General features: G+C 33.9%; 97 protein-coding genes and 9 tRNA genes (1 of these 106 running past the window's edge). 81 read left to right on the plus strand and 25 right to left on the minus strand.

Translation table 11 applies throughout. The annotated features are described in order from the left end of the window. From R9X47_RS21360 to R9X47_RS21415, 12 genes are all read left to right on the plus strand, one after another. Positions 1-1,398, plus strand: partial view of a M20/M25/M40 family metallo-hydrolase gene (locus R9X47_RS21360; protein ID WP_432663110.1) — the 3' portion only. It extends 258 nt beyond the left edge of the window; 1,398 of the gene's 1,656 nt are visible here — the last part of the coding sequence; the start codon falls outside the window, past its left edge; its stop codon occupies positions 1,396-1,398. Between the two features lie 79 nt (positions 1,399-1,477). Beyond that, on the plus strand, positions 1,478-2,917 hold the full coding sequence (locus R9X47_RS21365) for an alanine/glycine:cation symporter family protein (RefSeq protein ID WP_432663111.1): 1,440 nt from the start codon (positions 1,478-1,480) through the stop codon (positions 2,915-2,917). A gap of 419 nt (positions 2,918-3,336) precedes the next feature. Beyond that, positions 3,337-3,885 (plus strand): hypothetical protein, encoded by a 549-nt coding sequence (locus R9X47_RS21370; protein ID WP_432663112.1) that lies wholly within the window; start codon positions 3,337-3,339, stop codon positions 3,883-3,885. 254 nt (positions 3,886-4,139) lie between these two features. After that, positions 4,140-4,892, plus strand: coding sequence for an IclR family transcriptional regulator domain-containing protein (locus tag R9X47_RS21375; RefSeq protein ID WP_432663113.1), 753 nt, complete (start codon positions 4,140-4,142; stop codon positions 4,890-4,892). 29 nt (positions 4,893-4,921) lie between these two features. Then, complete coding sequence (locus tag R9X47_RS21380; protein ID WP_432663114.1) at positions 4,922-6,124, plus strand: oligosaccharide flippase family protein; 1,203 nt, start codon at positions 4,922-4,924, stop codon at positions 6,122-6,124. 39 nt (positions 6,125-6,163) lie between these two features. Continuing rightward, the gene (locus R9X47_RS21385) at positions 6,164-7,006 is read left to right on the plus strand and encodes a fumarate hydratase (RefSeq protein ID WP_432663115.1); all 843 of its coding nucleotides are present in this window, start codon (positions 6,164-6,166) and stop codon (positions 7,004-7,006) included. A gap of 34 nt (positions 7,007-7,040) precedes the next feature. Next, positions 7,041-7,598 carry a Fe-S-containing hydro-lyase gene (locus R9X47_RS21390; protein WP_432663116.1) on the plus strand — a complete coding sequence of 186 codons (558 nt, stop codon included), beginning with the start codon at positions 7,041-7,043 and terminating at the stop codon, positions 7,596-7,598. Positions 7,599-7,875: 277 nt separating this feature from the next. Further along, positions 7,876-9,006, plus strand: a complete 1,131-nt coding sequence (locus R9X47_RS21395) for an AI-2E family transporter (protein WP_432663117.1) — start codon at positions 7,876-7,878, stop codon at positions 9,004-9,006. Between the two features lie 227 nt (positions 9,007-9,233). Then, positions 9,234-9,554: an ArsR/SmtB family transcription factor gene (locus R9X47_RS21400; RefSeq protein ID WP_432663118.1), complete on the plus strand. Its 321-nt coding sequence runs from the start codon at positions 9,234-9,236 to the stop codon at positions 9,552-9,554. A gap of 197 nt (positions 9,555-9,751) precedes the next feature. Then, entirely contained in the window at positions 9,752-10,153 is a 402-nt protein-coding gene (locus R9X47_RS21405) for an arsenate reductase ArsC (RefSeq protein ID WP_432663119.1), read from the plus strand. A 105-nt stretch (positions 10,154-10,258) separates the two neighbouring features. Further along, complete coding sequence (arsD, locus tag R9X47_RS21410; RefSeq protein WP_432663120.1) at positions 10,259-10,567, plus strand: arsenite efflux transporter metallochaperone ArsD; 309 nt, start codon at positions 10,259-10,261, stop codon at positions 10,565-10,567. Position 10,568: 1 nt separating this feature from the next. Next, positions 10,569-12,338: a TRC40/GET3/ArsA family transport-energizing ATPase gene (locus R9X47_RS21415; protein WP_432663121.1), complete on the plus strand. Its 1,770-nt coding sequence runs from the start codon at positions 10,569-10,571 to the stop codon at positions 12,336-12,338. 127 nt (positions 12,339-12,465) lie between these two features. Here R9X47_RS21415 and R9X47_RS21420 read toward each other — a convergent pair whose 3' ends face one another. Then, positions 12,466-13,206 (minus strand): NADPH-dependent oxidoreductase, encoded by a 741-nt coding sequence (locus R9X47_RS21420; protein WP_432663122.1) that lies wholly within the window; start codon positions 13,204-13,206, stop codon positions 12,466-12,468. Positions 13,207-13,438: 232 nt separating this feature from the next. Here R9X47_RS21420 and R9X47_RS21425 point away from each other — a divergent pair, with 232 nt between their 5' ends. Continuing rightward, complete coding sequence (locus R9X47_RS21425; RefSeq protein WP_432663123.1) at positions 13,439-14,272, plus strand: methyl-accepting chemotaxis protein; 834 nt, start codon at positions 13,439-13,441, stop codon at positions 14,270-14,272. A 19-nt stretch (positions 14,273-14,291) separates the two neighbouring features. Here the strand turns inward: R9X47_RS21425 and R9X47_RS21430 are convergent, their stop codons facing one another. Then, positions 14,292-15,623, minus strand: a complete 1,332-nt coding sequence (locus tag R9X47_RS21430) for a hypothetical protein (RefSeq protein WP_432663124.1) — start codon at positions 15,621-15,623, stop codon at positions 14,292-14,294. Positions 15,624-15,878: 255 nt separating this feature from the next. On the opposite strand from R9X47_RS21430, the gene R9X47_RS21435 reads away from it, so the two are divergent. The 18 genes from R9X47_RS21435 to R9X47_RS21520 all read left to right on the plus strand — a co-directional run bounded on the left by R9X47_RS21435 (position 15,879) and on the right by R9X47_RS21520 (position 38,471). Next, entirely contained in the window at positions 15,879-18,098 is a 2,220-nt protein-coding gene (locus tag R9X47_RS21435; RefSeq protein WP_432663125.1) for a DUF3604 domain-containing protein, read from the plus strand. A gap of 283 nt (positions 18,099-18,381) precedes the next feature. After that, positions 18,382-19,851 carry an SLC13 family permease gene (locus R9X47_RS21440; RefSeq protein ID WP_432663126.1) on the plus strand — a complete coding sequence of 490 codons (1,470 nt, stop codon included), beginning with the start codon at positions 18,382-18,384 and terminating at the stop codon, positions 19,849-19,851. 236 nt (positions 19,852-20,087) lie between these two features. Beyond that, on the plus strand, positions 20,088-21,959 hold the full coding sequence (locus tag R9X47_RS21445) for a sigma 54-interacting transcriptional regulator (protein ID WP_432663127.1): 1,872 nt from the start codon (positions 20,088-20,090) through the stop codon (positions 21,957-21,959). A gap of 195 nt (positions 21,960-22,154) precedes the next feature. After that, entirely contained in the window at positions 22,155-23,060 is a 906-nt protein-coding gene (locus tag R9X47_RS21450) for a bifunctional enoyl-CoA hydratase/phosphate acetyltransferase (RefSeq protein ID WP_432663128.1), read from the plus strand. A gap of 61 nt (positions 23,061-23,121) precedes the next feature. Continuing rightward, on the plus strand, positions 23,122-24,906 hold the full coding sequence (gene iorA / locus R9X47_RS21455; RefSeq protein WP_432663129.1) for an indolepyruvate ferredoxin oxidoreductase subunit alpha: 1,785 nt from the start codon (positions 23,122-23,124) through the stop codon (positions 24,904-24,906). A gap of 1 nt (position 24,907) precedes the next feature. Further along, positions 24,908-25,480 (plus strand): indolepyruvate oxidoreductase subunit beta, encoded by a 573-nt coding sequence (locus tag R9X47_RS21460; protein ID WP_432663130.1) that lies wholly within the window; start codon positions 24,908-24,910, stop codon positions 25,478-25,480. 153 nt (positions 25,481-25,633) lie between these two features. Beyond that, entirely contained in the window at positions 25,634-26,287 is a 654-nt protein-coding gene (locus R9X47_RS21465; protein ID WP_432663131.1) for an Mpv17/PMP22 family protein, read from the plus strand. A 21-nt stretch (positions 26,288-26,308) separates the two neighbouring features. Continuing rightward, positions 26,309-27,379 carry a butyrate kinase gene (buk, locus tag R9X47_RS21470; protein WP_432663132.1) on the plus strand — a complete coding sequence of 357 codons (1,071 nt, stop codon included), beginning with the start codon at positions 26,309-26,311 and terminating at the stop codon, positions 27,377-27,379. A 26-nt stretch (positions 27,380-27,405) separates the two neighbouring features. After that, on the plus strand, positions 27,406-28,506 hold the full coding sequence (gene hisC, locus R9X47_RS21475; RefSeq protein WP_432663133.1) for a histidinol-phosphate transaminase: 1,101 nt from the start codon (positions 27,406-27,408) through the stop codon (positions 28,504-28,506). Positions 28,507-28,871: 365 nt separating this feature from the next. Next, positions 28,872-30,362: a YjjI family glycine radical enzyme gene (locus tag R9X47_RS21480; protein ID WP_432663134.1), complete on the plus strand. Its 1,491-nt coding sequence runs from the start codon at positions 28,872-28,874 to the stop codon at positions 30,360-30,362. Positions 30,363-30,747: 385 nt separating this feature from the next. Next, positions 30,748-31,968 carry an MFS transporter gene (locus R9X47_RS21485; RefSeq protein WP_432663135.1) on the plus strand — a complete coding sequence of 407 codons (1,221 nt, stop codon included), beginning with the start codon at positions 30,748-30,750 and terminating at the stop codon, positions 31,966-31,968. A gap of 158 nt (positions 31,969-32,126) precedes the next feature. Next, on the plus strand, positions 32,127-32,897 hold the full coding sequence (locus tag R9X47_RS21490) for a GNAT family N-acetyltransferase (protein WP_432663136.1): 771 nt from the start codon (positions 32,127-32,129) through the stop codon (positions 32,895-32,897). 160 nt (positions 32,898-33,057) lie between these two features. Then, positions 33,058-33,267 (plus strand): hypothetical protein, encoded by a 210-nt coding sequence (locus R9X47_RS21495; protein ID WP_432663137.1) that lies wholly within the window; start codon positions 33,058-33,060, stop codon positions 33,265-33,267. Positions 33,268-33,280: 13 nt separating this feature from the next. After that, positions 33,281-33,673, plus strand: coding sequence for a secondary thiamine-phosphate synthase enzyme YjbQ (locus R9X47_RS21500; RefSeq protein ID WP_432663138.1), 393 nt, complete (start codon positions 33,281-33,283; stop codon positions 33,671-33,673). A 133-nt stretch (positions 33,674-33,806) separates the two neighbouring features. Beyond that, complete coding sequence (locus tag R9X47_RS21505) at positions 33,807-35,012, plus strand: MFS transporter (RefSeq protein WP_432663139.1); 1,206 nt, start codon at positions 33,807-33,809, stop codon at positions 35,010-35,012. A 173-nt stretch (positions 35,013-35,185) separates the two neighbouring features. Further along, on the plus strand, positions 35,186-36,766 hold the full coding sequence (locus tag R9X47_RS21510) for a methyl-accepting chemotaxis protein (RefSeq protein ID WP_432663140.1): 1,581 nt from the start codon (positions 35,186-35,188) through the stop codon (positions 36,764-36,766). 248 nt (positions 36,767-37,014) lie between these two features. Next, positions 37,015-37,716: a hypothetical protein gene (locus tag R9X47_RS21515; RefSeq protein ID WP_432663141.1), complete on the plus strand. Its 702-nt coding sequence runs from the start codon at positions 37,015-37,017 to the stop codon at positions 37,714-37,716. A 35-nt stretch (positions 37,717-37,751) separates the two neighbouring features. Beyond that, positions 37,752-38,471, plus strand: a complete 720-nt coding sequence (locus R9X47_RS21520; RefSeq protein ID WP_432663142.1) for a hypothetical protein — start codon at positions 37,752-37,754, stop codon at positions 38,469-38,471. Between the two features lie 135 nt (positions 38,472-38,606). On the opposite strand, the gene R9X47_RS21525 is transcribed toward R9X47_RS21520, so the two are convergent. Beyond that, on the minus strand, positions 38,607-38,900 hold the full coding sequence (locus R9X47_RS21525) for a DUF202 domain-containing protein (RefSeq protein WP_432663143.1): 294 nt from the start codon (positions 38,898-38,900) through the stop codon (positions 38,607-38,609). Between the two features lie 197 nt (positions 38,901-39,097). Further along, positions 39,098-40,285, minus strand: coding sequence for an ROK family transcriptional regulator (locus tag R9X47_RS21530; RefSeq protein WP_432663144.1), 1,188 nt, complete (start codon positions 40,283-40,285; stop codon positions 39,098-39,100). Between the two features lie 251 nt (positions 40,286-40,536). Here R9X47_RS21530 and R9X47_RS21535 point away from each other — a divergent pair, with 251 nt between their 5' ends. Next, the gene (locus tag R9X47_RS21535; RefSeq protein WP_432663145.1) at positions 40,537-41,433 is read left to right on the plus strand and encodes a hypothetical protein; all 897 of its coding nucleotides are present in this window, start codon (positions 40,537-40,539) and stop codon (positions 41,431-41,433) included. Between the two features lie 960 nt (positions 41,434-42,393). After that, positions 42,394-44,553, plus strand: a complete 2,160-nt coding sequence (locus R9X47_RS21540; protein WP_432663146.1) for a leucine-rich repeat domain-containing protein — start codon at positions 42,394-42,396, stop codon at positions 44,551-44,553. 755 nt (positions 44,554-45,308) lie between these two features. Here the strand turns inward: R9X47_RS21540 and R9X47_RS21545 are convergent. Then, positions 45,309-46,208: a LysR family transcriptional regulator gene (locus tag R9X47_RS21545; protein ID WP_432663147.1), complete on the minus strand. Its 900-nt coding sequence runs from the start codon at positions 46,206-46,208 to the stop codon at positions 45,309-45,311. 158 nt (positions 46,209-46,366) lie between these two features. On the opposite strand from R9X47_RS21545, the gene R9X47_RS21550 reads away from it, so the two are divergent. The 13 genes from R9X47_RS21550 to R9X47_RS21610 all read left to right on the plus strand — a co-directional run bounded on the left by R9X47_RS21550 (position 46,367) and on the right by R9X47_RS21610 (position 65,703). Further along, on the plus strand, positions 46,367-47,302 hold the full coding sequence (locus R9X47_RS21550) for a DMT family transporter (RefSeq protein WP_432663148.1): 936 nt from the start codon (positions 46,367-46,369) through the stop codon (positions 47,300-47,302). 36 nt (positions 47,303-47,338) lie between these two features. After that, the gene (dmpI, locus tag R9X47_RS21555) at positions 47,339-47,539 is read left to right on the plus strand and encodes a 4-oxalocrotonate tautomerase DmpI (RefSeq protein WP_432663149.1); all 201 of its coding nucleotides are present in this window, start codon (positions 47,339-47,341) and stop codon (positions 47,537-47,539) included. Between the two features lie 284 nt (positions 47,540-47,823). Next, entirely contained in the window at positions 47,824-50,043 is a 2,220-nt protein-coding gene (gene pcrA, locus R9X47_RS21560) for a DNA helicase PcrA (RefSeq protein ID WP_432663150.1), read from the plus strand. A gap of 34 nt (positions 50,044-50,077) precedes the next feature. Further along, on the plus strand, positions 50,078-52,078 hold the full coding sequence (ligA, locus tag R9X47_RS21565; protein ID WP_432663151.1) for an NAD-dependent DNA ligase LigA: 2,001 nt from the start codon (positions 50,078-50,080) through the stop codon (positions 52,076-52,078). Between the two features lie 765 nt (positions 52,079-52,843). Further along, complete coding sequence (locus tag R9X47_RS21570; protein WP_432663152.1) at positions 52,844-53,764, plus strand: ABC transporter permease; 921 nt, start codon at positions 52,844-52,846, stop codon at positions 53,762-53,764. Positions 53,765-53,782: 18 nt separating this feature from the next. Continuing rightward, positions 53,783-54,967: an ABC transporter permease gene (locus R9X47_RS21575; RefSeq protein ID WP_432663153.1), complete on the plus strand. Its 1,185-nt coding sequence runs from the start codon at positions 53,783-53,785 to the stop codon at positions 54,965-54,967. A gap of 45 nt (positions 54,968-55,012) precedes the next feature. Continuing rightward, the gene (locus R9X47_RS21580) at positions 55,013-56,002 is read left to right on the plus strand and encodes an ABC transporter ATP-binding protein (RefSeq protein ID WP_432667680.1); all 990 of its coding nucleotides are present in this window, start codon (positions 55,013-55,015) and stop codon (positions 56,000-56,002) included. Further along, a complete protein-coding gene (locus R9X47_RS21585) occupies positions 56,002-57,000 on the plus strand; it encodes an ABC transporter ATP-binding protein (RefSeq protein WP_432663154.1) in 999 nt (332 codons plus the stop codon). Before R9X47_RS21580 ends, R9X47_RS21585 begins: the two co-directional genes overlap by 1 nt. A gap of 498 nt (positions 57,001-57,498) precedes the next feature. Further along, a complete protein-coding gene (locus R9X47_RS21590; RefSeq protein WP_432663155.1) occupies positions 57,499-59,181 on the plus strand; it encodes a peptide ABC transporter substrate-binding protein in 1,683 nt (560 codons plus the stop codon). 479 nt (positions 59,182-59,660) lie between these two features. Continuing rightward, a complete protein-coding gene (locus R9X47_RS21595) occupies positions 59,661-61,340 on the plus strand; it encodes a peptide ABC transporter substrate-binding protein (protein WP_432663156.1) in 1,680 nt (559 codons plus the stop codon). 193 nt (positions 61,341-61,533) lie between these two features. After that, on the plus strand, positions 61,534-63,234 hold the full coding sequence (locus tag R9X47_RS21600; RefSeq protein ID WP_432663157.1) for a peptide ABC transporter substrate-binding protein: 1,701 nt from the start codon (positions 61,534-61,536) through the stop codon (positions 63,232-63,234). Between the two features lie 155 nt (positions 63,235-63,389). Continuing rightward, positions 63,390-64,772, plus strand: a complete 1,383-nt coding sequence (locus R9X47_RS21605) for a hypothetical protein (RefSeq protein ID WP_432663158.1) — start codon at positions 63,390-63,392, stop codon at positions 64,770-64,772. 334 nt (positions 64,773-65,106) lie between these two features. Beyond that, positions 65,107-65,703, plus strand: a complete 597-nt coding sequence (locus tag R9X47_RS21610) for a hypothetical protein (RefSeq protein WP_432663159.1) — start codon at positions 65,107-65,109, stop codon at positions 65,701-65,703. 133 nt (positions 65,704-65,836) lie between these two features. Here R9X47_RS21610 and R9X47_RS21615 read toward each other — a convergent pair whose 3' ends face one another. Next, complete coding sequence (locus tag R9X47_RS21615) at positions 65,837-67,405, minus strand: hypothetical protein (protein ID WP_432663160.1); 1,569 nt, start codon at positions 67,403-67,405, stop codon at positions 65,837-65,839. Positions 67,406-67,627: 222 nt separating this feature from the next. On the opposite strand from R9X47_RS21615, the gene R9X47_RS21620 reads away from it, so the two are divergent. From R9X47_RS21620 to R9X47_RS21685, 14 genes are all read left to right on the plus strand, one after another. After that, positions 67,628-68,611, plus strand: a complete 984-nt coding sequence (locus tag R9X47_RS21620) for an AIR synthase family protein (protein WP_432663161.1) — start codon at positions 67,628-67,630, stop codon at positions 68,609-68,611. 409 nt (positions 68,612-69,020) lie between these two features. After that, positions 69,021-71,111, plus strand: coding sequence for an N-acetylmuramoyl-L-alanine amidase (locus tag R9X47_RS21625; RefSeq protein WP_432663162.1), 2,091 nt, complete (start codon positions 69,021-69,023; stop codon positions 71,109-71,111). A gap of 200 nt (positions 71,112-71,311) precedes the next feature. After that, entirely contained in the window at positions 71,312-71,830 is a 519-nt protein-coding gene (locus tag R9X47_RS21630; RefSeq protein WP_432663163.1) for a DUF2179 domain-containing protein, read from the plus strand. 188 nt (positions 71,831-72,018) lie between these two features. Further along, the gene (locus tag R9X47_RS21635) at positions 72,019-73,023 is read left to right on the plus strand and encodes a GerMN domain-containing protein (RefSeq protein WP_432663164.1); all 1,005 of its coding nucleotides are present in this window, start codon (positions 72,019-72,021) and stop codon (positions 73,021-73,023) included. 320 nt (positions 73,024-73,343) lie between these two features. After that, positions 73,344-74,072: a ribonuclease PH gene (gene rph, locus R9X47_RS21640; RefSeq protein WP_432663165.1), complete on the plus strand. Its 729-nt coding sequence runs from the start codon at positions 73,344-73,346 to the stop codon at positions 74,070-74,072. Between the two features lie 12 nt (positions 74,073-74,084). Beyond that, positions 74,085-74,693 carry an XTP/dITP diphosphatase gene (locus tag R9X47_RS21645; RefSeq protein ID WP_432663166.1) on the plus strand — a complete coding sequence of 203 codons (609 nt, stop codon included), beginning with the start codon at positions 74,085-74,087 and terminating at the stop codon, positions 74,691-74,693. Next, the gene (locus R9X47_RS21650) at positions 74,690-75,163 is read left to right on the plus strand and encodes a metallophosphoesterase family protein (RefSeq protein WP_432663167.1); all 474 of its coding nucleotides are present in this window, start codon (positions 74,690-74,692) and stop codon (positions 75,161-75,163) included. The genes R9X47_RS21645 and R9X47_RS21650 overlap by 4 nt, the downstream gene beginning before the upstream one ends. Before the next feature lie 91 nt (positions 75,164-75,254). Then, a tRNA-Pro gene (locus R9X47_RS21655) sits at positions 75,255-75,331 on the plus strand. Between the two features lie 28 nt (positions 75,332-75,359). Then, positions 75,360-75,433, plus strand: a tRNA-Gly gene (locus tag R9X47_RS21660). Positions 75,434-75,441: 8 nt separating this feature from the next. Then, positions 75,442-75,518, plus strand: a tRNA-Arg gene (locus tag R9X47_RS21665). Between the two features lie 17 nt (positions 75,519-75,535). After that, a tRNA-His gene (locus tag R9X47_RS21670) sits at positions 75,536-75,611 on the plus strand. 14 nt (positions 75,612-75,625) lie between these two features. Continuing rightward, positions 75,626-75,701, plus strand: a tRNA-Gln gene (locus R9X47_RS21675). Positions 75,702-75,706: 5 nt separating this feature from the next. Beyond that, positions 75,707-75,782: transfer RNA gene (locus R9X47_RS21680), tRNA-Lys, on the plus strand. A gap of 79 nt (positions 75,783-75,861) precedes the next feature. Beyond that, positions 75,862-75,945 (plus strand) — tRNA-Leu (locus tag R9X47_RS21685). Between the two features lie 114 nt (positions 75,946-76,059). On the opposite strand, the gene R9X47_RS21690 is transcribed toward R9X47_RS21685, so the two are convergent. The 3 genes from R9X47_RS21690 to R9X47_RS21700 all read right to left on the minus strand — a co-directional run bounded on the left by R9X47_RS21690 (position 76,060) and on the right by R9X47_RS21700 (position 79,725). Then, positions 76,060-77,166 (minus strand): YkvI family membrane protein, encoded by a 1,107-nt coding sequence (locus tag R9X47_RS21690; protein ID WP_432663168.1) that lies wholly within the window; start codon positions 77,164-77,166, stop codon positions 76,060-76,062. Between the two features lie 68 nt (positions 77,167-77,234). Further along, complete coding sequence (locus R9X47_RS21695) at positions 77,235-78,587, minus strand: aspartate aminotransferase family protein (RefSeq protein ID WP_432663169.1); 1,353 nt, start codon at positions 78,585-78,587, stop codon at positions 77,235-77,237. 37 nt (positions 78,588-78,624) lie between these two features. Next, positions 78,625-79,725, minus strand: a complete 1,101-nt coding sequence (locus R9X47_RS21700; RefSeq protein WP_432663170.1) for a pyridoxal phosphate-dependent aminotransferase — start codon at positions 79,723-79,725, stop codon at positions 78,625-78,627. A 423-nt stretch (positions 79,726-80,148) separates the two neighbouring features. On the opposite strand from R9X47_RS21700, the gene R9X47_RS21705 reads away from it, so the two are divergent. The 13 genes from R9X47_RS21705 (at position 80,149) to R9X47_RS21765 (ending at position 96,522) form a co-directional block, all read left to right on the plus strand. Next, entirely contained in the window at positions 80,149-81,903 is a 1,755-nt protein-coding gene (locus tag R9X47_RS21705; RefSeq protein WP_432663171.1) for a sigma-54 interaction domain-containing protein, read from the plus strand. Between the two features lie 156 nt (positions 81,904-82,059). Then, on the plus strand, positions 82,060-83,160 hold the full coding sequence (locus R9X47_RS21710) for an alanine dehydrogenase (protein WP_432663172.1): 1,101 nt from the start codon (positions 82,060-82,062) through the stop codon (positions 83,158-83,160). 580 nt (positions 83,161-83,740) lie between these two features. Continuing rightward, positions 83,741-85,297 (plus strand): glutathione ABC transporter substrate-binding protein, encoded by a 1,557-nt coding sequence (locus R9X47_RS21715; protein ID WP_432663173.1) that lies wholly within the window; start codon positions 83,741-83,743, stop codon positions 85,295-85,297. A 253-nt stretch (positions 85,298-85,550) separates the two neighbouring features. Further along, positions 85,551-86,480, plus strand: coding sequence for a nickel ABC transporter permease (nikB, locus tag R9X47_RS21720; protein WP_432663174.1), 930 nt, complete (start codon positions 85,551-85,553; stop codon positions 86,478-86,480). A gap of 25 nt (positions 86,481-86,505) precedes the next feature. Then, entirely contained in the window at positions 86,506-87,408 is a 903-nt protein-coding gene (locus tag R9X47_RS21725) for an ABC transporter permease (RefSeq protein WP_432663175.1), read from the plus strand. A 20-nt stretch (positions 87,409-87,428) separates the two neighbouring features. Next, positions 87,429-88,421: an ABC transporter ATP-binding protein gene (locus R9X47_RS21730; RefSeq protein ID WP_432663176.1), complete on the plus strand. Its 993-nt coding sequence runs from the start codon at positions 87,429-87,431 to the stop codon at positions 88,419-88,421. Beyond that, entirely contained in the window at positions 88,421-89,377 is a 957-nt protein-coding gene (locus R9X47_RS21735; RefSeq protein ID WP_432663177.1) for an ABC transporter ATP-binding protein, read from the plus strand. The genes R9X47_RS21730 and R9X47_RS21735 overlap by 1 nt, the downstream gene beginning before the upstream one ends. 254 nt (positions 89,378-89,631) lie before the next feature. Further along, positions 89,632-91,716 carry a sigma 54-interacting transcriptional regulator gene (locus R9X47_RS21740; RefSeq protein WP_432663178.1) on the plus strand — a complete coding sequence of 695 codons (2,085 nt, stop codon included), beginning with the start codon at positions 89,632-89,634 and terminating at the stop codon, positions 91,714-91,716. A gap of 280 nt (positions 91,717-91,996) precedes the next feature. Next, positions 91,997-93,562: an acyl CoA:acetate/3-ketoacid CoA transferase gene (locus R9X47_RS21745; RefSeq protein ID WP_432667681.1), complete on the plus strand. Its 1,566-nt coding sequence runs from the start codon at positions 91,997-91,999 to the stop codon at positions 93,560-93,562. Between the two features lie 177 nt (positions 93,563-93,739). Further along, positions 93,740-95,095, plus strand: a complete 1,356-nt coding sequence (locus tag R9X47_RS21750) for a GntP family permease (protein ID WP_432663179.1) — start codon at positions 93,740-93,742, stop codon at positions 95,093-95,095. Between the two features lie 55 nt (positions 95,096-95,150). Further along, positions 95,151-95,891: a 3-oxoacyl-[acyl-carrier-protein] reductase gene (fabG, locus tag R9X47_RS21755; RefSeq protein WP_432663180.1), complete on the plus strand. Its 741-nt coding sequence runs from the start codon at positions 95,151-95,153 to the stop codon at positions 95,889-95,891. A gap of 178 nt (positions 95,892-96,069) precedes the next feature. Beyond that, positions 96,070-96,146 (plus strand) — tRNA-Arg (locus R9X47_RS21760). A gap of 133 nt (positions 96,147-96,279) precedes the next feature. Then, the gene (locus R9X47_RS21765) at positions 96,280-96,522 is read left to right on the plus strand and encodes a hypothetical protein (RefSeq protein WP_432663181.1); all 243 of its coding nucleotides are present in this window, start codon (positions 96,280-96,282) and stop codon (positions 96,520-96,522) included. Between the two features lie 20 nt (positions 96,523-96,542). Here R9X47_RS21765 and R9X47_RS21770 read toward each other — a convergent pair whose 3' ends face one another. The 12 genes from R9X47_RS21770 to R9X47_RS21825 form a co-directional block, all read right to left on the minus strand. Continuing rightward, on the minus strand, positions 96,543-97,493 hold the full coding sequence (locus R9X47_RS21770; RefSeq protein WP_432663182.1) for a tyrosine-type recombinase/integrase: 951 nt from the start codon (positions 97,491-97,493) through the stop codon (positions 96,543-96,545). Beyond that, entirely contained in the window at positions 97,484-98,506 is a 1,023-nt protein-coding gene (locus tag R9X47_RS21775) for a rolling circle replication-associated protein (RefSeq protein ID WP_432663183.1), read from the minus strand. Before R9X47_RS21775 ends, R9X47_RS21770 begins: the two co-directional genes overlap by 10 nt. A gap of 128 nt (positions 98,507-98,634) precedes the next feature. After that, positions 98,635-98,826 (minus strand): hypothetical protein, encoded by a 192-nt coding sequence (locus R9X47_RS21780; protein ID WP_432663184.1) that lies wholly within the window; start codon positions 98,824-98,826, stop codon positions 98,635-98,637. Positions 98,827-98,838: 12 nt separating this feature from the next. Further along, entirely contained in the window at positions 98,839-98,997 is a 159-nt protein-coding gene (locus R9X47_RS21785) for a hypothetical protein (protein ID WP_432663185.1), read from the minus strand. A 132-nt stretch (positions 98,998-99,129) separates the two neighbouring features. Then, entirely contained in the window at positions 99,130-99,903 is a 774-nt protein-coding gene (locus R9X47_RS21790; protein ID WP_432663186.1) for a zonular occludens toxin domain-containing protein, read from the minus strand. A gap of 353 nt (positions 99,904-100,256) precedes the next feature. Then, positions 100,257-100,460: a hypothetical protein gene (locus R9X47_RS21795; RefSeq protein WP_432663187.1), complete on the minus strand. Its 204-nt coding sequence runs from the start codon at positions 100,458-100,460 to the stop codon at positions 100,257-100,259. Between the two features lies 1 nt (position 100,461). Then, complete coding sequence (locus tag R9X47_RS21800) at positions 100,462-100,635, minus strand: hypothetical protein (RefSeq protein ID WP_432663188.1); 174 nt, start codon at positions 100,633-100,635, stop codon at positions 100,462-100,464. Between the two features lie 4 nt (positions 100,636-100,639). Continuing rightward, positions 100,640-101,941, minus strand: a complete 1,302-nt coding sequence (locus R9X47_RS21805) for a hypothetical protein (RefSeq protein WP_432663189.1) — start codon at positions 101,939-101,941, stop codon at positions 100,640-100,642. A gap of 34 nt (positions 101,942-101,975) precedes the next feature. Beyond that, positions 101,976-102,048 (minus strand) — tRNA-Thr (locus R9X47_RS21810). Positions 102,049-102,068: 20 nt separating this feature from the next. Further along, the gene (locus R9X47_RS21815) at positions 102,069-102,299 is read right to left on the minus strand and encodes a hypothetical protein (RefSeq protein WP_432663190.1); all 231 of its coding nucleotides are present in this window, start codon (positions 102,297-102,299) and stop codon (positions 102,069-102,071) included. 12 nt (positions 102,300-102,311) lie between these two features. After that, a complete protein-coding gene (locus R9X47_RS21820) occupies positions 102,312-102,506 on the minus strand; it encodes a hypothetical protein (protein WP_432663191.1) in 195 nt (64 codons plus the stop codon). A gap of 17 nt (positions 102,507-102,523) precedes the next feature. Beyond that, positions 102,524-102,859: a hypothetical protein gene (locus R9X47_RS21825; protein ID WP_432663192.1), complete on the minus strand. Its 336-nt coding sequence runs from the start codon at positions 102,857-102,859 to the stop codon at positions 102,524-102,526. 450 nt (positions 102,860-103,309) lie between these two features. On the opposite strand from R9X47_RS21825, the gene R9X47_RS21830 reads away from it, so the two are divergent. Beyond that, on the plus strand, positions 103,310-103,642 hold the full coding sequence (locus R9X47_RS21830) for a helix-turn-helix domain-containing protein (RefSeq protein ID WP_432663193.1): 333 nt from the start codon (positions 103,310-103,312) through the stop codon (positions 103,640-103,642). Positions 103,643-104,167: 525 nt separating this feature from the next. Here R9X47_RS21830 and R9X47_RS21835 read toward each other — a convergent pair. The 3 genes from R9X47_RS21835 to R9X47_RS21845 form a co-directional block, all read right to left on the minus strand. Continuing rightward, positions 104,168-104,398 carry a hypothetical protein gene (locus tag R9X47_RS21835; protein ID WP_432663194.1) on the minus strand — a complete coding sequence of 77 codons (231 nt, stop codon included), beginning with the start codon at positions 104,396-104,398 and terminating at the stop codon, positions 104,168-104,170. Between the two features lie 266 nt (positions 104,399-104,664). Further along, positions 104,665-105,117, minus strand: coding sequence for a CBO0543 family protein (locus R9X47_RS21840; RefSeq protein ID WP_432663195.1), 453 nt, complete (start codon positions 105,115-105,117; stop codon positions 104,665-104,667). A 196-nt stretch (positions 105,118-105,313) separates the two neighbouring features. Continuing rightward, positions 105,314-105,604, minus strand: a complete 291-nt coding sequence (locus R9X47_RS21845) for a sodium ion-translocating decarboxylase subunit beta (protein ID WP_432663196.1) — start codon at positions 105,602-105,604, stop codon at positions 105,314-105,316. Positions 105,605-105,894: 290 nt separating this feature from the next. On the opposite strand from R9X47_RS21845, the gene R9X47_RS21850 reads away from it, so the two are divergent. The 6 genes from R9X47_RS21850 (at position 105,895) to R9X47_RS21875 (ending at position 112,738) form a co-directional block, all read left to right on the plus strand. Further along, complete coding sequence (locus R9X47_RS21850; protein WP_432663197.1) at positions 105,895-106,131, plus strand: hypothetical protein; 237 nt, start codon at positions 105,895-105,897, stop codon at positions 106,129-106,131. Between the two features lie 24 nt (positions 106,132-106,155). Further along, on the plus strand, positions 106,156-106,800 hold the full coding sequence (locus tag R9X47_RS21855) for a DUF3179 domain-containing (seleno)protein (protein ID WP_432663198.1): 645 nt from the start codon (positions 106,156-106,158) through the stop codon (positions 106,798-106,800). A gap of 503 nt (positions 106,801-107,303) precedes the next feature. Further along, a complete protein-coding gene (locus R9X47_RS21860; protein WP_432663199.1) occupies positions 107,304-108,356 on the plus strand; it encodes an aminopeptidase in 1,053 nt (350 codons plus the stop codon). 76 nt (positions 108,357-108,432) lie between these two features. After that, on the plus strand, positions 108,433-109,191 hold the full coding sequence (locus tag R9X47_RS21865; protein ID WP_432663200.1) for an aspartate/glutamate racemase family protein: 759 nt from the start codon (positions 108,433-108,435) through the stop codon (positions 109,189-109,191). 22 nt (positions 109,192-109,213) lie between these two features. Next, complete coding sequence (pepV, locus tag R9X47_RS21870; RefSeq protein ID WP_432663201.1) at positions 109,214-110,614, plus strand: dipeptidase PepV; 1,401 nt, start codon at positions 109,214-109,216, stop codon at positions 110,612-110,614. A 321-nt stretch (positions 110,615-110,935) separates the two neighbouring features. Continuing rightward, positions 110,936-112,738, plus strand: coding sequence for a methyl-accepting chemotaxis protein (locus R9X47_RS21875; RefSeq protein WP_432663202.1), 1,803 nt, complete (start codon positions 110,936-110,938; stop codon positions 112,736-112,738). Here R9X47_RS21875 and R9X47_RS21880 read toward each other — a convergent pair. Further along, positions 112,706-112,861 carry a hypothetical protein gene (locus R9X47_RS21880; protein WP_432663203.1) on the minus strand — a complete coding sequence of 52 codons (156 nt, stop codon included), beginning with the start codon at positions 112,859-112,861 and terminating at the stop codon, positions 112,706-112,708. The two genes, R9X47_RS21875 and R9X47_RS21880, sit on opposite strands and share 33 nt — an antisense overlap. A gap of 272 nt (positions 112,862-113,133) precedes the next feature. Between R9X47_RS21880 and R9X47_RS21885 the strand changes: the two genes are divergently transcribed. Then, positions 113,134-114,936 (plus strand): methyl-accepting chemotaxis protein, encoded by a 1,803-nt coding sequence (locus R9X47_RS21885; protein WP_432663204.1) that lies wholly within the window; start codon positions 113,134-113,136, stop codon positions 114,934-114,936. The last annotated feature ends 407 nt before the right edge of the window (positions 114,937-115,343 follow it).

A 115,343-nucleotide genomic window follows, 5' to 3' on the forward strand; every position in this document is an offset into this window, starting at 1 on the left:
CTAATGAACCATCATGATGCAATTGATATAGAAGAATATGATGACTTAAAGTCGATTGCTCTTAAACCTAAAGCCCTTAGAGAAAAATTAATGGAACGCAAATTAACAAAAGAGGTATTAGAAGATCTACAAAATGATGACTGGATTTTCGGTCGAGGTACAGCAGACATGAAATCAGGGATAGCCATTCAAATGTGGCTTTTATCAAAACTCTCACGTGAAGAGAAACTAAAAGGAAATATTTTGTTTGTTTCAGTATGTGATGAAGAAAATCTATCTGCTGGGATGAGGGAAGCCGTTAAAATCCTAAGTAACTTGAAATCAAATTATCAACTAGATTATAAATGTGCTATTAACTCCGAACCATATATCAAAAAAGAGAATGAGGCACCAATATATTATGAGGGTTCTGTAGGGAAAGTTATGCCTGTTATATTTGCCCGCGGAAAGAAGTCTCATATAGGTGAGGTATATTCCGGCTTGAATCCAACATTCTTACTTTCTAGGATTCATATGGATATTGAGGTTAATTTAAAATTTTCCGATTGTGTTGAAGGCGAAATTTCACCGCCACCAACATGGGTTTACTACCGTGATCAAAAGTTGAATTATGACGCTTCTCTACCTGAAGCAGCAGTAGGCTATTTCAGTGTATTAACATTAACAACACCACCATCAGAGGTTTTGAAAAAAGTTAAGGATATTTGTTATGATTCTTTTCTTTATTGTACAGAACATGTAAAAAAGTCATATCAATCAGCAGTTAACATCAGTCAATATTCAATAGAATCACCTGAATTCATTCCGAGAGTGCTTGCCTATCAAGAATTGTATCAAATGCTTTCAGAACAGCTAGGAAAATCATTTATTTGTGGTATTAAAGATCATACGATGAAGCTGAAGAGTGCCATAAAATCTGGAGAAATAACCTTACAGGATGCTACGATTGCAATCATAGAAAAAACTATTTCCTACTTACCTGATCAAGAACCAATCATAGTAATTGCTTTTTCTGGACCGCTTTACCCACATGTGTGTAACCTTGACCTAAGAAATAACGTATCTGAAGCATTTAATTCAATAATCAACAATTTCACTACTGAAAAATGGGGAGTAGAATTTAAAAAGCGAAATTATTTTATGGGTATATCTGATTTTAGTTACACATCATTTTTAATGGGAGACGCAGAAATCTCATCAATTGAAAGTAATACACCTGGATGGGGAGAATTATATCATATACCACTTGAACAATTAAAGGAGCTTAAAATGGAACTTGTTAATTTTGGACCATGGGGAAAAGATTTGCATAAGGTAACTGAACGTGTTTCAAAACTTGATGTTTTCAATCGTATACCACAATTAATGGAGTACTTTGTGAAACAACAGCTTAAATGAGAAAGCATAAATTGGAGTCATAGATAAGAGAACAAAAAGCAAGAAACAGAAAAAGGGCGAATTCAATAGGAGGGAAATTATGAATTTAGTAAATGCGATAAACGGCATTTTGTGGAGTAACTTGCTCATTTATATTCTTTTAGGAGCTGGAGTCTATTTTACATTTAGGTTGAGATTTGTGCAGTTTCGTCGAATTGGTGATATGATCAGATTGCTAATAGACAAAGAAGCAGGTGATGAAGGGATTTCATCATTTCAAGCTTTAGCACTCTCTATTGCAGGACGTGTTGGTGTTGGTAATATTGCAGGAGTAGCAACGGCTATTCATTTCGGTGGACCTGGAGCAGTATTTTGGATGTGGTGTTTAGCACTATTAGGATCAGCAACTGCATTTATTGAAAGTACCCTTGCTCAAATCTACAAAGAGGAAAAGGATGGCGAATATCGTGGTGGGGCAGCTTATTACCTCGAAAAGTGCACAGGGAAGAAGGTATGGGGTGTTATCTTTGCATGTTCATTACTCTATACGTCTATGATTGGCGTACCTTGGCTTCAATCTAATGCTATTGCAGCAAGTATGCAAGGTGCTTTTGGAATTCCACCAATGATTACAGGTGGAGTTGTAGCAGCATTGATTGCTCTTATTATTTTAGGTGGAGTTAAACGTATTGGTAGAGTAGCAGAAATATTAGTACCTTTTATGGCAATTGCATATATTATTGTGGCTATAATAATCATTGTAGCTAAGATTACAGATTTACCTGGTGTAATTGTATTGATCTTTAAAAGTGCTTTTGGCTTAGAACAAGCTTTTGCTGGTATTTTCGGTGCTGCAATTTCATGGGGAGTTAAGCGCGGTATTTACTCAAATGAGGCTGGTATGGGTACTGCGACTCAAGCTGCGGCAGCTGCAAACGTTTCACATCCCGCAAAGCAAGGATTAGTACAGGCATTTTCTGTTTATATTGATACTATGCTTGTTTGTACAGCAACGGCATTCATGATAATTGTTACAGGGTCCTATAATGTTGTAGGATCATCAGGTGACTATATTATAAATAATCTACCAAATGTTGAAGCAGGACCGCTTTATACTCAAATGGCTGTCGATACTGTACTACCTGGATTTGGAGGGGCCTTTGTATCGATTGCATTGTTATTCTTTGCATTCACAACTATTATAGCATATTACTATGCGGGTGAAACAAACACCGTTTATATTAAAGAAAAGACTGGAATAAATATAGCTCCATTCTTAAAAATATCTACTATTGCTTTAACCTTTATAGGAGCAGTTAAGACAGCCAATCTAGCATGGGGAATCGCAGATATTGGAATAGGCCTTGTTACATGGGTTAACATAGTGGGCATCCTAATTGCTGGTGGTGTAGCTGTAAAGGCTTTAAAGGATTATGATGATCAAAGATCACAGGGAATAGACCCTGTCTTTGATCCAAGGAAACTTGGTATAAAAAATGCCGAGGTCTGGAATAAAATTTCAGATAGAAATATACAATAAATATTTTCACTAGAAAGAAAACCTATACCTTATCTAATCATCTTGTTAGCTGATTAGAGAGATATAGGTTTTTATATTGCTCAAAATTACAATTTTAATGAAACTTTCTATTGACCTTAGGTCTGGCCTGAGGTTTCCTTTTGGCGATTTTTATGAATCTGTTTTAACCTCTATCTTTCAATCTAAAACGGGTTCATAGTATGAGCCAAAAGGATTCTCAGTGACTATCTGAGTAAGTTAAACTTCTCAATCACACATTTCTATTTAATCTGCTTAGAAAAAAATCCATATTTATATCACTTTTATAACACAGAATTATCACATTTATGTTTTAACATTAAATGGGGCTTCTATCTTTGGTGTGAACTAAGTTAGGTATGTTGTTATAGAGTGAAAATTATGAAATGGAGTGATCCACTATGATGATAAGCGGTTTAAATAGTTATTCATCTTTTACATATATGAATTACAATACATCGACTTCAGAAAACTCTGACATGGCTAAGGGACCTAAGGGTCCAGGTGGTCCTCGAGGAGGGAAGCCTCCAGGAGCACCCCCTAAAGGTGGACATCAAGGCGGGCCTAAAGGACCTAACCTTGATACTGATGACGATGGTTACTGGAGTAAAACCGAGTTGGAAGAATATGCTTCATACTCATCTGAGGAGCTAGGTATTTCATTAGATGTTGATGATATTATGAGCAAATATGATACCGATTCTGATGGTAAGATTAGTAGTGATGAAAGAGATGCCTTAGGAAAAGATAATGCATTTCAATTGCCACCGCCTGAAGAACTAATGAAAAGTATGATGTCAAAGCCTCGACCGAACTCTAGTGACGATGAGAACAATGATTTTAATATATCAGAAAATACAAGTTATATAGCTATGAGTATCAATGCGTACACTCAAAGTATGAATTATAATAACGAAAGCATAACAGCACTTTTTGAAACTACTGCTTAACTTGTATTAGCCTATGATAGAAGCTCTGAGTTTATACAATAAGTTTAATTTCAAGTTTTGTGAGTATCCTAATCAAGTAATTCAATAGATGAGTAATAAAAAAACACTTTAATCTTTTGGAAAGTTACAAAAATTAAAGTGTTTTTATTTTGAAAAATTTTGAGCGTTGTGGTATAATTTTCCTAAATATTACTTTCTTATATGGTTAACAAACTGCCAAATATGAAAGTTGACATTGCGAGGAGGGGAAAAAGATGAAGAAAAGTCCAGCTCCGGCACTTACCAAAGGCTTAGAAATAATTGAATTAATTGCCGAAGAAGGTGAACTGGGATTTAATGCAATTAGTGAAATGAAAAAGATAAGTGTAAGTAGTCTAAATAGAATTTTAAAGGTTCTAGTATCAAAATCTTATTTGGTGAAAAATGACAAAGGAAAATATATGTTGGGATCAAGGATATTTACCCTTGCTAAAAGTGATTCTATATGGAATGGAATATTAAAGAGAGCATCTTCTATATTAAAGGAAATAAGCCAAAAGTATGAAGCTACAGCTATGCTGTTTGGATTTTCAGATGAATCAGTAATTGCATTAGATAAAGCTATAAATGTAGATAGTGTAGTCATGCAAAAAGTTGGAAATGTTAGCAAGCAGTTCTTATCTAGGCCCTGGGGATTTGTATATATGTCAAACCTTTCTGAGGACAGAAAGAAAATATTAATAGAGATTGTTAAAAAGAGTGAAGAAGACAATAAGAACTTACCTTCTACTGAAGAAATAGAAGAATATATAGAGTACGCAAAAAAAGAAGGCTATTCAGATGATTTTGGCAAGATAAAATCTTCAATACGTAAACTAGCAGTACCTATATATAATTCAAAGGGAGAGGTTATTTCAGCTTTAGCTGTAGGATTTGTAAACGGTGCTCTAAGTGAAATAAAGGTACAGGAGATTGTTCGACATTTAAAAACCAAAGCTGATGAGCTAACTGAACTAATTAGCGTTTAAAAAATCTAATTGTAATGGGGTATAGGTATATGGTTACTGAAAATTTTTCGAAAAAGCTCCTAGAATCATTTGTAGGAAATATGGCAACGTTTATATTGAATATGCTATTTCCATTTGTAGTTACAAAATTATATGGAGCAGACATATTAGGAAAGTATACCTATGGGTATTCTATCGTTGTAATGGCCGCTTTTTTTGCATCATTAGGATTGAGTATGGGACTTCTTTATTATATACCCAAAAAGGGAAATAAATATATTACTTCCTCATTTGTGTTGAATTTTGTAACAAGCATTTTTATAATTCTAGTTCTCTTTATTTTTATTAAGGATATAACAGTTAGGGCCATGTTACCATTGATATGGCTTTTATCTGCAGAAGATATATTTTTTAGTATATACAGGGTGAAACAGAATATAAAAGAGTTCTTTGCTGTAAGAATTTTAGTAGGTTTTACACTTAAAATAGTTCTTTCATGGGTATTTTTTAACCTATATGGGGTTAATTCTTTATACGTAATCTTTGCAACATATATTTCAGTTGTACTATGCTTAATGTTCTATTTTATTAGAGAAAGAGATATGTTTGGAGAATTCTTTATAACCAGTGAAGTCATAAAGTATTCTTTACCCTTAATGGTTGGATCGATGATGTGGCTTATAATGAATAATATAGATATGATCATGATAGGTAATATGCTGGGTAAAGAAGAGGTTGCAATATATAGTGTAGCAGCTAAGATAGCAACATTTCCATCAATCTTGTTAGTAGTTCTTAATACAGTATTTCCGCCTATAGTTGCTAAGTTATATCATGATGAGGAATTAGAAAAACTTAGAAATATGTATAAGATATCAGCTAGATCCCTTGCGGCTATATCGAGTATAATAATTTTGATGACAGTCATTTTTAGAAAGAGTATATTAAGCTATTTTGGACCTGAGTTTGTTGGAGGACAGTATGCTATTATATATAGAGGAATAGGGCAGCTTATAAATGCATCTGTGGGTAGTGTGTGGTATATAGTTTGTATGACCGGTAGATCTAAGATAAATATGATTGGGAAAATTTCAGCTGCATTAATTAATACAGTATTAAACTTTTTATTAATACCTACTCTTGGGATAACAGGAGCGGCCCTTGCAAGTATGATAGCTGTGGGGTTTGTAAATATTTTAGGGTATTTGATAGTAAAAAGAATATTGAAGGTAAAGGTTTATGGGATTATCTAGAGAAAATAACTATTATAAAAAGATCAGGGAGGTAAGAAATTGAGAAAAGTTGATGTTAAGGAAATTAAATTAGCTATGAAGGAAATGTGTATAAGTGCTAATTATAACCTTGGAGAGGATGTTTTAGAAGCTTTTGAGAGATTTAAGGAAAATGAAGAATCGCCTGTGGGAAAAGGAATAATGGACAATCTTATTAAAAATGCTGAGATAGCTAAAAATAATGAGGTGCCTATGTGTCAGGATACTGGAATGGCTGTAGTATTTGCTGAGATTGGACAAGAAGTTCAACTAATAGGTGGAAATATAAGCGATGCAATAAATGAAGGGGTAAGGGAAGGGTATAAAGAAGGATATTTGAGAAAGTCAGTTGTAGGAGATCCACTTATTAGACAAAACACAGGAGATAATACACCGGCTGTAATATATTACGATATAGTTCAAGGAGATAGGGTTAAAATAACATTTGCTCCCAAAGGCTTTGGTAGCGAAAATATGAGTAAAACCAAGATGTTAAAACCTTCCGACGGAATAAAGGGAGTAGAGGATTTTGTAGTTGAAACTGTATCTCAAGCTGGACCCAATCCATGTCCACCTATCGTTGTGGGTGTAGGTATTGGTGGAACCTTAGATAAAGCAACATATATGGCTAAAAAGGCTTTAGTAAGACCTATTGGTGAAAATAATAAACTAGAGCATATTAAAGAAATGGAAGAAAGGCTTTTGAAGAAGATTAATGACCTTGGCATAGGACCGCAGGGTTTAGGAGGAAGAACTACTGCTCTTACTGTTAATATCGATGTTTTTGCCACACATATAGCGGGCCTACCTGTAGCGGTGAATATAAATTGTCATGCTGCGAGGCATGAGGAAAGAGTAGTATAGCACAATAACCTAGACTAGGAAGGAGAAGATTAGTATGAGCGCTAATATTAAGAGAATATCTACACCTTTAACTGAAGACAAGGTTAAGTCTCTAAAGGCTGGAGATACTGTTTATATAACAGGGACTATATATACCGGTAGAGATGCGGCACATCAGAGGTTAATAGATGCACTAGAGAAGGGCACGGAACTGCCATTTGATATAAAGGATCAGATTATATACTATGTGGGGCCAGCTCCAGCTAAGCCGGGTCAAGTAATTGGATCTGCTGGACCTACGACTAGTTATAGAATGGACGATTTGACTGTTCCTTTACTTGAGTTAGGACTAAACGGGATGATAGGCAAAGGGAGCAGAAGTGAAAAGGTTATAGAAGGTATGAAGGAGTATGGAGCAGTATACTTTGCGGCTATTGGGGGAGCCGGTGCTTTGATTTCCGATTCAATAAAGAAGTCAGAAATCATTGCCTATGAAGATTTAGGTCCTGAGGCCATAAGAAAGCTTGAAGTAGTTGATTTTCCAGTGATAGCAGTTATAGATAGTTATGGGAATAATCTATATGAAACAGAAAGAGAAAAATATAGAAGATAGAGGAACGGTTTTATAATGAGCTAAATTAAATATTACGAAGGACTGCTAAATACATAAAAAAGCATAGATCGGTTTTTTGACTTAACTTACAAATAAAGGTATAATTAGCATTGCAAAAGTGAGATAATCAATATATATATATAAGCTAAGAAAAACATCTTACATTCCGAAGGTTTAACATCCCTAAAAACGTCGGCTGTTAAATCTCCAGAATATAAGATGTTTATAGTATTATATATAGACGAGCTCATAGAAATAAAAATGAAGGGATGAAAAAATGAATAGTGGGGCAAACGAAAGACTAACATTTAAGAAGCTTATATTACTGACGGTTTTTGGAGTTTTGTTTTATCTTTTTGTCAGTAATCCAGAGTATCTTGCCAAGGGTGTCAAGATTGTTAAGCCTGTAGTAAGTGCTTTTATTATCGCATATTTATTAGATCCATTAGTTAAGTTCACTAGTACTAAGCTAAAGATAAAACGTGGAAGAAGTGTCTTGATTATTTTTGGTTTGTTTATTGTATTAATCATATTTATTATTCAAATAGTTGTGCCAAGTATCGCACAAAGTACAACTGAAATAATAAAGAGTATACCATCATCAAGGGAAGAAGTAGATAGAGCCGTAGGAAGTATTTTATCGGGCTTCGGGAGTAAAGAGCTATCGGCATCGGTGATGGCCTATCTAGATGAATCTATTGAATATATTATTCAAAACTTTAGTACACTAGCGTCAAAGCTTATAGAAGGCGTAATGACTAGAATTGTATATATAACTTCAGGTATTTTTAGTACCGTAATCAGTGTCTTCATAGCCATATATATGCTTTTAGATAAAGAAGACTTAATGGCTCGTTTTAAAAGAATGCTTTATGCTTACAACAAAAAGGACGATGCGGATCACATACTTTATGTTGCTCGTAAAAGTAATGAGATCTTCTTAAGTTTCTTTAATGGCAAATTTTTAGATTCGGCGATCATAGGTGCTTTGTGCTTCGTTATTTTGCTAGTAGTGAGAATTCCTTATGCTTTAGTAATTGCGCTAATAATTGGTGCTACAAATATGATTCCTTACTTTGGACCATTTATGGGTGGAATACCGGCTGTAATAATTACTCTTATTACAAGCCCTAATCCTATGCAAGCTGTATGGCTTGGAATCATAATCATTGCATTACAACAATTTGACGGTCTCTACTTAGGACCAAAGATTTTAGGGGACAAAGTAGGTGTAGGAGCCTTCTGGATTATCACATCTGTAACAGTAGGTGGAGCTATTATGGGTGTTTGGGGAATGCTTCTTGGAGTTCCTGTTACTGTACTAGTAAAGACCTTGGTTGAGCAATCGGTAGCAAGAAGATTAGAAGAAAAAGATATGGAAGATCTTGAAATTGATAATTTGAAATAACTGCTAAAGAGGCTGTCTTCAATAGATTGAAAATCTAGAATTGGATGGCCTTTTTATTTTAATTATTTTTTCAAATTGTAAACTTAAATGAAAGCTATAGTATAGAGTATTGAAAGAGAAAATGAAATTTCATAGATAGTATATTGACAAAAATAGAATAAAGAACTATTATTATCACATAGATATATATAAATATATCTATGTGATTTGTGGTGAGAGGTGATTTCATGGAAGAAAAAATTGAGATATTTAAAGCACTTTCAGATAAAAATAGGCTTCTAATAATTGATATGCTCTCATGTGGTGAACTTTGTGCCTGTGACATAATGGAGGGTCTAAATCTTACGCAGCCTACTATATCACACCATATGAAAATACTAGGGTATGCAAAACTTATAAATTCAAGAAAAGATGGTAAGTGGACTAGATATTCACTTAAAAAGGATGCTTTTGATGATTTATCTGGTTTTATAAATTATTTATCGTCATATAAAGAAAAATGTATATGTGAAGGTGTTATAAAGAACAAGTGTAGCGAAGACGATTAAATTGAAGGTGAAAGATTAAGAAAATAAAGAAGTAAAATCATGTCATAGGAAACTAAGAAGCAAGGCAAAATTTAATTTTTGAGTATAGTATAAGCACCATAGATACTAATTCTAGTTAAAATAGTCAACAATACAAGACATTGGTTTAAGGATACAAAAAAACATTGTGTAAAGACTATGACTAAGGAGGATTTATCATGAAAAAGAAGGTAGCATTTGTTTGTGTTCACAATTCATGCCGTTCTCAGATGGCAGAAGGCTGGGCTAAGAAATTAGGTAATGATGTGCTTGAAGTGTATTCAGCAGGTACTGAGGATTATCCACAAGTAAAGCCTGGAGCAGTACAGGTAATGGAGGAAGCAGGAGTGGATATGAGTGATCATCATCCAAAGCTTTTAACAGATATTCCAGAAGAAATAGACATCTTAATAACTATGGGATGCAATGTAGTTTGTCCCTATGTACCGTGTGAGCATTCAGAAGACTGGAGGCTTGAAGATCCATCAGGAGGACCTATTGAGGGATTTAGAGAAACAAGAGATATTATAAAGACAAAAGTAGAAGAGTTAATTGAAAGAGTAAAGAATGGTGAACTGTAAAAACTAAATTACGTGCCAAGTCGATGAATATTTCAAATAACGCAGAAATTTGCCATTCTGAGACATCCCCATTATATATATCAGTGTTTTAAGGAGGATAAATCAATGAAAATAGAATTTTTTGAGCCACCAATGTGTTGTCCAACTGGTGTTTGTGGACCCAGTGTAGACGAAAAATTAGTGAAACTAATGGAGAATATAGAGCACTTAAAAAAGAAATATGAAGATATTCAGATTGAAAGGTATATGATAACACAACAGCCAATGAAATTTAAGGAAAATGAAAAAGTGTATAAACTAGTAAAAGATAATGGAAAAAAAGTACTTCCAGTAACGACTGTTAATGGAGAGGTTATTAAGGCTAATGAATATCCAACCCTTGAAGAGATGGAAAAAAGCTTAGGAGATGAATAAAATGGAAACTAAATTTATATTTTTCTCTGGAAAAGGAGGAGTAGGTAAAACCTCAATGGCATGCACCACGGGAGTGTATTATGCTGACCAGGGAAAAAGAACATTAATAGTTACAACAGATCCTGCAGCAAATCTATCTGATGTCTTTGAACAGGAAATAGGTCATAGGGTAACGGAAATTGATGGAATAGCAAACTTATTTGCAATGGAGATTGATCCTGAAAAGGCTACAAATGAGTATAAAGAAAGATCTTTAGCGCCTATGAGGGAGCTTTTTGACGAAGAAATTATTAAAATTGCCGAAGAGCAGTTAAGTGGACCATGTACAGAAGAAATGGCGTCCTTTGACAGATTCATTGACTTTATGGAGGAGGATACCTTTGATATTATAATCTTTGATACTGCGCCTACTGGACATACAATTAGACTTTTAGAGTTGCCAGTAGATTGGAGTAAACATATCGAGGAAAGTGCAAAGGGGAGTGGGCAAACCTGTATGGGGCCTGTATCATTAATACAGGAAAGTAAGCAAAAATACGATAATGCAATTGAAAAACTGAGAGATACAGATAAAACAGATTTTATTTTTGTAATGCAGCCGGAGCAAACTTCTCTACAAGAAACAATAAGGTCATCTAATGAGCTAAAAGAATTAGGCATAAATACAACAAAAATAATTATTAATGGATTTATTCCAAAGGAAGAAGCCATAAATCAATTCTTTAAATCAAGATATGATATGCAGCAAAGTTACTTGGCAAAAGCAAAGGAAACATTTACAGATATAGCTATAGTAACGATGGAATTATTTGACTCAGAGCTTAAAGGTATAGGAATGTTTAGAAAGAGCGGAGAAAGATTATTTAAGGCGAATAGTGATAAGAAGAGTATAGAGAATCTTATCTATCCTCAAAAGGGAAAAAGAAAAAATATATTCTTTTCAGGTAAAGGTGGAGTAGGGAAGACATCTATGGCTTGTATTACTGCAATACAAACTGCAAGAAAAGGCTATAAAACTCTACTCATGACAACCGACCCTGCAGCACATATTGGAAATGTATTAGAAAAGCCTGTTACAGATTCAGTTACGCAAATAGATGGGGTAGATAATCTATTTGCAGTAAAGATTGACCAAAAGAAAGCAACGGAAGAATATAAGAATATGGTATTGTTAGATGCTAGAGAAAAGTTTGACAAAACAACTGTAATGGCTATGGAAGAAGAATTGGATTCACCATGTACAGAAGAAATGGCAGCTTTTCAAAAGTTTATCGAATATGCTAATCTAGAAGATTTTGAAGTAATTGTATTTGATACTGCACCTACAGGACATACACTCAGGCTACTGGAACTTCCAATGGATTGGAGTAAGCAAATTCAATTTAAAGCTGGAGAGTCGACTGAAATAAGTGAAGGGGATAAAAAAGAAAAAGAGAAGTTTCAAAAGGTTATAGAGATGTTAAAGGATGGAGAAAGAACTACATTTGCTTTTGTAGTGTATCCAGAAAAAACTCCAATCATAGAAGCGTATAGAGCATCAAAAGAATTAGAAACAGTTGGAATAAAAACTCAATTAGCTGTTGCAAATCTTATAATTCCAGAAGAGCAAGCTATAACCCCTTTCTTTAAAAATAGAAGAAATATGCAGCTAAAATATTTAGATGAAATAAAAGAACGATTTGATAGATCTTATATACTTCAAGTTCCAATGTATGATAATGAGATTAAAGGTATTGAAATGTTGAGAAATATAGGAAAAAGTTGCTTTTAGGTTAACCATATATATGTAAATTTAAATACTAATAAATTATACAGAAAAATAGAGCTATCGGCATCGGTGATGGCATATATTGATAATATTAAAACCCTCTAATTTAGAGGGTTTTAATATATTTAACCTACTTATTATTATCAAATCCTTGTTTTTTAATAGAAGGATAAACCTTAGGAAAATAAACAAATTTATAAAATTTAGATATACCCTGGGACCAACTCTTATCATCCTCACCATTAGTTCTTTCTATCATATATTTACTTACTTCCTCATCATACCTGTCAATAATACTTTCAAGATCATGATTATATGACTCTTCATGGAAAACTGCTTCCTTTGGAAGTCTTGGTTTCAATGCGGAGTTATCCTTTGGATACCCTACTACAAGACCAGCAACAGGGTAAACATATTCAGGTAAATTCAATAGCTTAACAAACTCCTCTGGCTCATTTCTTACAGCGCCAATGGGAACTATGCCAAGACCTAAAGATTCAGCAGCACCTATAGCATTTCCCATGGCGATACCAACGTCAACACTACCAACCATTATACTTTCTAAACTCTGAGTTATCACTATATCTTCGTTGTTTTTATCACAAGCAATTTTAGCTCTGTAAAAATCTAATGCGAACAATAGAAATACGGGTGCTTCATCTATCCAAGGTTGACCGCCTGAAAGTTCAGCTATTTTCTTTTTAGTGTCCTTATTTCTAACGGCTATAATACTAACCTGTTGACCATTGATAGATGAAGGAGCATGTTGAGCAGATTTTACTATTAAGTCTATATATTCGTCTGAAACATCTTTATCTAAATAACTTCTAATTGATCTGTGATTTGTAAATGTGCGAATAACATCATTCATGAAAATACCTCCAATTTAAATTTGTGGTTTATATTATACCCATTGAAACAACTTTAAAATCATCAATTGGAAAAAAATGATAATGTGACAAAATATATGCTCCAAAAATAAAAGACATATAAAAGACAATATACAGCTAACTTATTTAAATGATAAAATTATTGAAAAATTCAAACAATATAGAGTTTTTTTTTATGGCTTTGCCGATAGAATATTTTTGGAAGGGGTTGAGATGATGAAATACAATGAAAAAAGTATTTTGGATTCACTTGTTGAAGTTGCTGAGTATATTAAAGGTATTTTTGATGAGGACGTTATGACAACAATAACCGATACTGAAAAAGTAGTATTTTACTCTCCTGGCCAGAAGCTTGATATTAAATTTGAGAAGGGGAGACGTTTTAAAGAAGGTGGATTATTGTATAGAACTATTCAAGAGAATAAGAAAGTAGTAGGCTATGTTGACAAGTCCGCATTTGGAATACCCTTTAAATCCGTTGCAATTCCAATAAGGAATGATGATGAAGTGTGTATAGGCTGTCTTGGCATCTCTAGAAGTGTAGAAAAACAAAATAGGCTTAATGGACTTTCTGAGAACGTTGCTGCAGCCCTTGAGGAGATAACAGCAAGTATTGATGAAATTTCTTCTGGAGCCCATAAAATTGCTGACTCTTCAAATGATATTTCTACAAAAAGTATGGAGGCAAGAAACCAAGTAGGTCAGACCGATGGCATCTTACAATATATAAAAAATATATCGGATCAGACAAATATGCTTGGTTTAAATGCCGCTATTGAGGCTGCCAGAGCTGGAGAACATGGCAGAGGATTTTCTGTAGTTGCAGAAGAGATAAGAAAACTATCCGATGAAACTAAAAATGCCGTTGGAAATATTAAAAACCTGTTAGATGGCATAAAAACTTCTGTTGATGAAATGTACTCAGCTATTAATGAGACAAGTTCTATCATAAATATTCAAGCCGAAACAACAGAGCAAATTGGAGCGGCCATTCAAGAACTTAATTCTACATCTCAGCTTTTAGCTGATTTAGCTAAGGATCTGTAATAAGAAATATTTTATAACTTTAAAACAATATCTTTATAATCCTACTTGGTCGACCTGCATTTGACATTACCCTCTTACCGACAATCTCCGCATATCCTCCTTTTTCAAGCTTCTCGAGGATTCTATTCATGCTTCGTAAAGTAACTCCAAAATCTGCTGCTAACTCTTTAGGGGTAAAGCAGTCTTTCTTATTTTGTTCTGCTATACAATGTAATTTGAATATAGTATTTATACTTAGTTCTGTTTCATTAGCAATATTATGAAACGTCTCATCGATTAGAACCTTCTGTGGGTCATCTTCATCTTTATCTGCGAGAATAGGACCAACAAAGTTCTTTCCGTTATAGACTACAAATGCTTGATTTCCTCCATTCTTTTTAGCTCTTTGCATGCCTAGATTTGCACTATATTTAGCTTCCCTTGCAGTAATACCATATCCGATGCCTACACTGAGGGTATTTGAAGTATTTTCAGATATTACCTTCAAGAGATCAAGCTTTTGAAGGTTTTTAGTTTCTCTTTCTAAAATGCTCTTGGTACAAAAAATGAGGTATCCCCTAACTCCAACCTCTACTACGGCTCCTTGGATTTTCTGAGCAAATAAATAAATATCCTCTGAAACCTTCATTTTCTCCACCATAATCTGATACTCATTTTCACTGATTAACGAGTATTCACTTGTCAGATCTATTTCGATTGAAAGTACCACAATTTGACTACTCTTATTAATGTTGGCTTCGTTTCTCAATTGAAAGCGATGTAGGGTCTGTTTTATGACATCGGCTGTTGGGTCTAAGCTAAGACATGGAATATTCTTACTTACAAGATAAGTATAAACATTTGATAAACCGGTAATGCAGCAGGAGACTTTATTCTCATAAAAATTTTTCTCATGAAATGATTTTAGATATTGAAAAAAGTTATCGTCATATAAACTTTGGTCGGCTATAAAAATATTTAATTGGTCCTTTTCAATACCAATTTCATCATAAACTCTCAAAACCGTATCCATATCATAGGAATCAATACTAACTTTGAAGATACTCTTTTTATGTATTAGTATAGCTTCTAAAAAGGTTCTTAGAAGTTGACTATAATCTCTAGGAATATAATCCCATGGTATCTTAGGAATCATTACATTAATTAAGATGTCATAGGGAACATGACCTGTAAATATTATTCCGTCTAAATATTGTTCAGCAGACTTAATCATTTTAACAAATTCAGTAGTATTAGGTATCTCATCTATAAGGATAGTAACTATTTCTATATTTTTGAAGTATGCCTTTGCTGTTTCATTGATCTTTTGCATCCTTCTTCTATGACCCACAATCCCTATTTTTAACTTCATCAAGTACCTCCTATGAAATCTATTTTGATAATATTATATAACAAAAATTTCAACAATAAAAGACATATAAAAGACAATATACAGTCGAGGTCTTTAAATGATAGAATTGTTATAAAGATTAAGAATAAGCTGAATATTCCAATAATAATCAAAGGCCTTTAAATTCTATAATAATATCCATTAATTTACAAATCTAAGATTTAGAATTAGCAAAAGTATGATAGTAAAAAAATAAAAGATAAAGGGGATATGTAAATGCGCCTAACAAATAAGTACTTAGGATCAGCCAAGATAACAACTGAAACTGAGGTTGTGGCAGGATCAGTTATATCAACAACGCTGGAATATGTAGTTGGCAAATACGGAATGGACGATAGCGGAAATATTCGTATTGCATGGAGAAGTGTAAGTGACTGGGAAGGTCCGCAATTCGATGATCCGAAGGGCTTCGGTTATACAACAGTTACAACAAACGGAAATGCCATTTTACATTATAAGAAAAGCGTCCATCAAAGGCCATTCCACAATTGTTTAGAAATCAAGGTACGTGACGGAGATTTACATGAAGGTGATGTAATCAAGGTAGTATTTGGAGATCGTTCTAAGGGTAGCCCTGGAATACGTGTTCAGACCTTTGTGGAATCAGAACATGAGTATAAGGTCTTTGTAGATCCACTAAATGTTTGTCGCTATGAGGAGATTGAAGATTCGCCTAAAATGAAGGTTGTATCAGGTCCGATTAGTGAGGTTCAGGTAGTGTTGCCATCTAAGGTAAGGAAAAATGAAGAATTTGATATTGTAGTACGTGTACTAGATGAGTGGGGTAACCCTTGTACTGATTTTGAAGGAGAAATTGCTTTAAGGCCATATCAAACTAAGGAAAGCCTTGGTATTCCAAATGTAGTAAAAATCAACAAAGGCGATGGCGGATTTGTAAGAATACCAGGAAATAAAATTGATGTAGAAGGCACATATCATATAGAGGCTGAATATGCACCACATAGATTACAAGCAGTTAGTAATGGAATAATTTGTGGAGAACATGATGAGTATAAACTCTACTGGGGAGATGCCCACGGTCAAACAGCGTTAACTATAGGTACAGGTTCGCTAGATGAATATTTTAGCTTTGGACGTGGACCTGCGGCAATCGATTTCACAGGATGGCAGGGTAATGATTTTGAGGTTTCTCAGTGGAAATGGGAGAAAGTAAAACAAAAGACTAAAGAATACTATGAGCCAGGTCGCTTTGTTACCTTCTTAGGCTACGAATGGTCTGGAAATTTCCCTGGTGGTGGAGACCATAATGTTTACTTTATGGGTGACGATGAGGAGTTCTATCCACATTGTAACTGGACTAGCTATAAAGATGGTGAAACAAATGACAACAATAGATACCCTATTTCTGAGCTTTGGGAAGAATTTAGAGGGCGTAAGGATGTAATGGTTATACCTCACATTGGCGGTAGACCAGGTAATTTAAATTATCATGATCCAGAATTCACACCGGTTATAGAAATTCATTCTCACCATGGGACCTTTGAATGGTTTGCAAGAGATGCTATGAAGCGAGGTCTGAAGGTTGGTTTTATTGCTACCAGTGACGATCATACATGTAGACCAGGGTTATCCTATCCACTACAAAATGTAAAACAGTTAGCGGCTGCATTTGATGTTGCCAATGGATTTACAGCAGTATATGCAAAGGAATTAACAAGAGAAGGCATTTGGGAAGCCATAAAAAGTAGAAGAGTCTATGCGACTACATTTGCAAGAATAGCTCTTGACGCTAAAATAGATGGACACTATATGGGTGAAGAGATAACGTTAGACAAAGAACCTGTAATCGATGTGAATGTTGTAGGTACAGCACCAATAGAATCCGTTGAGATCATCAATGGGAATGAAACAATATATAAAGAAAGCTATAAGAATGAAGAAGATATTTCTACAAATATCAGGAAAGTAAAGATTATGTGGGAAGGCGTTATGACCACTGGAAGACGTAAATCAACAAACTGGGATGGTATTTTAAGCATCAGCAAAGGCAAGATTTGCAGTGCTAAAGAGATTGCCTTCGATAGAATCGAACAGGGACTTGTAAATGTTACTAATCAGTGGATTGACTGGCATTCTACAACTTCCGGTGATATGGATGGATTATATTTAGAGATAGAAGCTCCCGATGATGCTGTTATTTCATTCAGCTCTAAACCAGTTTCATTTAATGTTAAGGTATCAGAATTAACAGAAGAGCCATTAAAGTTTGAAGGTGGTGGAGTTAACTTAAACGCTAAGATAGGACTTACTACAGAAAAGCCAGTAGTTAAATCTGAAGAATATGAAGCTTATAAGGTTAACTTCAGTTATAAGGATTCTAATATCAAAGAAGGATTAAATCCATATTGGGTTAAGGTAGTTCAAGCAGATGGACATATGGCATGGTCATCACCGATTTTTGTAAATCACAAATAAAGTAATGACATTTTAAAGATTAATAAATTATATACTAATTGGGGCTTAGATATCACTTGGATTAATGTGAAAGCTCTGACATATTCTAAAGCCCCAATTAAGAATTGAAATAAAAAAAATTAAGGTCTACTTGAAAGGCTCTATTGGTTATTTTTCTAGAATAAAAAAGATAAAAATGTACAATATTTGTCATCTATAAGGTTGCGACAGCCTCGGGTATCAAGGTGGTATTGGAATAGAGAAAAGCAAAGAATGAAACTATATTGATATGGAGGGGAAAAATATGTCAACCAATGTAGTGAATAATGAAAATGCTAAATCGAAATTGAGTAATTTGTTTAAATTATTGTTAGGACCAATATTATTTTTTATCGTATATAGCATTCCTTTAGAAGGTCTGGATATAAAGGCTAGAATGTGCTTGGCCATATATATGTGGTTAATAGCTTGGTGGGTTCTAAAGCCCATTCCTTGGATCGCCACTTCACTAGTGCCACTTCTTCTATTTCCAGTTCTAGATATTATGAATTTGAAAATAGTTGTTACCAAACTATTTGGACAAAGAATAACATTTCTTTTAATATTCGTATTTTTACTTGCAACGGCCATAAGACGATATGGAATTGGGGAGAGACTTTCATTGTCTTTATTAGCACTCAGATGGATTAATGGTTCGATAGATAGGTTTATAATAATGTATATGCTAGCTACATGTTTGATGCAAGCAACATTTGGTATCGTAGGTATAATCGTTTCTATACCTATAGGTGTTGCCGTTATTGATCATATTCATAAAGAGAGTGAGAAGCAGGGCCTAAAATACAACAAAGTTAAACTAGGATCACATATTATCTTAGCCTGTGCATATGGACAGCTAGCAGGAGGGATGATGACAATACAAGCCATTCCTCAAAACGCTCTAGTTCTTTCTCTATTTGAAGAACAAACTGGTGTAGCGATATCATACTTTCAATGGTTGATTCCAGGAATTATAACAGGTTTTGCATTTTTGATTGCAGCGTATTTATTATTAAAGATACTTTTTAAACATGAAATACACGAAATTCCAGGTGGAGTTAAATATTTTCAAGATCAAAAAGCTGCCCTTGGCAAGATTACCAAGAGTGAAAAGATTCTTAGTGTACTTGTAGGATTTATAATTATTCTTTGGATAATGCAGACCTTTGTTAAAATAAAAGGTATGGATTTTTATTGGATATCATTCTTAGGATTATTCCTATTGTATATAATTCCAAATGGCAAGGGAAATAATGAGGCATTCTTAACTGTGAACGATGCAAAATCACTAAACTGGGACGTTATATTCCTTGTAACTTCAGCTGTTGGATTTTCAGGTTTAATGACAGAGTTAGGAATAATTAAATACGTTGCTAATCACCTTAGCGGACTAAATGGAATAACATTGGTTATAATTGCTGCAATTGTGACACCTCTAATGACAAACTTCCTTGCTGGGATGGCAACCGCTGCGACTATGTCAACTTTACTCATCCCATTACTAGCTAAAACTGGTATTCATCCACTTGTGGGAGTTAAGCTTATAGCAATAGGAGCTGTTGGACTGATGTTCCCTTGGGCAGGAACAGCAGGTGCGATAGTTTATGGAAGTCAGAGAATTGATTTTAAAGATATGGCTGTGACAGGTGCTCTTATGGCGCTGTTGTTGGCACTAATTCTAATTCCTCTAAACCTTATACTCATGAAAATACCAGGATTTTATCCACTGCTATAAGGACATTTAATAATTTAAGTCTCAAATTTTTTAATAAGGTTTAGGCGATTAAAGCATTATTAGAAATATAATTCTAGAAAAATAATATAAATAGAATAAGTATAAAAGAATTATTAAACCCTATTAGGTATACTTGAGCTAATAGGGTTTTCTTTTATATAATAAGAGTAGTAACTTATAAATAAGCAACATAGAGCTTTTAATTAAGTAACTTGTTATCCAGAAGGAGAATTTTTATGAATAAAAGAATAGGTGTAATAGCCTCGGATATTGAACTTAAGAACAGTATAACGGAATTGTTTTTAGACGACGTTGAAGAGGGAAACATAATAATAGATATGCTAGATCCTGACAATATGGAAAGTCAGGGGAAAATCCTTGAAAATAAGGGCGCAAAGATTGTTGTTGCAAGGAGTGGAGGATATAAGCATATTAGCGGTACTGTAAATATTCCCATAGTACGCCTTAAAATAACTACCATAGATGTTTTACAGGCAATAAAAAGAGCAAGGAAGCACATGAAGGAAATAGTTCTAGTGATTTGGGATGAAGTATACTTTAATTACGATGAATGGAAGGATATTATTAACGCGGAGATAATCCTAGAAAAGTTTAAAGAAAAGGATGAAATAAAGGAAAGAGTTGAAAAATATCGAGATAAGAAAGATGATGTTATCATTGTAGGTAGTGGGATTGCCTGTGCCTTTGCCAGGGCATATGGTATGGACAATGTTTTTATAAATGCAAGTAAGGAATCTATATATGAGACAATAAAATACGCTAAAGAGCTTGTAGATAACTTAGAAGATGAAAAATTCAAAACAGAGGTTCTAAAGACAATTCTAGATGGAGTTCATGATGCGGTTATCGCCGTGGATAATGAGCAGAGGGTCATACTGTATAACGAGAGAGCTCAGGAACTACTTGGAAAAGATGCCGAAGATGTTATGCATAGAGAACTATTAAAGGTTCTTCCTTCTCTGGATTTTATGATAGATATCTTAGAAAATAGAGTAGACAAGCATGGTGAAATAAAATACCTAGAAAGTCTAACTATAACTACAAACACATCGATACTAAAGGTTGATGGAAATACCCACGGAGTTCTATGTTCCTTTCAAGACATTACAAAACTCCAAAAGCTAGAGAAGAAAATAAGATATGAGCTTAATAAAAAGGGACTTTATGCAAAATATAAATTTGAGGATTTAGTAGCTAATGATCCTATTATGAAAGGAACCATAGAGAAGGCAAAAAAGGTAGGCGCAAGTGAATGTACTGTAATCATATATGGTGAAAGTGGAACCGGTAAGGAAATGATAGCCCAAGGTATGCACAACATAAGTCAGAGGAAGGACTCACCATTTGTTGCAATAAACTGTGCGGCTATATCGGAAAATCTCCTTGAAAGTGAGCTTTTTGGATATGAAGAAGGGGCATTTACCGGAGCAAGAAAGGGAGGAAAACCGGGACTCTTTGAATTAGCCCATGGAGGAACAATATTATTAGACGAAATAAATAGTATATCATTAAACCTTCAGGCAAAGCTCCTAAGGGTACTTGAAGAAAAGGAAATAATGAGAATAGGATCAGACTATGTAATCCCACTGGATGTAAGGGTGATTGCTGCGGCCAATGAAGAGCTAAAGAGAAAGGTTGACGATGGAAGCTTTAGAAGGGACCTGTTTTATAGACTCAGCATACTTCAGGTAAACATTCCGCCTCTAAGAAAAAGAAAAAAGGATGTCATGCCGCTATTTACCTACTATTTGAAGCAGTTAGCTGGGAATGATGTAGATGCACTTATTGATAAGGATATAGAAGAAAAACTGATAAACTACAATTGGCCCGGTAATGTAAGGGAGCTTAGAAATGTAGCTCAGGGATATTTGCTTTTGAATGAGATTAATTTAGATGAAGGTGAAATAATAAGACATAGCAACTTGGAGGAAAAAAATCTAAAGGGAACATTAGACTTAAAAGAAATCAATAGATTTATCGAAGACAAGATTATCGATATGCTCTTAAGACAGGGACTTACAAAGACTGAAATTGCAAATATGCTAGGAATAAGTAGAACGGCCCTTTGGAAGAAAATTAATAAATGACAACAAAAGTAAACACAAGGTTAACATTAGTTAACGTGAAATAAATATTGATTATAAGAAAGATTGGAAAATACAGGTGTTGAGCCTGTATTTTTTTTGGCATGAATATTGCTATATATTTAAGGTAGATATTTATGGGAAATTTAAAGAAAGTAATTTATTTAAAGATAAATGCAAAATCAGAGGGGGGATAGAATGGTTTACAAGAGTTTTGATGAGTTGATTGAAAAGGTTCAAAATCTTGAATCCATAAAAAAGGTTGCAGTAGTTGTAGCTGAGGATGAGCATACATTAGAAGCTGTATTTAAGGCTAAAGAGGATAAGATTGTTGAACCGATTCTAATAGGTTGCAAAGAAAAGATAAAAGAAGTTCTAGCTAAACTAAATGAAAGCTTGGATGAGGAATCTATAATTGATGCTGCTGATGATAGAGAAGCTGCTGTCAAAGCAGTAGAGCTTGTTAATAGCGATAAAGTAGATTTTATAATGAAGGGTAAAATCCAAACTGCTGATCTATTAAAGGCTGTTGTGGATAAGGAAAAAGGTCTACAAACAGGAAGAATTATGTCCCATGTGGTAATCCATGAGATTCCTACCTATCATAAGCTTTTAGCCGTTACAGATGGTGGGATGATGATGTATCCTAATGTAGCGCAAAAGAAAGAAATAATAGAGAATGCGGTAGACACCTATAGAGCTATGGGATATGAAAGTCCAAAAGTAGCAGTGCTTACTGCCGTTGAAAAGGTGAACCCTAAAATGCCTGAAACTATTGATGCAGATGAGTTAAAACAAATGAATATAAATGGAGAAATAAAGGACTGTATTGTAGAAGGTCCAATATCCTATGACCTTACCATGAGTAAAGAATCTGCTAAAATTAAAGGATTTGAAAGTGAAGTTACCGGCGATGCTGATATATTAATTGTTCCAAATATTACAGCGGGTAACATCCTAGGTAAGTCATTAGTATATACAGCAAATGCTAAGATGGCTGGATTTATTGTAGGCGCTAAGGTTCCTATAGTATTGACATCTAGAGGTTCTACATCTGAAGAGAAGTATCTGTCATTGGTATTATCAGCTTCAGCTGTAAAGTAGATAGGTTTTAATAAATTATATTTCTAATAAAATTTTGGACAACAATAGAAGGAGTGAAGAAATGAAAAAGTTATTAACTGGTAATGAGGCCATAGCCCGTGGGGCATATGAAGCAGGCGTTAAATATGCATCAGCTTATCCTGGAACACCTAGTACTGAAATATTGGAAAACGTTGCCCTATACAAAGGTGACATATTAGCAGAATGGGCTCCAAATGAAAAGGTTGCATTAGAAGCTGCTATCGGTGGTTCTATTGCTGGAGCAAGAACTCTTGCAGCTATGAAGCACGTAGGTGTAAACGTTGCTGCGGACCCACTATTTACTTTTGCATATACAGGAGTAAACGGTGGTATGGTTCTTATTACTGCTGACGAACCAGGTCACCATTCATCACAAAATGAGCAAGATAATAGAAACTATGCAAAATTTGCTAAGATTGCGATGTTAGAGCCTGCTGACAGTCAAGAATCTAAGGATATGGTAAAGACTGCACTTGAAATAAGTGAGAAATATGATACTCCTGTACTTCTTAGAATGACAACTAGAGTCTGTCACTCAAAGGGTATAGTTGAATGTTACGATAGAGAAGAAGTAGGAATAAAAGAATACGTTAAAAATATAAAGAAATATATGACTATACCAGCCCATGCGGGACAATTAAGAATAAAGGTAGAGGAAAGGTTAAATAAATTAGCGAAATTCTCAAACGAAACTGAGCTTAACTTCTTTGAGTGGAATGATACAAAGATCGGTATTATAGCATCAGGTGTTGCCTTTGGATATGCAAAGGAAGTATTCGGTAATACTGCATCATATCTAAAGCTTGGATTCACTAATCCGCTACCAAGTGATAAGATTAAGGAATTTGCAAGTAAGGTTGATAAGATCTACATTATAGAAGAAAATGATCCATATATAGAAGAACATTTAAAAATGTTAGGAATAGAGTGCCACGGTAAGGACGTTTTCCCATACACTGGAGAGATGACTGCCGATGTAATAAGAAAATCAGTATTTGGTGAAGCAAAGCCGTCTATAGAATACGATGAGACTAAGGTTGTTGGTAGACCTCCAACTCTTTGTGCAGGATGTCCACATAGAGGATTCTTCTATGAACTTGGAAAGAGAAAGAATGTTATGGTTTCTGGTGATATAGGTTGCTATACATTAGGATTTGCTGAACCATACAATGCAATGGACTTCAATATCTGTATGGGAGCAAGTATAAGTGCTGGTCACGGAGCTCAGCAGGTATTCAACATGAAAGAGGGTTCTGGTAAGAGAGTTGTATCTGTACTTGGTGACTCTACATTCTTCCACACTGGAATCAACTCATTACTAGATGTTGTTTACAATGGAAGTAATACAGTAAACGTTATACTAGATAACAGAATTACTGGTATGACAGGACATCAGGAAAACCCAGGATCAGGATATACACTACAAGGAAAACCAACTACAATGGTAGATATTGAAGCACTTGTAAAGGCATGCGGTGTGAAGCATATTAGATCTATTGATCCAAATAATCTTAAGTTAGTTAAGGAAACTTTTGATTGGGCATTAGAATTAGATGAGCCTTCAGTAATCATCACTAGATGGCCTTGTGTCCTTAAAAAGTTCTCTAAGGAAGATAAAGAAGAGTTTGTAGGTGCATTTACTGAGAAGTGTGAGATAGATCATGAAAAATGTATTGGATGTAGAAAGTGTATCAAGACAGGATGTCCAGCATTATCATTCAACAAAGAAACTAGAAAAGCAAGTATAGATAGAATGCATTGCGTAGGATGTGAAGTATGTCTTCAAACGTGTCCAGTGAATGCTATTGCTAAGGAGGTTAAATAATATGACAAAGAGTATTCTTTTAGTAGGAGTAGGTGGTCAAGGTACAATCCTTGCAAGTAAGCTTTTAACAATAGGTCTTATGGAAGCTGGATATGACGTAAAAATGAGTGAAATCCACGGAATGTCTCAAAGAGGAGGTTCTGTATCATCTCAGGTTAGATATGGAGATAAGGTAGAATCACCTGTTATAGAAATCGGTGGAGCAGATATATTGGTTTCCTTTGAAAAAATGGAAGCTGTAAGATGGTTAAAGTATCTAAAGCCAGAAGGTAAAGCTGTTGTAAATGACTTTGAAATAGAGTCAATGCCAATCCTTAACGGAAAGGTAGATTATCCAGAAGGAATAATTGAGCATTTAAAGGAAAAAGCAAATGCAACTGTTGTAGATGCGACAGTGAAGGCAGAGGAACTTGGAAATGCCAAGGTTATGAACGTAATCCTTCTTGGTACCCTAGTAAAATCTATGGGTCTTGATGAAATAGATTGGGAAAGAATCATAAGAGAAAACGTAAAGGAAAGATTTATTGATATTAACATTGAAGCTATAAAAGTAGGTATGGATTTAGTTAAATAGCTTAAATGTGATATAAATTTCATAACTTTTTTAGCCCATTACAATGTTAAACCCGGATTTTTCATGAATAATCCGGGTTTAATACCTAGAAGTTGTCTGACTTAAAGTAAGATTCATAGATGCTAAACAGAATAAATAAAAGGAGGGTGTACCTTGAAAAAAGGAGATTTTTTATGGCTTTCAGCCCTAGCAGCATTCGTATTAATATTAGTATTACCTGCAACCCATGAGATGTTTGTACAACTTACTACAAATCATCCTTATATCGGTGGATTTATAAAATTTGCAATACTTGCAACGATGGGTGAATTATTAGCCATAAGAATTGCTACAGGTGACTGGAACAAGCCTAGCGGAATAGTTTATAGATCGGCTATTTGGGGCTTTTTAGGAATGGTTATAGTTCTAATATTTGGATTATTTGCAATGGGAGTAAAGGGGAGTCTTGCAAATGGCATGCTGCCAGGAGGAGAGTCAAAGTTTGCATTTGCTTTCTTTGTTAGTTCGATAATGAACTTAACCTTTGCACCAACTATGATGGCATTCCATCGTATAACAGATACATATATAGACCTGAAATATGATGGAAAAGGTAAAGTAACTATAAATGATGTAGTATCAAAAATCGATTGGAATGGTTTTGTATCCTTTGTTGTAGTAAAAACTATACCGATTTTCTGGATACCAGCCCATACAATTACATTCTTATTACCACCGGAGTATAGGGTTTTAGTAGCAGCAGGATTATCTATTGCACTTGGTGCAATTTTAGCCTTTGCTAAAAAGAAACAAAGTAAGACTGCATAATTTATATAGGGGGAGAAAATAATGTCTTATAAAATATTGGCGATAAATCCGGGATCAACATCTACAAAGCTTGCACTATATGAAGATGAAAAGAAGATACTATCAGAAACATTAGACCATCCTGTAGAAGAAATAGAGAAGTATGAAAGAGTACAGGATCAGTTTGAAATGAGAAAGGAAGCAGTACTATCCTTTCTAAAGGATAACAACTTTGATGTAAAGGAGTTATCAGCAGTCGTTGGAAGAGGAGGTCTATTACCGCCTGTACAATCAGGGGCCTACGAAGTTAACGAGGTTATGGTAGACAGACTTAAAAATAATCCTGTTGTAGAGCATGCTTCAAACCTAGGAGCCCTTATAGCCTATGAAATAGCTAAACCACTTAACATACTTGCATGTATATATGATTCAGTTGCCGTTGATGAGATGATTGATATAGCCCGTGTTTCAGGTATGCCTGAGATACCAAGAGTAAGCTTTAGTCATGCATTAAATTCAAGAGCAATGGCTATCAAGGCTGCTAAAAAGTATGAGAAAGAATACAAGGATATGAACTTTATTGTTGCTCATCTAGGTGGAGGAATATCAATAAGTGCCCATAAAAGAGGAAGAATGGTCGACATAATATCCGATGATGAAGGACCATTTTCACCTGAAAGAGCTGGAAGAGTTCCATGTAAAAAGCTTATAGACCTTTGCTATTCTGGAAAATATGATAAAAGAACTATGCAAAAGAAGTTAAGAGGAAAAGGCGGTATTTGTGCTTACCTAAATACTCTCGATGCTAGAGAAGTTGAAAAGATGATTGCAGATGGAAATGAGGAAGCAAGACTAGTATATGAAGCTATGGCATATCAAATAGCCAAGGGAATTGGTGATTTAGCAACTGTTGTAGAAGGTGATGTGGATGCTATAGTTATTACTGGTGGTATTGCATACTCAGAGATGATGACATCTTGGATTACAAGAAGAGTGAAATTTATAGCACCTGTTGAAATAATGGCTGGAGAAAATGAACTTGAATCCTTAGCCTTAGGAGCTTTAAGGGTACTTAAGGGTGAAGAAAAAGCTAGGGATTACGTTGAAGCTTAAAACTAAATTTTAGGGGGAAGAATAATATGTCTAAAAACTTATTTAGAAATGAATTATCTAAAATAACACCTTATGTTCCAGGAAAGCCTATAGAAGAAGTAAAGAAGGAGCTAGGAATAGAAGAAGTAGAGAAGCTGGCATCTAATGAGAATCCATTAGGACCATCACCTAAGGCAGTTGCAGCAATAAAGAAGGAAGCAGATAACATTCATATTTATCCTGATGCTTCTGCAATGACCCTAAGAACAAAAATAGCTGAAAAGCACGGCTTAGACTATAGCAATGTAGTAGTAGGAAACGGTGGAGAACAGATTCTACAAATGATTGCTCAGACCTTTATTAATGAAGGTGAAGAAGCTATTATGGCTACAACTACATTTGGATTGTATGGGTCTAGTGTATCCCATATGGGAGGAGTTCCAGTAAAGCTTCCACTTAAAAACTACAAGCATGACTTTGAAGGATTTGTTAACAAGATAAACGATAAGACGAAGTTAATCTATGTCTGTAATCCAAATAACCCAACTGGAAACATAATGCCTAAGGAAGATATTGACTACCTAGTTAAGAATGTTCCAGAAGACGTTGTTATAATCTTTGATGAAGCCTATTTTGATTATGCAAAGGTGAATGAAGAGTATCCAGAAACACTTAATATATTAAAGGAAAGACCAAACACCATAATCCTAAGAACCTTCTCAAAGGTTGCAGGAATCGCAGGTGTAAGAATAGGATTTGCATTAACTTCTAAGGAAATTGCTACAGAAATGGGTAAGGTTAAAGGTGTCTTCAATGCCAATAAGCTTGCACAAGCAGCAGCCCTTGGAGCTTTAGAGGATCAAGACCACATAGATAAAACAGTTGAGCTAAACTACAAATCAATGGGAATGATGGAAGACTACTTTAAGGAAAAGGACTTAGAATACATTAAGTCCAATGCAAATTTTGTATTTGTAAATGTAAATATGGATTCAAGAGTTGTATTCCAAAAGCTTATGGAAAAAGGAATAATAATTAGACCTGGATACCTATGGAAATGGGATAACTGGATAAGAGTTAGTACAGGAACTGTTGAACAAACAGAGAAGTTCTTAGTAAAACTTCATAGTATATTAAATGAAGGGTAAAATAATAAATAAGTAACTTATTATTTTAAATGGGGCTGTCTCATAAAGGTTTCTTATGAGTTCAGCCCCGGGGTGTTTCAGAATGAGTGAAGTTCAAGGTTTTGAAATTTCAACGGCTTGGCTAGTACTAACGTACGTGCCAATTTGGTTAATATTTCAAATAACGCAGAAATTTGCCATTCTGAGACACTCCCCCCTCGTTGAAAAATAGGGAAAACAATGCTAAAATTATGATAACAGCATAGTAGAATAAGTAGGCTCACTATAGTCGATTAGAGCTTAAAGACTTCTATCCGTTCTACTATGTTAAATAACCCTTCTATCGACAATGTGGTTAAAATACTAATTGCGATGGAGTGATTGTTATGAACAAAGTTTTGGAAATTATCAAGAACCCAGTTCTTACCTATGAGCAAAAAGTATTGACATTGGCAAGGGCTGCTGAAGACTCGATTGATGTTTTAAATATTAGCGAGGAAACACAAGCCTTAAGGGATGAAGGAGTTATTTGTGACTTGTTTGAAGGTCATGCGCCATATAGACCGAGATATATCGTGCCTAATTATGAGAAATTTATGAAGCAAGGCAGTGAATTTTTAGGTCTAGAACCACCGGAAGATCTACATGATGCAATAAACAACCTTTTGATTCTATATAAACATGTGCCTTCGATATCATCCTTTCCAGTATATATTGGAAACATCGACAAACTATTGAATCCCTTCTGTAAGGATGATGAAGAATCCTTTAAAGCGATTAAAAGGTTTTTAAAGCATATTGATAGAACGATTACCGATTCATTCTGTCATGCTAATATTGGACCAGAAGACTCTTTAGCTGGTAGACTTATTCTTAGGGCAGAGAGAGAACTACAGGATTCAATTCCAAATCTAACTCTTAAACTAAGTGAAGAGACACCGGAGTCCTTTGTTTTGGATGCAATCGATACAGCATTAATCACAGCAAAACCTAGTTTTGCAAATCATCAGATGTTTTTAGATGATTTTTCAGGGGATTATGCTATAGTAAGCTGTTATAATGGTTTAGATATTGGTGGAGGAAGTTATACCTTAGTAAGGATGAATCTTCATAAACTAGCTCAAAAGACAGACAATTTTAAGACGTTCTTAGAGGTTGAACTACCTAATGCTGCTAAGCACATGTTAGCTTATATGGATGAAAGAGTTAAGTTTTTAATATATGAAACGCCTTTCTTTGAAGAAAATTTTTTAGTGAAGGAAAGACTAATTGATATAAATAAATTTACTGGGATGTTTGGCCTTGTAGGTTTGGCCAATGCTGTTAATCATTTTGTAGAAAACAGCGATGATTTAAGCAATAGATTTGGCCATAGTAAGGTTGCCGATGATATGGGGCTTGAAATTATGGAGAAACTTGAAGAAATAGTTAAGGCCCATTCTCTAAAGGAACTATATGCATCGAAGGGTCGCTATCTATTACATGCCCAGGTAGGCATCGATACCGATATGGGCACTGCACCGGGATGTCGTATTCCAATCGGTGATGAGCCTGAGATTTATAAGCACGTAGTTCAAGCTGCAAAATACCATAAATACTTCCCATCGGGAATCGGTGATATATTTAATTTTGATAGCACAGTTAAAAGTAATCCATCTTATGTATTAGACATTATCAAGGGCGCCTTTAAAAATGGTATGAGATACTTTTCAGCATATTCAACGGATTGTGATGTAATTAGAATCACAGGCTATCTAGTTAAACGATCTGAGATTGAAAAACTTGAAGGTGGAGAGCGAGTTTTAAGAGATACTGTTGCCTTAGGAATGGGTTCTGTTCAAAATCAAAAAATATTGGAGCGTAAAGTTAGAGATTAATTAAATGATAATAGATTAGAGAAGTTGCCAATGGCGACTTCTTATTTTTATACATTTCTATGTATAATTATGCAAATAAAAAACCCAGCCTATAAAAGCTGGGTAACTATTTTTAACAATCAAATAAAAGGGTATATGTTTCCCCTTTGTTATTTTATTATAGCCTGAAAATATCAAATTGTCAAGAAAATGGAAGAAAAACTATGAAAAACATAAGAGCTATATGATAGACTATTTAGTTTGTATTACGATGATAGAAATCCCTGTAGCTGAGGTTTTATTTTTTTCAGTATTTTTTGTAGTATAAGATTACGACCGGTCAAAATGATATATAGGGGTTACATAGAAAAAGTAAATCTAAAATAGTAAGTTTAAGGAGGCTCTTATGAATAAATTATTCTCAACGAGGGATATAAGGTATTTTTCCCTATATTCCATCTTTAGCTCCATGGTGTTTGAAACGCCTATAGTTTTTATGTTCCTTGCGAATAAAGGATTAAAGCACTCTGAAATCACATATATATTTTCAGTATATGCCTTGGCAGTAATCATATTTGAATACTTAACTGGGGTGTTTGCAGATAAGTATTCAAAAAAAGGAGTACTAATATTTAGCGCAGTTAGCCTAATATTAGGAGAAGTAGGATTTATTCTTGGATACAACATCTATCACTTCATTGGAGGAATAATCTTTATTGCTTTAAGTGTAGCCGCAAGAAGCGGCGCAGATACAGCCTATATTTATGATAAACTTGTGGAATTAGATAAAAAGGAAGACTTTGAGGAAATAATGAGCAAGCTAGGCAGTATATTGCTAATGGTATCGGCAGGAGTATATATAATTGGACCATTTCTAACTAGATTTGGAATGTATATTCCTTTTCTATGTACAATTATTTTCTATATTGTTGCCATCGCGGTGCTACTAAAATTTAAAGAGCCTTATATTGAAAAGAAAGAAAAATCTGCAAAGAAGATAATCAAGAAAAGTATAGTTGTAGCATTCAGTAATAAAACAGTTATGGCTTATATAGTTCTTTCAATAATAATTTTTCCATGCTTTCATGTACTAACTTGGTTACTTCAACCCTATCTAGAATTAAGTAAAATAAAGATAGAGTATTTCGGTATTTTTTATACTTTAATAACAATCTTCCAATCCCTTGGAACTAGAGTAAGCGCATATTTAAATGAGAGATATAGCTCCAGAAACCTACTTATTATCACCTCCGTTATGATAGCCATAGGATTTTTATTAATGTCTATTCAAAATAATTCAATGGTATATCTTATACCAATAGTTATGGGAATATCATTTGGAATATATTATACTATTAACAACATAGTAGTTAATAAAGTAATAGAATCGGAAATTAGAGCCTCGTTACTCTCTTTACAGCATGCCTTCACAAAAATACTACAGATGTTAATGTTTGCTTCAATTGGCTTATTCATAGATAGATATCCCTTAAGAATGAATTTCCTGTTTCTATCGCTATATTTGATTATTAGTTTAGGAGTTCTATTTGTATTCTTTAGGAAGGATTTTGATGCTAAAACAAGAGAGATAGGAAATGAGGAAGAAGTAAGTAATGCTATTAATTGAAAAATATGTAAAAGTAATATATAATTTTGCTTAAAATATAAGAAATCATTCTGGTACTGTATAAATAGAATCGTAGACACTCAATTGAATGGACTTAATATATGTTGGGAATGAGAAAAAGTGATTTCTTTATAAAGCATAAAAAACGGGGGAAAAAAATGAGCAAACAATATTATCTAGACTGCCTGGATAAGGGAACAAAACTATACTGGAGAACTTTAGGAAAGGCACGTGGATTGGAATTGCGCACTGGTGATATTGAGTGGATAATGTCTGTGCCATCTGGGGGAGCTGAGAGGATTTTCAGTATTAGATTGCCTGATGATAGCCTTGAAGATTCTATGAATGAATTGGTAAATATGATTCAAAAAGGTGAGGCACCATCTGGCATACTTATTACACCAAGTTCAAAGCCCGATAATATACATGAGATTTTGTCTACGGCAGGCTTTAAGATTAACTATGATACAGGTAGTGGCATGGCTATGGATATAGGTGCATCTGTTAATCACATAGAGTTTAACGAAAATATCGAGATACTATCTGTCGAAGATGAAAGAACATTAGAAGTATGGACAGAAATTGTAAATACTGCACTTTTTGAAGAAGATCTCTTTTCCTATGAACAGTTTTATGATCTTTTTATGCTTGACAATACATATTTTTATATAGGATTATTTAATGGTCGTCCTGCTTCTACATGTATGACAATTACTGAAGGAGATATTGTAACAGTTGAAATGGTTTCTACACTGAAAGAGTATCGGAAAAACGGATTGGGAAGGGCTGTCACAACAGTAGCATTACAGGAAATGAAAAATATAGGAATTAGGACTGCTATACTTCGTGCTGAAAAAGAAGCTGTGAATATATATAAACGAATAGGTTTTCAAGAGTTTTACAAGAGAACTGTTGCAAATTATGGTTAACAATTGATCTGATTATAAGGAGGCGTTAAAAATGAAAGAAGTAATTATGCTTACAAGTAAAAAATGACCCCATTGCTATACTGCGAAAGAGTTTCTTTCCACAAGGGGTATAAAATACATAGAAAAGGACGTTGACTTAGATACAGCAGCAAGACAGGAAATGATGAGAAGAAAGATCATGGGGATTCCAGCCTTTATAATCGGTAATGAAGTTGTAGTAGGACTTGATACTGCTAAAATTGAAAGTCTGTTGGATTATAAAGTTATAAACTGTATGGAGTGTACGACAAAATTACGAATACCTAAAAATAAGGGTACTATATTAATAACATGTCCTGAGTGTAAAACAAAATTTAAGACCAAAACATAAGGAGAAAAGTCATATGATTAAACACTTCAACGTTCAAACAAATAAGCAAACGGAATTTATTGAAATAACAAATCAAATAAAACAAGCAATAAGAGAGTCTGGAGTAACCGAAGGTGTATGCTATATCTTCATTCCACATACTACAGCTGCGGTTACAATAAATGAGAATGCCGATCCTGATGTAAAAAGTGACATGGTAATGGAGCTAAATAAGATAGTTCCATTAGATGATAATTATAAGCACTTTGAAGGAAACTCAGAGGCCCACATAAAATCCAGCCTAATGGGTTTTTCAGAGATAATCCTTATCGATGGAGGAAAACCTGTTCTCGGTACTTGGCAGGGAATATATTTTTGCGAGTTCGATGGACCAAGAAATAGAAAGGTAATGGTCAGAGTACAATAATTTTTTTGAAGGGAGATAAAATTATGAATTTCATACGTGCCCATACTTAACATTTAGAATTTAAAGTAAGGCCTCCACCTTAGAAATTTGTATTAAAGCAAAACTTACTAAATCAAAAAAAGGTGGAGAGCTTATGAAGATTAAAGAAAAGATTCAAAGTAACATATGGAAGCTATACGGATACTATTTCTTCCATAATTTCATTTTAGCTTATGTTATAGAAAGGCTTTACTGGGAACAAAGAGGGATGACTATACAGCATGTTGTATATACAGAGATAATATATGCTGTTATCATAGTCATTTTAGAAGTCCCTACAGGTTATTGGGCCGATGCATGGAGCAGGAAAAACTTAATTGTACTTGGCAGTATTTTTACCTGCTTAGAATTTGCTATTTTGATATTTGCCTATGAGTTTTGGCATTTTGCACTTGCCATTGGAGTAGCTGCTATTCAGAAGGCACTTTGTAGTGGTGCGATTAATGCACTATTATACGATTCTTTGAAGATGACGGCTAGAGAAAATGATTTTGAAAAAGTATTAGGAAGAATAAGATTCTTTGATTATGGTTCCGTTACATTAGCAGCATTACTGGGCAGTGTAGTAGCCGTTAGATTTGGTTTTCTAAGCAATTATTGGCTGTCACTATTTAGTACAATAATTTCTCTAGGATTTGCCATTGTACTTATTGAACCTAGCAAAGGAAAAATAGAGACAGGAGATGTAAATAAAAAATATATTAAACAAGCCCTTAGCTTTCTAAAAGAACATAAATCAGTGAGATTTGTACTTGTATTAGGAATAGTTATAGGTGTTAACATGGTCTATTTAGACGAATTTTGGCAAATATATTTAAGAGAAATAAATATACCAATTATATTTTTTGGAGTAATAGGATCGATAAATTCAATGATTGTAAGTATTTCGAGCTTGGGAGCATATAAGATAAAGGATAGACTTGATGAAGGTAAATTATATACTGCCCTAATAAGTGTATTTTCATTTAGCTTTATATTATTATCCTTTACAAAATCAATCTATGGATTACTCTTTACAATCTTGATTTATGCTAGCTCTAGCATCATAGAACCCCTAGTATCTGGATATTTACATCATAAGGTTGAATCATCATACCGTGCTACAATTGAGTCATTTCAATCCCTTGCTTTGAGAGTTGCTACCATGGGAGTAGGACTAGTATTTGGAAAAATATCGACGGAGCTCTCGATATTTGAAGGTTTTAGATTTATTGGAATACTTTCTTTTATTTATCTCATTTATTATGTAATAAGTCAAAGAAAGTATCTCTCAAATGGTAGCTCACAAAATATGAATTAAACAGATTAGGCACCTATAGCTGTATAATATAGGTGCCTTTAATTTTGAAATAATTCCTAGGAAATTTACAAAATAGTTTGATTTTCCTTCTAAATTTGTAAAGAAACTACAAAGGAAATGTGAAATTTTTTGTTGAAATTTGGTATGAAATACTCAATTTAGGGGGGAGTTATTTGAAAAGTAAAAATATGAGCTTTTTTGTTTTGATTTTCATAATTTTATTAAGCACACAAATAGTCACCATAGTTATTGCAAACTCAATAAAAAATCTTGCTTTTAGTCTATTGATCTTAGCTGTATTTTCCGGAGTATTGGCATATCTATTTCTTCAGTTATATAAAAAGCCATTCAAGGATATAAAATTTTACATTAGCAGGATTAACGACAATGATCTCATGATTGATGTTAAGAAGAAAGGTGTTACGCTAGCTCATGACATAATCCAAGAGATAGAAGAAATGATAAATAACTTAAAATTGAACTTTAAACAACAAGTAAATATATCTACTCAAATAACAGAAATCAGTAAGAAGCTGAGTGTAGTTAGTAGCGAAACGAGGATGGCAATGGAAAATGTGGCGGCTTCGACGGAAATTACCAGTGAGAACAGTAATGAACAGTTCCAGATGCTTCAGCAGGTTTCAGAAAGCATAGAGAATATTGTTAATTCCTTACAAAATATGAATAAAGAAATGAGCGAAACAGTAGTATTTACACAAGAATCCATTGGTTCAGCAAAGACCGGTATATCAGCAATAAATGGAATAGAAAATCAAATGAAGATTACTAGAAACTTAATTCATGATACAGGAGCTAAAATAGAGACACTCAAAACTTATTCTAATGAAGTAGGAAAATTGATTGAGTTAATTAAATCGATTGCAGACCAAACCAATATGTTAGCCCTCAATGCTTCTATAGAGGCTGCTAGGGCAGGAGAGTATGGCAAGGGCTTTACCGTTGTGGCCGATGAAGTTAGTAAGCTATCAAAGGAAACAAATGAAGTATCAATTAAAATAGAGAATATAATTACCATGCTACAACAAGAGATCTTATCCCTTACACAGTCAGTCGAAAAGGAAACTACACATATAGAAGATAGTTATACCTTAATAACAGAAACTATGGATGGACTTAATAAGATAAATGATCGTTTAAATGATAGTATTGTAAAAATTGAGGATGTAGATAAATCGATTAAAGTGGCAAAGGAAAATAGCGAAGAAATCGATGCAAGAGTTGATAATGTAACTAAATTTTCTAAAGACATATCGTCTCAAATGCAAGAAATAACAGCTCAAAGCATATTACAAAGTGAAAAAATGTCAACTCTCCATGATGTTATGGAAGAACTTAATCAGAATGCGGATTATATGCAGCAATATGTAACCAGCAAAGTTATGGAAGGAAAGATGTTAAGAGAAGTCACGTACATAAAAGAAGTGCTACAGAAGGGAACCTTAGACAATGAATTGATTAATAGCCTGCCTCCTCAAACTGGGATCGATGTCATATATGTTACAGATAATAGTGGAACAATAAGATATTGTAATGAAGAAGAATCCATTGGATTAAACTTGTATGAAGTTGATGAAAGCTTTTCCTCCCTAAAAAAAGGAGAAGTAGAATATGTAACAACACCTGTTAAAAAGAGAGTAGAAGATGGCAAGCTATTTAAATTCTTAGCTATTGTGGATGATAAGGGGATTATATATCAAGTTGGGCTATCGATTGAATCTCTTTTGGAATTTTAAATTTGCTATGAATAATCTGAGTTTAACTATAGGGATGTCTCATAAAATTACTTTATGAGATGTGCCTTTTTTGTATTAAACTATAGTAATTACTTGATTAAATATAATATTTCAGTTATATAATACTAGCAATAAAATAAAAGGAATTGTAAAAAATATGAAGAATAATTAAGATGGTACAAATTGTAAAAGTTGATATTTGAAATTTATAGTTAGATTATATAAAATGATGAGCTAGGAGTGATAGTATGCCTATTAATGTATGTGACAAAAACGGAAGGCACATAGGGGTTGTACATAAAAGATTTCTAGATGAATGGAATCTTTGTATGGTGGCATTAACAGATGTAAGAGCAGAGGAATTAAATGTTAATGTAGACAAGATGAAGGGTTATGTGGCGACTGAATTTGGATGCAAAAAAATGTTTGGTAAAGTTGAAGATGAAGATCTTAGGGAAAAGTTATATGGATTATTAGAAAGTGAAGATAGAAGTGTAGTCAGATATGAACAGCTTGTTGTAGCAATTTTTCTAAGAAATTTTTCTGATAAGAAAATAGAAAAACTAATCAATGAGGAAGTACTAGAGAATAAAATCAAGGGCTATATACTTTATGATCTGAAAAAATTAAGCTTCGAGCAAAATAGTATAGTAATAAATGAGGAGTTAGAATACATAAATGAGCAGGTTGAAAAGGATTGGGATAAAACAGCTATATTCGCTAAAATAACAGATTATCCTATAATACATAAAAGATCATATTTTGTAAGAGATGGAACAGCTCACGAGTATACAACCAAGGTAAAAATATTATCTGGAAATTTTGAAGATAAAATAGAATTAGATACAATGATAAACTGTAAAAAAGGTATGAATATCAGTTTAATAGCTTCAAAAAAGAAGATAATTAAGGTCTTTTGTGATGATAGAATATATATTTTTGAAGGATAACCCCTTTAAAGTTTTCTACATGGAGGAAATAAAACATGAAAAGAATTAAATCTTTTATCGCAAAGCCAAAGGTCAAAATATTGATAGCGATTGTGGCGTTAATATTAGTCAAAATCCTGTTAGATAATCTATTTCAGACGCGATTTCCTATAAAAGTAACTAACCAAAATGATGTATTTACTCAGGAGTCTATAGAACAAATTGAAAAACAGATAAAGTCTGAATCTGAGATATATGTTAGCAGTGTCGATATAAATAACAATGAGTTGTTAAACTTTTCAGTTCATTTTTTAGAGCCGTTAAAGAATAATAAGTTAGTAACGTGGTTTGTAATCTATAATGAATATGATAACGTAGATAAGTATAAAAACCCATACATGTTGTTTTATAGTAGCACGGGGGATAATAATGCTTCAGAAATACAGAAGTATACTATCTCTGAGGATTTTGAAACTTTAAGGATTATCCAGCCATATCTCCAAGAAGTTTTTAATTTGATCCCAGAGGATACTCTAAAGGGGCAATTGAAATTTCTTGAAATGCGCTATAGTATATGGCATAGGGATGCATGGAAGGAAACTGCGATCACAGATAAAGATATTCTATACATAGAAGTAGGAGACTCTCTTAGTGTTAGCAAGGGGATTAATCTTGAAAAGATAAATGATAAGACCTTTTATATTTTCAATGCTTACGATGATGAGAATTGGAATAGATGTGAAGACCTTGTTGCAGTAGTAAATGTTGTTAGATAGCTTTTATTCCATTAAATATATTCTTGAATTATTAGTAATAGTATCTGAGGAAGAAAGAGCCCTCAGATACTATTTTGGTATAAACAAGATAAATAGAGTAGGTTGATGCGCTACGGATTATCTAAAAAAATTATCTTAAGCCTTTTTTGCTGGTAACTTCCTCTGAAGCTTAATAAATCTGTATATTCCCACTATAAAGATTATTAGACCTGTGGGTACCAATCCATAACCTATAGTGGAGATAATCTTCATTTCAAAGAATTTTATAAATCCTACTCCTGCGACCATTACGCTCAGTGCAGTTCTTATCCATGCTAAAAGTGTTCTCTCGTTTGCAAGAATAGTACGATCAAGGGCAAGAAAGTCCCTTAGTATCAAATCATTGGTATTCCTATCGTATATTTTCTCATTATTACTTTCAATTGCCATAATATAAATGCCTCCTTAATTTTTAAAAGTTTGAACTATAAAATTCATTGCATTGCGCATGATGTATAGAAATAATATATTTAAACTTATGACCGTTTTGGTTATAAGTTTTTATAAAAGAAACACATATTATTATAGTAAAATATGCATCTCTTATTAAAGATTAATCCTATGATTAAATTTAACTCCTACTATACTTATTCTAGCATTTGCTCTAAAAACATAGCAGCAGCTCCCAGTGCAATAGAATTGTCTTTAAATTGACCACCTTTATTAAAGATAACCTTCTTTTCTTTCTTAAAATAGGTTTTGCTTCGGAATGTCTTTTCCACTATATCATAAAATATATTACAGTAATTAACTAAAGGTCCGCTTAATATAATTAAGTCTGGATTGAGTAAATTACTGAAGTTTGATAAACCCGTTCCTAATATTTCTCCAGCATTTTCTATCAGTCTCTTGGATAATTCATCTCCACGAATTGCAGCGTCACAAATATCAAAGTATTTTATGTCCACTAGGGGCTTTAAAATAGTCGTTGTATTCTCAGCTTTGGCTTTCCTTTTAAATCTGTTAACGATAGAGGGTATTGAGGAATATGACTCAATACACCCCTTGTTTCCACAACTACACGGTTCACCATTAATATCTATAATCATATGTCCAAAGGCATCCTCTGTGTCATTTATCGTACGTATCAAAGTACTGCCATTGGTGATACCAGTTCTAATACCAATACCACAATTGAAGTAAGCAATATTCTTATAGCCTTTTCCATAACCGTAAAGAGCTTCTCCTATCACAGCGGTATTTGCACCGTTGTCTAAGAGAATAGGAAATTTAACCTGAGTTTCTAATAGGTTTCTAATATTCACATTTTCCCATCCGATGGAAGGGAAGGCGTTAACATTTAGCATCATTCCACTTTTTCTATCTAAAGGACCAACTGTACCTACTCCAACACCTAGAACTTTATCCATCGATATTTTCAGCTTTTCAAGATTAGTATTAATAATTTCAGATATAGCTCTAACAGTTACTTCTGGTGTATGGTCTTCTGTCATAGTAAATTTTTCGATAGAAACTATATCCATCTTCATGTTTACTATAACCACACTGCTATAAATCCTTGAAATATTAATACCAATAATATATCCATAGTTTGCATTGACATCATAAAGACTTGGCTTTCGTCCACCAGTGGATTCTGCAATACCAACCTTTAGAATCAGATTTTTACTAAGAAGCTTCTTCATAACTCGGTTTAGAGACGTAAGTTTCATTTCTGTAATCTCGAGTATCTCGCTTTTAGTTATGTTACCTTTCTTTTGAATCAGATTTAGAATTTTTTTCTCAGTGAAACTAAGAGATTGAATTGATTCCACTATGATCATCTCCATAGAGTTATATTATAGTTAAAGTATACATCCTTTTAACCAAAATGGCAATAAGTCTTTTAGGATTAATCTTATCCGCGAATTAACCATATATAGATTAGATACACTCAAATCTAAATATTTTCTTACATTTGGTCATTTGCTATTATAATCTGTTAAATTTAGTACAGCCTTTGACGATATATAAAATGTAAAAAGATATACAAGATTTGTAAATTTATATGAAGGGAGGATTATATATGAGGGTATCTTTCTTACCGCAAAGACAAATAAGTTCATTTAGTATTAGTTATGGTTTAAATGATAATTCTGGTAAGAAGAGTTCTGGGGATAACAAAGAATCACAAAGCAATAGAACTGCGAAAGCTACAAATGTCTTTGGAAACAACAGGGGAATCTATTTTGGGAAAAAAGTGAAGAAGAACAGTATCATAGAAAATCTAATGAAGCAGAAAGAAAAATTAATCGATAGTAGAAGTTCATTTCTGGAGAAGGCTCTGGAAAGTGGTAAGGGTATATCTGCTATAAAGGAAAAATTAGATGGTATCGATGATCAGATTAAGGAAATCGAGAAGCAAATAAGTAAAATTCAGTTGGAAGAGCAACGTAAGAGCCTTAATACTGAGAAGAAAAATAAGAAAAACGGAAAATCTAATGGGACATCAGATGAAACTTCGTCTAAGGATATGAAATCTGATGAATCTATGAATAGGCTTTTAAGTCTCTCTGGTAACTTATCACGGATTCAGACCTTATCATCTCAAAACACTTCAATGGCAGGTGAAACAAGGGTTTTAGAGAGTGAAATTAAGATAGATAAGGGAAGAGGAATTGATCCTGTTGATAAAAAGGAACGAGTTGCAGAGCTTAAGGATAACATCGAAAATATTAGTGAAAAAATAGGTGAAGAATTACAGGATATAAATACTAAAGCTAAGAGTAATATGGAAAGTAGTTCTTTAAATAAGGTTTTAGACAAGAGGCAAGAAGAGAATGAGGTCAGCGGCAATAAAAGTACAGAAAATAAAGATGTACTTGTAAAGGAAGGACTAGCTCAGAAATGTATTAAGCACTATAGAGATAGTATAAATTATAAATCAAAATATAGCGGTGAAAAAATCAATATCGTAGCCTAGAGAGTATTTTGCTATTTAGCCTTTAAAGTCTGTGTAAGTTTTATCCACAGACTTTAATCTTATATTTTGGTATATAGAATGTTAGCGCATATCTTCAGGTATGCGTTTTAAATAATAATATAAAAAAAGCATAGAAAATGTCAGGGGATTTAGTGGACCACCAGTTGTTAAAAGCTTAAAAAAACTATATCCAATAAAAGGGAAAAATAGAATTAAAGATATAGTATCAAAATACCTTAAATTCGTTCTAAATTTCTTAATTAGTTTCCTCTTTAGGTTAAACTTTTTATCTAGGAGAAAGAAAACTAAAACTGGAATAAATGGACCAAGGGCCATAAAAGCAAAATACATAAACTAAGTATCCTTTCCAATAAAATAATAATTTCATTATATTGGAAAAAGATTAAAAAGTCCACATTAAACAAGGCTTTAGACCATCTGAAATAAGGCTATATAATAGAGTTTAGCACTGCTTTTAATAGTAATTTGGTTAGTCTAAAAACTGAAATTAAAAAAAGAGTATTTATAAATTTTAATACTCTAATTAATGTAATATTATTTTAAATCATTACTTATAACGAGGATTAACATAAAAAACTATTTTAAAGTTTTTTAGATCTTTTATAATTCTCATGTTATATACAACTCCCTATATAATCTAAATAAATAGTAACACTTACAAATTTTAAAATCAACTGAGAAGTATGAACGTATGTAGTAACTTAAGCCTTTGCGAAAGTGGAGGATTAGGAAAGCCGAATAATGAATAGGGCTAACTAGATGAAATTGGTTACAGAATTGTAATGTATGGCTTATATCTATAGGAAAACCCTACACTATATTGAATAAAAATTACTATACCTGAAATCAGTTATTTTTATATTTCGTTGACATTATATTACAAATTACGACATCGATGTTATGTATAATAAAAATGATTGTATAAGGAGGGACTTACCTATGATAAAACGTTACTCAATTATTCTAACTATTGTACTAATTGTATTTACAACAATATCATCTCATGCAGTGGTAGAATTTGAACCTAAAACCGATATAGAATTAGACAAGGATTGGACAATCAAGTTTAACATGAATATTGAGGAAAACACTATTAATCAAGAGAATATCTATATTCTAGATTCAAAAGGAGTTAGACATGATTGCGAATTACCTTTGCCTGATCTATTGGAGTTTGATTATATAAAAATTGTACCAAAAATCAATTATAATTTAGGAGAAGGATATACTCTCTACATAAAAGGGATAAAATCAACTTCAGGGAAAGGCTTGAAAGATGAAATAACTATGAGCTTTAGTACTATCAATAATTCTGATGGAGTAATCAACTTCCCAGATGAATATTTAGAGCAAGCAATAAGAAAAAGTTTAAGAAAAGAAACAGGTGATATCTATAAGAGTGATGTGAAGAATATTACAATTATAATTGCTGAGGAAAAAGGCATCTCTAACCTAGAAGGAATACAGTACCTAACGAATTTAGAACATTTAGGGATGTCTGGAAATCAAATCACTGATATTAGCCCATTGAAAAATTTAAGTAATTTAAAAGACTTATCCTTACGTAATAATCAAATTAGTGATATAAGTGCATTAAAGAACTTAAGAAATTTGAATTATCTAAATTTAGAAGGTAATGAAATTAGTGACATTAGTTCATTAGAAGATTTAAAGTGGTTACAGGTATTAGGGCTTGATAATAATCAAATTAGCAATATAAGTGCATTAAGAAAATTAACTTTTTTAGGTTATTTAGGGTTACAAGATAATGAAATAAGCAATATTAGTTCATTAAAAGACATAAGAGGGTTATCAGTGTTATCGCTTAAAAATAATCAAATTAGTGATATCAGCCCACTAAGTGAATTGAAAGCATTATGGTCGTTAAGTTTACAAAATAATAAAATAGAAGATATAAGTGCATTAATCAAATTAACAAACTTGGCAAAATTATTTCTTTCAGGAAACTCAATAGTAGATTATAGTCCAGTAGCATCTTACTATTATGATCTACTAGATAAAGATTTTAAATTAAATACAGATGTTAATCCTGGTGAAGTTATTAATTTTCCAGACGAAAATCTAGAAGCAGTGATAAGAGATGAAATTGGTAAATTCACTGGTGATATATATAAAAACGATTTATTAGATATTAAAGCATTGTTTTTAGGCGGAAAAGGAATATCAAATATAGAAGGTATTCAATACTTAACAAACTTACGAGAACTTCACCTATGGAAAAGTAAAATCAGTGATATAAGCGCACTAAGTGAGTTAAGTAAATTGGAGTCTCTAGGCCTTGCATATACAAATATTAGTGATATTACTGCCCTAGAGAATCTAACGAACCTAAGACGCTTAGATCTTGTAAATAATCAAATTAGTGATATTAGTATATTAGACAACCATACTAATTTAGAAGAATTATACTTAAGTGGAACATATGTAAATGATTTTAGTGCAACTACTAAATACTATGATAGTCTCTTAATGAAGGATTTTGATTTAAGTGGGAATATAGTTGTAGATAATTACTCTAGACTTTTAAATGCTATTGAATATAATCAAAATTTCTTAATAATAGATAGTGAAATTGAAGAAGTATATGAAAAGGCACAAGAGATTATTAAGGAAGTTATAACAGATGGTATGACAGATTTAGAAAAAGAAAAAGCTTTACATGACTATATAGCTTTAAACGCTTCATATGATTGGGAAGCCGTGGAGAAGCTAGAGAGCGGTTTACCTGAAGCTTTTGAGAATAATTCATTTAACCCATACGGGATATTAATAAATGGCCTAGGAGTTTGTGAAGGATACGCTGAATCAATGAAGCTATTGTTAAACATGGTAGGTATTGAATGTTATTTAGTTAGTGGAGAGGCTGATGGAGCAACTAGTGGTTGGGGACATGGATGGAATATTGTAAATATTGATGGAAAGTATTATCATGTTGATTTAACATGGAATGATGTAGATCATGAACTTCTTCCAGTTACATACGACTATTTTAATGTTTCAGATGAAAAGATAAGTGAAGATCATAGTTGGGATACTAATTTTTATCCTGAGTGTAATGAGACAATGCCCGGTTTTTAATTAATAAAGAAAAAACAGTCATTAAGTAAAGAGTTATTTGTTATTCTGCTACGCTCCAAGATCGGACAGAAATTTAATATTATGCAATTGAAAGTTGGTTCCTGTATTCTACAGGAGCCATTTTCAGTTATCCCATAAATATAATGACTAGTCTTACTGGCCTGAAGAAAGAGAGAAGAAGATTTAGGGAAAGAGAAAATATTTTGGATACAATAAGAAATTTATAAAAGAATCATATAGGCAAATAAAATCGGTTTTATAAGCATTAAAGAGTTACTTAACGTTACTAGTGCTCTTACGCCCAAAAGTACCACCTAAGATGCCAGTACACAAGCCGTAAGTAATACTATATGGAAAATCACTAACAGTTGCTGTTTTATTAAGAAGAATTTTTGAGATTATAATACATAAAGCTATAACAGATAGATAATAGAAGACCTTGTTAGCGTAGTAATAAAAAAAGAAATTACTTCAAAGTAATTTCTTATTAAATCTCATTTAGAAGAGTTACGTATTCAGTTGTATGGTTTACAAAAGAAAAGTGTCAGGTTAGAACACATAAAATATGAAACCATGATTAACTGTTTCGAATTACGTGTTCTAGCCTGACACTTGAGCTAGACACCTGCACTGTTGATGTATCGAAATTGATTAAAGATTTATCAAAATAAGAAGAGATAATATAAGTAGACAATAAAGTAAGGGGTTTGAATATAGATTTAATCCCCTTGCTTTATTATTTAATAAGTTTAGATTTATTTAGTATTTTTTACTAAATTATGAGTTAAGTCTAATAGAGCCTGTAAGGCTGGAGAAATCCATTTATTATTATGGTAAAGAACTTGAGCCGGTATGGTGAAGCTTGTATCTTGTAATGAAATCTCATGTAAATCACCATTTAACAATTCTTTTTTTATAGTAGAGCGTGGTAGAAAAGAAATACCAAGCCCATTTATAACGAAATGTTTTATGGCTTCTGTGCTTTCAAATTCTAAAAGAGAACTAGGAAAAATATCAAGACCTACTAAATAGCTTTCAAATAAGCTGCGGTACTTACTACCCTTTTGAGTAAGTATTAAGTTTTCATTTTTTAAGCTATTAGGGCTAATTGTTTTTTTAGTAGCAAGACTATGGTGTTTGCTTACAACCAGAACAAGAGGTTCATTAAATAAAATTTCTGATACGATATCTTGATTATCTACTTTATCATCTAATACAAATGCAATGTCTATTATATTTTTTCTAATCCAAGAAGGAAAATCATAACAGTTACCCATTTTAATTTTAATATCTACGTGAGGATATAGTTTATGATAATCTCGTAAAAGTTCTGGTAAACTATAGAAGCAAAGGGTTTCTGTAATGGCAATTCTTAATTCTCCCTTTATAATTTGAGGAGAAGATGGAGATAAGTTTGCCACAGCCTCATCATATAAATTTAATATTTTTTCAGCATAGGATAGAAATATTCTCCCATCTTTAGTAAGTCTTATTCGACTACCTAAACGTTCAAATAATACAGTCCCCAATTGATTTTCAAGTTTTTTAATTTGTTCCGATATACTTGATTGTGCATAATTTAATATCTCAGCTGCTTTTGAAAAACTTTCGGTATGAGCTATTGTTATAAATGACTTTAATAATTTAAAATCCATGATATTTTCCTTCCTTATCATTATCGGTAAAACTGATATATAGTATCGTATATATCTATTTTACTATATTTTAGAGAGATGATAACATTAAATTAAAGTTATGAATTGTACAACGTTGTATAAAAATTATTAGAGTGAGGATATAGGAGATGCAGTTTATGAGAAAAAGATATTTATACTTTTTATTAACTTTAACAGTAATATTTTGGGGAACATCCTTTGCAGCAGTAAAAATCGGTATAGGGAATTTGGCTCCAGTGCAGTTCCTTTTTTTAAGAATGATGTTTGCAATAATTATTTTTTCTGTCATATTGCTTAAAACTCCAAATGAAAAAAGAAAAATTGATAGAAAAGATATCCCATACATTATTTATCTTGGATTTATGGGGATAAGTGGTTATTTTATTATACAGTACACGGCTTTAGAATATACCACAACTGTAAATGCATCTTTACTAGTAGGATTAGCGCCCATAATAGTAGCAATATATTCATGTTTATTTTTAAAAGAGAAATTAGAGCTTGAAAGAGTAATTGGTATCATTATGTGCTTTATAGGAATTATTCTTATTATAACAAAAGGAAGCATTGCTAATCTTTCATTTGGGAAAACAATATTTGGTGATATGCTTATGTTACTTAATGCTGTGATGTTAGCCATATTTTCTATAGGGGCAAAGAAAATATTAAAAAAATATGATCCATTTATCGTTGTGGCTTATATGAATATATTTGCTTTTATAATGTTAGTACCTTTCGCCTTTACTTCAAATTTTCTTTCACCAGTTTCCCTTTTGAGCAAAATTGATGATATTAATATAAAAGTTATTTTATCGTCTTTATATTTAGGGACCACATGTACAGTTTTAGGATATTACAGCTGGTATAGCGCAATAAAAGAATTCGGACCTTCAAGAACATCAGTATTTAATTACATTAATCCACTGGTAGCATCTATTGTTTCATTTATGCTATTTGATGAAGGCATAAATGTTTATACGATTTTAGGTGGAATAAGTATAATTGGAGGTGTTGCTTTAAATAATATGCAAAATATATTACTTAAAAAAGGTAGACAGAATGAAAGTATGTAATCAAGTGATATTCACCTATAATGAAAGGAGATGACTATGCCACTAATTAGAGGAACATTTGGACCACTTTCAAAGGAAAAAAAGAGTGAGCTAATTAAGATATTCACAGAGGTTGCAGCGGAAGTAACAGACTACCCTAAGGAGTCTTTCATGGTGTTTATTGAAGAGATTAGAATAGATTCTATAGGGGTTGGGGGTAGAACACTCGAAAATATTATGGAAGATATGAATAAGTAACAAGAGCTTTGAATTGAAAGGAAAGAACTGACAACAGTCTTCGAATTGTTGCAGTTCTTTTAAATTTTTATGAAGAATATAGGTTGGGACTTGATATGTATAGAGTATTTTTAGATAATAGTACAGAAGGCAAAAAAGCTTTAAAAAATATGCGAACAAACATTTGCATGTTGTCCGTAAATAATATAACATAGTGTTAGAAAAAATATTCATGTGACGGTTAAGAAATTTCTTTGAACTTATATTAAATTTATAATAACAGACACTTTGAAAGGAGTTAAAAAATGGATTTATCTACTTTGAATGATAGGCAGAGGGAAGCGGTACTAAAAACCCAGGGACCATTATTGTTGCTAGCAGGTGCTGGTTCAGGGAAAACTAGAGTACTTACCCATAGAATAGCCTATATGATAGAAGAAAAGGGTGTTTATGAAGGAAACATCTTAGCAATTACCTTTACCAATAAGGCTGCTAAGGAGATGAAGGAAAGGATTGAGGCCTTAATTGGAAGTGTTGCTTCTAGTATGTGGATTAGCACCTTTCACTCTGCCTGTGTTAGGATCCTTCGTAGGGATATAGATAAGATAGATTATACTAGAGACTTCGTTATATACGACTCCGCTGACCAAAAGACTGTGATCAAGGAGTGTCTTAAGGAGCTTGACATAAATGATGATGCATATCCAGTAAGATACGTACAAAGTGTAATCAGTAGCGCTAAGGACAAACTGCTTACTCCAGAAAAATATAGTAATCTTTATTATAGTGATTTTCACCTAAAAATTATATGTAATATATATGAGCTTTATCAGAAAAAGCTTGTTAGCAATAATGCCTTGGACTTTGACGACTTAATACTTAAAACTATAGACCTATTTGAAAACAGCCCTGAGGTTTTAGACTTTTATCAGAAAAAGTTTGAGTACATAATGGTTGATGAGTATCAAGATACTAATAAGGCTCAGTATAAGCTTGTAAGTATGCTTTCAAAGGGCCATAGAAACCTATGTGTTGTTGGAGATGATGACCAATCGATCTATAAGTTTAGAGGTGCAGATATAAGAAATATACTTGATTTTGAAAAGGAATTTACTGATGCTAAGGTTGTTAAACTAGAGCAGAATTATCGTTCTACAAAGACCATTCTTGAGGCTGCAAACAATGTAATCCAGTCGAACTTCGGAAGAAAAAATAAGAGACTTTGGACTGCAAATGATGAGGGTGAGAAAATAAACTATTATAAAGGTCAGACTGAGCGTGAGGAAGCAGACTTTGTAGTAAGACAAATTGAGAAGAAAGCTAGATATGATAAGAGAGAGTTTTCAGATTTTGCAGTTCTTTATAGAACAAATGCTCAATCACGTGTGGTCGAGGACTCTTTAATGAAGAATAATATACCATATAGAATATTTGGCGGACTTAAATTCTACGATAGAAAAGAGATTAAGGACATAATAGCCTATCTAAGAGTGATTCAAAATCCTTTAGACGATGTGAGTCTTTTAAGGGTAATTAATACTCCTAAGAGAGGTATAGGAAATAGATCAATTGAAAAGCTTCAAAGTACGGCAGGAGATAGGGGAGAAAAACTCTTCAATACTATTCTAGATATAAATGAAATTGGCGGGATGTCAAAGAGAGTAACAAATGGGATTAACTCCTTTTTAGATGTTGTTACAAAGCATATTGTAAATAAGGATAGCTTTAGGGTAACTGAGATAATAGAAAATGTATTAAATGAAACGGGATATATGGAAGAACTAAAGAATGAAAATACTATAGAAGCAAAAACTAGAATTGAAAACCTTGGAGAATTTATGTCTGTAGCTATGGAGTTTGAGAATAATTCTGAAACAAAAACTCTAGAGGAGTTCTTAGGAAATATATCTCTAAGTTCAGACTTGGATAAACTCGAGGACGAAGAAAATACAGTGACGCTAATGACACTCCATAGTGCAAAGGGGCTAGAGTTCCCAGTAGTATTTATGGTAGGTATGGAAGAGGGGATTTTCCCAGGTGCAAAATCAATAACTGAGGATGAGGAGCTAGAAGAGGAAAGAAGACTATGCTATGTAGGTATAACAAGGGCCAAGGAAGAATTATACCTAACCCATGCTTCTATGAGAACACTCTATGGTAGAACTAATGTCAATGCAGTATCTAGATTCCTTAATGAGATACCAGAGGAATTGATGAATATAGATGATATATTGGAAAAGAAAGGTAACACTAGTGTAGAAACCAATACTTTAAACTCCTTTGCCAATAGCCATATGATAAGTATGAGAAAACCAAAGGAAGTAAAGGTTGATAGGAAACCCGTTAGTAATGTGAGTTCTTCTGAGGTGAAGCCTGGAACTAAGGTTCAGCACAAAAAGTTTGGAACGGGAATGGTTATAAGCGTAAATGGAAGTGGAGATAAGGCTGAACTAACAATAGCCTTTGACAAACAAGGAATCAAAAAGCTTATGCTTGGCTTTGCACCTATTGAGATAGTAGGTTAGTTCAAAGCTTTAAGAAAAAGGAAGGAGCAATCCTATGTATATGAATGAAGTTAAAGCTAAAATGGAGATTCTTAGAAAAGAAATCAATTACCATGATCATAGCTATCATGTTTTAGATAAACCAGAAATAAGTGATTATGAATATGACATGTTGGTTAATGAGCTTAAGGAGTTAGAAGAAAAACACCCTGAGCTTATAACTCCTGACTCACCAACTCAAAGAGTAGGAGGCAAGCCTTTATCAAAGTTTGATCAGGTTACCCACACAGTACCCCTTTTAAGTCTTGGTAATTCCTATGACGAAAAGGATCTTCTGGACTTTGATAAAAGGATTAAAAAAGAAATTACAGATGCAGTGGAATATGTTGTTGAGTACAAGATCGATGGACTATCGGTTGCTCTAACCTATGAAAATGGTAGCTTTCTAAGGGGAGCTACCAGAGGTGACGGAACCATTGGAGAGGATATAACTAAGAACCTTAGAACTATAAAGTCAATACCCCTAAAACTGCAAGAGGATACAAGTATCGAAGTAAGGGGTGAGGTATACATTCCAAAGGCTAAATTTGCTGCTCTTAATAGGAGACAGGAAGAAAATGGTGAAACAGTTTTTGCAAACCCAAGGAATGCAGCTGCCGGCTCACTAAGACAGCTTGATCCTAAGATAGCTGCATCAAGACCCCTTGATATATTTATCTTTAATATATTAGTGACTGACAGATCCAATATAAATAAACATTCTGAAGGGTTAGAATATCTTAAAAGCCTTGGATTTAAGACTTCTGAATATAAAGTATGTAAGGACATCAATGAAGTGATAGATCTTTGTGAAAAATGGCATGAAAAAAGACATGATCTACCCTATGAGATTGATGGTTTAGTAATAAAGGTAAATGATTTAAGACAAAGAGAGAGTCTCGGAACAAGGGCAAAAAGTCCAAGATGGGCTATAGCCTTTAAATTTCCGGCAGAAGAAAAGGAAACCGTAATAAAGGATGTAATACCTCAGGTCGGTAGAACAGGAGCAATAACGCCTACAGCAATACTTGAGCCAGTAAGGGTTGCCGGTTCAGTCGTAAGTAGAGCTACTCTGCATAATCAGGATTTTATTGATATGAAGGATATTAGAATAGGGGACACTGTAGTAATACATAAGGCTGGGGATGTAATTCCAGAGGTAGTAAGGGTAATAGAGGAAAAAAGAACTGGCGAAGAGAAGAAGTATGTGTTACCTACCGAATGTCCTGAATGCGGAGAGGAAACCGTGAGATTAGAGGGTGAAGTTGCTCTAAGATGTATAAATATCGCTTGCCCTGCCCAACTTAGAAGGGGAATCATTCACTTTGTTTCCAGAGATGCCATGAATATTGATGGCTTAGGCGGGGCATTAGTTACGATGCTTCTAGAGAAGCAGTTTATTAAAGATCCAGGTGATCTATATTATTTAAAAGATAAAAGAGAAGAACTTGTTAATCTTGAGAGAATGGGAGAAAAATCCGTTCAAAATCTCTTAGATGCTATAGAGAAATCTAAAGAAAACAATCTAGGAAGGTTAGTAAACGCCCTTGGTATAAAGCATGTTGGCTCCAAGGCTGCCATGCTCATCGCCGATAGCTTTGGTAGTATGGATAAATTGATAGAAGCTAGTGAAGAAGAATTTACTGAGGTTGATGAAATCGGGCCAAAGATGGCGAAAAGTATAGTTGCCTTCTTCAACGATGAAGAAAATCTCAAGGTGATTGAAAAGATTAGGTCAGCTGGAGTGAATATAGAAAGTAAGAAAAAGGCCGTAGTAAGTGAAAATCTTAAGTTTGAAGACATGACCTTTGTTCTTACTGGTACTTTATCAAACTATTCTAGAAACGAAGCAAAGAAGATAATAGAGGATCTAGGAGGAAAGGTAACCGGTAGTGTAAGTAAGAAAACAAGCTATGTGCTTGCTGGGGAGAATCCTGGTTCAAAGCTTGATAAAGCAAATAAGCTAGAGATAAAGGTAATTACTGAAGACGAATTTGAAGAGTTAGTTAATAATTAGTAAAGTATATAAAAATAAATAGTGATAATTACTATGAAAGCCATGGGATTTTGTTAATCTATCCCATGGTTTTTTTATGTATAGAAACCGAAATGTAGATTTATATGTGTGTTCTATATAGACGAACTATAAAATTCATGTATAAAAATTCGTGTGTGAACTATGGTGAAAAAAGTAATAGGGAAGAAAAAACACGAATATAAAAAAAGTAAACACAAAAACCTTACATATGAATTTCAATATAAAAGAATAAATGGAAAAAAAGACTGATGATGTAGAGGGAAATGTTGTGGTGGAATATATTACGTTGAGTATATAATTTTTACAATAAGTAAATAAAAAATAAATAAACTATGACTGTATATCTATAACGTTATATAGGTATAATTAAGATATATCAACGCATACCTAAAATGTTACAAATATTTAAATTTATTAACAAACGTAAATCATTGAATTTTGCAATAATTTGAGCTATCATGAAAATACAGAAACATTATACATATAAATTTTTTTGTTCATAATTGTTTGAAAAATCAATCGAATCGTACATGTTATTCCTATCGAAAAACCCTTCTGATTTTGGGACTTTAGAAAATAAAAAAACATGAATTTGGTAAATATATATACATGAATCATTATGAAAAGCTGAAATATTATGCAGCTTTCTTAGCTTGTTTTTTTTTGGTTTTTAAAGGTGTGCTCTAATGCACTAACCTTTTAAAATATAATTTATTTTAAATTTTATTGAAGGGAGTGGAGATATTGCTTAGATTTCTTTTGAACAGATTAGTTTCTTTATTTATTACTTTAGTTTTAATTATAACTGTAACGTTCTTTTTAATGCATGCAGTACCAGGTGGTCCGTTTACACAGGAGAAAAAGTTACCACCAGCTATTGAAGAAGCTCTAAGAGAAAAATATCATTTAAATGATCCATTATGGAAACAATACATCGATTACTTAGGTGGAGTTTTCAGATTGGACTTAGGACCTTCTTTTGTTTATGAAGGGCGAACGGTTAACGAATTTATTAAGGAAGGATTTCCGATTTCTGCAAGGGTAGGAACTTATTCAATTTTATTGATACTGTTACTAGGAATACCATTTGGAATAATATCGGCCCTCAAACAGAATAAGTGGCAGGATAACCTTGTAATGTTTGGGGCGACCATGGGAATAACGATACCAAACTTCGTTATAGCTACGGTGCTACTTTATATATTTGCTCTGAAGCTCGATCTTGTACCAACCTTCGGGGTGAAGGATCCACGGGGATGGATACTTCCTACAATAGCATTATCAGGATATTCCCTATCTTTTGTTGCAAGATTAACCCGTTCTACTATGCTTGAGGTACTACAGCAGGATTATATAAGAACTGCTAGAGCAAAGGGACTATCTGAAGGTGTAGTTATATTCAAGCATGCACTTAGAAATGCAATTATACCAGTTGTATCATACGTTGGTCCATTGGTAGCAGGTATATTAACTGGTGGATTCGTAGTAGAAAGAATATTTGCATTACCAGGAATGGGTAGATATTTTGTTATTAGTATAACTAATAGAGATTATCCGACTATCATGGGTGTTACAATTTTCTATGCAGCGTTCTTGATGGTTATGATTTTGATTGTAGATATGACCTATGGATTAATTGACCCACGTATAAGAGTTAACGAGTAAGGAGGGTTTGACGGGATTATGAATAATTCAAATGATTTAAATAATATTAACTTTACTCCTGATTTGTGGGAAAAAGTTGAAAAGAGCGATAAAAAAGGTGATGTAATAAGCAGACCGAGTTTAACATATTGGCAGGATGCATGGAGAAGACTTAAGTTAAACAAGGCTTCTATGGGTGGACTGTTTACAATTATTTTACTAATACTCATAGCTATACTTGGACCAATGGTATCACCTTATACTTACTTTGATCAAGATTTAAACTTAGCAAGTATTCCTCATAGATTTGAGATACGTCAAGCTAATGAAGATACCTACTTATATATGCATAGAGCTTTAAGATTATATACTGTTGAATCTAATGGTAAAATTATAGAAAAGCTTGCTCCTGTTGAAAACAATGTTATGAAGAAATATCAGCTTTATGAAGTAAATGGAGAAAAGGTAGTCATTGATTATAACGAAAAACCTGCTCAGTTAAAGCGTGAAGATGGAACTGTAATACAGCCCACCAAAAAAGTATGGAATAAGAGATTCTTATTTGGTACAGATGAGCTAGGTAGAGACGTTCTAATCAGGGTTATATACGGTGCACGTATATCTCTTTTAATAGGTATTATAGCTGCCGTTGTTAACTTTACAATAGGTGTTTTATACGGTGGTACGTCTGGTTACTTAGGCGGTAGAGCTGATAATATAATGATGCGTATCGTAGATATTATACAAACTATACCTCTAGTTCTATACGTTATCCTTATTATGGTAGTTATAGGGTCCGGACTAAAGAGTATAATCATAACCCTCGGTACGATTTATTGGGTTAATATGGCCCGTATAGTAAGAGGTCAGATTCTTAGTCTTAAAGAAAATGAATTTGTTTTAGCTGCTAAAACCTTAGGAGCTGATACATGGAGAATATTAATTAGACATCTTATTCCTAATGCAATGGGTCCGATAATTGTTACTATGACTATGATGATTCCAACGGCAATTTTTACTGAATCATTCCTAAGCTTTATAGGACTTGGGGTATCGGCGCCGATGGCATCATGGGGAACTCTTTGTAACGATGCTTTAGGTGGAATACGTTCGTATCCGTATTTATTGTTCTTTCCATCTTTAGCTATATGTATTACTATGCTTTCATTCAACTTCTTGGGCGATGGTCTAAGAGACGCACTAGACCCACGTTTACGTAAATAGGAAGGGGTGATTAATTTGGCAGAAAAATTATTAGAAGTTAAGGACATGAAAACGTCGTTTTTTATACATGTTGGTGAAGTACAGGCAGTTCGTGGAGTTAGCTTTACAGTAAATAAAGGTGAAGCTATAGGAATAGTTGGAGAATCTGGAAGTGGAAAAAGTGTTACATCTATGTCAGTAATGAAGCTTTTACAATACCCTGGTAAGATTAAGAGTGGAGAAGTCCTTTTTAAAGGTGAGGACATAGTTAAAAAATCAGATAAGGAAATGATGGCTATTAGAGGTAATGAAATAGCTATGATTTTCCAAGATCCAATGACATCACTTAATCCGGTTTACACAATTGGTGATCAAATTATAGAGGCAATTAGAAGGCATCAAGGTCTTGATAAGAAGGCGGCAAAGGAAAAGGCTATTGAGATGTTAAGACTTGTTGGAATTCCTTCACCGGAGACTAGAGTCGATAACTACCCACATGAATTTAGTGGTGGTATGAGACAAAGAGCTATGATAGCTATCGCACTATCATGTGAGCCAGATCTATTGATAGCTGATGAACCTACAACTGCTCTAGATGTTACTATTCAGGCTCAGATATTAGAACTTATGAAGGATTTAAAGGATAAAATAAATACATCAATAATTCTTATAACCCATGATTTGGGAGTCGTTGCTGATGTATGTTCTAGAATAATAGTTATGTATGGTGGCCTTATAATGGAGGAAGGAACTGCAGAGGAGATATTCTATGATCCAAAGCATCCATACACAATGGGATTATTAAAATCAATCCCAAGACTTGACTTAGAGCAAAAGAAAAGGCTTATTCCAGTAGAAGGAACACCACCGGATCTTATAAAGCCGCCTGTGGGATGTCCATTTGCATCAAGATGTCCTTATACTATGAAGATTTGTACTGAGCATCGTCCTCCATACTTCGAACCAAGTAAAGGACATAGATCAATGTGCTGGCTATTACATGATAAAGCACCAAAGGTTAAAGTTGATACTGGTGTTAAAAGGGGGACAGCATAATGAGTGAATTAAATGTGAAAAAAAATGACATCCTATTAGAAGTAAAGAATCTAAAAAAATACTTTACAGTTAAAAAGGGACTTCTAGGAGGAGAAACTCAGTATGTTAAGGCAGTAGACGATATTAGTTTCTTTATTAAAAGAGGTGAAACCCTAGGTCTAGTTGGAGAGTCTGGATGTGGTAAGTCTACAACAGGTAGAACTATTATCAGACTATATGACCTTACCGATGGTGAAGTTATATTTGATGGAGCTGAGATCGGTAAAATGAGTCAAAATCAGGTAAAACCTTTTAGAAAAAAGATGCAAATGATATTCCAGGATCCATATGCATCCCTAAACTCAAGAATGACAGTTTCTGATATAATCGGAGAACCATTGGATATACATGGAATCGCATCGGGTAAGGAGAGACAAGAAATAGTTTACAACTTACTTCATAAAGTAGGTTTGACTAAGGATCATGCAAGTAGATATCCCCATGAATTTAGTGGTGGGCAGAGACAACGTATCGGAATCGCAAGATCACTAGCTGTTGAACCAGACTTTATAATATGCGATGAACCTATTTCAGCCCTAGACGTATCAATACAGGCACAGGTTGTTAATATGCTTGAAGACCTACAAAGTGAAATGGGACTGACGTATCTATTTATCGCCCATGACCTATCAATGGTTAAGTATATTTCTGATAGGATAGGAGTTATGTATTTAGGAAAGCTTGTGGAGGTAGCATCTAGTAGCGAACTTTATCAGAACCCTGCACATCCATATACTCAAGCTCTATTATCAGCTATTCCTATTCCAGATCCAGAAGTAACTAGAGCTAATAAAAGGATTATATTAGAGGGAGACGTTCCAAGTCCATTAAATCCTCCTTCAGGATGTAGGTTTAGAACTAGATGTAGGTATGCTATGCCTATATGTGCTGAGGTTGAGCCGCCACTTAAGGATATTGGTGGAGGACATATGTCTGCTTGTCATCTAAATGATAGATAGAGATTTTTAATAAAGATTTGTCGATTCTTTTAGTAGAATGACTATAAATAACAAATAATGGTGTGTTTCAGAGAAATTCACTCATGCTGAAACATATCGGGGCTGTACTCATAAGAAAACTTTATGAGACAGCCCCATAAAATACCATATAAAAAACATTGGATATATCATTTTCTTAACATATTTTAAAATTTTATTAAATATATTTAAAAAATAAGCAGGAATTTTTGCTTTTATATCGAATTATATAACTTATGGGTAGAATTAAGTGGCCATAAATTATATACATAGATATGTGCTATAAATGGCTATTTTATTAAGATTGCCTGATATTTTTTTCGCTAAAAAATATTCAGACTATTTAATAAGATTAAATATAATTAATAAAAATATTAAATATTTATTATTTATTTAACATTGTTAATAAGTGGTAAATAAAACCTTGTTTTCTTTATCACTTCTTAAGTAAAGATATATAAAAAATAGGAGGGGTTTACTTTGTTAAAAAGAAGCTTTGCATTATTATTGGTGTTAGCTTTAGTTATTTCAGCTTTTGCTGGTTGTGCTAAGAAAGAAGAACCGGCACCAGCTGAGCAAGGAACTGAGCAAAACGAGCCTGCACCAACAGAAGAACCAGCAGCTAAGGATGAGCAAGTTATAACTTACAACCTTTTAGCTGACCCAGATAGTATTGACCCACATAAAGCAACATCAGTTGGTGCGTCAATCATTATGCAAAATATTTTTGAAGGGTTAGTTAGAACTAACGCAGAAATGGGACAAGATCCTGGTGTTGCTGAAAGCTGGGAAACAAACGAAGACAAGACTGTTTGGACTTTCAAATTAAGAGAAGATGCTAAGTGGTCTGATGGACAACCTGTTACTGCGGAAGACTTTGTTTATGGATGGAAGAGAGCAGTTGATCCTGCTACTGCATGTGAATATGCTTACATGCTAGATCCAGTTATGAATGCTACAAAGATTTATTCTGGTGAGCTTGGAGTTGATGAATTAGGAATTAAAGCTATAGATGCTAAAACTCTAGAGGTTACTTTAGAGCAGCCTACTGCTTATATTCTTGAGTTATTTGCATTCCCAACTTACTTCCCAGTAAGAAAAGATGCAATCGAAAAGAATCCTGAAGCTTGGGAATTTGATCCTGCTACAGCTATTACAAATGGTCCATTAAAGTTAGCTGGATACACTCAAAACGATGTATTAAAGATAGTTCCTAATGAAAATTATTGGGATGCTGATAGAGTTAAGATTGACGAAGTTAGATTCGTGTTTATTACAGAGCAATCTACTGGTCTTGCAGCTTTTGAAGCTGGAGATATAGACGGTACAGATGAAGTTCCATCTCAAGAAATACCAAGATTACAAGCTGAAAGCGAAGACTTTATAATAGCTCCATATCTTGGAACATATTTCTATGCTTTCAACGTTGAAAAAGAGCCTTTTACAGATGTAAAAGTTAGAAAAGCATTATCTAAGGCTATAGACAGAAATGCGATTGTTACAACTGTTACTTTAGGTGGACAAATACCTGCAACAGGATTCGTTCCTCCAGGAATCATGGTTGGTGGAGAAGACTTTAGAAAAGCTGGCGGAGACTATGGTATAGATCCAATGACAGCTCAAGTTGAAGAAGCTAAGAAATTATTAGCAGAAGCTGGATATCCAGATGGTAAAGGATTCCCTAAGACTACACTTAGATATAACACAAGTGAAAACCATAAAAAAGTAGCTGAAGCTATACAAGAAATGTGGAAGAAAAACTTAAATGTTGAGATTGAACTTGAAAACATGGAGTGGAGAGTATTTATTCCAGCTAGACAAAATGGTGACTTCCAAGTTGCTAGACATGGTTGGATAGGTGACTACAACCATCCAATGACTTTCTTAGATATGTTCCTTTCTGAAAGTGGAAACAACGATCCACAATGGAAGAACGAAGAGTATGACAAGTTAATCTATGCGGCTAAGAAGGAAAGTGATCCTAAGAAAGCTGCTGAAATGATGCATAAAGCTGAAGATTTAATGATGGAAGATGGTATAGTAATGCCAATTTACTACTACACTCATCCATACATGATGAAGAGCTATGTTAAAGATTACTTCAGAACTCCACTTGGACATATATTCTTTGATAGAGCATATGTAGAAGGAAGAGCTGAATAATAAAATGAATTCTAAAAGACGGCCTAAGTGGCCGTCTTTTTAAATTAAATTTAAAACTCTATTAGTGAGATGACTGTCGAATATGACAGTCTTTTTTTGTGTGGTAAATAATAAATTGAGAAATATTACAAAAAGTTAATAAGTTCCAAAGGTGAAATAATATTGAAATTTTCTGAAAAATAATTTATAATATACTTAAGTTGAGTAATACTTAACTTAAACTCCTATTTTAATACTATTGTTTATTTAAATTAAATAATAGTGCAAAGCTTTTTTATATTGTTAAACAATCATGAATATTCTGAGATTTGCACTTGATGTCTATGGATATTCATGGTTGTGCAATTTCTTTTTTAGAAGTTATTAATTTATACACATTCCAAAATCACGGAAGCGCTGAGGATTTGGATAGGTATAGATTAAGTTTTACTAGGAACTTTGTATATAAAATTAAATTACGAAAAAAGGTGGGGATTGTATTGTTAAAGAAATACATGGCATTATTATTGGTGTTAACTTTAGTAGTTGCATCCTTTGCTGGTTGTGCCAAGACTACTGATGAACCTGCAAAGTCTTCAGAACAAGGACAAGAGCAGGAGCAAGCACAAAAGGAAGAGCCTGGGGAAGTAAAAGCAAAGCAAAAATTGACTTATAATCTTGCAGCTGATCCAGAAACTATAGATCCACAGTTAAATTCAACCGTTGGTGGGTCTATAATCCTAGCTAATACCTTTGAAGGGCTAGTAACCTTTGACAAGGATTTAAAGGCAGTACCTGGTACCGCTAAAAGCTGGACAGTAAGTGATGATGGACTAGTATGGACGTTTAAATTAAGAGATGAAGCAAAGTGGTCAGATGGAAAGCCCGTTACAGCGGAAGACTTTGTATATGCATGGCGAAGAGCTGTAGATCCTGATGTACCATGTGATTATTCTTACATGTTTGACATGGTTAAAAATGGAACTAAAGCTTATACTGGTAAAGTTGCACCTGAGGAGCTTGGAGTTAAAGCGGTTGACGAAAAGACATTGGAAGTAACCTTAGAAGCTCCCGCACCATATATGGTAGAAATATTTGGTTTTGCAACACTTTGTCCAGTTAGAAAGGATATGATAGAAAAGGATCCAGAAAGATGGTCATTTACTCCGGAACTAGCTGTTTCAAACGGGCCTTTCAAATTGGCTAGTTATACTCAAAATGATGTTCTTAAACTGGTTCCAAATGAAGAATATTGGGGTAGAGATAGGGTAAAGCTAGAGGAGCTCAACTTTGTATTTATAGTAGAGCAATCCACAGCATTATCGGCTATGGAAGCTGGAGATCTTGATGGTATAGATGAAGTTCCTAACCAAGAAATTCCGAGACTACAAGCCGAGAGAGAAGACTTTATTATAGCACCATACTTAGGGGTATATTACTATGTATTCAACCTAACTAAGGAACCATTTGATGATGTAAGAGTTAGAAAGGCATTTTCAAAAGCAATCGATAGAAATGCTATTGTAACAACTGTAACCCTAGGAGGTCAGGCACCAGCTACAGGATATGTACCTTCAGGAGTAACCTTTGCTGGAAAAGATTTCAGGCAGGTTGGTGGAGACTATGGAGTGGATCCAATGGGGGCACAGGTTGAAGAAGCTAGGAAGCTTTTAGCTGAAGCTGGTTATCCAAATGGTGAAGGGCTACCTAAAATTACACTACAGTACAACACAAGTGAAAACCATAAGAGGATAGCAGAAGCAATACAAGAAATGTGGAATCAAAATCTAGGGATAGATGTAGAACTTACAAACATGGAGACTAGAGTACATTATCCTATGTTAGAAGAAGGAAACTTCCAAATTGCCAGAGCTGGTTGGATAGGAGATTACAATCATCCAATGACATTCCTCGATCTACTACTAAGTGATAGTGGTAACAATTATTCGCAGGTCAGAAATGAAGAATTTGATAAGGTTATAAATGAAGCTAAGATGGCTCCAACTGAAGAGAAACAAGCGGAATTAATGCATAAAGCTGAGGATATAATTATGGAAGAAATGAAAGTAATGCCAATATATTATTATACACTTCCGATGATGATGGGTAAGCATGTTAAGGGTTGGTATAGATCACCTCTTGGACAGATGTACTTTAGAGACACATATATCGAAAATTAGAATGCTAAAAAAATGACGATCGAAAAGATCGTCTTTTTTTTTGAAAAAATCCAATTAGAAAAAAATTATTGTAATATTTAAAAAGTAAACAAAATAAATTATAAATAGAGAAAAAGCTGACAAGTATTAACTGGACCATAGGTAGTAACCTTTATAAGGATACTATAAATAAAAGACAGTGGGGGAGGATAATATGTTTAAAAAAGCTTTAGCATTATTATTAGTGATGACTTTAGTTTTCACAGCATTTGTTGGATGTGCTAAGAAAGAAGAGCCAGCAAAGACTCCTGAGGAGCAACCAGAGCAAAACGCTGAAGAACCGGCAAAGGAAGAGCCAGCAAAAGAAGAACCACCAAAGGATGAGCAAGTAATTACCTACAATCTTTTGGCTGACCCTGATAGTATTGACCCACACAAGGCAACATCAGTTGGAGCATCAATAATTATGCAAAATATTTTTGAGGGACTAGTTAGGACTAACGAGAAAATGGAACAAGATCCTGGTGTTGCGGAGAGCTGGGATACAAACGAAGACAAAACTGTATGGACGTTCCACTTAAGAAAAGATGCTAAGTGGTCCGACGGTAAGCCAGTTACTGCTGAGGATTTTGTTTATGGTTGGAAAAGAGCAGTTGATCCTGCTACTGCATGCGAATATGCTTATATGTTAGATCCAGTTATGAATGCTACAAAGATTTATTCTGGCGAGCTTGGTGTTGATGAGCTGGGAATTAAAGCTATAGATGCAAATACTTTAGAAGTTACACTAGAGCAGCCTACGGCATATATACTTGAACTGTTTGCATTCCCTACATACTTCCCAGTTAGAAAGGATGTTGTAGAGAAGAACCCAGAGGCGTGGGAATTTGATTCTGAAACAGCAATAACAAATGGACCATTCAAATTAGCTGAATATGTACAAAATGATGTACTTAAGCTTGTTCCAAATACAAACTATTGGGAAGGCGATAGGGTAAAGCTTGATGAAGTAAGGTTCGTATTTATTACTGAACAATCTACTGGTCTAGCAGCATTTGAAGCTGGAGATATAGATGGTACAGATGATGTACCAACTCAAGAGATACCGAGATTACAAGCTGAAAATGAAGACTTTATAATAGCCCCATATCTTGGAACCTATTTCTACTGCTTCAATGTTACAAAGGAACCATTTGATGATGTAAGAGTTAGAAAAGCATTAACTAAAGCTATCGATAGAAATGCTATCGTTACGACTGTTACATTAGGTGGCCAAGTGCCAGCAACTGGATTCGTTCCTCCTGGAATTATGGTTGGTGGAGAGGATTTCAGAAAAGCTGGTGGAGACTATGGTATAGATCCAATGACAGCTCAAATTGAAGAAGCTAAGAAACTATTAGAAGAAGCTGGATATCCTAACGGAGAGGGATTCCCTAAGGTTACACTTAAGTACAATACAAGCGAGAACCACAAGAGAATAGCTGAAGCTGTTCAAGAAATGTGGAAGAAGAATTTGAATATAGATATCGACCTTGAAAATATGGAATGGAGAGTATTTATTCCAGCTAGACAAAATGGTGACTTTACAATTGCAAGACATGGTTGGATTGGTGACTACAACCATCCAATGACATTCTTGGATATGTTCCTTTCTGAAAGTGGTAACAACGATCCGCAATGGAAGAACGAAGAATTTGATGAACTAATTTACGCAGCTAAGAGAGAAGGAGATCCTAAGAAAGCAGCCGAGTTAATGCATAAGGCAGAGGACTTAATGATGGAAGATATGATAGTATCACCAGTATATTACTATACTAATCCGATGATGATGAAGGGTTATGTTAAAGATTGGTATAGAACACCACTTGGACATTTGTTCTTTGACAGAGCTTATGTTGAAGGTAGAGCACAATAGTTTCAAAGTAGTAAAATACATTAAAGAAATCTGATTGAAATAGAGATGCCTCAGAATAACGTAGAAATTCGTTATTCTGAGGCATCCTCTTTTTGTAGCACTTTCTCCTAGGTGTGAATATTATGAGTAGTAACACTACTTTAAGGAGGGAAAGCATGGTACAACTTACAAGTCTTCATTGGATTTATGTAATAATGACCTTAGTTATCTTGATAGTAATGTTAATGCGAAGAGACACAATAATTCCATGTATTTTAGGTATTTTTCTAATTAGCTTTATGGCAAAGAAAAGTTTCATAGGTGGAACAAAGGGAGTATTTGACGCCTTTATTGTAGCTGCAAATGAGCTTATTGGTATTATTATAGTAATATCCTGTATTGTAGCTATGTCTAAGATTTTAGAAGAAATTGGCGCTAATAATCTTATGGTTAAGCCCTTTACAAAAGTGATAAAGACTCCTGATATTGCATTTTGGTTTATAGGTATAGTAATGCTTATTGTTTCATGGTTTTTCTGGCCTTCCCCAGCAACAGCTTTGGTTGGGGCAGTGCTATTACCGGTAGCGTTGAAGGTAGGGCTTCCTGCTATAGGTGTGGCTATAGCAATAAATCTATTTGGTCATGGTCTAGCATTATCCAGTGACTATGTAATACAAGGAGCGCCGACTATAACTGCAAGTGCAGCAGGTGTGCCGGTAGAAAAGATAATGATTCAGGGTACGCCATTGTTTTTAACCATGGGTATAGTGACAATAGTAATGGCATATATCTTGCTCAAGAGAGATATGAAGAAAGGAAATATTGTAGACTCAGAAATAGAGTTAGAAGAGATAAACAATGCAAAGGAGCCAAGTAAAAACGCAAAGTTTGCAGCGATAATTGTACCATGTGCTTTCTTGATAGATATAATCTCAATGTTTTATTTCGATTTACGTGGAGGAGATGCTACAGCACTTATAGGAGGAACGGCAGTAATATTAACATTAATAATTAGTATAGCAGAATATAAATCAAAGTCTCTAGATAAGATAACTAAGTTCATTAAGGAAGGCTTTATGTTTGGAATGGAGATATTTGGACCAATAATTCCTATCGCTGCCTTCTTCTATCTAGGTGAGATTTCCCCTATACAGGCAGTTTTAGGAGAGGGAGTTTTACCGGCCGGTTCACAAGGAATACTATCGGATATGGGGAGTGCTCTGGCATCAATAGCAAAGATGAATAGGCCGATGGTTGCTAGTATGGAAATGTTAGTTGGAGCTATTACAGGTTTAGATGGCTCGGGGTTTTCAGGGATGTCTTTAGCAGGATCCCTTGCTAAAGTCTTTGGAACGGCAGTAAATGGTAGTATTCCAGTATTAGCAGCCCTAGGGCAAATAGGAGCTATTTGGGTTGGTGGAGGAACATTAGTTCCTTGGGGATTAATACCTGCAGCAGCAATTTGCAGAGTTAAACCTATGGATTTAGCCGCTAAAAATTTTATACCGGTTGTAACGGGGTTGGTTGTAACTACGATTGTTGCTATGTTTTTAATTTAGCTTAGATAAACAGAATAAGACTAATGGATTCCCTCAGAAGTCTCTGGTTTCATCTCATCCTTCGGTCTAAAATAAATGCATTCCGGATTGTAAATATTTGATGGTGTTGAGACGTGAGTTAATGTGCATTTACCATCGCACTCAAAGATACAATCATTAAGGGTACAATTGATATTTATCATAATAATCACCTCTATGATTAGTATTTCACAATTTGGTATAAATATTATTAACCCCAGATTATTCATAGAAAGTTTGAGAATATGCAAGTAGTTTTGATTTTTCTATGGATAATCTGGGTTATATTTTATAAAACTAATCGAGAGGTGATATTATGCTTTTTCCAGATTACGTGGAGACAAAGACAGTTTATCATGTAATAAGTATTACTGATTTAGATAAGACACTGAGATATGGAATTAAATATGATGACAAAAATACATATAAATCGAAGTACTATGAGTTTCACGATTATATAGACAAGTATAGAAAAGAGAATATACCCGATTGGGTTATAAGAAAAAAAGCTATATTTGGGAGCTTGAATTTCGCAAAAAAACATAAATTTCATTCACATACGGCATTACTAGGCTTGAAGATAAAACCGGGAAAATGCTGGATTGCAAATGAAAATTTAGCTAATGAAGTGTATGAGCCATTTATACTACAAAAGCTTAATGAATATGATAAGGCAAAAGAATATATGGAAGTTGAAGGAAGTAAGATGTTGGATAATTATTGGGATACATCAACTTCGTTCAACAAAAATCTTGAAAGTAGATTGGACAAGTTACAGCGATATGATGCAGAGGTATTAATATTTCATGATATAAAACCAAAAGATATTGAAGTTTTATATATAGTATCGGATCACAGAATGATGTCAAAGGAAGAGTGGAAAAAGCATTTTTGTAGTATGAAAGGGAATTAGAGGAATAAGTTTTGTTAAACCAAAAAAGAAAGACCAAATATATAGAGCTACCAGTAAAACTTAATTTACACACATATTCAGTGTTTCAAGGTGTTTTGAATATTAGTTTTACTGGAAGCTCTATACTCATTACTTATGACTTAGAACTGTCTTCTAAGGCCAAACTCAACATTGCGTCTGACGCGAACAATACGTGTTCGCTACTGAACTCATTGGAGTACTTGTTTATTTGATTATCACTTTTGTTAATCTCAAAGCCCTTTTCAATAATATATACTTTTTTATCTTCAATTATATCTTCGATAACAGATGATACAGGCTCTGAGGATCTAAACATATTCATATCCATTCTAAGACTAGGAGGCGGAGATTGAAGTCCAGCTCCATTTATAGAAGAATCAAAGAAATCAGTTAATTGATTCTTTATATTTTCCTTTAAATTGGATGAGGAAGTAGTTTTGGAAAGCTCATTCAGAGATTTTAGGACATAAGAGATACTCTTAGAAGAATACCTAATGCTGTCACTACCATCAAGATTGAATAAACCAAGGTTATCGTCCCAAGTTGAATTTAGATTTTTATAAATTTCTTCTGAAGCATTAAGAAACATGTTGAAATTAGTAAATTCAAATCCCCTTGTAAGAGCTTCTATGGACTTGAAGTGAGATGCAAGGGATGCAGTTTCCTTTGTGTGCCTGTGTGAAAGCATAAATCCATCCCTCTTTTCTCTTGCATAAAGTTCATCACAAAGGCTTAGCGTAAATGATAAATGTTTCCTGTCATCATCTAAAATATTTAGAGCCTCAATAATAGAAGATGTAGAACTAGAAAGACTAGCTGTCTCGAGTTCCAGGATTTCATATTCGTGATTTTCTAAGATACTAAGAAGATCAAAAGCATAGCCTTTAAAAATGTCAGCTTTATTATGGTCGAAATATTTTTCATACTTAGAATCGCTGAGAGTTTCATAAAGCAAAGCATATGCTGAAATCATATATACTTGATCTTCCCAATCTATTTCAGCTTTGTTGTCATCTAGGTCGATTTCATTGAGGTTACAGGAAAGGTTCACCTTTTCTACAAAAAGACCCTGGTTATTTCGAAGATGCTCATGACAAAAGATAGCCTGATTTATAGCTAATTCAAGTAAAATCATGGCTATAAGCTTTTCCTCAAAGGTTGTATTTTGATTTCTTTTAACTAAACTTTTATCATATAAAAGCTTAGATAGATTTAATTCATTTAGAATCAAAAGCCCTTGATTTTTAGGATTAAGTTGTTTTTCCAGTTTATTATTAGCTAAATCAAGGGCAAAATTGGTGTTCTTTTCAAATCCGTTGTCGGATGAAGGTACTAAACTAGCTTTTGAGTAAATTGCCTTTATTGGATTCAAGTTCTTGATGAATTTAAGGTTCTTATCAAGGGAGAGATAGTTTTCCTTTTCAGGCTCTAAACTAGGATCTATTGCACATAAAAGATCTTGTAACTCATTGCTTTCTTCACTTTCATCGGTATTTATATTGAACTCTTTGTTGAGCTCTTCAATATAACCTTCAAGGGCTCTACTAGTCATATCACACTTTATACCAAATCCAGATAGCATTGACAAAGTCAAAATATTTGAAAAGGAATAGATCAAAGCTTGTCTACGAATATTCTCCTTTGAAAAATCTAAACTTTCAAGTAAACTTTTTGCATCCATAATTTCACCACCTTTATTGAAAAAATTAAATGATTATACTACTACTATATATATTTATAAAATCTCGGTATATTCTGACAAATAACTAAATATACGTAATAAATTTTTTCATTAATAGTCTTGCTTTAATATATATACATTTAACTTAAGTAGAAAGTGATATATAATGAAATAAGGGATAATCCTGGATAATGTCAGTTTTTAGTAGAAAGGATGAATGTTGTGAAAGTGGGAAAGCTTGATTCGGAGTTATTACAAAAAATAATATTCAGTAATATTAAAATACATAGAGAAGAAGTAATGGTTAGACCTGGTATAGGAGAAGATTGCGCTGTAGTAGATTTTGGAGAATATGCTTTGGTTATGTCAACGGACCCAATAACAGGAGCATCGAGTGAAATTGGAAAACTAGCTGTACACATAAATTGTAATGATATTGCTACCAACGGAATAGAACCTCTAGGGTTAATGATGACTATTTTAGCACCTGAAGGAACTACTGAAAATGAAATAGAAGAAATTATGAAACAAGCATCCTATGAAGCAGGTAAACTAAATGTTGAAATAATTGGAGGTCATACAGAAATAACTGAAGCAGTAAATAGAATAGTGATTTCAGCTACAGCTATTGGAAGACAATTGAAATCTCAGGTAGTCAAATCATCTGGCGCAAGGGTTGGAGATAAAATAATAATGACGAAAACCGCAGGACTTGAAGGCACGGGTATAATAGCCTTTGATCTTGAAGATAAACTAAATTCGACATTTTCCCGGGAAATAATTGCAGGTGCGAAAAAAATGGTAGATTATATAAGTGTAGTTAAAGAAGGAGTTGTGTCGGGGAAAATGGGTGCTAGCAGTATGCATGATGTGACTGAAGGGGGGATTCTAGGCGCTGTGTGGGAAATTTGCAAAGCGTCAAAGCTAGGGTGTAATATTTACAAAGAAAGAATTGCCTTAGCAAAGGAAACCGTTGAGATTTGCAAATTTTTCGATATCGACCCTCTAAGACTTATTTCCAGCGGGACAATGTTGATTACAATAGATCCACAAAAAGAAAAGGAATTAATTCAGGAACTTAGTAAAAATGGAGTAATGGGAAGCACCATAGGCGAGATTACAGAAAACGGATGTTTTTTAATAGAAGATAATAGAAAAAGTGAGATAGAACCGCCGGAAAGTGATGAATTATATAAGGTAATATAGAAATCTGAGGAGAATACTCCTCAGGTTTTTTATGTTGTCTATCTAAGTAAAACTAAGGGATAAAGCTAATGAATGTCTATTTGCATATGGAGAAATATGGGCTTTCTTAATAAGATATTACAATATTAAATTCTAATTACATTTGATTACATTAAGTTGACATAAAGTTACTTCAAATGATATAAATAGACTTAAGTGAACAAATTTTTTATGTAATGCTATTTTAAGAAGCAACAAAGACTTAAGGGCATCTAAGCAATCTGCTTCGGTCACGGTTCTCTTAGAAAAATGATCTTAATAAATTTCACTGAAAGAATATAGATGTGTTCATTATTTCAGAAAAATTTATTTTGAATTTTAAAGTAGCATGACTATAGAAAAAACAAAACAACATAAGGGGGATATAGTAGTGAAGAAAACAGTATCGTTATTACTGGTAGTCATGATACTTATGAGTATGACGATAACTTCCTTCGGGGTGAAAAAATTTGAGAAGGAAACCTTACATATTACTGATGCTACTACGAAAAAAGAATACGATGTTGATGTTGTTAATTTAATCATGGGAGGAAAGGATGTTATATCTGATGTTCCTGGAATGTTGTTTGACAGCAGAACCCTAGTGCCAGTTAGGTTTATTAGTGAAAGCCTTGGAGCGGAGGTTTCATGGAATCAAGAAAACAAAGAAGCTACAATAAAAACCGAGGAAAAAGAGATTGTACTAAAGATAGATAGTCCTAAGGTCTATGTAAACGGTAAGGTACATACACTTCCTGATAATGTTCCAGCAAAATTACTGGGCTATGAGGGAAACTTTAGAACAATGGTTCCACTTAGATTTGTTTCAGAACAGCTTGGAATGGAAGTTGGATGGATAGGCGAAACTATGACTGCAACTATAGATAAACCTCTACAGAAAATCAAAAACATTACATACGATGGTTCGGAAAAATTTCCTGAAATTGTTATAAAGACTACTGGAGAAGTTGGAACGTCATCATTCTTCTTAAAGGGAAGTGAAGTTGGCGGAGAAGATAGACTCGTAGTGGATCTACCAAATACAATTTTAGATATAGAAGATAAATCTATAGTAGATGAAAAGGGATTAGTAAATCTAGATATATATGAAAGAGAAGTAAAGTCAATACGTGCTTCACAGTTTGAAGTTAAGCCATACAAGACAAGGATTGTTGTGGATGTTGATAAGAAAAAGGGATATGAAACCTTCTATGACGAGGAAAAGAAAGAGATTAGAATTAAGCTTATAAACTCCGTTAAGAATATTAAGGTTGATAATATTTATAATGTTGATACAGTAGTAATTAAGACCGCAGAAGAGCCTTCTTACAATATCATACCTTTAGATGGTAAGGTGGTAATAGATGTTCTTGATAGTGTATTGAAGTATGACGGTGAGCCAATAGATATCAATGAAGGTGCAGTTAGAGGTGTTAGATTTGCACAATTTAGTCCCGATCATAATTATGCCCCTGATGATAAGATAACTAGAGTTGTTGTAGATCTAGATGAAGATATGGGTATGGAAAATGTATATATAGAACATGCTGAAAACGAAATATATGTTTTTGTTGCAGGAAAGCCACTCGATGGATTTGATTATTATAAGGATGCTATTAACTTAGCTAAGCTTGAAATAAGTGCTAACGGACAAGGTGGTTATACGAAAACCTATGACAAATCAAAACAAGAAGTAACTATCAAGCTATTGAAGGATAGTATAGCTCTACAAGACTTGCAAATGGATATAGATGATAGTATTGTAAAAGATATAAAGGTTAATGATAGCAAAAGCAAGGATTACTATTATATAAACGTAAAACTTGCTGGTGGTACGACATTTAAGGATAATACAAATAGTAATGACCCAGATAAAATAGTGTTTAGCTTTACTAATAATACTATAAAGGAATCTGAATATAAGGATAAGCTTATTGTTATCGATCCAGGTCACGGTGGTCATGATCCAGGAGCAATTAGTCCAAAACTTAAGATGAAGGAAAAGGTTGTTGTCTTAGATGTATCCTTGAAACTTAAGAAGCTACTTGAAAATCGAGGCTTTAAAGTCTATATGACACGTGATGACGATACTTATATAGGCCTATATGATAGATCTACTATTGCAAATGAACTTGGGGCCGATGCCTTTGTAAGTGTACATGCAAATGCCCATTCTAAAACTAGTGTAGAGGGAGTTCAGGTACTTTATCATCCAAATGACGGAAGAGATAATAAAACCTTTGCAGCTATGACGAGAGATGCACTGGTTAAAGAATTAGGCACACCGGATAAGGGAATAATTCAAAGGCCTAAGCTAGTTGTTATTAGAGAAACAAAGATGCCAGCTGTTCTATTAGAACTAGGATTTATGACAAATCCTAGAGAAGAGAAGCTGTTAGAGCAAAAAGACTATAGACAAAAATGCGCTGAGGGTGCATATAAGGGAATAATTGAATATTTCGACAAAGTTATAATGAAGTAGAAAAGGGCGTCTCATAAAAGTATCTTATGAGTCTAGTCCCGGGGTGTTTCAGGGTGAAAGAATTTTAGATAGAGTATAAATTCATCACTGTGAAACACCCCCTTTTTCTTTTTTAAGAAAATATAATAAATGTATATACAAAAGGTGAGTAACTATATATAATGTATTATTGAAATAATAGATGTAAAGGGGGAGAAAAGATGTTACTAGGTTACTTGTTTATATTCATTGCGAGGGTCACAGATGTATCACTGTTTACGATAAGAATGCTTTGCATTGTAAGGGGGATGAAGCGTCAAGCTGCGATTATTGGTTTTTTTGAAATCATTATATATATAACAGCACTTGGGAAGGTAGTAAGTGGATTATCTGATTATAGAAATCTGATAGTTTATGCTCTAGGCTATGCCTGTGGAAATTATGTTGGAAGTTTGATTGAAGAAAAGATTGCAATAGGTAAGATCACTGCTCAAATTGTTTGTCAGTATCCAAATGGACAGAATCTAGCTGAGAGACTTAGAAACCAAGGCTTTGGTGTTACCCTTATTGAAGGTGAAGGTAGAGATGGAAAGAGAGAGATACTTAATGTAATGCTCGAAAGAAAAGATACTAAAAATTTATATGCAGTCATAGATGAACTTGAAAAAAGACCATTTGTCACAGTCTTTGATATTAGAAGTATAAAAGGTGGATATTTTACCAAGAGAAAAAGAAGGTAGAAATTGAAATAAGTGCTTTTAGGGAACGGTTTGATTATAACTGTTCCTATTTTTATTGTTCTAATAGTTTTGGATAAATGTGTTCTAGTCATAAAAAATTTTATGGACCAATATTTAAAAATAGACATAGTATTACTACCCCCCTAATATAATTAAATATACAGCTTTGATTAGGGAGGAGTGTTGACATGGAGCGTAAAAAACTTATAGCAATAGTACTATCGGCTTGCTTGGTATTGAGCTTGGTGGTATGGAAAGGTACTGGCATGCTTAAGGCATTTTTGAACAGAGATAATGAGCAGGTACCAACACTTATTGAGAGCCCAGAAGATGACCAGAACTTAAGAAATACAGTTTTGTATTATAAGGATGATAAAGGATTTCTTGTTCCAGTTATGAGAAAGATACCATGGCCAGAAGGTAAAGGAATTGGTAAAGCTGCCATAAGAGCACTAGTAGATAATCCTGCTAATAGATCAGATATGGAGGATATCGGTTTGGCTCCGGTGCTGCCAACGAATACTGGAATTATAGGTATGAACATAAGTGAAGGACTTTGTAAAGTAGACTTTACGGCGGACTTTCTAAACTATGGAAGTAAAGAAGATGAACTTGCTATTGCAAAGGCTATAGTATATACATTGACTGAGTTTCCAACAGTAGACAATGTTCAAATAATGATTGAAGGGAAACAACCAAAGCAGCTTACCTATGGATTAAATGTTTCAAATCCTCTTGCAAGAAGAAATATAAACTATAGTGGAAATGGCAAGAACAAGGGTAAGGTTATAGTGTATTATCAAGGTACTGTTACTGGAATGGATAATTATTTTGTACCTGTAACAAAGGATATTGAGGAGACAACAGCTGTTGCGACACTTCAAACTTTGATAGCAGGACCATCAGAAGATTCAGGTCTATTTAGTACAATACCTAGCAGTCTACAGGTTAGAAATGTTGATCTCGTTGATGGTGTGGCCTATGTAGACTTTAATGAAGAGATAAAAGAAATAAAAGACGCGAGTATAGCTCAGGATATGGTAAAATCAATCGCATTAACTTTAAAGGAGTATTATGGAAGTCAGAATATCGTAGAAAAAATAAGTGTAATGGCTGATGGCAAAGAAATTAACTTCGGAGAGGTAGCAAAAGAAGAACCAGCAGCAATACCGACCTTTGCAAATGAGTATTAAAATATAAAATCCAGGGGAACCTGGATTTTTTTATTTTGAGGTTATTTCTCGAAGAGAAATCTGACCAAAACGAAGGGGTTCGATGTCCCTGAGTTTTTATTTTTGTAAAAAAAATAACTTTTTAATATACTAGACTAATTAGTTGGAAATAATGATATTAGAATAGAGCGATATATATAATCCAGATTTAAGCTCTACAAGTAAAATTTTGTAACAGATATAATGGTAATATGATAAAATATATAACGTATAGGGAGATAATATAGAAATACAATTTAGTTTAGGTTTGAATATTGGTTAGCAATAGGAGGGAGAAGATTATGAATAGAGTTGATGGAAGGAAACACGAAGATTTGAGACCAGTTAAAATAACAAAGGATTATCTAATTCATCCAGATGGCTCGGTTTTAATAGAAATGGGGAATACAAAGGTTATATGTACTGTTAATATAGAAGAAAAGGTTCCACCATTCCTAAAGGGAAGTGGAAAGGGCTGGATTACAGCAGAATATTCAATGTTGCCTGGTTCAACTCAGACAAGAAAATTTAGAGAAGCCACTAAGGGTAAGCTAGAGGGTAGAACCCATGAGATTAAGAGACTTATTGGAAGAGCACTTCGAAGTGTTGTTGACTTAGAGAAACTAGGTGAAATCACCCTATGGATTGATTGTGATGTAATTCAGGCAGATGGAGGAACTAGAACAGCGTCTATTACTGGTGCATATGTAGCAGTAGTAGAGGCATTAAAAAAATTAGTCAAGAAAGGTACCCTGAAAGCCTTACCGATTACAAACTATGTAGCTGCAATAAGCGTTGGAATAGTTCAAGACACACCTATATTAGATTTATGTTATAAGGAAGATTCAACTGCAAAGGTAGATATGAATGTTATTATGACAGATACTGGTGAATTTGTAGAAATACAAGGAACTGGAGAAGAGTCTCCATTTAATAAGGTAGAGCTTATAGATTTATTAAGCTTAGCTGAGAAGGGGATAAGTGAGCTAATAGAGGTACAGAAAAACGTATTAGAAAGTGAAACTGAGTAGGGTGGTGGACCAATGATAAGGATGATTTTAGCATCTCAGAACAAACATAAATTAGAGGAAATAAGGGACATGCTTGAGGATTTTGATATTGAGCTTATATCAATGGATAAAGTAGGTCTTGGAGACCTTGAAATAGTTGAAGATGGAGAAACCTTTGAAGAAAATTCAATGATAAAGGCTGTTACAGTCATGAAAAAAACAAATACAATAGCCATAGCAGATGACTCTGGCCTAGCAGTTGATCATTTGGATGGTCGTCCAGGGGTCTATTCTTCTAGATTTGCAGGAGAAAATGCTACTGATGATGATAATAATAAAAAATTGATTAAGATGCTTGATGGAGTTTCACCAGAAGAGAGAAGTGGAAAATTTGTTTCAGTTATTTCAGTGGCCTTTCCTGATGGTAGAAGGCTGAGCGTAAGAGGAGAGTGCAAAGGAATAATTGGATTAGAAGAAAAGGGAACAAATGGATTTGGATATGATCCTTTGTTTATTGTTCCTGAATATGATAGAACCTTTGCCGAGCTTGGAAGTGAGACAAAAAATAAGATTAGCCATAGAGCGAAAGCTCTTGAGAAATTTAGAAAAGAGCTTGAAAATATATTGGGAGAAGAATCATGAGAATAGGAGTCATAAGTGACACCCATGGAGATCTCGTCAGTGCCGAGAGTGCTATTAAGGCAATGGGAGATATAGATTTATTACTTCATGCTGGGGACACCTATAGAGATGCAGAACTCTTAAAGGAAATGTTGGATATAGATGTGATTGCTGTAAAGGGAAATACAGATTTTGATTATGAAGCTGATTTAGAAAAGATTATATCTCTTGATGGTAAGCGTATATTTCTAACCCATGGACATCAATATAATGTTAAGTACAGCCTTGATAGGCTATATTATAAGGCATTAGAAACCGACTGTGATATAGTTGTATTTGGACATAGCCATATGCCGTTAAATGTTAAGGAGAAGGACATAATTTTTTTGAATCCGGGAAGTGTATCAAGGCCAAGGGGAGGGAGTAGACCCTCCTACGCTATTATAAATATAGACGTACATATACATACTGAGTTATTTGAATTTAGATAGTAAATTTTGGTATTTGTTCTTCTGAAAAAAAATTTTAAAAAGGCATTGACGAAGTAATATAATTGTTATATAATAATCTTCGTCAGCTGATCGGGGTGTAGCGCAGTTTGGTAGCGCATCTGGTTTGGGACCAGAGGGTCGCGGGTTCAAATCCTGCCACCCCGACCAATATAAAAACATTTAACATCCAGTTTTCGCGGGTGTAGCTCAGTGGTAGAGCCCCGGCCTTCCAAGCCGGTTGCGAGGGTTCGATCCCCTTCACCCGCTCCATTATATATGTGCCCATAGCTCAGCTGGATAGAGCAACGGCCTTCTAAGCCGTGTGTCCGGGGTTCGAATCCCTGTGGGCACGCCATATATACCAATTTCATGGCGGCTGTAGTCAAGTGGTTAAGACACAGGATTGTGGCTCCTGCATGCGTGGGTTCGAACCCCATCAGCCGCCCCATTTTATTATAATGTTGGGGATTAGCCAAGTCGGTAAGGCAACGGACTTTGACTCCGTCATTCACAGGTTCGAGTCCTGTATCCCCAGCCATACATGACCCATTAGCTCAGTCGGTAGAGCACCTGACTTTTAATCAGGGTGTCCCGCGTTCGAGTCGCGGATGGGTCACCAGTTTTATTTGTCTGTAAAGACAAATAAAAGGGAAGTACCGCTTTGATAATATGAGCGAAGCGAGTTCAACATATATTTCGCGGGTATGGCGGAATTGGCAGACGCGCTAGACTTAGGATCTAGTGTCTTGTACGTGGGGGTTCAAGTCCCTCTACCCGCACCAAATAAAACCCTAAAAGCAAAGCATGCTTTTAGGGTTTTTTATTGAGGTCATTTCTCGAAGAGAAATCTGACCAAAACGAAGGGTCTCGATGTCCCTAAGTTTTTATTTACTATTTTACTTTGCTGTAGATTGAACTTGGATGATTTTCCAAACACCTATGGTGACAACAGGAATAACATAAAAGATAAAAAATCCCCATGTAATAGTGCCGTAGCCCTTTGCAATTAAACCTATAAGACCGAACTGAGCAATGAATGTACCTATAACTAGTAATGATATTGTAAGGGTAGGGGTAATCCATGAAGGCATCTGTGTATTTTTTTCATTATAAACTGAGTAAATACGTTCATTTACAGCAAATATAAAACCAGTACCGGTTTCAATTAAAGTACCAAATAAAACTATTTGAAATACTAACTGGAAGGTAGTTGAATTTAATGTCTGTAATATATAGTTTGTAGGAACAGTAGCTTTTAGAATATCAGGATATAAACCGATCATTGCAAGGTATAGTAATATACCAGGCACTATACCTATTAATCCAGCCAAAATACCAGATCCAATTGCTTCTTTCCTTGTTTCAATATGGCGAACGGAAAATAAAACAGCAGGAATTATTCCTAGATTATAGAATGCATATTTAAAACCGCCTAGAACCCATCCTTCTTTAATAGACCCACTGGATATAGAAGTGATAATATTATCACCAAATTTAGTAAAGCATACAATTAAAAACAAAATGTATACACCATATAGGAGAAAGGACCAATAGGATAGAAACTTTTCAATTGCTTCAGAGCCATTAAATACTAAAAGCCCAACACCGATCATCATGCCAAATACTCCAATGTAGTAGTTAATGCCAAATATTTCGTTTAGAATACTACCAGCTGAAGAAGCTATTACTGCAAGTACTATTAATAAAAGAACAAAATAACATGCTTCATATACCCACCATCCTTTACCTAGAAGCTTTGAGAAAAAGGTTCTATAATCGTAGGCTTTAAAAAATCTTGCGAATTCGAAGGTTGCAGCACATACTAGTGACCAAATGACTGTAGAAATAGTAATCATTGCTATTAGTCCACCCAGCGTACCGAAGTTTAGAAAAAACTCAACCAGTTCTCGGCCGGTACCATACCCTCCGGCAATAACCACTGATTGAAAAACGATGCCGGGAACAAAATACTTCTTAAATGTTTTAGAGTTTACAAAATTCATATAAATCCTCCTCTTTGTTTTTTAAAATATCAACTATTCATAATGAGAGCAGTCACAAATGAATCAACTTACCACCCCATAACGGTTTCAAGATTTTCATTTGAAATTTCATTGTTTACATATTCTTCTATTGATTCTTCAATGATATCCAAGGCCTCTTCTAATTGTGTTTTTGTGATAACTAACGGTGGCTGAATCCTCAACACCCCATCTGCCAAGAAAATTACTATCACACCTTTTTCAAAGCATCTATAACAAATCTTGGCTGCTGCATCTCTATTACCCATTTTTGTAGTTCTATTCTTAACTAAATCAATACCTATAGATAATCCTAATCCCCTTACATCACCGATTATTTCATACTTTGACTGCATATCTCTAAATCTCTTTCTTGTGTAATTACCAAGATCGATGGATTTTTCTAGTAAATCTTCATCTTTAATTATGTTTATTGTCTCTATAGCTGCCCTACATGATAGAGAGTTGCCACTCATCGTGAAAAGATGAGCGGGGGCATCGAGGGAGTCCATAATTTCACTCTTTCCAACTATTGCACTAAGAGGAAGGCCAGAAGCCATTGATTTTCCCATTACTATGATGTCCGGGATTATATTGAAATGTTCTATACAGAACCATTTTCCAGTCCTAGCAAATCCTTGTTGAACTTCTTCACTTACAAATAAAATATTATTTTTCTTACAGATTTCATGAATAGCCTTCATATATTTAATTGGAGGAACAATTAATCCAGCATCCCCTGCTATAGGCTCCATTACAACAGCTGCCACCTCATCGGGAGGTAGATAGGTAGATAGAGCATTTTTAAAATCATTAAGGCATTCAATGTTGCAGGTTTCCACATTACAATTGTATGGACATCTATAGCAAGTAGGATATCTGATATGTTCGACTTCAGATAAGATAGGCCCGATTTTTCTTCGCATATTCAAGCTGAGTGCTGTAAGGGATAGGGCGCCATAGGTTGATCCGTGGTATGCTCCAATAAAAGAAACTATCTTCTTTTTACCTGTAAAACCACGTACAAGTTTAATCATTCCATCGTTTGCATCGGATCCTGAAAGACCAAAGGCTACCTTTTTATCAAAATTGCCTGGAGTAATTTTTGTAAGTTCTTCAGCCAATTCCACTAGGGGCTCAGAGTAGGAATAGGCAGCAGTATAGCTGATAAAGTCATCTACTTGTTTTTTTATTACCTCAGTTATCCTTGGATTGCTATGGCCAGTATTTAAGGAAGAAGCACCGGAAAGAAGATCGATAAACTTGTTTCCGTCATAATCTTCTATTGTTGCACCATAGGCTCTTTTTATTACAAGAGGATAATAGGGTATCCGAGTAAATCGGGGATAGACCTTACTATCTCTATGGATTATTTCTGTTCCCTTTATAAACTTTGAATTCATAAATTCTCACCTTCTTTAACTTGGTATGATGTAATATTTATAGATCATTTGTTACTGCTGCTAAAGATCTTGACAAATAACCGACTTCCTGTGGAATTCTAAGTCTAACAAAGTTTTTGCTAAGTCCAATAAATCCACTACCTGAAACTGAAAGAATATTGTGTTTTAAAAGTTCCTTTTGAAGGTCTACTTCAGGATCTGGATGTTTGATTGTCATAATTGGAACGGTAGAGCTTGTATGAAGCACAGCAAGTCCTTCTAGTGAATTTATAACGTTACTTTTTAGGTCATTGATCTTTTTCTTTGATTCTTCTATGAAGCTTGAATTTTTAAGGGCAATTATAGCTAGGTATCTAGCAATAGAATTCATTGAATAAGGATTTGTTATTTTTCTATAGTAATTTGATAATGTCTTTGATGTTACTAGATAAGCTCCCCTTAAACCTGCAAGGCCAAACCCTTTAGAAAAGGTTCTTAAAACGAATATATTATTATACTTTTCTATCAGAGATATTGCTGAATTCCTTTTATCCATAAAATCTCCATAGGCCTCATCAATAATTACACACAATCCTTTTCTTCTAGCTTGCTTTACTATTTCTTCGATACATGAAATTGAGATAATTTGCCCCGTCGGATTGTTTGGATTGTCTAAATAAATAAGTTTATAAGTGGTCTGAATTTTTCTAAGAAAAGCTTCAGGGACAAATTTATAGTTATTTTCCGATGACATCAACTCGTAATCATATATGCTTCCATAGCTAGTAACATCATCGATATAATCACTGAACTGTGGAGAATAACCTAAAACCTTTGAATTATTATCTAAGAATAATCTGTTTGTTTTATAAAGTATATCGATTGAACCATCACCCAAAAGAATATTTTCATCTCCTAACTCTATAAGGTCTTGCCAAAAATTAATGATACAATTTTTTAATTTATTATTGGATTCTGGATAAGAGTTAATCATCTCATGGTGAATGTTTGAAAGAGCATTTTTTACTTCTGTACAATATCCAAAGGGATTTGTTCCTATAGAGCAATCAAGAATCTCATAGGAACTTTCTATATTCGTTTCCTGAGCGTAACTATTTTTTTTAAGGTTAATAATGGTTGGTCTTAAGCTATATTCCATTTGGCTACTCCTTTCTTTTAAAGTTGCTTAGTGTAAGAGCAATTTATATGCCAAAGAGAAAAATTACTGTAGATTAACTTGCTACTTTAGCTACAGGCATTGAAATAAGCTATTATATAGAAATAAAAAAGATAATCTGCTTTCAGAAAATAGTTGTTTTGTTGCTTGGCATAAAATATAATAAGAGAAAGTGTTTCAAAAAGTAGCATTTAAATACTTGCTGATATTCTATGTAAATAAGACAAATACTACTATTGTTCGATAAATAGTCACATAGTGTCTTAAACAGTTTGCAAATAACTATCATATATCATACTTAAAAAGCCATAGATTATGGATGTATAGCATTACAGGATGAAGTGCATCAAAAAGCAACATGTTACTATATGTGTCATATCATGAATAGATGGAGAGGGTTTGAAAATGAGTAGATTATTGAAGAGTTTTTTAAAAGAGAATACTAAGTTAGAAAAAAAGACCAGTGAATCTAATGACTATTTTGAGTTAATGATAAATTTTTTTGATATAACATCATCAATGATATTGGATGATGAAACGATGATTTTACTTTTAGACAATGAAATGAGAGTTCGAAACATTTTTTTCGATGGACAGAAAGGTCTGAATACATTTAAAAATAGAGTTTTGAATTTAGAAAATAATATAATTGAGGACAATGTATTTATAAGGATTTATCAGGATACAAGTATATATTGCTATATTTCAAAACAGTTCATTGAAGAATATTATAATTGTAGATATAGATTTGCCATTATATCGTTAAAGGCTGATAACAAAAAATATAGGAAGATGATAGATAAATTAAATTGTTCTATTTTAAAATTACTTAAATACAATAACGAGAAATACTCTTTTACTGAAAATCTCCTAATGTACTTAGACTCTATAGATGATGGAATTTCAGCCTGTGATAGTGATGGAATAGTGCGTTATATAAACAAGTCAGCATGTAATATGATTGGAGCAAAGAAAGAAGATATAATAAACAAAGAGCTTGAGGCCATATCATCAAGTGCAATTTTAAGTCAGGTTATAAGAAATGGGAAAACATATATGGATTTTGAATATTTTTTAGACTACAGAAACAAAACATTTCATCTTATGAATTCAGCCTACCCAGTTTATGACGGAAATAAAAAAATTGTTGGCGCCATAGATATATTTAGAAGGATAAAACGATCTATGAAGCTTGCTAGCGAATTGGCCGGTTATGAGGCAATATATAAGTTTGAAAATTTTATTGGAAGCAGTAAAGTATTTCAAGAAAGCATAGAACTAGCTAAAAGATTTGCTGAGAGTGACAAAAATATATTGATATTAGGAGAAAGTGGAACTGGTAAAGAGCTTTTTGCCCAGGCTATACATAACTACAGTAAAAGGAGAAATGGACCATTTGTAGCTATTAATTGTGCCAACTTTCCAAAGGATCTTTTCGATAGTGAGTTGTTTGGATATGACGAAGGAGCTTTTACAGGAGCAAGAAAAGGAGGTAAGGTAGGTAAATTTGAACTGGCAAGCGGAGGAACCCTGTTTTTAGATGAAATAGGTGAGATGCCCATTCATCTCCAGGCAAAACTTTTAAGAGTTCTAGAAGATAAATCTATTACTAGGATAGGAAGTAACAAGAAAATAGATGTTAATGTAAGAATTATAGCTGCAACAAACAGAAATCTTGAAGATATGGTTAAAAGTAATAATTTTAGGAGGGATCTATACTATAGATTAAAGGTTCTGTATCTTAAGTTGCCTCCTTTAAAAGAGAGAGAAAATGACGTAATTGAACTTTCGAACTATTTTATTGACCGATTTTCAAAGGAGGATTATAGGAACATCAAAGGCATAGACAAGGAGGCTAAAAAGCTTCTATTATCCTATGATTGGCCAGGAAATATTAGAGAACTTGAGAATATTATTGAGCTATCCTTGTTTATGTGTGATGGAGAATATATAAATAGGGAACAGCTATTAAGAGCGGGACTACAATGTCAGGATGATACATTTTCTGAAAAAATAAATACTCCTAAGAAATTATCGGATATAAATAAAGAACTCATATTAAAGACTCTAGAAGAAACTAAAGGAAATAAAAGAAAGGCGGCAGAAATCCTAGGGATTTCTAGAAACACTATATATAGAACTTTAAAAAGATACGACTAATTTGGGATTAGTGCATATTTTTCTACATATATTATAGTTATAAGCTTTTATTTATAGATTTATGACTGAGACGTTTAGCTGAATAAGGTTTGATGTCACACATCTATAATAAGAAGAAGGGAGGAAATAAAGATTATAACTATAGGTTTTCCAAGAATGCATAAGCCCGGAGAGAAAAGAGATTTTTTACCAGACTTCATTTCTAAATTAAGCGACTTAAAAGATTTAGAAATATATATCGAGGTGGGCTACGGAAAGGATATGGCATTTTCAGAGAAAGATTATCAAGGAGGTAGTTCAAAGGTAAAGATTGTATCACATGATGAGGTGTATAAGCAGGATATAGTGATAATTCTTAGGGCGCCAAATGAAGAGGACATAATAAAGATGAAGGAAGGATCAGTACTTATCTCAATGCTTCACTATGGGACTAGACCTGTCAGAAATGATTTATTAAAAAAGAAAAAGATAATATGTTATTCGATGGATTCCATGGTAGATGATAAGAATGAAAGGATGGTCGTAAATTATTGGGGAACTTCCATGGCTGGAGCTAGTGTAGCCTTTAATAAATTGAAGGAAACCATGGCCGATTTCTATTCTGAGAATAGAAAGCCCATAAATGTATCCCTTATTGGATTTGGACGGGTAGGTGTAAATGCCCTACAAGCATTTAATCAACTAAGCTATAGGGAATTTTATGATAGGAAAGTTCTAGGACTTGTGGTAAAAGTGCTTTCTAGAAGTATTACTAGGGATACAGATGCCCTCATACCAATACTGAAGGAAACTGATATATTGGTTGATGCTAGCAAAAGAAGAGACCCATCTAAAATAATAGTGCCAAACGATCTTATCGCCTATATGCCGAATCATGCAATAATACTAGATTTAACTGCGGATCCCTATGATGATAAGGCTAAACCGATGCAGCAAAAAGGTATTGAGGGAATACCAACGGGAAGCTTACAAAAGTATATTATAGAGTCCGATGATGACCTCTATAATACAATACCTAATGGGGTGAAGAAGTCAAATAGAAGAACAGTTGTAAGCTGTAATGCATGGCCTGGAGTACATCCTAAGGAATCAATGAAGGTTTATGGAGAGCAGATGTATCCCTTTATGAAGGTCTTGTTAGAGAAAAATTCCCAATCCCTATCTATAAAGAGTGATAATATCTATGAAAGAGCTCTAATAAGATCGTCCTTGGAGTTCTATTTGAAATACCTGTCTAAGAAAGATGCTTCATCATAATAGTTCTACTATATACAATAGAGTTTTCGTAACTTATATAGATCTGTTTTTAATATTTAAACAATTAAAAAGAAAAATCTAAATACTGTCTTTGTAGCAACTACATATTAAAATATCCTGAGTTATTTTACAAAATAAGTCAGGATATTTTAATATGTAGAAAAAAACTCTTATAAACCTTGAAAATACTAGCTTTGGAAATAAAAACCTTAGTAAAGTATTAAATTTTTGACAATAATATTAACAATAATTAAAAAGTTTTATAAGGCTGTAATTATAATAGGTTGGTTGTTGTGGATAATTGTGGAAGGCTATAAGCTATTGCTTTTTCGGCCAAAATTATTTATGATTAGTAGTGTCGAAAAGCATCGACACAATTCGAATTGTTTGAAAATTCAAGTCATTGACGTTTAACAAATCAAAAAACTATTTCTTAATAGTATCACTATCGATATTTCTTTAATGCAACAGCTTTTACTTATTTACTTAAAGTTTGTTTAAAATTTATAGGGGCCCCTTAAAATTTAATATGTGCAAAATGTGCAAAAAACTATTTAACTATTTTAGGGAGGAAAACGTTATGTTCAGAAACAAAAAGCTAGTAATGATTTTATCAGCTATCATGATTTTCACATTAGCATTAACTGCATGCGGTGGAAATAAACCAGCTGAAGAAGGAAACAAAGGTGGAGAAGAAGCACCAGTTGTAAAGGATACTTTAGTTGTTGCTCAAGGTGCAGATGCTAAGTCTCTTGACCCACATGCAACAAATGATCAACCATCTTCAAGAGTAAGTAAGCAAATATACAATACTTTAGTTCAATCAACTGTAGATATGGAATTAGTACCTGGTCTAGCTGAAAGCTGGAATCAAGTAGATGACACTACTTGGGAATTCAAAATTAGAGAAGGCGTTAAGTTCCATAATGGAGAAGAATTAAAGGCAAGTGACGTTAAGTTCTCAATAGACAGAATGTTAGCATCTAAAAAAGTAGCTCACATCGTTGAAGCTATCGAATCTGTAGAAGTAGCAGACGATTACAAAGTTATCATCAAAACTGCAGAGCCATTTGGACCACTTTTAGCTCACTTATCACATACTGCAACTTCAATTGTTAACGAAAAAGCTGTAACAGAAGCTGGAGAAAACTATGGACAAAATCCAGTAGGAACTGGTCCATTTAAGTTTGTAAGCTGGGACGCTGGTGACAAGATAACATTAGAAAGATTTGACGATTACTATAAAGGTGCAGCAAATGTTAAGACAGTTGTTTTCAGAAATATTACTGAAGGAACTAACAGAACAATTGGACTTGAAACTGGTGAATTAGATATAGCTTATGAAATCGAGCCAATCGATAAAGATAGAGTTGCAAACCATGAAAAGTTACAATTAATCGAAGGACCATCATTATCAATGAACTACATTGGTATGAACACTCAAAAAGAACCATTTAACAATGTAAAAGTAAGACAAGCTATTAACTTAGCTATCAACGCTGACGATATCATTTCAGCAGTATTAAATGGTGCTGGACAAAAAGCTAACTCTCCAATAGGACCAAGAGTTTTCGCACATAACGATGCTATCGAGCCATACGGATTCGATGTAGAAAAAGCTAAAGAGTTATTAAAAGAAGCTGGACATGAGAACGGATTTAAGACTACAATATGGACTAATGATAATCCAATAAGAATGCAAATTGCACAAATCGCACAAGCACAATTAAAAGAAATCGGAATCGACGTTACAATTGAACCACTTGAGTGGGGAAGTTATTTAGAGAGAACTGCTAAGGGTGAGCATGATATGTTCATACTTGGATGGGTTACTGTAACTGCAGACCCTGACTACGGACTATATGCATTATACAACAGTTCACAACATGGTGGAGCAGGTAACAGAACATACTTCACTAATGCAGAAGTAGATAAGCTTTTACAAGAAGGTAGAACTGCTATAGATCCAGAAAAGAGAGCAGAAGCTTATAAAAAAGCTCAAGAAATCATAGTAAGCGAAGCACCAGATGTAATGCTATACTATCAAACACAAAATGTTGGAGCTTCAAAAACTGTTAAAGGATTTGAATTACATCCAGCAGGACACCACAGCATCTACGAAGTAAGTTTCGAATAATATTAAGTATATTTACTTTGATAATTAAATAGTAAGAAGTAGGACCTATAAGGGTCCTACTTTTACTTTGAAGAGAAAAATTTACAAAAAGTTAATCTGATATACAAAAACGTAATATTTATAAATATTCGCTTTAATAATCTAAGATTACTCAAGGAAAAATGTAGAAACTCGTATCATTTTTTTTCAAACAAATAAATCAAGATTTAAAGGCGAATAGGTCTTAATTGTAAAACTTGAAGGGAGGATAATAATGCACAAGTATATATTAAAAAGATTACTGCTTCTTATACCGGTACTATTAGGCGTTACTTTTATAGTTTTCACAATCATGTCACTTACACCTGGTGATCCAGCACAGCTAATGCTTGGAGAAAGTGCACCACCAGAAGCCGTGGCTGAACTTAGAGCAGAAATGGGATTAGACGATCCATTCTTAGTGCAATATTTTAGATTTGTAGGAAACGCAGTGAAGGGTGATTTTGGTAGATCATATACGACTAAAAGGGAAGTATTCTCAGAGATATTTGCAAGATTCCCAAATACTTTAATACTAGCTGCAGTTGGTGTAGCTATAGCAGTTGCAATCGGTATACCAGTCGGTATTATTTCCGCAACAAAGCAATACTCATTAATGGATAGTATAAGTATGATTGCGGCACTACTTGGGGTTTCCATGCCAAACTTCTGGTTAGGTCTAATGCTTATATTAACGTTTTCCGTTGGATTAGGATGGCTTCCATTTGCGGGATTTGAAAGCCCGGCAAGTCTTATCTTACCAGCCATTACACTTGGTACTGGTGCAGCAGCAATTATAACACGTATGACTCGTTCATCAATGCTTGAGGTTATTAGACAAGATTATATTAGAACTGCAAGAGCTAAAGGTGTTCCAGAGAAACGAGTTGTAAATAAGCATGCCCTTAAAAATGCACTTATTCCTGTTATCACAGTAGTTGGTTTACAGTTCGGATATTTATTAGGTGGAGCGGTACTTACGGAGACTGTTTTCTCATGGCCAGGGGTAGGTAGACTACTAGTTGAGGCTATTAGACAAAAAGATACTCCTACGGTTTTAGCTTCAGTAGTTTTCATGGCTACAACATTCAGTTTCGTAAACTTACTAGTTGATATATTATATGCATATGTTGATCCGAGAATAAAATCACAATACAGCAAGTAATTCTATGTGAGAAGGAGGTATAAATATGGCTTCAAGTGTAGCACAAAGCACTGCGACTGCAGAAAAGAAGAAAAACAAAAAGAGAAGTCAATGGGCTGAAGTATGGAGAAGATTAAAGAAAAATAAAATGGCTATGGTAGGCTTAGGCATTTTAACTATATTAATATTAGCAGCACTTTTTGCACCGTTTATAGCTGATTATGATGAAGTTGTTATAAAGCAAGATCTTGTAAATAAATTACAGGGACCAAGCGCTGAACATATACTTGGTACAGACGAATTTGGTAGAGATATATTTGCTAGAATGGTTTGGGGAGCTAGAGTATCCCTTAGAGTTGGTATCTTAGCCGTTGGTATATCAATAATGATTGGTGGTACTTTAGGTGCTATAGCAGGATATTATGGAGGAAAGCTTGATACTGTAATAATGAGAATTATGGATATATTCCTAGCTATTCCTAGTATACTTTTAGCGATAGCAATCGTTTCAGCCCTAGGGCCGAGTCTTACTAACCTAATGATTGCCATAGGTATATCTTCAGTACCTACCTATGCAAGGATAGTTAGAGCATCAGTACTTTCTATAAGAGATCAAGAGTTTATCGAAGCCGCTAAGGCTATTGGAGCAAACGACTTTAGAATAATATCAAAGCATATAATTCCAAACGCATTGGCACCAGTTATAGTACAAGGTACTTTAGGGGTTGCAGGTGCTATACTTTCAACAGCAGGACTTAGTTTTATTGGACTTGGTATACAGCCACCGGCTCCAGAGTGGGGTGCAATGTTAGCTACTGGTAGAGCATACTTAAGATATGCATGGCATGTTACCACTTTCCCAGGTATTGCTATTATGATTACAATACTAGCTCTTAACCTTGTAGGTGACGGTTTAAGAGATGCGTTAGACCCTAGATTAAAGCAGTAGTGTAGGAGGGAGTGAAAATAATGAGCAAAAAAGAGCTTTTAAATATAGAAAATTTAGCTATTGATTATGTAACGGAAGACGGTACGGTAAAGGCAGTTAATGGTATTGAGCTAAAGCTTGATAAAGGTGAGACTTTAGGCCTAGTTGGAGAAACAGGTGCGGGTAAAACAACTACTGCGCTTGGAATCATGAAATTGGTTCCAAATCCTCCAGGAAAAATAATGAGCGGTAAGATTGAATTCGAAGGTAAAGATTTATTAAAGGTATCTGAAGAGGAAATGAGAATGATCAGGGGAAATAAAATCTCAATGATCTTCCAGGATCCTATGACATCTTTAAACCCTGTTATGACAGTGGGTGAGCAAATCTCAGAGGTTATAGAGATTCACCAAGATTTAAACAAGCAAGATGCTATGAAAAAAGCTGAAGAAATGCTTGAACTTGTTGGTATTCCGGCGGCAAGGGTAAACGATTATCCACATCAATTTTCTGGTGGGATGAAGCAAAGAGTTGTAATTGCTATTTCACTTGCATGTAATCCACAGCTTCTTATTGCTGATGAGCCAACAACAGCACTAGACGTTACAATACAAGCTCAGGTTCTAGATTTAATGAACAATCTTAAAGAAGAATTTCATACAGCAATGATTCTAATTACCCATGACCTAGGCGTTGTTTCTGAGGTTTGTGATAAGGTAGCTATAATGTATGCAGGTGAAATAATTGAAGCTGCATCACTAGAGCAATTATTTGAGAATCCAAGACATCCTTATACACTAGGATTATTTGGTTCGATTCCAAATCTTGAGGAAGAAACAGATAGATTAAATCCTATAAAAGGTTTAATGCCAGATCCAACTAATCTTCCATCAGGATGTAAGTTCCATCCAAGATGCCCTTACGCAACTGATGTATGTTCTACGCAAATACCAAAGGGAACTGAAATCGAAGCTGGACATAAGGTTAAATGTTTAATATATGAAGGTCTTGTAGATGCGGAGGTGAAAAGATAATGGGTGATAAAATATTAGAGGTAAAAAATCTGAAAAAATACTTTAAAACTCCAAAAGGGATGCTTCACGCAGTAGATGGACTTAACTTTTCCATAGATAGAGGTAAGACTCTTGGAGTAGTTGGTGAGTCTGGTTGCGGAAAGTCAACTACTGGTAGAGTTGTTCTAAGACTTTTAGAGGCGACTGATGGAGACATTATCTTTGAAGGTAAAAATATTAGAATGTTTGATAAAAAACAACTAAGAGAACTCCGTAGAGAAATGCAAATAATCTTCCAGGATCCTTTTGCATCACTAAACCCAAGGATGACAGTTAGTGAAATAATCGGAGAACCATTAATAATACATGGCATTACTAAGAATAAAAAAGAACTTGATAAAAGAGTATCAGAGCTTATGGATACTGTTGGACTTGCTGACAGACTTGTAAATGCTTACCCTCATGAACTTGATGGTGGTAGAAGACAAAGGATAGGTATAGCTAGAACTCTTTCATTAAATCCAAAGTTCATCGTATGTGATGAGCCAGTATCTGCCCTTGACGTTTCTATTCAGGCACAGGTACTAAACCTAATGCAGGATTTACAACAAGAGTTAGGCCTTACTTATATGTTCATAACCCATGACTTATCAGTAGTTAAGCACTTCTCTGATGATATAGCGGTTATGTACCTTGGTCAGTTGGTTGAAAAGGCACCTGCAAAGGAGCTATTCAAAAACCCAGTTCATCCATATACTAAGGCACTACTTTCAGCTATACCAGTACCAAGCTTAACTAATAAAAAAGAAAGAATCATTCTTAAGGGTGAAATCACATCTCCAATAAATCCACAACCAGGATGTAGATTTGCTAAGAGATGCCCACATGCAGATAATTGCCCAACTGCTGAGCCAGTACTTAAGGACATCGGAAATGGCCACTTTGTTGCATGTAACCTTATAAATGAATTAGTATAATAAATAAAAGAAAAGGATGGAGAATAAAATCTCTATCCTTTATTTTTTTGCCTAAAAATAATTAGATGATTAAGGGCAACCACATGTTGCTGCATTTTGCTTTTGGATAACAGCTATAAGTTTGACTATCTGAAACTATTGATAATTCATGATGAATATGTTAGTATTACTTAACCCAAATTATTTATGAATAATTTGGGCTTAACTCATAACATTCAATTGATTTTGTATTTTTCCTATAAAGAGGTGAAAGTATGCTACACTTTAGAATGATTAAGGCTAAGGATTTGATGGATACTAATATACACGGACTTGATGAGAATTGTACAATTGAAAAAGCAGTTGAGTATATGATTAAGCATAAGGTTAATAATGTCCCAATTGTAAATAGATTTGGTAAGCCAATTGGGGTATTGCCTAAAAACAACCTTCTAGATGCCGTCAATAATTATAGAGATTTTTCAATGAAGGTATCCGATATTACACTGGAAAATTGCAAAGATATTTGTTTAGGAAAAGAAGAGGCGGCAAATATAATCTATGATAAAAGTTACGAGGAGCTCTTTGTTGTAGATGAGGGGAATAGATTGTGTGGCTTATTAAGTAAATCTAAGTGTCTTTCTGAGCAGGTAGACTTCCTGCTTCTGAGCATGAATTCTATTATCGAATCCACAAATCATGCAATAGTAGCTATTGATAAGGACCTTAATGTCATCCTATTCAATAATGCAGCAGAGGAAATTATAGGAATAAAAGCTTATGAGGCTCTAGGAAAAAAAGTTAATGACGTTTTACGTACTTCGCAGCTGCCTAATATAATTGAAACTGGAAGAACTGATATTAATTCACTTATATATATAAATGAAAAGAAAGTTATAACTAATAGGGCGCCAATAATTGAAAATGGTGAAATTATGGGGGCAATAGCTCTATTCTTTGATGTGACTGAAAATGACAACCTTTTAAAGGAACTTGAGGAGCAGAAAAATGTTTCACAGGTATTAAATACGATTCTAGAAACTGTCTACGATGGTATTTTGGTTGTCAACAAAGATGGATATATTACTATGATAAGCAAAACCTATGCAAAGTTCCTTGGAGTTGAGGGGCAGTCTGTAATTGGTAAGCATGTAACTGAGGTAGTTGAGAATACTAGGATGCATATTGTAGCACAGACTGGAGTCGCTGAAATTGCGGATATACAGAAGATTAAAGGTGACTATATGATAGCCTCAAGGATACCTACAATAAAGAATGGAGAAGTGGTAGGAGCCGTTGGAAAGGTTCTTTTTAGAAATGTAGATGATTTGAACGATCTTTATAAAAAAATCAATCTTATGGAGCAGGAGATTGAAGAATATAAGGGAGAGCTTAAAAAGATAAATAGAGCAAAATATACCTTTGGAGATATTATTGGCATTAGTAAAAGGATTTCTGAGACTAAAGACTTAGCAGAAAAGGCCTCCCATACCGATTCAAATGTACTCATTCTAGGTGAAAGTGGCACTGGTAAGGAGCTTATAGCCCATGCAATTCACAATGAGAGCGGGAGAAGCTTTGGTCCATTCATAAAGGTTAATTGTGCTGCGATCCCCTCTGAGTTACTAGAGTCTGAACTATTTGGATATGAAGAGGGCGCCTTTACTGGTGCTAAAAAGGATGGTAAAATAGGAAAGTTTGAGTTGGCCGATGGAGGAACTATATTTCTTGATGAAATAGGGGATATGCCATTGTCTATGCAGTCAAAACTATTAAGGGTTATTCAGGAAAGAGAGATTGAGAGGGTAGGGGCAACGGGAAACAAAAGAATAAATGTTAGAATAATTGCTGCTACTAACAGAAATCTTGAAGAGATGGTATTGAAGGGTGAATATAGACAAGACCTTTACTATAGACTTAATGTTTTTACAATTTTAGTGCCATCACTGACTGAAAGACCAGAAGACATCCCTGTACTAACTGAGTACTTTTTATATGATCTTGACAACAAATATCATAAGAATATTAATAAGATATCAGATAAAGCCATGAATCACTTAATAAAATATACATGGCCTGGGAATATCAGAGAGCTGCAAAATATTATAGAAAGGGCTATAAATCTGGTAGATATGACTGATATTATAGATGTAGAGCATTTACCCCAAAGAATTGTTGGTAAGCAATATATCAGAACGATAAAGAGTCTAAAGGATATTTTAGCAAGGGCCGAAAAAGATGCAATCATTGAAAGTATAAGAATAACAAATGGGAACAAAACTAAAGCAGCAAGTCTATTAGGAATCGGTCGAACAACATTTTATGAAAAATTAGCAAAATATGGCCTTGAAAATATATAAATATGGACAAGTTGTTGTAAAAATGTTCGAAAATCAGAACAAGTGCAAAATAATAGCGAAATATAGTTCGAAAATTCGAACAACTCTTGTCGATATTGAAATATATTGTACGGTAACTCGAACATAAAGCTCTAGAAAAATGGGAAAATCATTTTTCTAGAGTTTTTTAGTTTTTGCTCAAGTCCTCTTATTTACAGGATAGAGCAATTTGCAGCTAAAAATTTAGACTGGCATACAATTTGCTTATTACTGATATATAGTAAGTATAATTCATTTGATGATGGGAGGAATTAATGTGAATTCCAAAGTAATGTCAGCTGCCGAAGCTGTTTCTATGATTAAAGATGGTGATATGGTTGCTACCGGAGGATTTGTTGGGAACTGTCATCCAGAAGAATTAACAATAGCATTGGAAAAGCGTTTCCTGGAGGAAGGTAAGCCAAGAAATCTTGGACTTGTTTATGCGGCTGGTCAAGGCGATGGTAAGGATAGAGGTTTAAATCATCTAGGTCATGAAGGACTAGTAGCAAAGGTTATTGGCGGTCATTGGGGATTAGCACCGAAGGTGCAAAAATTAGCATTGGCAAATAAAATACAAGCATATAACTTACCACAGGGGGTAATAGCACATTTATTTAGAGATATTGCGGCGGGAAAGCCTGGTACAATTACCCATGTGGGATTGAAGACCTTTGTAGATCCTAGGATCGAGGGTGGAAAATTAAACGATGTCACAAAGAAAGATATAGTTGAGTTAATAGAATTAGATGGAAAGGAACATTTATTCTACAAGTCTTTTCCCATAGATGTAGCTTTAATAAGGGCTACCTACGCCGATGAAATCGGTAATGCCACCATGGATAAAGAGGCAGTTACCCTTGAGATAACATCTATGGCTCAAGCAGTAAAGAACTCAGGTGGTATCGTAATATTGCAAGTTGAAAATGTTGTCCAAAGAGGGAGTTTAGATCCTAGACTAGTAAAGATACCGGGAATATATGTTGATGCAATTGTTGTGGCAGAGCCTCAAAATCATATGCAAACCTTTAAGGAGCAATATAACCCAGCTTATACGGGAGCTATAAAGGTACCAGTTGGTTCATTTGACAAACTTAGTCTTGATACAAGAAAGATAATAGCCAGAAGAGGTGCCATGGAGTTAGTACCAAATGCCATAACAAACCTAGGCATTGGAATGCCAGAAGGGATAGCTATAGTTGCCAACGAAGAGGGAATCGGTGATGAAATGGATTTAACTATAGAATCTGGTCCAATAGGAGGAGTACCGGCAGGGGGATTAAGCTTTGGTGCAGCAACTAATCCAGAAGCAATAATAGATCAAGGTTATCAGTTTGATTTTTATGACGGTGGAGGACTTGATGTTGCATTTTTAGGATTAGCTCAGTGCGATAAATACGGAAATATAAACGTTAGCAAATTTGGACCTAAGATAGCCGGATGTGGAGGATTTATAAATATCACTCAGAATGCCAAGGCCGTTGTATACTGTGGAACATTTACAGCCGGTGGTTTAAAAATTGATATAGTAGACGGTCAGCTTGTTATAAAAAATGAAGGGAAGATCAAGAAGTTCATAAAGGACGTGGAGCAGATAACATTCAGTGGCGAGTATGCTGCGGAAAAGGGACAAAAAGTACTGTATATAACCGAGAGAGCAGTTTTTAAGCTTACTAAAGAAGGTTTAGAGCTAATAGAAATAGCACCAGGTGTAGACCTAAATAAGGATATACTTGACCTCATGGAGTTCAAACCAATTATTGCCGATGATTTAAAAACGATGGATTCAAGGATATTTAAGGATGAACCTATGAATCTAACACTATAGAGATTCCAGTCAAAACTATAATTTATACACATCAAAAATCCCTAAAAGCATCGGATATTTTGATATATATAAATTAAGATTTACTTAGAACTCTATATAGAAGGGAGATGATATAAAAATTATGTAACTTTTGCTATCATTATCAAGTTATAACAATACTTTAAAGGAGGAATTTTGATGTTAGGAGTTATTGCTATTATTTTGACCTTAGGTGCACTTATGTATTTTGCTTATAGAGGCGTAACGGTTCTTGTGCTAGCTCCACTATTAGCCATGGCAGCAGTATTGGTTTCCGGAGAATTCCCACCGCTTCATGCATTATCAAACGTATTTATGCCAGCAGCTGTAAGTTATATAGGTAAGTATTTTCCTGTATTCTTGGCAGGAGCAATATTCGGTAAGCTTATGGGTGTAACAGGAGCTGCGACGGCAATTGCCAATCTTGTAGCTGACAAATTTGGTGAGAAAAGAGCCATTACAGCTGTAGTTGTTGCAACATCTTTGTTAACATATGGTGGTGTTTCACTATTTGTTGTTGTATTTGCAATGTACCCAATTGGAGCTACGTTACTAAGAAGAGCAAATGTTCCAAAAAGATTATTACCGGCAGCTATTGCCCTTGGTGCATTTACCTTTACTATGACCGCACTTCCAGGTTCGCCACAGTATATTAATACTATGCCAACAGTTTACTTTGGAACTGATATCTATGCAGCACCGATTCTAGGTATTATAGCAGCAGCAATCATGTTCTTCGGTGGAGTCTATTATCTGAATCGCAGAGCCGATAAATTGATGGCAGGAGGAGAAGGTTATGGAGATCATCCTAATGAGAGCCTTCATGAGTTAGATGACAATATTCCTAGATTTGCTCTTGCAATCACACCGATAATAATCGTATTTATTGTAAACTTCTTACTCACAAACTGGTACTTTAAAATGCCTTCAGTTATAGAGAGATATAAGGCTGTGGGATCTGGTGTAAATGGAACTTGGCCTGTAATTATAGGTCTTGCAGTAGCAGTAGTTTTCATAATATTTACTATGAGAAAATTCATTCCTCAAACGAATAAGACAGTTTTTGAAGGAGCGGTTGGGGCACTTTTACCAATATTCAATACTGCATCGGAAGTTGGTTACGGTGGTGTAATCAAATCATTAGCAGCATTTACGACTGTAAAGATGGGTATAGTAGCTATGGCAATTCCATCGGTATTCAAAGTGGCAATTTCAACAACACTACTTGCGGGTATAGTTGGATCTGCTTCTGGTGGTACAGCAATAGCATTGGAAGTATTATCTAAGGAGTTTTTGGCAATGGGAATAGCTCCTGAAGCACTTCACAGAATCATGATCGTTGCAGCAGGTGGATTAGATTCATTACCACACTGTGGAGCTATAATTACTCTATTAGCAGTTACTCAGCTTACCCATAAGGAAAGCTATAAGGATATTGCTGTGAATACTATAGTATTGCCACTAATAGCTTCTTTTACAATTTCAGTAATCTATTTAATAACGGGTATTTATTAAAATATAATAGTTTAGTTGTGTTGTAACCGAAAAAGCATATATAGGAGGGTATAAATTGAGATTAAAGGATAAAGTAGCAATTGTTACAGGAGCAGGAAGAGGTATTGGAGAAGCTACTGCTTTGAAGTTTTCTAAGGAGGGCGCAAAGGTAATCGTTGTTGATATTAATGAGGACGATATAAATAAAGTTGTAGAGAAAATAAAGGCAGAAGGTGGAGAGGCTATAGGTACCGTTGTCGATGTAACAAAGAGGGAACAAGTGGATGCAATGATTGAAAAGACAGTTATAGCCTTGGGAAAAGTAGATATCATAGTAAACAATGCGGGTATTACTGCAGACAACACTTTGCTAAAAATGACTGAAGCAGAATGGGATAGAGTTATAAATGTAAACCTCAAGGGTGTATACAATTGTGGCCAAGCCGCTGCAACAGTTATGGTTAAGCAAGGCAGTGGAGTAATACTAAATGCAACCTCCGTTGTAGGGCTCTATGGAAATTATGGTCAAACTAACTATGCTGCTACAAAGTGGGGCGTTATAGGAATGACAAAGACTTGGGCCAAGGAATTAGGTAAGAAGGGAATACGTGTTAATGCAGTAGCTCCAGGTTTTATCCTTACTCCAATGACAGAAAAAATGCCTGAAAAAGTACTTAATATGATGGCAGATAAGGCTCCTATAAAGAGATTAGGTTCTCCAGAGGATATTGCTAATGCTTATACATACCTAGCATCCGATGAAGCAAGCTTTGTTACAGGTGCTGTTTTAGAGGTGACTGGAGGAATCGTTTTATAGTTTAGAAGAAGATTAGATTTTATAAATCTATTATTCAAAGTCAGTAAAGGTGCCTAGCTGGGCACCTTTCAGTTCGCCATTTTTTATAATCTATATTAGGGACATTAAACTGTATATAACAACCATTGATAATTATTGATAAATATGTTAATATATTTTATGTTAAGTTAAATACCATGCGCCCTTAGCTCAGTTGGATAGAGTGCTAGACTTCGAATCTAGGCGTCGGGGGTTCGAGTCCCTCAGGGCGTGCCAAACAAAAAACCTTGTATTTTCAAGGTTTTTATTTTTTTTGATTTAGCTATAGATTAGAATTTTCATTGGTCTAAAGGTAACGGGTTTTGCATATAAAAAGTATATAGTTATTTTTTAAAAGGAGGGATATCGTATGATAAAGTATGAAGATATAGAAGACGACGATAAGAAATTACAGAGTAAATTAAAAGATGAGTACATTAAATTATCTGAGCTTTCACTGCATTATTCTACAGATTTACCTCAAGATATCGAACATGAGATTGAAAAAATTAATGATCAAAGGGTTCTCCAATATCACTTAAATAAACAAATAGATGAAAAACGGTTTTGTTATAAAATTGAAAATAGGAAAATAACAATTTGGGAAGCATGATAAGCTTCCCTATTTTAATTCTAAAGTCTAACATTCTGACCTCTTAATCTGTCTAATGTGGATAAGCTTTTAAAATTTTTCACAGTATAGCTAGAAGCAATATGAGAATATCTTCTAGTCATTTCTAAGGAAGTATGACCTAAAATAAGTTGAAGAGAAAAGGCATCACCACCATTAATAAGGTAGCGAGTAGCAAAGGTATGTCGGAGCAGGTGAGGGCTTAATCTTTTTATTCCAGTTTTCCTTTTAAGTCTATAAAACAGCATTTTAATAACGTCTATAGATACAGGGTTTTTTTCTTGACTAATAAAGACCCTATCCGTGGGATATTCCGGCATAGGTCTATAACCATTGAGATATTTGTACAAAAGCTTTTTAGTATATAAGCCCATAGGTACAATACGCTCCTTTTCCCCCTTACCAAAGACTTTAATAACATTTTGAGTAAAGTGGATATTCTGTACATCTATTGTAATTGCTTCGTTACGCCTTAATCCAGAATCAAGCATTAAACTAACAATACACTTGTTTCGCAGACCGAACTCAGTACGTTCATTAATAGACTTATATAATTTCTTAATCTCTTCATCACTAAGGATTTCAACGGTTTTCTTAGGAGCCTTAGGAAGCTTTATCTTACTACCTATATTATTTTCTATATATCCTTCATTAAAGAGCCAATTCATAAAAGAACGTATATGACGCACATAAGACTGGATAGTCGTTTTAGATAACTTAGCTTTTAAGTTAGTTTCAAAATTAAATTGTTTATCTTTATCAGCCAAAAACAATTGATATTTCTTTATGTCCATAGGGGCGATATTATTAACCAAGGTTTCACTGCCTAAATAAGTACTAAAATAGCCTAGGATAAGCTTATACGTATGTATAGTATTATCTGTATTGCCTTTAAGTTTTTGGTCAATCATAAAGCCATCTATAGCTTTTTCAAGTGTTATAATTACAACCACCCCAACTTTCCTAATTCAATTTCATCAACAGGTACTTCAATAAACTGGAATTTTTTCCACAGCTTATTCCTAACTTTTTCTATAGCATAAAAGGTGTCCGGTAATAGGTATTTACAGACGTCTTTAAATTTAATTTTAACTTGCCTATCATAAGCACCTTTCATAATACTAAATACAGTATTTACAACGCTTACAATACTTTCCTTTACTCTAATATCTTCGATCTCATAGGCATCAATATCCACACTACCTATAAACTCATGAGCATAAGAGCCATTAAAGGAATGAAAATCCTTAAGCATTGCTAAAATAGACTTATACAACTCATTATCTATATCAAGTTTGTAAATCTCGGGTTTATTCAAACCCCTAGAACAGAAATATCGCTTTTTATTAAGCATATCTTTATCCAAGTAAATAGAATAATTATCCTCACCTTTAGAGTTTTCCTTGTTTATGTACTTAGCAACATAACTAGCAAAGTCCATAATATCTTCTTTTTTAGACACACCTTTAACAAAAGTGAAGCCTTTTCCCCATATCTTTTGGAATTTATCCTGCTTAATGTATGGTAAATTGAAGTAAAGTATATGAAAATGAATTGCTCCACGCTTCTGAAACTCGGGAATGCAGATATATTTTAATACGTTCTTTCTAACTCCATAGAGATACCACGATAAACGCTTATTGAACTTTGTAAATTCTTCGTTAGCTGTCTCCATATCGGTTACATTTTCAGCAAAAGTAAGAGTCCAAAATTTAGGTCGCTGAATCTCTCCATGCAAATCGGGAATAGTATTCACATTGCACGCTATGATGTCAAAAACTCTTTTTCTAGCCCTTAAAATACTCTTAAGGAAGTTTTCCCTAGTATGTTCGCTTTGCCCCTTAGAAGCAGGGGAGGGAGCATTTTTTACTTGATAATTAAAGTACTTGTCCTTAGATAATCTTTTAAGGGTAACGTGTTTTCCAGCAATCTTAATCTCTAAATTATATGACATTTGATTTAACATTCTAAAACCTCCTTCTCGGGTATTTTTAAGGGTCTTTGGCTTTTAAATGACAGTCGCATTAAGTGCGACATTACTCAAGTAAAGCCTTTCCCACCGCCTTTGGCGGTGGTACTCTTCTTAGCTAAGCTTTATTTACTCAAAGTCTTTATTGCTAAATTAGCTTCTTTCCTAGTCATTAATTTGTTTTCAACTTGTAACTTAATTCCATCTATACTAGTCATATCATCACAGCTACTACAAAACCCTTTCTTTAAAGATGGTTTATACATAGCCATTTCAGATTCTTCATAGGTCTGTTTACACTTCACACAAAAGTACATTTTGCACCTCCATTAATTATGCAATCTATCGTAGGTTTCCATATAATCTTTGATTACCTTATCTAAAACCTTATTTATTTCATCTTGGCTTTCCGAATCCTGCTTATCTTCTGATTCTTTCAAACGATATAGAGCTAGCTCAATTACTGTTAACTCATTCAATTCATACATTTTTCAAAACCTCCTTTTTAGTTAGGCAAAAGAGTGAGATTACGCCCGAACTCTTAACCTAAACTTCCAGCCTCGCGATTACGCCCGAACGCCGAACTTAAAAAGTTAACTACGGTGAAAGGTGGTTAAAATTTATTTACCAAACATTTTCTTCTTTTTCTTAACCTCACCTACAGAAATGACAGTCGAACCACCACCCTGTCTGTTGATAGCTTCCTCATTAGATATAAACTCTTGTTTTTTCATATCGTCAATTAGTTCAGCAGTATCATAGAGATTCCTTATAAAATCGGTCTGTATAAAGTTGTATCTCCACTTTATAGGAGCAGGGCGCATCTCGTTCTCCACTTCCACGTCATAGGCTTCATAGTATCTCTGGAACACCCATCTTCTAGCTATACAACTACACTGAATAACATTAAAGGTTATATCCCTTATAAGCTTATCTACATGGTGGAATCTTTGGGCAGTACCTAGAACCATCTTTTTACGCTTCCTTACTTGTAGCAATTGACCCATAAGGGCAGGTGGGAACTTTGACCAACTCCTTGACTGAAATATTGAGGATATCTCATCTATTACAAATAAAGAATCCCCGGGCGCATCAATAATCTGCTGATAATTTTCAAGCGGAATTATTGTAGTGTGCTCGGGGAAATTTTGAAGCTTTATATTTGTATATACTGTTAATTGTGGAAACTTCTTAGCAAGCCTATAAGCGTGTTCCACCATTGATATAGTCTTACCACGACCGAATAGTCCAACATAGATATGTAAACCAAATCCTTCAAAGTTTTCCCATTCCTTATATCTGTAGTAGTTATATATGTCAATTGTCTTTACATAAATGAACTTTGGAACCTTTATCATTACCGATGTTAATATGTAGAACAAATAATTTATCAATTTAAACCTCCTTAAATTAAGTTAGTAAAAAAGGAGCAAGGGCGGCGAACCTATTTCGCCGCTCCTTTTGCTCCCCTCAATACCTTAAACGCTACGCCAACGATCATACCTAAAACCAATACATTAAGTGGGTAAATTGAGAATAACCCTAAAATTGACTTTATCATTTCTATGATTTCGGCGAATAAACTAGTATCAATTACAGTTGTACTACATCCCTCCTTTCGATAGCTTATATGTAATACCCTTAATAATATCGAGAACACTTGATAATATTAGGATGAATACAAAACACCTTATCATATAATCAAAATTTTCAAATCCTTCGGGAACTGAATCCCTAATAAACTCCATTATCGTATCCATCTTGTCACCTTCTCCTTAAAGGCTATAAACAGCAGTATAAATATTATAAAAAGCATTAAAGAGTTTTGCATCTGTAGATATTCTAGTTTGCTTTCTTCAAGTGCTTTAATCTCAGCTATATAACCATTTTGAATCTCTATAGAATCATATATGTCTTCTAATTCGTCAGTATAATTAATACTTTCTTCCAAATTACTCACCCCTTTTGGTGCCAGATAGACCAAAGAAAAACACTAATAAAAAGTAAAAAGTAACGGAAAAATAGAAAATATTCCAGAATGTTATCTTATACTCAAAGAGTGGTATTTCTAAGGACATAACCATATCAACAATATCCCATAATGATACCAATACATCTTTTAGCATTCTATCACCGCCCGAATATGCCTTTGATAACTCCAACCAAAGCACCTATATAAAGCACGTTTCGCATCTCAGCAGGTAGAAAACTGAACAAATCATCCATTACATACTTCATTTGACCGACACCATTCCAAAGCATTTCAATACCATCAGCAAGCATTGTAATAAGGCTTACAATAGTATTGTAAATCCAATATACACTATCGAATAATGTACTCTCTGTTACTGGTGGAGGCTCAATAGTTCCCGATGAATCATAGTCGGGATTATAAGTAAAATCCCCAGAATCATAATAAGGAAGTCCGTTATTTGCATTTGCGTCATACTCCTCGGATTCTTCCTTTACAACAATATTAAACTTGTCTAGATATTCAACCCTTGTAGTCCTATGAACATTCCATATGACAATCTTCTCATTTGGCTTAATATATACAGTCATGCTTCCAGTAGTATTGCCTAAATAGGTTTGACCAGTAGGATTCCAAAAGGTTTGGTCAAGCTGTGAAACCTTCTCATAATATATAATGTGGGTAAATGGCTTTTCTAACAATCCACTATCCTCAGCATGTATATTGACCTGTACATTGTCAGAACGTTGATTTTCAATAGTCAGCTTGTTATAGCTACTCTCGCCGTTTACCATCATCTTAGTTGTCACCGTTGGATTTTCAACCTGTATAGGCGAGGTCGATGTTTCAATCTCTATAGGAGCATCATCACTAGTTGATAAAAATTCAAACTCTAGATAACCATTAGGGACTATATAGGTCTGGTCTGCTATCTGTGTAAGCCATGAAGTCATAACATTACCATCTACATACTGACGAATATTCATTTCGACAGCATGGTCAATACTTGCCTTTATAGTGATTTCATCACCGGGATTGTCAAATAAAACCGTATCTCCTACATTGTATTGATACGTCGAAGAAGAAGTATATAAATAACCACTTCCATCAGTGTAAGGAATATCTGTATTAGATTCTAATACGGTAAAAGTAGGAGCACTTCCTCCTACACTACTATACCCTCCAATATCATTCCATGCACCATTTTCCCAACGATAAACCCTATCATTAGAAGAATTTTCAACAGAATCTAATAAATACTCTCCTTTTTCAAATTCCAAAGGATCATCATCAACAACTAATCTTACAACGGTACCATCACCATACAAATCACATAAAGCATAATAATTATAATTTGCATAGTTACTAGGTAAGGGCTTATACTGTCCTGCATCTGCATAGACCAAATTAGTCGGCAACAACATAATTACTATCAATAAAACAATACTAAATCTTTTCAACTTCTTTGTACTATCACCCCTATCTTAAATTGGGTGCGGGGGAGGGATTCGAACCCTCGACCTCTAGGCTACAACCCTAGCGTCCTTGACCACTAGACTACCACCGCCAAGAATTAGCCTTTACAGGCTAAATGCTTTTATTGTAGGAATACTGAACTCTGTCGCTATTTTGGAAACTAAAGGCGTATACAGGAAGTTCAATGTCTTGACCCTTCTTTATCTCTTTGAAATCATCAAGATGTTCTTCCTTTACATGAACAATATCTGTATTGAAACCTTCACCTTCAACACCTACTAAATAGCCATTTCCCTTCTTTTTAGGTTGAATCCCTTTGTATTTACCAGTTAACTTTAACACCAAATTCCTCCTTTAAAATAATAGTTTTTCATTAATTTTATTATTCAAAAGGTCAACATACACTAGAACCTTTGAGCCTGTAAGTTCATGCGTGAGCATCTTGGCACAAGCCATATACTTACAAGACTCTATTTTATATCTAGGTATATCAAACCTATGATTGATATAATTTACTAATTCCGCTTCACTTGTTAGATATGAAGCCATTTTCAATAACCTCCATTTTACAATTTTCTTGACTTATTACGCTTATATTCGTTAAATCCATCTAGTTCAGATAAGTAACCAGTTAAATCACTAAAGGCACAAAATATTGAAGTAGACCACAATCCAAAACCCAACGAAACTAGAACCAATTCGCTTTCGGCAATATTGATACTTCCCAATATCTCCTTTTGAAGATGCAATTCTAAAAAACCACTTGCCATTACACATACAAACATAGATTTAATAATCATTGAGATTAAAACATATAAACCTGTATATCTATCCCTAAAACTTTCAAGAAAATTATCTAATTTAACAAAAGGAGTTAATACAAACTTAAGCACTTTTTTCATATATCAACCTCCATACTTTATATTAGGGGAGAGTAGGGCGAACCCTACGCTCCTTATATACCATTAAATTTTTATCTCCCCGTATATTCGATTATCAATGTGCAATGTATCTTTATATCAATTATAGAACATTTGTTTGGTAAATACCGGCAGACTTCCGGCAGTTTTCCGGAGGACTTTCAGCACTGCACTATTGCAACGATTTTTACTTCCCCGGAACTCGTTCCAATAGTCATACTCTTAACCGGGACTAATCTCCTTAACCATTTTGATACAGGCTTTACTGTCTAGTCTCTCCGACTGGCTGGTGCTTGGGATTAGATTTCAAAAATGATATAATGTTACTAAAATATTCGTTATCAAATATCTTAAGTACATTTTATATCCTAAAACGAATAATGTCAAGAAGAAATATTCGTTTTAGAATAATTGTTTTGAAAGGATGTCTATATGAAAAGCATAGGAGAAAGAATAAAACACTTAAGAAAAACTAATAATCTAACACAAAAGGAATTTGCAAAACTAATAAATCTATCTCAAGGCAGGCTTAGCGAATTAGAAAAGGACAAAACAAAACCATCAAGCGAGACACTAATATCAATATATCAGCAATTTAAAATATCTATAAATTGGTTACTAACAGGTGAAAAGATTGAATTAGAATCAACAAATGACGACTTAAAAGAATATATCCAAATAAGCCAAGAACTAAAGGAAAAGGGATATGAACCAAAAGAAATTAAAGAATTAATCAAAGCAATAGAAAAATTTACTAAAAAATAACAACCAATAGGTTGCTATTTTTTTGCTAAAAATTAAGGCATAAAAAATCAACTAAAGGTATCACTAGAAGGAAAAGGTAACGGAAGAATACGAACGTGTGTTCGAATTGACTTCGAATCTAGGCGTCGGGGGTTCGAGTCCCTCAGGGCGTGCCAAACAAAAAACCTTGATTTTTTCAGGGTTTTTAATTTTTTTTGTGGTTTTAAATCCTACAATATTAGGATTTACTTTTCTTGAAACCTGTCGACTCTAAGTTAGAATATTTTATCTTAAATAAGTATGATCAATTCTTAGTCTATGATGAAAATAGAAGATAAGAAAATAGAACCAAATCTGCAAAGTAAGAATAATATATTGACCACCATAAATTGTGATTCATTGATTCTGACAATAACTCTATTATTTCAGTTAAAGTGGATGGGATAGTCCGTAAAAACATGAAATGTATAAACTTTATTGAATTTAAAAATTCCTCAGATATAAAAAGAAGAGGGGAGAAGTGTGATGAATAGCTTGTTTATTTTCCTAGTGCAAATTTAACATGCTATTAAGAATTTGAACTTTGCATATGATCCAGTCAATTACAAGCAATGTTGTAGTAACCAATATCAGAATGTCAAGTGATATCAATGCTTTAGTTAACCTTCTATTTCTAAGTATATTAATTGCAGCTATGTCTACGTATTTTACCACATACATTGTAATGACGCTAAGCAAAATTCCAATAATCAGATTTTGGAGAGAGATAATTGTCATTTATATTATCCTCCTTTCCATAGGGAATAGGTTTCATGTTTTATTATATATATAGAAACTATATAACCCATGGCTACCACCCCCTAAGTTTGAAATTTTTAATTGCTTAGTGTGAATGACTGATACCTGTGGTAAAATATCCCCTCTATAGTATCATAATACAAAATATCAATTTTTTTAAAAAAAGTAAATAGAATCATGATTTTTTATTTACTTATATGATACTATTAAAGACTTTTTGTGTCAATATTATATTTTATCTTAAATTAAGTATGCTTAACTCTTAGTCTATGATGAAGATAGAAGATAAAAAATAAAACCCAATCAGCAAAGTAAGAATAATATAATGACCACCATAGATCATGCTTCATTGATTCTAGCCATAATGCTATCATTTCAATTAAAATGGATGGGATAGTCCATAAAAAAATATGTACTCCTATAGTAATAAATGTTTTTCTTTTCGGTAGTGTTTGAAGAAATAGATATGTAACGACAAAGTAAACCCCAAATTCATCTAGATATAGTCTCATACACTTTTGAAAGTCTGTACTTCCGGGGTACGACCACAAAGGGTAATAATGAATTAGTAAATCTGTTACAAAGCCTAAGATTATAGCCAAATAGCATGTAGGAGAAAAAGTAAAAAACTTTTTTTTATCAGCAAAAATAATAAAGACTAACCAAGATATCAAAAATAGTGTTATGGAAAATTTCATATTTATCAAGTCCTCCTTGGGGAAAGTAAACAAAATAAATTAATGAGATTTACTACAATCTCTATATAGTATTTGTAAAGTTTAAAGAATTACTATAGTTATTGTTTATTTTTTGCCAAAATTATTAAAGCCCATTTCTACTAAAGAAAATGGGCCTATAAGTGAGGTTCTTGATTGTATTTTTATAATACTAGTATCATTTACTTAAATATTTTTTCAAAGGAAAGTATAGTAATAGTGTAATTATAAAAAGAATACAGAAAATTGTAATGCCTAGTGATGGTACTCGTGACGCGAGATAGATAGCTGTGGGACCATCAGCTCCACCTATTATGCCTATACTGGCAGACGAATCTTCAAAGGATGATAGAAGGGAAGCAACAAAAATAAACTTAAGTAATTTTAAAAGAAGTAGAAAAGATATAAAAACCCCTAAGCATGAACAAAAATGTTTCTTGAAACTCCAATTCTTAAAAAAATCTTTCATATAAATTCTCCCCCGATTTATGAATAAATTATATCACAAAACATACTTCTCTTTAACATCTACAAGACTAGGAAAAAGATATAGAGAGATTCCAGTCAAAACTTTAATTTACACACATCAAAAATCCCTAGAAACATTGGATATTTTGATATGTATAAATTAAGATTTACTTGGAACTCTCTATACATAAAAGAATAAAAAGAGGGTATATAAGAAGTAAGAATAAAAAGATAGCAAAATGAACGGTTAAAATATTAACTTCAATGATACTTTTGAGAGGCGGTGCTTATATGAATTTCGATGAAAGTAAAGCTATGCTCAAGAAAAAATCTTTGTTTAAATCCTTTAATGTCAAATCCTTTGTTAATGTAGAAGAGCTATTGAAAGCAAGAGAAATTGATAAAAATGACGGAATATTGATCTTTAAGATGAAGGACAAATATTATGGATTTAAAACCATTCAAATGCATTATCATCATATTGCTCAAGGGAGAATCGAAAATGAACCCTTTATGGTATCTTTCTGAGGGGTTTGTAATACAGGAGTTAGGATGACTCCTATTGTAGATGGTGAGGTATTAAAGTTTGAGCCAACAGGGGTATACAATGGACTTTTGCTTCTATCGGATACAAAAACAAGGTCTTTTTGGAATCATATAACCGGTGAGTGTGTTTATGGTCATTATAAAGGACGGACTCTTGAGATAAATAATTTACTTCATACAACCTTGGAGGCTGCACTAGAAGATTACGATAATATAAAAATAGCCATATCTAAGCAGCCTATCCATGTGAAAATTATAAATTCACTTATGAAGTTTATTCAAAACATAAATAAAGACTTTATGCCTCCGTCCTTTAAGAATACTATGGAAGAAGAAGATAACAGGTTAGATAGGATGGATACAGGTCTTGGAATATGGAATGAAAATAAATCAAAGTTTTATAGATATGAGGATATTGAAAATAACGACAGTGTAATTGTTGATGAATTTGATGGGAAAAAGATTATTATATATATTGATAAAACCTCTAGTATGCCTGTTTGTAGATATATAATAGGAGAAGTATATAAATGGGAGAATAAAGAGATAAGACTATTAGATGGTAAGATATTGGATGAAATGCCTATGCAGCTTTTGACAAGATGGTATGGCTTTTCACTTACTTTCAAGAATTGTGAGATATACAGATAACAAATTAGTGCCTAAATACTCGAATTACTAATAAATAGAATGGACCGATTACTCTAATGAAAAGGGAATCAAGACTAGTTACGATCAAGCTTTAGATTTATAGGTAGGTCATAAGCCAACCGTTAGAAAATATACTAGGATACATGTTATTGCTAGGCAGTTTACTAATTTTTATGAGGAGCCGGAAAAATACAGTTATAAAGAGAAAGTATGATAGATATTGGAGTTATTGAAAGAAAAAACTATGATTTTATTATATGAAAAGACATTCTTAGCTTATGGTTAAGAATGTCTTTTCATATATAGCTTTTATATCTTCTGCCTGCCATTTGATATAAACAGAACTTATTCTCCTACTCTTATAATTTATATAAAATTTTCACTCTTATTTTGAATTTATCACAATGAAAGGAACTTATAAATTTGATATATTTTTGTTAGTAGGAAAGAAAATTCAGAAAATTAATCTGTTTTATATTATAAAAATTTTAAGGGGGATTAGTATGCCGAAAGTATACGAATATGAACTAGCTAAGGTTGCAAAGAAAATGATTGAAGATATGTTTCAAGTGAAACCGGGAGAGACGGTAGCAATAACAGCAGATTCAGGAACGAACGAGGAGATAGTGGATGCATTAGCTAAAGCAGCCTATGCCGTAGGAGGAAAACCTTTAGTAATGTGGGTTGCAAGACCAAGGGGCGAAGGACAGGAAGCTATGCCGGATCTGCCTGCAGCAGCACTCACAGGGGCACTATGTGAAGTTGATGTATGGATAGAAATACAAAGTAGATTTATGCTGTATTCAGATGTATTTGAAACAGCCTTTGAAAAGAATAAAAAATTGAGATATGTAATTGTTTATGACGCTACAATAGAACAGCTCAAAATGCTAGTAGGCGATGTGAATATTCCATTACTTGGTAAATTATTAAGAGGAGTTAGAGATTTAGTTACGGATGCAAAAACTATTAGAGTTAAGAATGCAAGAGGAACGGATGTAACCTTTGAAATGGATCCAAAGCATTTGATTGATATGGACGATGGAATCTATAATGTGCCTAAATTCGGAACGCTACCAGGATATGTAAATGTTGTACCGAGATTTGAAACAATGGAAGGAACAATAGTGTTTGATGAATTGATGGGAATGGGAATTCTCAAGGATGACAGGGTAGAATTTACTATGAAGGAGGGAAAGATAGTAGAATTCAAGGGAGGCAAAAAAGCTGAGGAAATGAAGGCACATGTAGAAAGCTTTGATGACCCTAATATGTTCAAAATATCACATATGATGATTTCATTAAATCCAGGTGTAAGAAGCCTAACAGGAAGTGTAGTTACAGATGAAAGAATATGGGGCGGCGTTGACTTTGGATTTGGTCATACAAGTCCAATGGATGCACCTCCTAACGGTCAACCTGCAAAATCACACTTCGACGGTATTCTTGAAAAGACTTCGATTTGGTTTGATGACGTTCAGATAACAGACAATGGAGTGGTATGCCACCCAGAGATTAAAGGATTTGCAGAAGAATTGCTTGCTGAAATGGAGTAAATCAGGTTTTAATTTACTAACAAGCATTGATAAAGAAATAGGAGGGATAACCTCCTATTTTTTGGAGGTTTATACTATGAAGATAGCATATATTGACCCAGTTAGACCGGACAGTGCTTTTTACTTTATTGCGAAAGAGCTTAAAAGATTTGCTGGAAGGGATACTGAAATAAAGTATTTTCATCTAGACAGAGGCACTGATCATCTTGAATATAGATATTATGAAGCCTTAATTATTCCTGATGTACTTCATCTGCTTATGGATCTTGAAAATGAAGGATATGATGCAGCGATTATAGGTTGTTTTTATGATCCAGGAATTGAAGCTGCTAGAGAGGTTCTAAAGAAAATGTGTGTAGTTGGTGTGGCGGAAGCTTCGCTTAAGATAGCTAATACATTAGGAGAGAAAGTTACTATTTTAGCAGGCCGTGAAAAGCATATACCGATAATAATGGAAGGCTTAAGAGCTAAAGTGTTAGATGGAAAAATTACATCAATAAAAAACCTTGGATTTAAGGTGGATGAGTTACAGGATAGTCAAAACAATTTAAGTAGGATTATGGAAGAAAGGGCTATAGAGGCTGTTAAAGAGGACATGGCAGAAGTCATTGTTCTAGGATGTACTATGGAAATAGGTCATTATGAGGAGTTACAGAATAAGCTTAATGTACCTGTTATTGATCCTGCAATTGCAGGTTTAAAATATGCTGAGTTTCTTGTAGAGATTAGAAATAGTTGTAAATGGTATACATCCAAAATATTTGCCTATGAAGCACCGCCAGAGGAAGAAATCAAATCTTTAGACCTAAGAAAACAATTTGGATTTTCACTGTAAAATAAAGTGAGGAGGAGATACATTGAATTTTGATGCTATTATAGATGGCTATAAAGACGAAATGATAGATAAGATTACTGAGATAGTTAAGATAAGAAGTGTTGAGGGTGAGGCTAAGGAAGGTATGCCCTTTGGAAAAGAAGTTGATGAGGCATTTAAGTATGCTCTAAATCTTTCTCAGGAGCTAGGATTTGAAATTAAGAATGTAGATGGATATGGCGGACATGCCGAATACGGTGAGGGCGATGAATTGGTCGGAGTATTGGTTCATCTTGATATTGTTCCAGAAGGAAATGGGTGGAGTAGTTCACCATTTGATGTGACGATTAAAGACGGGAAAATGTACGGAAGAGGTGTTAGCGATAATAAAGGACCTGCCATTGCATCTCTATATGCATTAAAGGCTTTAAAGGAATCTGGAGTACAAATCAATAAAAAAATAAGAATCATTTTTGGACTAAATGAAGAGACGCGTTGGCAAGGTTTGGATTATTATTTTAAGAAGGAAAAATCACCTGATATGGCCTTCGTACCTGATGCAGATTTTCCAATTATATATGCAGAAAAAGGAATATTAGATTTTTTTATTAGTAAGGAATTTAAGGTAGATGATTCTCAGAAAATTAGAGTTACAAGTCTAGATGGTGGAAATGCAATGAATTCAGTCCCTGACATATGTGAGGCCGTTCTAAAGATAGATGAAGAAGATCTAAGCAACTTAATGGATAGAATTAATGACATCATAGAAAAAAACAACTTTGATATCATATGGACAGAAAGTAAAGGAGATTTGCATATAAAATCTAGTGGTACTGGTGCCCATGGAAGTATGCCAGAGTCTGGTTTTAATGCGATTTCTCAGATGGTGTGTTTTTTAAGTGAAATATTAGATAAAGATAATGCTATCTATGATTTTGTGAAATTTTACAAAGATAAAATAGGAATGGAATACAATGGGCAATCTCTTGGATGTGACTATGATGATGATGTTACAGGAAAGCTGACCTTAAATGTAGGTACAATAGAGCTAGAAGAAAATGAAGTGAAAATTGGTGTGGATGTTAGATACCCTGTAAAAATAGATAAGGATTTAGTAATAGAGAAGCTTGAGAGTGCAGTGAACGAGTTTAAGGGAAAGCTTATTATTGATGATATTTTACTCCCTAAGTATATCCCCCTTGACTCCCCCCTTGCTCAAACACTTCTTGAAACCTATAGAGAATGCACAGGAGACTATGAAAGTCAGCCAATGACAATGGGTGGTGCTACCTATGCAAGAGTTACAGAAAATGCTGTAGCATTTGGTGGCTTATTCCCTGGAAGAAAGGAAACAGCCCATCAAAATGATGAATATATTCATGTTGTGGATTTAATTAAAATGACAAAAATATTTGCCAAAGCAATGTATAAGTTAACGAAGTAACCACTTGATGAAATAGCAAAATCAGCTAAGAAATATCATGGTGAAGAATTCGCTGATAAATGCATAAAAGACTTTAAAGATAAAGAATTTATAAATATATATCAGCAAATAAGCATATAGTGCTCTAAATTAATGTTAGGTACTACTCCCAAGTAAATATAAATAGGCAAAAAAATCCCACTACATTAAGATTGTAGTGAGATTTTTTTATTAAATATAATTAAGAATTTAACAAATTGATATTGAAGGATAATTGATGAAAAATGTCGAAATATATACTTGGATGAAAAATATTGGAAAAATGTTGGGGGGAATTAGTTGATGAAATTATCAAAAAACAAAATGGGTATCAAGAACAAGGTTTTGATTAGTTTGATTGGACTGAGTATTGTATTATCTGTTATTCTGATGTTTATTTCAAATCTTATGATTGATAGGGTAAAAAATCAAGTAATTACCAAAATGGATAATCAACTGAGACAAGACTATGATGTTATGGTAAAGTCTGAGGTTGAAATTGTAGTAAGTATGCTTGGGAAAATAAATGAAAAGGTTCAAAAAGGGGAAATATCTTTAAAAGAAGGAAAAAAATTAGGAGCCGACTTAATTAGAGACTTAAGATATGGTGAAAATAATTCTGGATATTTTTGGGCAGACACATCTAAGGGGATTAATGTAGTTCTTCTTGGAAAGAAAGATGTTGAAGGGAAAAGTAGGATAGATCTTCAGGATACTAAAGGATCTTATATTGTGAAAGAAATAATTGCTAATGGTATGAAAACAGGTGGAGGTTATACGGACTATTGGTTTCCTAGAGCCGGTGAGACAGAGTCTTCACCTAAGAGATCTTATAGCTTATATTTCAAACCATTTGATTGGATTATAGGCACGGGTTCATACATAGATGATATAGATCATATTATAGATACAGAGAAGGAAAATATAGAATTAAGTAAAAGAAAAATCCTTATAACTATGATTATGTGGGGAGCTATATGTTTAGTAATAGCGGGAGTTATAGCATTGTATATTGGGAAAAAAATAGCAAACCCAATAGTAAAACTGACAAATCTTATTGATAAAACTGCTAAATTTGATTTGATCTATGACGACTCTTTTCAATCATTATCCCAAAATGGTGATGAAACAGGAGTAATGGCTAAACAAGTATACGAAATGCGAGAATCTTTAAGAAAAATCGTTGAGAACATAAAGGTTCAATCAGAAAATCTATTAAGTGATTCATCTTATTTATCTCAAAATACTAATGAAACGGCATTATCTATTGATGAAGTGGCTAGAGCCATAGAGGAGTTAGCAAGTGGTTCCACAAATCAAGCTGAGGAGGCTAGCAATAGCACATTAAAACTAGGGCATCTAAATGAAAAAATAGATGATTTAATTAAAAGTACTAATTTAATAAGTAATTACACAGATAGAACAAATGAAGTGAATAGAAAATCCTTGGCCACAATGGAAGAGCTACAAAGAAGTTTTAAGGCAAATAATGAAATGACAGAAGAAATTAGCAAAAATATTGGTAGTCTTTCAGCAAAGTCTAGCGATATAGGACAGATAGTTAGTGTTATACAGTCTATAGCAGAACAGACAAATCTTTTGGCCTTAAATGCCGCTATTGAAGCAGCTAGAGCAGGAGATGCTGGCAAGGGATTTGCTGTAGTAGCTGAAGAAGTTAGAAAACTTGCAGAAGAAACGGCTAATTCTACCCAGAAAATTGAAGATATAACTACGGAAATACAACAAGAAGTTGAAAATGTTAATCATACTATGGATGAAACTAGGGTTGTGGTACAAAACGCTGATAAAGCAGCAACTGAAGTAGAGAAGGTATTTAGAGAAACTACAGAGTCTATTGAGAAAATTACAGAACAATTAGAGCATTTAGTTGGGAATATAGATATGGTAAACCAATACAAGGAAGATGTTACTTTCTCAATACAAAATATTGCTTCAGTTATTCAGCAGTCTTCAGCTTCTACAGAAGAGGTATCCGCCTCGGTAGAAGAACAATCGGCTACTATACAAGAAGTTGCTGATATGGCTGAAAAACTAAAAGTTATAGCGAATGATTTAGAGGATAAGATTAAGGTCTTTAAAGTCTAAATAGATAAAATAAAGAAATCCCATTACTATAAAAAGTATTGGGATTTCTTTGCTTCCGTAGCAATCCATATAATAATAGGGATAAGTTATTCCTTGTTTATCAGAAAGAACTTCTTTATTCATTATTTTTCCTCCATTAGTATAATAAAGTAGTTCTTGTCTTTTTAAAAATAAATCTTCTAGATTTAGGCTATTGTAAGGTTTGAAGTCGAATTATATAGGTAGATATTTTCTTAAACGACACTGTTTATGAAATATTATGGAAAACAGGAAAAAATTTGTAGGGAGGATAATACAATGAAATGTCGAAATTTATCTTTTAGCACAACTATTTTTTGGGTATTATTAAAAAAATAGTAATGCTAGTACAAACTTTAAAAAGGAGGAATTATTTGGTGGAATCAGCAAAACTTAAATGGAGTATTAAAAACAAGATTTTCATTAGTTTGATTGGACTTAGCATCGTATTGTCAATTATCCTCATGTTTGTTTCAAACCTTATGATCGATAGGGTGAAAGATCAAGTAGTTAGTAAAATGGATAATCAGTTGAGGCAAGATTACGATGTGATGGTAAAATCTGAGGTTGAAATCGTAGTAAGTATGCTTGAGGAAATAAACAATAAAGTTAAGAAAGGTGAAATTTCCTTAAGGGAAGGAAAAAAATTAGGAGCTGATTTAGTTAGAGAATTAAGATATGGAGAAGGTGATAGTGGTTATTTTTGGGTAGATACATCTAAGGGAATTAATGTAGTTATGATGGGAAAGAAAGATGTTGAAGGAAAAAATAGACTGGATCTTCAGGATACTAAAGGGACTTATATTATAAAAGAACTTATTGCTAATGCTAAGAAGCAAGGTGGAGGATATACAGATTATTGGTTTCCTAAGCCCGGTGAAACAGAGCCAGCACCTAAGAGAGGGTACAGTTTGTACTTTGAGCCATTTGATTGGGTTATAGGTACAGGTTCATACATAGATGATATAGACCTTATCATCGATACTGAGAAGGAAAATATAGAGCTTAATAAAAGAAAAATCCTTATAACTATGATTATATGGGGGACTATATGTTTAGTAGTAGCAGGACTTATTGCGCTATATATTGGGAAAAAAATATCAAATCCAATCGTAAAACTGACAAATCTAATTGATAAAACTGCTAAATTTGATTTGACCTATGATGATTCCTCAGAGTCACTATTAAAAAATGGTGATGAAACGGGTCTTATGGCTAAGCAAGTACATGAAATGAGAGAATCCTTAAGGGAAATTGTTGGAAATATAAAAAATCAATCAGAGAACTTATTGAGTGATTCATCATATTTATCTCAAAACACTAATGAAACGGCACTATCCATTGATGAAGTGGCTAGAGCTATAGAAGAATTAGCAAGTGGTTCCACAAATCAAGCCGCAGAAGCTAGCGATAGTACATTAAAATTGGGTGATTTAAATGAAAAAATAGACGATTTAATTAAAAGTACTAATTTAATAAGTAATTATACAGATAGAACAAATGAAGTAAATAGAAAATCCTTGTCAACAATGGAAGAGTTGCAAAGAAGCTTTAAAGCAAATAATGAAATGACAGAAGAAATCAGCAAAAATATTGGTAGTCTTTCAGCAAAGTCTAGCGATATAGGACAAATAGTTAGTGTTATACAATCCATAGCAGAACAGACAAACCTTTTGGCTTTAAATGCCGCTATTGAAGCAGCTAGAGCAGGAGATGCAGGTAAAGGATTTGCTGTAGTAGCTGAAGAAGTTAGAAAGCTTGCAGAAGAAACGGCTAATTCTACTCAAAAAATCGAAGATATTACTACTGAAATACAAAATGAAGTTGAAAATGTTAATCACACAATGGATGAAACTAGAGTTGTGGTTCAAAATGCCGATAAGGCAGCAGTTGAAGTAGAAAAGGTATTTAGAGAAACGACAGAGGCTATTGAGAAAATTACAGAACAATTAGAGAGTTTAGCAGGGAACATAGACATGGTAAACCAATATAAGGAAGATGTTACCTTCTCAATACAAAATATTGCTTCAGTTATTCAGCAGTCTTCAGCATCTACAGAAGAGATATCGGCTTCGGTGGAAGAGCAGTCAGCTACTATACAGGAAGTTGCTGATATGGCTGAAAAGCTAAAGGACATAGCAAATGATTTAGGAGATGAGGTTAATACCTTTAAAGTTTAAAAGAGGATAGAATAATATAATCTGACATAAAGGATAGTCTTTAAAAAGCTTTTTTAAGTATAATTCTAGGGTGTTTTAGAATGAAGGAATTTTAGATAATGTAGAAAATTCGTCATTTTGAGACATCCTATGATTATTTTTTGTATTAAAAGGTATAAGTAAAATATGTGTATATAAGTTACGAAAGATCTATTACATTCCGAAGATTTAACATCCTCAGAAACACTGGATGTTAAATCTCCAGAATGTAAGATATTTATCGTATTATATATAGAAAAAAGAAGAATGAGCAATTATAATAGAACTATAAAATATGCCATATTATAGCAGTAAGTAATTGTGAATGCCTTTAGAATTTATTAACTAACATTGCGAATAATAAGTATTAAGAAAGAATAGAAGAAAAG

The sequence above is a fragment of the Wukongibacter baidiensis genome, assembly GCF_050888315.1.
GTDB classification, from domain to species: Bacteria; Bacillota; Clostridia; order Peptostreptococcales; family Caminicellaceae; genus Wukongibacter; species Wukongibacter baidiensis.

Bases quoted from the DNA above. Each gene is read 5' to 3' on its own strand.
- R9X47_RS21785 (WP_432663185.1), bottom strand. From the start codon at position 98,997: ATGTATGAATTGAATGAGTTAACAGTAATTGAGCTAGCTCTATATCGT.
- hisC (WP_432663133.1), top strand. From the start codon at position 27,406: ATGTCTAAAAACTTATTTAGAAATGAATTATCTAAAATAACACCTTAT.
- nikB (WP_432663174.1), top strand. From the start codon at position 85,551: ATGCACAAGTATATATTAAAAAGATTACTGCTTCTTATACCGGTACTA.
- R9X47_RS21525 (WP_432663143.1), bottom strand. From the start codon at position 38,900: ATGGCAATTGAAAGTAATAATGAGAAAATATACGATAGGAATACCAAT.
- R9X47_RS21430 (WP_432663124.1), bottom strand. From the start codon at position 15,623: ATGAAGTTAAAAATAGGGATTGTGGGTCATAGAAGAAGGATGCAAAAG.
- R9X47_RS21765 (WP_432663181.1), top strand. From the start codon at position 96,280: ATGATAAAGTATGAAGATATAGAAGACGACGATAAGAAATTACAGAGT.
- R9X47_RS21860 (WP_432663199.1), top strand. From the start codon at position 107,304: ATGCCGAAAGTATACGAATATGAACTAGCTAAGGTTGCAAAGAAAATG.
- R9X47_RS21855 (WP_432663198.1), top strand. From the start codon at position 106,156: ATGACTCCTATTGTAGATGGTGAGGTATTAAAGTTTGAGCCAACAGGG.
- iorA (WP_432663129.1), top strand. From the start codon at position 23,122: ATGAAAAAGTTATTAACTGGTAATGAGGCCATAGCCCGTGGGGCATAT.
- dmpI (WP_432663149.1), top strand. From the start codon at position 47,339: ATGCCACTAATTAGAGGAACATTTGGACCACTTTCAAAGGAAAAAAAG.
- R9X47_RS21845 (WP_432663196.1), bottom strand. From the start codon at position 105,604: ATGAAAGATTTTTTTAAGAATTGGAGTTTCAAGAAACATTTTTGTTCA.
- R9X47_RS21780 (WP_432663184.1), bottom strand. From the start codon at position 98,826: ATGTACTTTTGTGTGAAGTGTAAACAGACCTATGAAGAATCTGAAATG.
- R9X47_RS21485 (WP_432663135.1), top strand. From the start codon at position 30,748: ATGAATAAATTATTCTCAACGAGGGATATAAGGTATTTTTCCCTATAT.
- R9X47_RS21495 (WP_432663137.1), top strand. From the start codon at position 33,058: ATGATGAGAAGAAAGATCATGGGGATTCCAGCCTTTATAATCGGTAAT.
- R9X47_RS21435 (WP_432663125.1), top strand. From the start codon at position 15,879: ATGCGCCTAACAAATAAGTACTTAGGATCAGCCAAGATAACAACTGAA.
- R9X47_RS21400 (WP_432663118.1), top strand. From the start codon at position 9,234: ATGGAAGAAAAAATTGAGATATTTAAAGCACTTTCAGATAAAAATAGG.
- R9X47_RS21390 (WP_432663116.1), top strand. From the start codon at position 7,041: ATGAGCGCTAATATTAAGAGAATATCTACACCTTTAACTGAAGACAAG.
- R9X47_RS21800 (WP_432663188.1), bottom strand. From the start codon at position 100,635: ATGCTAAAAGATGTATTGGTATCATTATGGGATATTGTTGATATGGTT.
- R9X47_RS21750 (WP_432663179.1), top strand. From the start codon at position 93,740: ATGTTAGGAGTTATTGCTATTATTTTGACCTTAGGTGCACTTATGTAT.
- R9X47_RS21550 (WP_432663148.1), top strand. From the start codon at position 46,367: ATGAGAAAAAGATATTTATACTTTTTATTAACTTTAACAGTAATATTT.
- R9X47_RS21580 (WP_432667680.1), top strand. From the start codon at position 55,013: ATGAAAACGTCGTTTTTTATACATGTTGGTGAAGTACAGGCAGTTCGT.
- R9X47_RS21820 (WP_432663191.1), bottom strand. From the start codon at position 102,506: ATGGCTTCATATCTAACAAGTGAAGCGGAATTAGTAAATTATATCAAT.
- R9X47_RS21505 (WP_432663139.1), top strand. From the start codon at position 33,807: ATGAAGATTAAAGAAAAGATTCAAAGTAACATATGGAAGCTATACGGA.
- R9X47_RS21825 (WP_432663192.1), bottom strand. From the start codon at position 102,859: ATGAAAAAAGTGCTTAAGTTTGTATTAACTCCTTTTGTTAAATTAGAT.
- R9X47_RS21725 (WP_432663175.1), top strand. From the start codon at position 86,506: ATGGCTTCAAGTGTAGCACAAAGCACTGCGACTGCAGAAAAGAAGAAA.
- R9X47_RS21710 (WP_432663172.1), top strand. From the start codon at position 82,060: ATGCATAAGCCCGGAGAGAAAAGAGATTTTTTACCAGACTTCATTTCT.
- R9X47_RS21375 (WP_432663113.1), top strand. From the start codon at position 4,140: ATGAAGAAAAGTCCAGCTCCGGCACTTACCAAAGGCTTAGAAATAATT.
- R9X47_RS21840 (WP_432663195.1), bottom strand. From the start codon at position 105,117: ATGAAATTTTCCATAACACTATTTTTGATATCTTGGTTAGTCTTTATT.
- R9X47_RS21515 (WP_432663141.1), top strand. From the start codon at position 37,015: ATGCCTATTAATGTATGTGACAAAAACGGAAGGCACATAGGGGTTGTA.
- R9X47_RS21740 (WP_432663178.1), top strand. From the start codon at position 89,632: ATGCTACACTTTAGAATGATTAAGGCTAAGGATTTGATGGATACTAAT.
- R9X47_RS21480 (WP_432663134.1), top strand. From the start codon at position 28,872: ATGAACAAAGTTTTGGAAATTATCAAGAACCCAGTTCTTACCTATGAG.
- R9X47_RS21420 (WP_432663122.1), bottom strand. From the start codon at position 13,206: ATGAATGATGTTATTCGCACATTTACAAATCACAGATCAATTAGAAGT.
- R9X47_RS21835 (WP_432663194.1), bottom strand. From the start codon at position 104,398: ATGACAATTATCTCTCTCCAAAATCTGATTATTGGAATTTTGCTTAGC.
- R9X47_RS21425 (WP_432663123.1), top strand. From the start codon at position 13,439: ATGATGAAATACAATGAAAAAAGTATTTTGGATTCACTTGTTGAAGTT.
- R9X47_RS21405 (WP_432663119.1), top strand. From the start codon at position 9,752: ATGAAAAAGAAGGTAGCATTTGTTTGTGTTCACAATTCATGCCGTTCT.
- R9X47_RS21635 (WP_432663164.1), top strand. From the start codon at position 72,019: ATGGAGCGTAAAAAACTTATAGCAATAGTACTATCGGCTTGCTTGGTA.
- R9X47_RS21705 (WP_432663171.1), top strand. From the start codon at position 80,149: ATGAGTAGATTATTGAAGAGTTTTTTAAAAGAGAATACTAAGTTAGAA.
- R9X47_RS21715 (WP_432663173.1), top strand. From the start codon at position 83,741: ATGTTCAGAAACAAAAAGCTAGTAATGATTTTATCAGCTATCATGATT.
- R9X47_RS21585 (WP_432663154.1), top strand. From the start codon at position 56,002: ATGAGTGAATTAAATGTGAAAAAAAATGACATCCTATTAGAAGTAAAG.
- R9X47_RS21445 (WP_432663127.1), top strand. From the start codon at position 20,088: ATGAATAAAAGAATAGGTGTAATAGCCTCGGATATTGAACTTAAGAAC.
- buk (WP_432663132.1), top strand. From the start codon at position 26,309: ATGTCTTATAAAATATTGGCGATAAATCCGGGATCAACATCTACAAAG.
- R9X47_RS21440 (WP_432663126.1), top strand. From the start codon at position 18,382: ATGTCAACCAATGTAGTGAATAATGAAAATGCTAAATCGAAATTGAGT.
- R9X47_RS21650 (WP_432663167.1), top strand. From the start codon at position 74,690: ATGAGAATAGGAGTCATAAGTGACACCCATGGAGATCTCGTCAGTGCC.
- R9X47_RS21380 (WP_432663114.1), top strand. From the start codon at position 4,922: ATGGTTACTGAAAATTTTTCGAAAAAGCTCCTAGAATCATTTGTAGGA.
- R9X47_RS21415 (WP_432663121.1), top strand. From the start codon at position 10,569: ATGGAAACTAAATTTATATTTTTCTCTGGAAAAGGAGGAGTAGGTAAA.
- R9X47_RS21610 (WP_432663159.1), top strand. From the start codon at position 65,107: ATGCTTTTTCCAGATTACGTGGAGACAAAGACAGTTTATCATGTAATA.
- R9X47_RS21575 (WP_432663153.1), top strand. From the start codon at position 53,783: ATGAATAATTCAAATGATTTAAATAATATTAACTTTACTCCTGATTTG.
- R9X47_RS21700 (WP_432663170.1), bottom strand. From the start codon at position 79,725: ATGGAATATAGCTTAAGACCAACCATTATTAACCTTAAAAAAAATAGT.
- R9X47_RS21880 (WP_432663203.1), bottom strand. From the start codon at position 112,861: ATGAATAAAGAAGTTCTTTCTGATAAACAAGGAATAACTTATCCCTAT.
- R9X47_RS21850 (WP_432663197.1), top strand. From the start codon at position 105,895: ATGAATTTCGATGAAAGTAAAGCTATGCTCAAGAAAAAATCTTTGTTT.
- R9X47_RS21730 (WP_432663176.1), top strand. From the start codon at position 87,429: ATGAGCAAAAAAGAGCTTTTAAATATAGAAAATTTAGCTATTGATTAT.
- R9X47_RS21535 (WP_432663145.1), top strand. From the start codon at position 40,537: ATGAGGGTATCTTTCTTACCGCAAAGACAAATAAGTTCATTTAGTATT.
- rph (WP_432663165.1), top strand. From the start codon at position 73,344: ATGAATAGAGTTGATGGAAGGAAACACGAAGATTTGAGACCAGTTAAA.
- R9X47_RS21605 (WP_432663158.1), top strand. From the start codon at position 63,390: ATGGTACAACTTACAAGTCTTCATTGGATTTATGTAATAATGACCTTA.
- R9X47_RS21490 (WP_432663136.1), top strand. From the start codon at position 32,127: ATGAGCAAACAATATTATCTAGACTGCCTGGATAAGGGAACAAAACTA.
- R9X47_RS21865 (WP_432663200.1), top strand. From the start codon at position 108,433: ATGAAGATAGCATATATTGACCCAGTTAGACCGGACAGTGCTTTTTAC.
- R9X47_RS21645 (WP_432663166.1), top strand. From the start codon at position 74,085: ATGATAAGGATGATTTTAGCATCTCAGAACAAACATAAATTAGAGGAA.
- R9X47_RS21775 (WP_432663183.1), bottom strand. From the start codon at position 98,506: ATGTTAAATCAAATGTCATATAATTTAGAGATTAAGATTGCTGGAAAA.
- R9X47_RS21690 (WP_432663168.1), bottom strand. From the start codon at position 77,166: ATGAATTTTGTAAACTCTAAAACATTTAAGAAGTATTTTGTTCCCGGC.
- R9X47_RS21600 (WP_432663157.1), top strand. From the start codon at position 61,534: ATGTTTAAAAAAGCTTTAGCATTATTATTAGTGATGACTTTAGTTTTC.
- R9X47_RS21615 (WP_432663160.1), bottom strand. From the start codon at position 67,405: ATGGATGCAAAAAGTTTACTTGAAAGTTTAGATTTTTCAAAGGAGAAT.
- pcrA (WP_432663150.1), top strand. From the start codon at position 47,824: ATGGATTTATCTACTTTGAATGATAGGCAGAGGGAAGCGGTACTAAAA.
- R9X47_RS21630 (WP_432663163.1), top strand. From the start codon at position 71,312: ATGTTACTAGGTTACTTGTTTATATTCATTGCGAGGGTCACAGATGTA.
- R9X47_RS21540 (WP_432663146.1), top strand. From the start codon at position 42,394: ATGATAAAACGTTACTCAATTATTCTAACTATTGTACTAATTGTATTT.
- arsD (WP_432663120.1), top strand. From the start codon at position 10,259: ATGAAAATAGAATTTTTTGAGCCACCAATGTGTTGTCCAACTGGTGTT.
- ligA (WP_432663151.1), top strand. From the start codon at position 50,078: ATGTATATGAATGAAGTTAAAGCTAAAATGGAGATTCTTAGAAAAGAA.
- R9X47_RS21450 (WP_432663128.1), top strand. From the start codon at position 22,155: ATGGTTTACAAGAGTTTTGATGAGTTGATTGAAAAGGTTCAAAATCTT.
- R9X47_RS21460 (WP_432663130.1), top strand. From the start codon at position 24,908: ATGACAAAGAGTATTCTTTTAGTAGGAGTAGGTGGTCAAGGTACAATC.
- R9X47_RS21745 (WP_432667681.1), top strand. From the start codon at position 91,997: ATGGGAGGAATTAATGTGAATTCCAAAGTAATGTCAGCTGCCGAAGCT.
- R9X47_RS21520 (WP_432663142.1), top strand. From the start codon at position 37,752: ATGAAAAGAATTAAATCTTTTATCGCAAAGCCAAAGGTCAAAATATTG.
- R9X47_RS21545 (WP_432663147.1), bottom strand. From the start codon at position 46,208: ATGGATTTTAAATTATTAAAGTCATTTATAACAATAGCTCATACCGAA.
- R9X47_RS21875 (WP_432663202.1), top strand. From the start codon at position 110,936: ATGAAATTATCAAAAAACAAAATGGGTATCAAGAACAAGGTTTTGATT.
- R9X47_RS21735 (WP_432663177.1), top strand. From the start codon at position 88,421: ATGGGTGATAAAATATTAGAGGTAAAAAATCTGAAAAAATACTTTAAA.
- R9X47_RS21365 (WP_432663111.1), top strand. From the start codon at position 1,478: ATGAATTTAGTAAATGCGATAAACGGCATTTTGTGGAGTAACTTGCTC.
- R9X47_RS21695 (WP_432663169.1), bottom strand. From the start codon at position 78,587: ATGAATTCAAAGTTTATAAAGGGAACAGAAATAATCCATAGAGATAGT.
- R9X47_RS21370 (WP_432663112.1), top strand. From the start codon at position 3,337: ATGATGATAAGCGGTTTAAATAGTTATTCATCTTTTACATATATGAAT.
- R9X47_RS21395 (WP_432663117.1), top strand. From the start codon at position 7,876: ATGAATAGTGGGGCAAACGAAAGACTAACATTTAAGAAGCTTATATTA.
- R9X47_RS21830 (WP_432663193.1), top strand. From the start codon at position 103,310: ATGAAAAGCATAGGAGAAAGAATAAAACACTTAAGAAAAACTAATAAT.
- R9X47_RS21500 (WP_432663138.1), top strand. From the start codon at position 33,281: ATGATTAAACACTTCAACGTTCAAACAAATAAGCAAACGGAATTTATT.